90 protein-coding genes and 1 riboswitch are annotated in these 91,123 nt (G+C 65.6%); of the genes, 28 read left to right on the top strand and 62 right to left on the bottom strand.

Going from position 1 to position 91,123, the window contains the following annotated elements:
* The 9 genes from BM357_RS20310 to BM357_RS13370 form a co-directional block, all read right to left on the bottom strand.
* A partial coding sequence (locus tag BM357_RS20310) for a hypothetical protein (protein WP_245783996.1) occupies nucleotides 1–125 on the bottom strand: 125 nt, incomplete at its 3' end.
* Between the two features lie 33 nt (nucleotides 126–158).
* Nucleotides 159–443 carry a co-chaperone GroES gene (gene groES / locus BM357_RS13405; protein ID WP_074954366.1) on the bottom strand — a complete coding sequence of 95 codons (285 nt, stop codon included), beginning with the start codon at nucleotides 441–443 and terminating at the stop codon, nucleotides 159–161.
* A gap of 245 nt (nucleotides 444–688) precedes the next feature.
* Complete coding sequence (gene tatC, locus BM357_RS13400) at nucleotides 689–1,432, bottom strand: twin-arginine translocase subunit TatC (RefSeq protein WP_083430503.1); 744 nt, start codon at nucleotides 1,430–1,432, stop codon at nucleotides 689–691.
* Nucleotides 1,433–1,503: 71 nt separating this feature from the next.
* Nucleotides 1,504–1,764, bottom strand: a complete 261-nt coding sequence (tatA, locus tag BM357_RS13395) for a twin-arginine translocase TatA/TatE family subunit (protein ID WP_074954363.1) — start codon at nucleotides 1,762–1,764, stop codon at nucleotides 1,504–1,506.
* A 37-nt stretch (nucleotides 1,765–1,801) separates the two neighbouring features.
* The gene (mobB, locus tag BM357_RS13390) at nucleotides 1,802–2,380 is read right to left on the bottom strand and encodes a molybdopterin-guanine dinucleotide biosynthesis protein B (RefSeq protein WP_074954361.1); all 579 of its coding nucleotides are present in this window, start codon (nucleotides 2,378–2,380) and stop codon (nucleotides 1,802–1,804) included.
* Nucleotides 2,373–3,320 carry a molybdopterin-binding protein gene (locus BM357_RS13385; RefSeq protein WP_074954400.1) on the bottom strand — a complete coding sequence of 316 codons (948 nt, stop codon included), beginning with the start codon at nucleotides 3,318–3,320 and terminating at the stop codon, nucleotides 2,373–2,375. The genes mobB and BM357_RS13385 overlap by 8 nt, the downstream gene beginning before the upstream one ends.
* Nucleotides 3,321–3,352: 32 nt before the next feature.
* Nucleotides 3,353–3,964, bottom strand: a complete 612-nt coding sequence (gene mobA / locus BM357_RS13380) for a molybdenum cofactor guanylyltransferase (RefSeq protein ID WP_083430502.1) — start codon at nucleotides 3,962–3,964, stop codon at nucleotides 3,353–3,355.
* A complete protein-coding gene (locus BM357_RS13375) occupies nucleotides 3,946–4,557 on the bottom strand; it encodes a 5-formyltetrahydrofolate cyclo-ligase (protein WP_175511533.1) in 612 nt (203 codons plus the stop codon). The genes mobA and BM357_RS13375 overlap by 19 nt, the downstream gene beginning before the upstream one ends.
* Nucleotides 4,550–5,455 (bottom strand): phosphatase PAP2 family protein, encoded by a 906-nt coding sequence (locus tag BM357_RS13370; protein ID WP_245783993.1) that lies wholly within the window; start codon nucleotides 5,453–5,455, stop codon nucleotides 4,550–4,552. Before BM357_RS13370 ends, BM357_RS13375 begins: the two co-directional genes overlap by 8 nt.
* A gap of 344 nt (nucleotides 5,456–5,799) precedes the next feature.
* Here BM357_RS13370 and BM357_RS13365 point away from each other — a divergent pair, with 344 nt between their 5' ends.
* The 6 genes from BM357_RS13365 (at nucleotide 5,800) to BM357_RS13340 (ending at nucleotide 11,597) form a co-directional block, all read left to right on the top strand.
* Complete coding sequence (locus BM357_RS13365; protein WP_074954358.1) at nucleotides 5,800–7,791, top strand: ABC-F family ATP-binding cassette domain-containing protein; 1,992 nt, start codon at nucleotides 5,800–5,802, stop codon at nucleotides 7,789–7,791.
* Nucleotides 7,792–7,916: 125 nt separating this feature from the next.
* Nucleotides 7,917–8,315: a GntR family transcriptional regulator gene (locus BM357_RS13360; RefSeq protein WP_074954355.1), complete on the top strand. Its 399-nt coding sequence runs from the start codon at nucleotides 7,917–7,919 to the stop codon at nucleotides 8,313–8,315.
* Nucleotides 8,308–9,006, top strand: coding sequence for an ABC transporter ATP-binding protein (locus tag BM357_RS13355; protein WP_074954352.1), 699 nt, complete (start codon nucleotides 8,308–8,310; stop codon nucleotides 9,004–9,006). The genes BM357_RS13360 and BM357_RS13355 overlap by 8 nt, the downstream gene beginning before the upstream one ends.
* Before the next feature lie 29 nt (nucleotides 9,007–9,035).
* Complete coding sequence (locus tag BM357_RS13350; RefSeq protein ID WP_074954349.1) at nucleotides 9,036–9,806, top strand: hypothetical protein; 771 nt, start codon at nucleotides 9,036–9,038, stop codon at nucleotides 9,804–9,806.
* Between the two features lie 13 nt (nucleotides 9,807–9,819).
* Nucleotides 9,820–10,740 (top strand): ABC transporter ATP-binding protein, encoded by a 921-nt coding sequence (locus BM357_RS13345; RefSeq protein ID WP_074954346.1) that lies wholly within the window; start codon nucleotides 9,820–9,822, stop codon nucleotides 10,738–10,740.
* Nucleotides 10,741–10,841: 101 nt separating this feature from the next.
* A complete protein-coding gene (locus tag BM357_RS13340) occupies nucleotides 10,842–11,597 on the top strand; it encodes an ABC transporter permease (protein ID WP_074954343.1) in 756 nt (251 codons plus the stop codon).
* Between the two features lie 95 nt (nucleotides 11,598–11,692).
* On the opposite strand, the gene BM357_RS13335 is transcribed toward BM357_RS13340, so the two are convergent.
* The 8 genes from BM357_RS13335 to BM357_RS13300 form a co-directional block, all read right to left on the bottom strand.
* The gene (locus tag BM357_RS13335) at nucleotides 11,693–13,078 is read right to left on the bottom strand and encodes a TIGR00366 family protein (protein ID WP_083430500.1); all 1,386 of its coding nucleotides are present in this window, start codon (nucleotides 13,076–13,078) and stop codon (nucleotides 11,693–11,695) included.
* 233 nt (nucleotides 13,079–13,311) lie between these two features.
* Nucleotides 13,312–14,697, bottom strand: a complete 1,386-nt coding sequence (locus BM357_RS13330; protein ID WP_074954340.1) for a TIGR00366 family protein — start codon at nucleotides 14,695–14,697, stop codon at nucleotides 13,312–13,314.
* A gap of 437 nt (nucleotides 14,698–15,134) precedes the next feature.
* Complete coding sequence (gene tsaD, locus BM357_RS13325; RefSeq protein ID WP_074954337.1) at nucleotides 15,135–16,154, bottom strand: tRNA (adenosine(37)-N6)-threonylcarbamoyltransferase complex transferase subunit TsaD; 1,020 nt, start codon at nucleotides 16,152–16,154, stop codon at nucleotides 15,135–15,137.
* Complete coding sequence (gene rimI / locus BM357_RS13320; protein ID WP_425426550.1) at nucleotides 16,151–16,642, bottom strand: ribosomal protein S18-alanine N-acetyltransferase; 492 nt, start codon at nucleotides 16,640–16,642, stop codon at nucleotides 16,151–16,153. The genes tsaD and rimI overlap by 4 nt, the downstream gene beginning before the upstream one ends.
* Nucleotides 16,635–17,366 carry a tRNA (adenosine(37)-N6)-threonylcarbamoyltransferase complex dimerization subunit type 1 TsaB gene (gene tsaB / locus BM357_RS13315; protein WP_175511532.1) on the bottom strand — a complete coding sequence of 244 codons (732 nt, stop codon included), beginning with the start codon at nucleotides 17,364–17,366 and terminating at the stop codon, nucleotides 16,635–16,637. The genes rimI and tsaB overlap by 8 nt, the downstream gene beginning before the upstream one ends.
* Nucleotides 17,367–17,368: 2 nt before the next feature.
* Nucleotides 17,369–17,875 (bottom strand): tRNA (adenosine(37)-N6)-threonylcarbamoyltransferase complex ATPase subunit type 1 TsaE, encoded by a 507-nt coding sequence (tsaE, locus tag BM357_RS13310; RefSeq protein ID WP_217647697.1) that lies wholly within the window; start codon nucleotides 17,873–17,875, stop codon nucleotides 17,369–17,371.
* Nucleotides 17,872–18,891 carry a thiamine-phosphate kinase gene (gene thiL / locus BM357_RS13305; RefSeq protein WP_074954328.1) on the bottom strand — a complete coding sequence of 340 codons (1,020 nt, stop codon included), beginning with the start codon at nucleotides 18,889–18,891 and terminating at the stop codon, nucleotides 17,872–17,874. Before thiL ends, tsaE begins: the two co-directional genes overlap by 4 nt.
* 253 nt (nucleotides 18,892–19,144) lie before the next feature.
* On the bottom strand, nucleotides 19,145–20,113 hold the full coding sequence (locus BM357_RS13300; protein ID WP_074954325.1) for a hypothetical protein: 969 nt from the start codon (nucleotides 20,111–20,113) through the stop codon (nucleotides 19,145–19,147).
* A gap of 185 nt (nucleotides 20,114–20,298) precedes the next feature.
* Between BM357_RS13300 and BM357_RS13295 the strand changes: the two genes are divergently transcribed.
* Nucleotides 20,299–20,910, top strand: a complete 612-nt coding sequence (locus tag BM357_RS13295) for a DedA family protein (protein WP_074954322.1) — start codon at nucleotides 20,299–20,301, stop codon at nucleotides 20,908–20,910.
* 15 nt (nucleotides 20,911–20,925) lie between these two features.
* Entirely contained in the window at nucleotides 20,926–21,177 is a 252-nt protein-coding gene (locus BM357_RS13290) for a DUF1450 domain-containing protein (RefSeq protein WP_074954319.1), read from the top strand.
* A 161-nt stretch (nucleotides 21,178–21,338) separates the two neighbouring features.
* Here the strand turns inward: BM357_RS13290 and BM357_RS13285 are convergent, their stop codons facing one another.
* A complete protein-coding gene (locus tag BM357_RS13285; RefSeq protein WP_074954316.1) occupies nucleotides 21,339–21,557 on the bottom strand; it encodes a DUF2922 domain-containing protein in 219 nt (72 codons plus the stop codon).
* Nucleotides 21,558–21,592: 35 nt separating this feature from the next.
* The gene (locus tag BM357_RS13280) at nucleotides 21,593–21,823 is read right to left on the bottom strand and encodes a DUF1659 domain-containing protein (RefSeq protein ID WP_074954313.1); all 231 of its coding nucleotides are present in this window, start codon (nucleotides 21,821–21,823) and stop codon (nucleotides 21,593–21,595) included.
* 247 nt (nucleotides 21,824–22,070) lie between these two features.
* Between BM357_RS13280 and wrbA the strand changes: the two genes are divergently transcribed.
* A complete protein-coding gene (gene wrbA, locus BM357_RS13275; RefSeq protein ID WP_074954310.1) occupies nucleotides 22,071–22,688 on the top strand; it encodes an NAD(P)H:quinone oxidoreductase in 618 nt (205 codons plus the stop codon).
* A 13-nt stretch (nucleotides 22,689–22,701) separates the two neighbouring features.
* Here wrbA and BM357_RS13270 read toward each other — a convergent pair whose 3' ends face one another.
* From BM357_RS13270 to acpS, 8 genes are all read right to left on the bottom strand, one after another.
* The gene (locus BM357_RS13270; RefSeq protein WP_074954306.1) at nucleotides 22,702–23,685 is read right to left on the bottom strand and encodes an alpha/beta hydrolase; all 984 of its coding nucleotides are present in this window, start codon (nucleotides 23,683–23,685) and stop codon (nucleotides 22,702–22,704) included.
* Nucleotides 23,686–23,724: 39 nt separating this feature from the next.
* A complete protein-coding gene (locus BM357_RS13265; RefSeq protein ID WP_074954303.1) occupies nucleotides 23,725–24,477 on the bottom strand; it encodes a gamma-glutamyl-gamma-aminobutyrate hydrolase family protein in 753 nt (250 codons plus the stop codon).
* 58 nt (nucleotides 24,478–24,535) lie between these two features.
* The gene (locus BM357_RS13260) at nucleotides 24,536–25,789 is read right to left on the bottom strand and encodes an adenosylhomocysteinase (protein ID WP_245783991.1); all 1,254 of its coding nucleotides are present in this window, start codon (nucleotides 25,787–25,789) and stop codon (nucleotides 24,536–24,538) included.
* Between the two features lie 38 nt (nucleotides 25,790–25,827).
* Entirely contained in the window at nucleotides 25,828–26,178 is a 351-nt protein-coding gene (locus BM357_RS13255) for a type II toxin-antitoxin system PemK/MazF family toxin (protein ID WP_074954301.1), read from the bottom strand.
* 4 nt (nucleotides 26,179–26,182) lie between these two features.
* Nucleotides 26,183–26,476 (bottom strand): ribbon-helix-helix protein, CopG family, encoded by a 294-nt coding sequence (locus tag BM357_RS13250; protein WP_074954298.1) that lies wholly within the window; start codon nucleotides 26,474–26,476, stop codon nucleotides 26,183–26,185.
* A gap of 293 nt (nucleotides 26,477–26,769) precedes the next feature.
* The gene (locus BM357_RS13245; RefSeq protein WP_083430497.1) at nucleotides 26,770–27,747 is read right to left on the bottom strand and encodes a LolA family protein; all 978 of its coding nucleotides are present in this window, start codon (nucleotides 27,745–27,747) and stop codon (nucleotides 26,770–26,772) included.
* A gap of 56 nt (nucleotides 27,748–27,803) precedes the next feature.
* Nucleotides 27,804–29,261, bottom strand: a complete 1,458-nt coding sequence (locus tag BM357_RS13240; RefSeq protein ID WP_074954291.1) for a bifunctional ADP-dependent NAD(P)H-hydrate dehydratase/NAD(P)H-hydrate epimerase — start codon at nucleotides 29,259–29,261, stop codon at nucleotides 27,804–27,806.
* Nucleotides 29,262–29,341: 80 nt separating this feature from the next.
* Nucleotides 29,342–29,713: a holo-ACP synthase gene (acpS, locus tag BM357_RS13235; RefSeq protein ID WP_245783990.1), complete on the bottom strand. Its 372-nt coding sequence runs from the start codon at nucleotides 29,711–29,713 to the stop codon at nucleotides 29,342–29,344.
* 212 nt (nucleotides 29,714–29,925) lie between these two features.
* Here acpS and BM357_RS13230 point away from each other — a divergent pair, with 212 nt between their 5' ends.
* Nucleotides 29,926–30,663 (top strand): hypothetical protein, encoded by a 738-nt coding sequence (locus tag BM357_RS13230; RefSeq protein ID WP_074954287.1) that lies wholly within the window; start codon nucleotides 29,926–29,928, stop codon nucleotides 30,661–30,663.
* Nucleotides 30,664–30,738: 75 nt separating this feature from the next.
* Here the strand turns inward: BM357_RS13230 and BM357_RS13225 are convergent, their stop codons facing one another.
* The gene (locus BM357_RS13225) at nucleotides 30,739–31,590 is read right to left on the bottom strand and encodes a DUF190 domain-containing protein (protein WP_074954284.1); all 852 of its coding nucleotides are present in this window, start codon (nucleotides 31,588–31,590) and stop codon (nucleotides 30,739–30,741) included.
* 125 nt (nucleotides 31,591–31,715) lie between these two features.
* Here BM357_RS13225 and BM357_RS13220 point away from each other — a divergent pair, with 125 nt between their 5' ends.
* Entirely contained in the window at nucleotides 31,716–31,913 is a 198-nt protein-coding gene (locus tag BM357_RS13220) for a hypothetical protein (RefSeq protein WP_074954281.1), read from the top strand.
* A gap of 106 nt (nucleotides 31,914–32,019) precedes the next feature.
* On the opposite strand, the gene BM357_RS13215 is transcribed toward BM357_RS13220, so the two are convergent.
* From BM357_RS13215 to BM357_RS13205, 3 genes are all read right to left on the bottom strand, one after another.
* Entirely contained in the window at nucleotides 32,020–33,210 is a 1,191-nt protein-coding gene (locus BM357_RS13215; RefSeq protein WP_074954279.1) for a CaiB/BaiF CoA transferase family protein, read from the bottom strand.
* 70 nt (nucleotides 33,211–33,280) lie between these two features.
* Nucleotides 33,281–34,045, bottom strand: a complete 765-nt coding sequence (locus BM357_RS13210; protein ID WP_074954276.1) for an enoyl-CoA hydratase/isomerase family protein — start codon at nucleotides 34,043–34,045, stop codon at nucleotides 33,281–33,283.
* A 96-nt stretch (nucleotides 34,046–34,141) separates the two neighbouring features.
* Entirely contained in the window at nucleotides 34,142–34,849 is a 708-nt protein-coding gene (locus BM357_RS13205) for a GntR family transcriptional regulator (protein ID WP_083430496.1), read from the bottom strand.
* Nucleotides 34,850–34,946: 97 nt separating this feature from the next.
* Between BM357_RS13205 and BM357_RS13200 the strand changes: the two genes are divergently transcribed.
* On the top strand, nucleotides 34,947–35,855 hold the full coding sequence (locus BM357_RS13200; RefSeq protein ID WP_074954273.1) for a P-loop NTPase family protein: 909 nt from the start codon (nucleotides 34,947–34,949) through the stop codon (nucleotides 35,853–35,855).
* On the opposite strand, the gene BM357_RS13195 is transcribed toward BM357_RS13200, so the two are convergent.
* Nucleotides 35,844–36,023, bottom strand: a complete 180-nt coding sequence (locus BM357_RS13195; protein ID WP_074954270.1) for a hypothetical protein — start codon at nucleotides 36,021–36,023, stop codon at nucleotides 35,844–35,846. The genes BM357_RS13200 and BM357_RS13195 overlap by 12 nt on opposite strands.
* A gap of 183 nt (nucleotides 36,024–36,206) precedes the next feature.
* On the opposite strand from BM357_RS13195, the gene map reads away from it, so the two are divergent.
* On the top strand, nucleotides 36,207–36,953 hold the full coding sequence (gene map, locus BM357_RS13190; RefSeq protein WP_074954267.1) for a type I methionyl aminopeptidase: 747 nt from the start codon (nucleotides 36,207–36,209) through the stop codon (nucleotides 36,951–36,953).
* A gap of 221 nt (nucleotides 36,954–37,174) precedes the next feature.
* Here map and BM357_RS13180 read toward each other — a convergent pair whose 3' ends face one another.
* On the bottom strand, nucleotides 37,175–38,185 hold the full coding sequence (locus BM357_RS13180; protein ID WP_074954379.1) for a YeiH family protein: 1,011 nt from the start codon (nucleotides 38,183–38,185) through the stop codon (nucleotides 37,175–37,177).
* Between the two features lie 199 nt (nucleotides 38,186–38,384).
* Between BM357_RS13180 and BM357_RS13175 the strand changes: the two genes are divergently transcribed.
* Complete coding sequence (locus BM357_RS13175) at nucleotides 38,385–39,272, top strand: LysR family transcriptional regulator (protein ID WP_074954261.1); 888 nt, start codon at nucleotides 38,385–38,387, stop codon at nucleotides 39,270–39,272.
* 20 nt (nucleotides 39,273–39,292) lie between these two features.
* On the opposite strand, the gene BM357_RS13170 is transcribed toward BM357_RS13175, so the two are convergent.
* Nucleotides 39,293–40,441, bottom strand: coding sequence for a VIT1/CCC1 transporter family protein (locus BM357_RS13170; protein WP_245783989.1), 1,149 nt, complete (start codon nucleotides 40,439–40,441; stop codon nucleotides 39,293–39,295).
* 171 nt (nucleotides 40,442–40,612) lie between these two features.
* Between BM357_RS13170 and BM357_RS13165 the strand changes: the two genes are divergently transcribed.
* The gene (locus BM357_RS13165) at nucleotides 40,613–40,981 is read left to right on the top strand and encodes a DUF488 domain-containing protein (protein ID WP_074954258.1); all 369 of its coding nucleotides are present in this window, start codon (nucleotides 40,613–40,615) and stop codon (nucleotides 40,979–40,981) included.
* Between the two features lie 41 nt (nucleotides 40,982–41,022).
* Here the strand turns inward: BM357_RS13165 and BM357_RS13160 are convergent, their stop codons facing one another.
* The 4 genes from BM357_RS13160 to BM357_RS13145 all read right to left on the bottom strand — a co-directional run bounded on the left by BM357_RS13160 (nucleotide 41,023) and on the right by BM357_RS13145 (nucleotide 44,162).
* Nucleotides 41,023–41,406: a toprim domain-containing protein gene (locus BM357_RS13160; RefSeq protein WP_074954255.1), complete on the bottom strand. Its 384-nt coding sequence runs from the start codon at nucleotides 41,404–41,406 to the stop codon at nucleotides 41,023–41,025.
* A gap of 662 nt (nucleotides 41,407–42,068) precedes the next feature.
* The gene (locus tag BM357_RS13155; protein ID WP_074954251.1) at nucleotides 42,069–42,470 is read right to left on the bottom strand and encodes a hypothetical protein; all 402 of its coding nucleotides are present in this window, start codon (nucleotides 42,468–42,470) and stop codon (nucleotides 42,069–42,071) included.
* A gap of 111 nt (nucleotides 42,471–42,581) precedes the next feature.
* Entirely contained in the window at nucleotides 42,582–43,451 is an 870-nt protein-coding gene (galU, locus tag BM357_RS13150; protein ID WP_074954249.1) for a UTP--glucose-1-phosphate uridylyltransferase GalU, read from the bottom strand.
* 63 nt (nucleotides 43,452–43,514) lie between these two features.
* Entirely contained in the window at nucleotides 43,515–44,162 is a 648-nt protein-coding gene (locus BM357_RS13145; protein ID WP_074954246.1) for an NUDIX hydrolase, read from the bottom strand.
* 183 nt (nucleotides 44,163–44,345) lie between these two features.
* Between BM357_RS13145 and BM357_RS13140 the strand changes: the two genes are divergently transcribed.
* Nucleotides 44,346–46,064: a PAS domain-containing sensor histidine kinase gene (locus BM357_RS13140; RefSeq protein ID WP_074954243.1), complete on the top strand. Its 1,719-nt coding sequence runs from the start codon at nucleotides 44,346–44,348 to the stop codon at nucleotides 46,062–46,064.
* A 143-nt stretch (nucleotides 46,065–46,207) separates the two neighbouring features.
* Here BM357_RS13140 and BM357_RS13135 read toward each other — a convergent pair whose 3' ends face one another.
* From BM357_RS13135 to BM357_RS13125, 3 genes are all read right to left on the bottom strand, one after another.
* Entirely contained in the window at nucleotides 46,208–47,182 is a 975-nt protein-coding gene (locus tag BM357_RS13135) for a GGDEF domain-containing protein (protein WP_074954240.1), read from the bottom strand.
* Nucleotides 47,183–47,305: 123 nt separating this feature from the next.
* Nucleotides 47,306–49,033, bottom strand: coding sequence for an ABC transporter substrate-binding protein (locus BM357_RS13130; protein ID WP_074954237.1), 1,728 nt, complete (start codon nucleotides 49,031–49,033; stop codon nucleotides 47,306–47,308).
* A 345-nt stretch (nucleotides 49,034–49,378) separates the two neighbouring features.
* Nucleotides 49,379–50,764, bottom strand: a complete 1,386-nt coding sequence (locus tag BM357_RS13125) for a sugar phosphate nucleotidyltransferase (protein ID WP_074954234.1) — start codon at nucleotides 50,762–50,764, stop codon at nucleotides 49,379–49,381.
* A gap of 112 nt (nucleotides 50,765–50,876) precedes the next feature.
* Here BM357_RS13125 and BM357_RS13120 point away from each other — a divergent pair, with 112 nt between their 5' ends.
* Nucleotides 50,877–52,007 carry a glycosyltransferase gene (locus BM357_RS13120; protein WP_074954231.1) on the top strand — a complete coding sequence of 377 codons (1,131 nt, stop codon included), beginning with the start codon at nucleotides 50,877–50,879 and terminating at the stop codon, nucleotides 52,005–52,007.
* A 133-nt stretch (nucleotides 52,008–52,140) separates the two neighbouring features.
* Nucleotides 52,141–53,355: a glycosyltransferase family 39 protein gene (locus BM357_RS13115; protein WP_245783995.1), complete on the top strand. Its 1,215-nt coding sequence runs from the start codon at nucleotides 52,141–52,143 to the stop codon at nucleotides 53,353–53,355.
* 67 nt (nucleotides 53,356–53,422) lie between these two features.
* On the opposite strand, the gene BM357_RS13110 is transcribed toward BM357_RS13115, so the two are convergent.
* Entirely contained in the window at nucleotides 53,423–54,598 is a 1,176-nt protein-coding gene (locus BM357_RS13110) for an amidohydrolase (RefSeq protein ID WP_074954225.1), read from the bottom strand.
* Nucleotides 54,599–54,864: 266 nt separating this feature from the next.
* Here BM357_RS13110 and BM357_RS13105 point away from each other — a divergent pair, with 266 nt between their 5' ends.
* Entirely contained in the window at nucleotides 54,865–55,857 is a 993-nt protein-coding gene (locus BM357_RS13105) for an LCP family protein (RefSeq protein ID WP_083430504.1), read from the top strand.
* Nucleotides 55,858–55,879: 22 nt separating this feature from the next.
* On the opposite strand, the gene BM357_RS13100 is transcribed toward BM357_RS13105, so the two are convergent.
* Nucleotides 55,880–57,187: a class D sortase gene (locus BM357_RS13100; RefSeq protein ID WP_074954219.1), complete on the bottom strand. Its 1,308-nt coding sequence runs from the start codon at nucleotides 57,185–57,187 to the stop codon at nucleotides 55,880–55,882.
* An 18-nt stretch (nucleotides 57,188–57,205) separates the two neighbouring features.
* Nucleotides 57,206–58,624, bottom strand: coding sequence for a GDSL-type esterase/lipase family protein (locus BM357_RS13095; RefSeq protein WP_074954216.1), 1,419 nt, complete (start codon nucleotides 58,622–58,624; stop codon nucleotides 57,206–57,208).
* Nucleotides 58,625–58,895: 271 nt separating this feature from the next.
* On the opposite strand from BM357_RS13095, the gene BM357_RS20745 reads away from it, so the two are divergent.
* On the top strand, nucleotides 58,896–59,177 hold the full coding sequence (locus BM357_RS20745) for an ArsR family transcriptional regulator (RefSeq protein WP_074954213.1): 282 nt from the start codon (nucleotides 58,896–58,898) through the stop codon (nucleotides 59,175–59,177).
* The gene (locus tag BM357_RS13085; protein WP_074954210.1) at nucleotides 59,159–60,811 is read left to right on the top strand and encodes an IS1634 family transposase; all 1,653 of its coding nucleotides are present in this window, start codon (nucleotides 59,159–59,161) and stop codon (nucleotides 60,809–60,811) included. Before BM357_RS20745 ends, BM357_RS13085 begins: the two co-directional genes overlap by 19 nt.
* Here BM357_RS13085 and BM357_RS19910 read toward each other — a convergent pair.
* A complete protein-coding gene (locus BM357_RS19910; protein ID WP_175511531.1) occupies nucleotides 60,796–61,122 on the bottom strand; it encodes a hypothetical protein in 327 nt (108 codons plus the stop codon). The two genes, BM357_RS13085 and BM357_RS19910, sit on opposite strands and share 16 nt — an antisense overlap.
* Nucleotides 61,123–61,241: 119 nt before the next feature.
* Between BM357_RS19910 and BM357_RS13075 the strand changes: the two genes are divergently transcribed.
* Nucleotides 61,242–61,703, top strand: a complete 462-nt coding sequence (locus BM357_RS13075; protein ID WP_139234721.1) for an SRPBCC domain-containing protein — start codon at nucleotides 61,242–61,244, stop codon at nucleotides 61,701–61,703.
* Between the two features lie 18 nt (nucleotides 61,704–61,721).
* On the opposite strand, the gene BM357_RS13070 is transcribed toward BM357_RS13075, so the two are convergent.
* The 6 genes from BM357_RS13070 to BM357_RS13045 form a co-directional block, all read right to left on the bottom strand.
* Complete coding sequence (locus tag BM357_RS13070; protein ID WP_074954201.1) at nucleotides 61,722–62,489, bottom strand: LamB/YcsF family protein; 768 nt, start codon at nucleotides 62,487–62,489, stop codon at nucleotides 61,722–61,724.
* 91 nt (nucleotides 62,490–62,580) lie between these two features.
* Nucleotides 62,581–62,892, bottom strand: a complete 312-nt coding sequence (locus tag BM357_RS13065; protein WP_074954198.1) for a 2Fe-2S iron-sulfur cluster-binding protein — start codon at nucleotides 62,890–62,892, stop codon at nucleotides 62,581–62,583.
* A gap of 13 nt (nucleotides 62,893–62,905) precedes the next feature.
* Complete coding sequence (locus BM357_RS13060; protein ID WP_074954195.1) at nucleotides 62,906–64,588, bottom strand: FAD-binding protein; 1,683 nt, start codon at nucleotides 64,586–64,588, stop codon at nucleotides 62,906–62,908.
* 68 nt (nucleotides 64,589–64,656) lie between these two features.
* Nucleotides 64,657–65,052 carry a xanthine dehydrogenase family protein molybdopterin-binding subunit gene (locus BM357_RS13055; protein WP_074954192.1) on the bottom strand — a complete coding sequence of 132 codons (396 nt, stop codon included), beginning with the start codon at nucleotides 65,050–65,052 and terminating at the stop codon, nucleotides 64,657–64,659.
* A 35-nt stretch (nucleotides 65,053–65,087) separates the two neighbouring features.
* Nucleotides 65,088–66,047 (bottom strand): substrate-binding domain-containing protein, encoded by a 960-nt coding sequence (locus BM357_RS13050; RefSeq protein ID WP_074954189.1) that lies wholly within the window; start codon nucleotides 66,045–66,047, stop codon nucleotides 65,088–65,090.
* Nucleotides 66,048–66,146: 99 nt separating this feature from the next.
* On the bottom strand, nucleotides 66,147–67,025 hold the full coding sequence (locus BM357_RS13045) for an MFS transporter (protein ID WP_074954186.1): 879 nt from the start codon (nucleotides 67,023–67,025) through the stop codon (nucleotides 66,147–66,149).
* A 204-nt stretch (nucleotides 67,026–67,229) separates the two neighbouring features.
* Nucleotides 67,230–67,310, top strand: a riboswitch (ZMP/ZTP riboswitch).
* Between the two features lie 108 nt (nucleotides 67,311–67,418).
* Here BM357_RS13045 and BM357_RS13040 point away from each other — a divergent pair.
* The gene (locus BM357_RS13040) at nucleotides 67,419–68,291 is read left to right on the top strand and encodes a bifunctional 5,10-methylenetetrahydrofolate dehydrogenase/5,10-methenyltetrahydrofolate cyclohydrolase (protein WP_074954372.1); all 873 of its coding nucleotides are present in this window, start codon (nucleotides 67,419–67,421) and stop codon (nucleotides 68,289–68,291) included.
* 25 nt (nucleotides 68,292–68,316) lie between these two features.
* On the opposite strand, the gene nagB is transcribed toward BM357_RS13040, so the two are convergent.
* Complete coding sequence (gene nagB, locus BM357_RS13035) at nucleotides 68,317–69,066, bottom strand: glucosamine-6-phosphate deaminase (protein WP_074954183.1); 750 nt, start codon at nucleotides 69,064–69,066, stop codon at nucleotides 68,317–68,319.
* A 226-nt stretch (nucleotides 69,067–69,292) separates the two neighbouring features.
* A complete protein-coding gene (gene argJ, locus BM357_RS13030; protein WP_074954180.1) occupies nucleotides 69,293–70,534 on the bottom strand; it encodes a bifunctional glutamate N-acetyltransferase/amino-acid acetyltransferase ArgJ in 1,242 nt (413 codons plus the stop codon).
* Between the two features lie 710 nt (nucleotides 70,535–71,244).
* Here argJ and BM357_RS13025 point away from each other — a divergent pair.
* On the top strand, nucleotides 71,245–73,608 hold the full coding sequence (locus BM357_RS13025; protein ID WP_074954177.1) for a YcdB/YcdC domain-containing protein: 2,364 nt from the start codon (nucleotides 71,245–71,247) through the stop codon (nucleotides 73,606–73,608).
* A 171-nt stretch (nucleotides 73,609–73,779) separates the two neighbouring features.
* On the opposite strand, the gene BM357_RS13020 is transcribed toward BM357_RS13025, so the two are convergent.
* Together BM357_RS13020 and BM357_RS13015 are read right to left on the bottom strand one after the other, a co-directional pair.
* Nucleotides 73,780–74,367 carry a Uma2 family endonuclease gene (locus tag BM357_RS13020; RefSeq protein WP_074954174.1) on the bottom strand — a complete coding sequence of 196 codons (588 nt, stop codon included), beginning with the start codon at nucleotides 74,365–74,367 and terminating at the stop codon, nucleotides 73,780–73,782.
* 39 nt (nucleotides 74,368–74,406) lie between these two features.
* Nucleotides 74,407–75,774: a hypothetical protein gene (locus BM357_RS13015; protein WP_074954171.1), complete on the bottom strand. Its 1,368-nt coding sequence runs from the start codon at nucleotides 75,772–75,774 to the stop codon at nucleotides 74,407–74,409.
* A gap of 147 nt (nucleotides 75,775–75,921) precedes the next feature.
* Between BM357_RS13015 and BM357_RS13010 the strand changes: the two genes are divergently transcribed.
* Nucleotides 75,922–77,196, top strand: coding sequence for a glycoside hydrolase family 18 protein (locus tag BM357_RS13010; RefSeq protein WP_074954168.1), 1,275 nt, complete (start codon nucleotides 75,922–75,924; stop codon nucleotides 77,194–77,196).
* Nucleotides 77,197–77,256: 60 nt separating this feature from the next.
* On the top strand, nucleotides 77,257–78,303 hold the full coding sequence (locus BM357_RS13005) for a ring-cleaving dioxygenase (RefSeq protein ID WP_074954165.1): 1,047 nt from the start codon (nucleotides 77,257–77,259) through the stop codon (nucleotides 78,301–78,303).
* Nucleotides 78,304–78,498: 195 nt separating this feature from the next.
* On the opposite strand, the gene BM357_RS13000 is transcribed toward BM357_RS13005, so the two are convergent.
* Nucleotides 78,499–79,950 (bottom strand): hypothetical protein, encoded by a 1,452-nt coding sequence (locus BM357_RS13000; protein ID WP_074954163.1) that lies wholly within the window; start codon nucleotides 79,948–79,950, stop codon nucleotides 78,499–78,501.
* Between the two features lie 13 nt (nucleotides 79,951–79,963).
* Nucleotides 79,964–81,553: a DUF4855 domain-containing protein gene (locus BM357_RS12995; RefSeq protein ID WP_074954160.1), complete on the bottom strand. Its 1,590-nt coding sequence runs from the start codon at nucleotides 81,551–81,553 to the stop codon at nucleotides 79,964–79,966.
* Nucleotides 81,554–81,795: 242 nt separating this feature from the next.
* Between BM357_RS12995 and BM357_RS19905 the strand changes: the two genes are divergently transcribed.
* The gene (locus BM357_RS19905; protein ID WP_175511530.1) at nucleotides 81,796–81,954 is read left to right on the top strand and encodes a hypothetical protein; all 159 of its coding nucleotides are present in this window, start codon (nucleotides 81,796–81,798) and stop codon (nucleotides 81,952–81,954) included.
* 121 nt (nucleotides 81,955–82,075) lie between these two features.
* Here BM357_RS19905 and BM357_RS12990 read toward each other — a convergent pair whose 3' ends face one another.
* The gene (locus tag BM357_RS12990; protein WP_074954157.1) at nucleotides 82,076–83,050 is read right to left on the bottom strand and encodes an aldo/keto reductase; all 975 of its coding nucleotides are present in this window, start codon (nucleotides 83,048–83,050) and stop codon (nucleotides 82,076–82,078) included.
* A 222-nt stretch (nucleotides 83,051–83,272) separates the two neighbouring features.
* Between BM357_RS12990 and BM357_RS12985 the strand changes: the two genes are divergently transcribed.
* The gene (locus tag BM357_RS12985) at nucleotides 83,273–84,535 is read left to right on the top strand and encodes a hypothetical protein (protein WP_074954154.1); all 1,263 of its coding nucleotides are present in this window, start codon (nucleotides 83,273–83,275) and stop codon (nucleotides 84,533–84,535) included.
* Between the two features lie 61 nt (nucleotides 84,536–84,596).
* Here BM357_RS12985 and BM357_RS12980 read toward each other — a convergent pair whose 3' ends face one another.
* The 4 genes from BM357_RS12980 to BM357_RS12965 all read right to left on the bottom strand — a co-directional run bounded on the left by BM357_RS12980 (nucleotide 84,597) and on the right by BM357_RS12965 (nucleotide 90,872).
* Nucleotides 84,597–86,276, bottom strand: a complete 1,680-nt coding sequence (locus tag BM357_RS12980) for an MDR family MFS transporter (RefSeq protein ID WP_083430492.1) — start codon at nucleotides 86,274–86,276, stop codon at nucleotides 84,597–84,599.
* 245 nt (nucleotides 86,277–86,521) lie between these two features.
* The gene (locus tag BM357_RS12975) at nucleotides 86,522–87,796 is read right to left on the bottom strand and encodes a SpoVR family protein (protein WP_074954151.1); all 1,275 of its coding nucleotides are present in this window, start codon (nucleotides 87,794–87,796) and stop codon (nucleotides 86,522–86,524) included.
* A 3-nt stretch (nucleotides 87,797–87,799) separates the two neighbouring features.
* Nucleotides 87,800–88,963, bottom strand: a complete 1,164-nt coding sequence (locus tag BM357_RS12970; RefSeq protein WP_074954148.1) for a DUF444 family protein — start codon at nucleotides 88,961–88,963, stop codon at nucleotides 87,800–87,802.
* Between the two features lie 22 nt (nucleotides 88,964–88,985).
* Entirely contained in the window at nucleotides 88,986–90,872 is a 1,887-nt protein-coding gene (locus BM357_RS12965) for a PrkA family serine protein kinase (protein WP_074954145.1), read from the bottom strand.
* Nucleotides 90,873–91,123: the final 251 nt, after the last annotated feature.

Genomic DNA, 91,123 nt, shown 5'->3' with positions numbered 1-91,123 from the left:
TTCTTCTCCAACACCACGTTGCGGCCCTTGGGGCCAAGGGTCACTTTCACCGCATCGGCGAGCGCGTCGACACCGCGCAGCATCGCCCGGCGGGCATCTTCGCTGAATTTGATCTCTTTCGCCATCCTTGTGCGCCTCCTTGTGTGCAATATGTAGGCTTACTTCTCCACGATGGCGAGAATGTCGCTCTCGCGCAGGATCAAGTACTCCTCATTGTTGTACTTGACCTCGGTGCCGGCGTACTTGGAGTAGATCACGCGGTCCCCGACCTTCACATCCAGCTCCACACGCTTGCCATCCTCGATGCGGCCGGGACCGACGGCGATGACCTCGCCCTCCTGCGGCTTTTCCTTCGCCGTGTCCGGCAAGACGATGCCGCTGGCGGTCTTCTCCTCGCGATCCACCGGGCGTACAACGACGCGATCTGCGAGCGGCTTGATCATGACAAACCCTCCTAGGCTACGCCTTGTTTTATTAGCACTCACCACGCTCGAGTGCTAATACCAACAGATATATTAATGCACCGGCCCTGCCTGCGCAAGCGGTGAATGGAGGGAATTTTCACCCACGCCCCGCCCCCGGAGACCGGTTCCGCGCGCTCAAACCTCGGGGCCCTCAAAGTTCGGCGCCTCAAAGCTCCATGCCTTCGCAACCCTCCGTCCCGTCGGCGGCCGCCCGGGATCTCCCTTCACGACAGTGAAGCGGCCGACGCCGCCTTGTCCCGCCGGCGCTTGGCGATCACGGACAAAGCGATGCTCACCTCGTACAGGAGGATCATCGGCACCACCACGCTCAGATGGGAGATGAGCTCCGGCGGGCTGATGAGCACCCCCAGGACCACAATGACAAAGTAAGCGTACCGCCGCACGCGGCGCAGCAACTGCGGGCTGATGACCCCAATCCGCGTGAGGAACACCACCACAATCGGCAGTTCGAAGATGAACCCGAACGGCAGGCAGATGTTGGTGAGAAACCCGAAGTAGCTGCCCGCCCGCAGCATCACGTTGAAGTGCTCCGCTGCGATGCGCAGCAGAAAGTGCAGGATGGTCGGGAAGAGGACGAACCAGGCGAAGAGGACACCGAGGATGAACATCACCAGCGTCACGGGCAACAGGCGCAGCGTGTACCGGCGTTCCACCGGGGTGAGCCCCGGCGCCACGAACTTCCACACCTGATAGAGCGCGAAAGGCAGCGTCAATCCCACCGCCACGATGCCGGCGATGGACAGGTAGACGGTGATCACCTCCCCCGGTGACGTCACCATCAGGTGATAGCCCTCGCGCGCCAGCGGGCTGACCAGATAGCCGTAAATCCGGGAGACCAGCCCAAGGCACACGCCGAACAGGACGACGAACACCGCCAGGCAGTACAGGATCCGGCGGCGCAGATCCTCCAGGTGTTCCGTGAACGTCATCCGCGGCTCCGGCTTCACCAGCCATGCCCACCTCCCTCGGCGCACAAGAAGGGGCTCCCCTGCGGAAGCCCCGGGATTGCCGCACCCGTTCAGTTCGGGTTCCGCTTGTCCTCGCCCGGCTCCGGCGTCTTCAACTCAATCGGCTCCACGCGCGCCTTCGCGCTATGCACCGGCTCCTCCTTGGCCGCGTTCGCGGCCTCGTCCACCATCCCGCGCGTCGCGTCCTTGAACTCGCGCAGCGACTTGCCGAACGCGCGCCCGATCTCCGGCAGCTTGCTCGGCCCGAACACCAGCAACAGCGCCACCAGGATCAGGACCAGGCCCGACCACCCGATGTTCCCGAGACTCATGGTTCCCCTCCTCTTCTCCCCGCCATGGGCCGTCTGTCTATCCGCCAACCCCGCCCGGGTCCCCCGCGGGCAGGGCAAATTGCATCCACACCTCCCGGCACAGGCCCGGGATATCGTCCTCATCATACACTGGCCACTCCGCACCAGCAAGCCATGCCGCCCGCCGCGGCCCCACCACCGCTTCAAGCGCCGGGAGGCGGGCGTCGCGGAGCCAGGCGAGATCGTCCGGCGTCCGCAGCACCGCCACCTTGGGCAGCAGGCTGTGTTTGAAGCCTTCCACGACGATGAGGTCGATCCCGCCGCGCTCCCGGCTCCACCGGCTCATCCGCGCCACCAGGGCCATCGCGTCGTCCGCCGCGGGATCTTCGCACCAGCGCCACAGCGACTGGCCGCCCCCCGCCACAACGGTCGCCACCGCCCCAGCCTGCGCGAACAGGGCCGTGTCGCTGCCCGGCTTCTCCCAATCGTCTCCGCCGTCCGCGTGGGCGTCGTGCTTGATGGCCGCCACGCGCAGACCCTCCCGGTGCCAGTGGGCGATCATCCGCCGCACCAACCGCGTTTTGCCGCTGTTCTGCCGGCCGACGACGGAGATCACGCGCGGCCCCGTCTCACGCATTCAGCCACCCGCCGACGCCGAGGCGCGCGATGTCGTCGCGCGTCAACCGCACCCGGGCCAGCACCCTCGGCAGGAGTACGTCGAAGGAGGTGACCGGATCATGGATCACCGCCCCCGGCAGACCGAAGATGGCCGCATCCCCCGCGTAGGCCAGCATCAGCATCGAGCCGGGGAGCATGGGCGTCCCGTACGTCACCACCTCATCGGCCGCGCCGCGGATGGCCGCCGGGGAGCGGTCGTCCGGATCGACCGACATCCCGCCTGTCACCAGCACCAGCGGCACGCCCGCTGCGAGGGCGTCGCGAATGGCCGCGGTGATGGCCGCCTGATCGTCCCCCGGAAAAACCTGGCTGACCACCTCGACCCCGTACGTCGCCAGTTTCTCCCGCAGGACGGGCCCCGCCTTGTCCTGGATGCGGCCCGTCTGGATCTCGCTTCCTGTCGTCACCAGCGCCGCCTGGCGCATCTGATACGGCCGCACCTGGATGACCGGCTCCGCGCCCGCGGCCAGGGACACGACCTGCTCCACCTTCGCCCGCTCTATCACCAGCGGGATGGGCCGCACGCCCGCCACGGACGCCCCTTCGTCGACGTGCACCCAGCCCCTCCGCGTGGCCAGCGAAATGCCGTCGATCCGGTTAATCTCGAACACCCGCCGCTCATCCACCTGGAGCACCCCGCGTCGGCTGGCCTTGAGCACCACCTTGCCTTCGTGCACGTCGCTCAAGGCGATGCCCTCTCCGGCGACGGCCTGCGCCATCGTCAACGCCGCGTCGTTCTCATGCATCTCGTCCGGCCCCAGCTCCAGCACGTAGATATGCCGCTTGCCGATGTCGAGCAGCACCGGGATGTCCTCCTCCCGGATGACGTGCCCCTTCGCGAACACCCGGCCCTTGAACTCGCCCGGGACAATCCTCGTCAAATCGTGCGCCAACACCATGCCGACCGCCTGCTCTACCGGAACCTCCCGTTTCACGCAGATCCCTCCGTCTGGCGCAGCCACGCCTCGTAATCCGCCGGTGTGTGCACCGGCTTCGTCCACCACACTGGCCAACCCAGGGCGTCCGCGTCGACCGGGCGCACCGCCATCCGCGCCAGCACCGGCAGCAGACGCCGCTCCCCGGCCGCAGCCGCCTGCCGGAACACCGCCCCGGCTCGCTCCCGGTACAGCGCGAGGAGAGGTTGGGGCACCCCGTCGCGCACCACCACCGCCGCATCCACTTCTGGCGCCGCCGCGAGGCGGCTTGCGAGGGCCGCCGGCACGGCCGGGTCGATGCCCGGGAGATCCCCCGCCAACACCAGGAGGGCGTCGGCCGCGAGCGCATTCGGCCAGGCGTTCGCCAAGGCCGCGAGGGGCCCTTGGTACCACGCGGGATCGCACACCACCGTCACCCCGTTCGGCACCGGGAAACTCACCCCGCCCGGCGGCGCCGCCACCGTCACCCGCTCGGCGCACGCCGCGGCCACCGCCAGGACGTGATCGATCACGCTCGCCTCTCCGCCCCGCACCCGGGGCAGGGTCAGCTTGTCCCGTCGCATCCGCCGGCTCGCACCGCCGGCGAGGATCAGCGCCCACACGCGCACGGGACCACCCCCTCCTCGGTGACCACGAAATCCACCCGCTGGTCGTGGGCATCCACCGGCAGCCAGGAGGCGAGCTGACAGGAGAAGCACACCCCGATGCGGACGGGGGCCGCCCCTTCGGCGAACCACCGGTCGTAATACCCGCCGCCGTAGCCGAGCCGGTCCCCGCGGGCCGTGAACGCCACGCCCGGGACGACGACAACCGCCAAACGCGCCGGATCCACCCGCTCCGCGCCGGCCTCCGGATTGGGCTCGCGGATGCCGAACCGCCCCGTCCGCCACGCCTCGGGGCGCGCGGCGTGGTAAAACGCCATGCGCGGCCCGTCGGTCACCGGATAGGCGACGCGCCAGCCGGCTTCCGCCAACGCCTGCGCGGCCCCCGACACATCCGCTTCGCCGCGTACCGCCTGGTACAGGGCGACGGCAGCCCCCGCGCCGGGCGAGACCCGCAGGCGCCCGGTGCGGCACAGGTCCGCCACACAGGCCACGAGGCGAGCGCAGATCACCGCGCTCGCCTCGGCCCTGCGGGATTCGCTCCACGCCTGCCGAACCGCCAGGTACCTCCGGCGGAGGCGGGTTTTCTCGTCAATCAACCGGATCGCCCTTTCGGTACAGGCCGCACTGGACGAATACCCAGGGCGCGGCCAGCGTCGCCCACAGCCCGCTGGCCACATCGCGCACCACCGTCATCCCGGGCCACTGCGGCCATTTGATTACATATTGTAACGCAATCAGCCCGGCGATGCCGATGACCGCCGCACAAATCCGCCGCCACCACGCGCGGTCCATCCCGCTGCCGAGCCAGCGCTCCTCCAGCACCGCTCCGGCCCCGATGCCGAGCAGGAGGGCGGCGTAGCGCAGCGAGTCCGGGCCGGTGTGGATCACCATCAGGGCGACGGGGAAGAGCACCGACAGCCACATGCGCACGTTCCACGCGTATCGCCGCTGTGCCCACCACCGGCTCGCCGGCCAGCCGAGCCCGCCGAACAAAAGGCCCAAGCCCCACCCGATGAGCACATCGAGCGGCCAGTGGAGGCCGAGATAGACGCGCGAGAGCCCGATGCCCGCCACCAGGATCATCACCGCCGTCCACAACCAGCGCCGCTTCGCCCAGCGGCACACCATCAGCCAGAAGGTCAACGGCCCCTGCGCGTGTCCGGCGGGCATCGCGTACCCCGGAGCCGTCCACGCGAAGGACGATTGGATGCCAGGAATCCCGACGGGCCGGAGCACCTTCAACCAATCCTTCAGCCATCCGTTCACATACATGGAACACAGAAAGACGTAAGCCAACCGCAGCCCCAGGGGCTTGCTCACCGACCAAAACAGGATCGGCAGCACCACGACGTAGAACCACTCCGTGCCCAACAGACTCAAGCCCTTCGCGAGCGCGTCCAACCAGGGCGCCGCGAACGACTGCAGCCACCGTATGACCTCGTACTGCCACAGCATCCCCGACGGCATCGGAAAATCCGGTGCAAACGCCTCCAACGTGACGGCCCCCCTCCTGTCACCGGGGTCCGGGTTCTCCCCTGGCCCCGCCGTTCGCCCTGACTTCGGTGCCCGCTTCCCGCCTCGCCGCGGCGCGGACACGCTTCCGTACACTCTATGAGACAGGGCCCGCGCGCTATGATTGATTGGCACGACTTTGGCGCCATCGTCCGGGCCCCGTCCTCGAGGCCCCTATCCTCCACGCCCCACCCGCCGTGCCTTCGCGCCCGGCATCCCGGCCGCCCGCCACGCCCCCCGCGCCGGCGCCGGCCTGGCGGGACGCCCGGCCGTCCGGTACACTGGGGGCGGACATACAGGCAGACGAACGGGAGCGGAGGAAAACCATGATTGTCCTGCAGGCGGACGGGATTGAAAAACAGTACGACGGGCGAGAGGTGCTGCGGGGCGCGAGTCTCTTGGTGCAAGCGGGCGATCGCACGGCTTTGGTGGGGCCGAACGGCGCCGGAAAGACCACCCTCCTGCGCATCGTCACCGGCGTCGAGGCGCCCGACGCGGGCACCATCCACGTGCAGAAGGGCCTGTCCGTGGGCTACGTCGCCCAGTTCGTGGAGGCGGAGGAAGGCCAGACCGTGTACCAGTACATGGAGGGCGCCTTCGCGCACCTTCGCGAATGGGAACGCCGGCTGCGGACCCTGGAGCAGGAGATGGCCGATCCCCGGGTCTACGAGGATTCCGCCCGGTTCTCGGAGGTATCGGCGGCCTATGACCGCCTGCGCGAAACGTTCGAGCAGGCGGGCGGCTATGCGGTGGACGCCCGCATCCGGCGCGTCCTTGACGGCCTGCGTTTCCCTGCCGCCATGCACGGGCAGCCAGTGTCGTCCCTCAGCGGCGGCCAGAAGACGCGGCTGTCCCTCGCCCGCCTCTTGGCATGGCAACCGGATCTGCTCGTCCTCGACGAGCCGACCAACTACCTCGACACGGAGACGGTGACGTGGCTCGAGTCATACCTGCAGGGGTACCCCGGGGCCATCCTGCTGGTGTCGCACGACCGGTACTTCCTCGACCGCATCGCGACGGTGGTGTATGAGCTGGAGGACGGCGTCACCACGCGCTACACCGGCAACTACAGCGACTACGTGGCGGAAAAGGCCGCCCGCTACGAGGCCGATCTGAAGCGGTATGAGGCCCAGCAGAAGGAGATCGCCCGGCAGGAGGCCTTTATCCAGAAGAACATCGCGCGCTCCACCACCACGCGACGCGCGCAGAGCCGACGCAAACTCCTGGTGAAGATGGTGCGACTGGAGCGGCCGACCCAGCGCACGCCGCGCATGGCCCTGCGCTTCACCTGCGCGCGCGAGTCCGGGCGCGACGTGCTGAGAACGGAGGGCCTCGTCATCGGCCACCCCGGCAATCCCCTGGCTGGCCCGCTCCATCTGTTCATCTCGCGCGGCCAGCGGATCGCGCTGTTGGGGCCCAATGGCATCGGCAAATCGACCTTGCTGAAGACCCTCGCGGGCCTTCTCCCGCCTCTCGCCGGATCGGTGCAATGGGGGACGCACGCGGACATCGGCTACTACGACCAGGAACAGGCCGATCTCGACCCGGCCCGCACCGTCCTCGACACCCTGTGGGACGAGCACCCCGAGATGGACCTGACCACGGTGCGCACGGCGCTCGGCCGCTTTTTGTTCCGCGGCGAGGACGTCGACAAGCCGGTGGCGGGCCTCAGCGGCGGCGAGCGCAGCCGGCTCTCCCTCTGCCGGCTAATGCTGCGCCAGCCCAACGTGTTGCTGCTCGACGAGCCGACCAATCACCTCGACCTGTGGAGCAAAGAGGTGCTGGAGGACGCCCTGCAGGATTACGACGGCACCGTGCTGTTCATCTCGCACGACCGCTACTTCATTGACGCCATCGCGACCCACGTGTGGACCCTCGACGAAGACGGGCTTCATACTTATATCGGCAACTACACCGAGTACGCCGCCAAGCGGGCGGAGGAGCAGAAGTGGAAGCCGGCGCCGGGCGAGGAGGATGGGCCCGGCCGGACCAATCCCGCCGGCGCCGCACGGCCTGCCTCCGACCGGACAAGTCCTGCGGCCGCGCCGGGATCTGTGCGCATCCGATCCTCCGAGGTGCGGAAACTGCGCGAGCGGGTCGCTCAGTTGGAGGCGCGCGCGGCCGAGGTGGAAGCGCGCCAGGCGGCCATCGCCCACCAGTTGACGGAGGCGGCCATGGCCCAGGATCTCGACCGCCTGCGCGCCTTGCAGGACGAGTCGGCCCGCTTGGAACAGGCGCACGCCGACCTCCTCGCCGAGTGGGAACAGCGGGCGCTCGAGCTGGAGGCGTTGGAAGCCATGACCGACGGCGGCGCGTGAACCGCGACACCGCCCGGCACCGGCATCGCAACCTGGGCCCGGCCGGGCGATTTTTGTGTTGCAAGTGTATTATGTGATATGATACACTCAAATCACACGAGACACAGCCGAGAGGAGGGAGCCGCTTGGAGGAACGCCGGGCCGGCACGTTGACCTTCCGGCTGGACCTCAGCCAGCCCTTGTATGAACAGATTTTGCAGCAGATGCGTCAGGCCATCGCCAAAGGGGAGATTGGATTGGGCGAAAAGATTCCGTCGGTACGCGAGATGGCCCAGAGTCTGCGGGTCAATCCGAACACCGTCAGCCACGCCTATCAGGAGCTGGAGCGCGACGGGCTGACGGAGACCCGGCGCGGCCAGGGCACGTTCATCACCTCGTCGCCGGAAAAGGTGCAGCGGTTCCGCGAAGAGCTGGCCCGCCACATGGCCCGCGAGTTCGTCGCCGGCATGCGGGCATACGGCTTCACCTGGAACGACATCGCGCGCTTCCTCCAGGAGGCGCAAGGGAGGCATGTGCATGAGTGAGCTGGCCGTCCAATTGAGCGGCGTGACGAAATCGTACGGCGCCAAGCGGGCTCTCGATGCGCTCACCCTCGAGATCCCGCGCGGGCAGGTGGTCGGCATCCTCGGCCCGAACGGCGCCGGCAAGTCGACGCTGTTCCGCATCCTCACCGGGCTGACCCGTCCGGACGAGGGCACAGTCCGCATCTTCGGAGAAGCGCCCGGCTGGCGGACCAATCGCCTGGTGGCCTATCTGCCCGACCGAGCGCGCTGGTACGCCGACCACACCGCAGAGCAGGCGCTCCGTTGGGCCGAGACGTTTTTGCCCGGGTTCGATCCCGCCGCCGCCCGCCGCCTCGCCGAGTTCATGAAGCTCGACCTCCGCATGCGGGCGGGCGACATGTCGCGCGGCCAGGAGGCCCGGTTGATGCTGCTCCTGTGCCTCGCGCGCAGGGTGCCCCTGCTCATCCTCGACGAGCCGTTCACCGGCATCGACGCCCCGTCCCGGGCGCGCATCATCGAGAGCCTGGTGACGCACATCGGCGAGGACGGACCCACGGTGCTCATCAGCACCCACGAGCTGCATGAGGCGGAGCCGCTGTTCGATCACGCCGTCTTCCTGGTCGACGGCCGCGTCGCGCTGGCTGGATCGGCCGAAGAACTGCGCCGGAAGCACGGATCGATGAACGAAATCATGGTATCCCTGCTGCGTTGACCTGAGCTGCACCTAGAGGAGGAACGCCTATGAGGACCGTGGACACCCTGCCCGAACATCGGATTCCCTTTTGGGCCTTGGTCCGGCACGATTTCAAGCGCCGCCGCGGCGGCTTCCTGCGGACGTATCGCGCCTGGGTTCTGGCCTACCTGGCCGCCGTGTGCGTGATCTTCATTGTTTTGGCCACCTACGTCGCCCGCATCGGCGGGTTTGATCCCCGCCCGGTCTGGTACGCCACATTCGGCCTGCCCTTCATGTGTTTTGGCCTGGGCATCGGTTGGACCGTGAACGAATGGAAAAACGGCACCGCGGGATGGTGGCTGACCCTGCCCGCGCCGAGGACCCTGCTGGTTGCGTCAAAGTTCACCGCCGTGCTCCTGCGGACCCTGTTCATCTACGCCATGGTGTTTCTCGGCATCACCGTGTTCGGGCTTTACACCATGGCGGTGGGCGGCCACCTGACCGTTTCGTCGGCGTCGGACTTCCTCGGGATGGGCATCCAATGGTACAGCCTGCTGCTCGCCATCACGCCGCTGCCCTGCGCCTTCGGTGTGCTCTACGCGACGCTCGCCCAGTCCCGGATGAAGCCGGTCATCCCCCTCGCCTGGATGGCCTTCGGCCTCTTGTGGTGGCTTCTGAGCGCGCGGCGGCTGGTTCACATCCACCCGGACGACCCCGCGTGGGCCACAGGCGTGCATTGGACGTGGCCGATGCTGTGGCCCCTCGTCGGCACGTGGATCCTGTCGTACGTCCTGGTGCGATTGGCCGCCATCGTCCTGGAACGCCATCTGGCGATGTGAGGAGGAACCCGATATGATACCGCCTGCCATCTCGTTGCAGAGCGTGCGCAAATCGTACGGCGCGAATCTGGCGCTCGCGGACGTCACCCTCACGGTGCGCCGCGGAACGTGCTTCGGGCTGCTCGGGCCCAATGGCGCCGGCAAGTCGACGGCGATGAAGATCGTGTGCGGCGTCCTGAAGCCCGACGCAGGCCAGGTGTCCGTGCTCGGTGTCGACGTCGCCCGTGATCCGTTCGCTGCCCGCCGCCTGGTCGGTTATGTGCCGCAGGACATCACGCTGTATGAATCCCTCACCGCCGTCGACAATCTGCAATTTTTCGGCGGGCTGTACGGCCTGCGCGGCGCGACCCTGTCCAACCGCGTCCAGGACGCGCTTCGCCGCGTCGGCCTGGCCTCGCGCGCCCGTGACCGAGTCGGCACCTACTCCGGCGGCATGAAGCGGCGCCTGAACATCGCCGCCGCCCTGCTCCACCGCCCGCAGTTGCTCATCCTCGACGAGCCGACGGTCGGAGTCGACCCGCAGTCGCGCAACCACATCCTGGAGCTGATCCGCGGATTGCGGGCGGACGGCGTGACGGTGGTGTACGCCACCCACTACATGGAGGAGGCCGAAGCCGTGTGCGACGACGTGGCCATCCTGGACCACGGCCGTGTGCTCACCCAGGGCGCCCTAGGCGAGGTGCTGGCCCGGCACGCGCCGCGCGCGGTGTACGTGGCCTGGGCAAACGACGCCCCACCCCAGTGCCCCGAAGCGGAAGAGATCCAGGCGCACCGGCAGGGATGGGTGCTGCGAAGCCCGCAACCGCTGACCGTGATGCGGCGCGTGATGGACCAAGCCGAATCCCGGTCCATCCGCCTGGAAGCGCTGGAGTTGATGCGACCGTCTTTGGAATCCGTGTTCCTGTCTCTGACAGGGACTTCGCTGCGCGACTGACCACGACCCGGTACCCGGCCGCAGCCCCCGGGCGGCGTCTTCGGCCGGGAACCACCATGGGATCACCGCGGCATCACGCGGCATCAAAGGAGGCCATGGCCATGTGGAGTATCGTCCGTAAAGAGTGCAAACTGATGATCCGCGGCAAGGGAAACCTGTTCTTTCTCCTCGTCATGCCGATGCTGTTCATGGTGCTGTTCGGGTCCGTGTTTGCCAAAAACATGGCGCCAGATGACCCGAACGGGCAGATGCTGGTGCTGAATCAGATTGTCCCGGGCTACACGGTGATGTTCGTCTTTTTCATCATCCTGACGATGTTGAGAAGCTTTTTGGGCGAGCGGGAGTTCGGCATGCTCGCCCGGATCGCCGCCACCCCCCTGCGGCCGCTCGGGTATCTGGCGGGGATGTGGATCCCGGCGGTGTTGGCGGTGCTCGTCCAGTGCACCGTGCTCCTCGCGTTCGGCCACTTCGTCTACAAGGTGCACTTGGGGGACCCGGTGGCGCTGGCGGCCTTGGTGATCTGCCTCGCGGTGTGCGGCACCGGCCTCGGACTCGCCATCTCGCTGTGGGTGCGCGGAGAGAACCAGGGCCGCGCCCTCACCATGCTCATCGTCATGGGAGGCGCAGCCCTGGGCGGACTGTGGATGCCGTACGACATGATGCCCGCCGGGGCGCAGCTGGCCAGCCATTTCACCCCCCAGTTCTGGGCACAGCGGGCGCTGCAGGACGTGATGGTGCACGGAGCGCACCTCTCCGGCGTCCTGACCTCCGCGGCCGTACTGGTGGGGTTCGGCGTGGCGGGATTGCTGCTCGCACTGCTGCGCTTCCCGCGCTTCTTGCGCAGCGCCGTGCATTGAACGCACCGCCACGGACGGCGGGGCACATGACAAGCGAGGCACGTAGCGAGACCATATGAAGAGCGGGGCAGACGGCGCTCCGCTCACCCTTTCAATCACAGAGCCGGGATGAAGGTCGCGATGCCGAAGATCACGAAGCCAATGAGGAACGCCACGACCGTGAAACCCATCATGTCGCGCACGCCGAGTTTGGCCAGGGCGAGCACCGGCAGGGCCCAGAAGGGCTGAATCATGTTCGTCACCTGTTCGCCGAACGCAACCGACATCGACAGGCGTCCGAGGTAGCCGGGATCCGTCAAGCCCATCTGCACCGCCGTCTGGATGGTCACGGGCCCTTGCACGCCCCAGTGACCGCCGCCCGACGGGACGAACAGCGAGATGATGAGCGATCCGATGTAGTTCAGGAACGGCAGGGTCGTCACGGTCGCCCCTTTGACGAGGGCGTTGGAGATGACGACCTGCAGCGGATCCACCCCTTTGGCCGGCGCGTACGCCATCAGGGCCATGATGCCCCCGTACAGCGGGTACTGCAGCAACAGGCTGCCCGACGCCTTGGCCGCTTCGGTGAACGCGCGGATGAAACGGATGGGCGTCCAGTGCAGGAGCAATCCGAAGACGGTGAAGAGCATGATCATCGAGTTGATGTTCAGCGTAAAGCCGGACATGACGAAGTACGCCAGGCCCGCGGCGACCAACAGCAGGTTCAGGATCCACGCCGATTCCAGCATCTCGGCGAACGTCCGCTTCCGCGCCGCGCCGGGGCCGCCGACGGGCACCTCCGTCGTCGTCGCCGTCTCCTCCAGGGCCTCCAGCGGCGGGACGTGCGACTGGGTGGGCGCCATGAGCTTCAGGGCGATGGGGATGATGATAAACGTCGCCAACACCGGCAGCCAGCTGTACGGCTGGAAGATGGAGTCGTTGAACTGGACCGTCTGCTTCGTCAGCTGATAGATAATGTTGAGGCTCGATTTCGGATCCGTGTTGGCCAGCGCGATGGAGCTCGAGAACCCGCAGGTCCACACGATGTACCCCATGTACCCGGCGGCGACGAGGTAGCCGAAGTGCAGGTTCTCGCGCAGTTTCTTGGCGATTTCTTTCGCCAAAATCGCCCCCACCACGAGCCCGAGGCCCCAGTTGAGCAAGGACGCGACCCCGGCCACGAGAAAGCACGTGATGGCGGCCTGGACCTGGTTCTTCGGGATGGACGCGACACGCTCCAGGAATCGCTTGATGACCGGCGCCTGGGCCAGGGTGTAGCCGGTGACCAGGATGAGCACCATCTGCAGGGCAAAGGTGAAAATGTTCTTCGATCCCCACACGCCGTCGTACCACGCCCGGACGACGCCGCCCAGCGTCGCCCCTTTGACGAACAGGAAATCGAGCACCACGACGAGCAGCGTCAAGATGACCGCGAACAAGTATGGATCCGGCATGAACCGCTGCACGTAGCTCACGCACAGGTTGGTGAAGCGCCGAAGCATGGAAGCCCCCCTCTCGGTCATGTAACCGATTTCATTCATCCGCACGTGCGCGGTGGCCGGGCCGTGATACGAGACCTGTCCCTCTTTGCGCGACGAACAGATGACAGAGAGATGATAGCGTTGCTCATTATCGGTGATTTTCGGAATCCTGTCAATCGGAAGCCGAAGGAAGGCAAGGCAGGGGGTGAGAAGCGGCCCGCCCCGGCGGCCGGTGCAGCGGGGGCGGGCCTGGCTCAGAGGGCCGGAATGAAGGTGGCGATGCCGAAGATCACGAAGCCGATGAGGAACGCGACGACGGCGAATCCCATCATGTCGCGCACGCCGAGTTTTGCCAGGGCGAGCACTGGCAACGCCCAGAAGGGCTGGATCATGTTGCCCACCTGCTCACCGAACGCGACCGACATCGACAGGCGCCCGAGGTAGCCCGGGTCGGTGATGCCCATCTGCACCGCCGTCTGGATGGTCACGGGCCCCTGCACACCCCAGTGACCGCCGCCGGAGGGCACAAACAGGGTGATGATCAGCGACCCGATGAAGTTTAGGAACGGCAGGGTGACCGCGGTCGCCCCGTGCACGAGGGCGTTGGAGATGACGACCTGCAGCGGATCGACCCCTTTCGCAGGCGTGTACGCCATCAGGGCCATGATGCCCCCGTACAGCGGGTACTGCAGCAACAGGCTGCCGGAGGACTTGGCGGCTTCCGTGAACGCCCGGATAAAGCGGATGGGGGTCCAGTGCAGCAGAAGACTCAGGATGGTGAACAACATCACCATGGAATTGATATTGATGGTCCAGCCGGACATGACGAAGTAAGCGAGCCCGGCGACGGCAAGGATCAGATTCAGGATCCAGGCCGACTCGAGCACCTCGGCGAACGTCCGTCGCCGCGGCACGCCGGGGCCGCCGACCGGCACCTCCGCCCCGGCGGCTGTCTCCTCCAACGCCTCCAAGGGCGGGACGTGCGACGACGTCGGGGCCATGCGCTTGAGCAGAATGGGAATGAGCACGAAAGCCGCGAGCACCGGCAGCCAGTTGTACGGCTGGAAGATGGTGTCGTGAAATGGGACGGTCTGTTTCGTCAACTGGTAGATGATGTTCAGGCTCGACTTGGGGTCCGTGTTCGCGAGCGCGATCGAACTCGAGAACCCGCTCGCCCACACGATGAACCCCATATAACCAGCTGCGACGATATACGCGAAGTGGATATGCTCGCGAAGTTTCTTCGCGATCTCCTTGGCGACGATGGCGCCGACCACCAGCCCGAGTCCCCAATTGAGCAGCGACGCCACGCCGGCCGCGAAGAAGCAGGTGATGGCCGCCTGCACCTGGTTTTTCGGGATGGCGGCGACGCGCCCCAACAGCCGCCGGATGACCGGCGCCTGGGCCAGGGTGTAGCCGGAGACCAGGATGAGGATCATCTGCAGGGCGAAGGTGAAGATGTTCTTGGAACCCCACACCCCGTCGTACCACGCCCGGACTACGCCCCCCAGCGTCACGCCCTTCACGCACAAGAAGTCGAGCACCACGACGATCAGCGTCAGGATGACCGCGAATAAGTACGGGTCCGGCATGAAACGCTGCACATACGCGACGCACAGATTGGTGAACCGCCGAAACATACATGCCCCCCTTTTCGTAACCGCTTTCAACCGCCGCGGGGGCACGCCCGGACAGCACCCTCCCGCGGTCAGACGGCACAGAAATGATAGAATGATTCTTATTATTCATCTTATTCGAACCAACCGTCAATGGAGGGTTCCGTTGTCCACACCCGTGTGGACAAGCGCCGTCCGGAACCTGTGGAAATCTGTCGAAAGCCTGTCCACAAGCGGATTGAGGCTGTGGATAAGTCTGTGGATATTGTGCATATCCTGTTGCGTGGGCGTTTCACTCCGTTTGTGCTGCGCAAGACACTTCGTGAAACGCCCGCGCAGCCCATGAGGGTGTAGGGCACAGTGGGACATGGGGTGATGTGTCTACGTAACGCGGAAGGGAGTGGGGGGCGGCGCGGAGCGGCTTGCGCTGCAGAAGCGGAGCGCCGCGCCCCGCTCCCGGCTCACACACGGCCCGCCTGCCAGGCATCGAGGGACAACTGTGCGTGCGCGTTCAAGGTCAGTGCGTCGCAGCGGCCGCGCGCCAGGAGGGCGCACCCGGCCGCCGCAATCATGGCGGCGTTGTCCGTACACAGCCGCACCGGCGGGAACCGCACCGCGAACCCTTCTTCCGCCGCGCGCGCCGTCAGGGCGCGGCGCAGCCCCTGGTTGGCCGCCACGCCGCCCGCCACCACCAGCGTGCGCCTGCCCGTCTGGCGCATCGCCCGCGCCGCCTTCTCCACCAGCACGTCGACGACCGCCTGTTGAAAGCTGGCGCACACGTCCTCCGCCCGGACGGCCTCGCCCTGTCGCTTCTGCCGCTCGATCTCGCCGGCCACCGCCGATTTCAGCCCGCTGAAGGAGAAGTCCAGCCCCTCCTCGAGCATCGCGCGCGGGAAGTCGTACGCCTGCGGATCGCCCCGTTGCGCCAGCTCGTCCACCTTCGGGCCGCCGGGGTAAGCGAGGCCGACCATCCGGGCCACCTTGTCATACGCCTCCCCGGCCGCATCGTCCTTGGTCGCCCCGAGGCGCGTGAAACGGAACCCCTCGTCGAGGTCGAGGATCTCCGTGTGCCCGCCCGAGACCACGAGCGCCAGCACCGGCGGCACCAGGTCCGTCTCGAGAAAGGCCGCCGCCACGTGGCCCGCGATGTGGTGCACCCCCACCAAGGGCAGGCCGGTGGCCAGGGCGTATCCTTTGGCCGCCGAGACGCCGACCAGCAGCGCACCCAACAATCCCGGTCCGCAGGTGACCGCGATGCCGTCGAGATCGCCCCAGGACACCCCCGCTTCCCCCAACGTGCGCGCCACCACCTGGGTGACATCCCGCACGTGCTGGCGCGACGCCACCTCCGGCACCACCCCGCCAAATCGGGCGTGCGTGGCCACCTGGGACGCGACGGTCTGGGCCAGAATGCGCCGTCCATCCTCGACCACGGCCGCCGCCGTCTCGTCACAACTCGTCTCGATGCCGAGCACCCTCACGCCTCGTCCCCTCCGTCCAGCGTGGGCAGGTCCACCCACATGATCAGCGCGTCCTCCTGGTTGTCGGTGTAGTACCCCTTGCGCAGCCCCACGCCGACGAAGCCGAGCTTTCGATACAGGTTCTGCGCCACGGTGTTGCTCACGCGCACCTCCAGCGTCATCCGGGTGATGCCGTGCGCCGCGCACTGCGCCATCAGGTGGCGCAGCAGCCGTTCGCCCAGGTGCCGGCCGCGGAAGTCCGGATCGACGGCGATGTTCGTGATGTGCCCCTCGTCGAGGATCAGCCACACGCCCGCGTACCCGGCCAGCCGTCCCTGGTACTCGGCCACCGTGTAATGGGCGAACTGGTTCTCCACCAACTCCGTCAAGAAGGCATGCCGGGACCACGGCGCGGCGAAACACCGCTTCTCAATCCGCAGCACCTCGTCCAGGTCGCGCAAGTGCATCGGCCGCAGCACCACCGCGTCCGGATCCCACGCCTCAGCCATCGCCATGCCGCACCAGGCTCCTCTCCGCGAGCTTGACCTCCGCCTCCACCGGCAGCGCGTACTCCGGCGCCAACCGGTGCACCGCCTCGCCGGCCAACGCCGGAACCTCCGGCAGGCGGCCCAGCCGCAGCAGCGCCGGCCCCAGCCGGCCTGCCGCATCCGCCAGCGTCCACACCCGCCCGGCGCCCCCGCCGTCGCCCAGCAGCACGCGAACGGACTCCGGAAAATCGTGGACGATCACACCGTCCCACGCGGGCTCTGCCCCCAACGCCGCGCGCCACCGCGCGGCCCATTCCGTGACCGGCAGCACCTGCTCCGGCGCGACCGTCGTCCACAGGCCGGACCGCTTCAGGTACAGGGCGCCGAATGCTCGCTGCCTTCGGGCGTACAGCAGGGGCAGCACCAGCGTGGGGCGGTCACCGTCCGGCACCGCTGCCTCCGCCATCATCCACAGGGTGGACACCGGACGCACCTGGACGCCGAGCGACGCCGCCATCGCCTTGGCTGCGGCGACGCCGATGCGCACGCCCGTGTAGCTACCCGGGCCCACACCGACCACAATCTCGTCCAACGCCCCCGGCTCCACTCCGCTCGCCTGCAACAAGCCCTTCAGGGCCGGGTGCAACAGGCGCGAGTGGCCACGCGGGATATGAAGGGCGACGGAACCTTCCCGTCCGTCCGCCGTCCGCACGGCCGCCGCCAGCACCTGCGTCGCCGTGTCCATCGCTAGAACAGCCATCGTTTCACCCACTCGTCCAGCAGTGCCTGGCTGCGCGGCCCGCGCGCCCGGCAGCGCAACTCCCGTTCGTCCACGCGCGGCAGGGGCGCGGCCACCAGCTCCACCTCGAGGGCGTCCTCCAGCCCGTCCGCCGCCGGCCCCGCCCACTCAATCAACACCGCCGCGTCCGATTCCAGGTAATCCTCCCAGCCCAGGTCCGCCAAGGCCTGCTTGGCCGCCTGGGTCCCGGATTCCTCCCAGAGCCGGTACAGGTCCATGTGTACCAGCGGCACACGTCCTTCGTACTCGGCAATCAACGTGAAGGTGGGGCTCGTTACCTCCGCGGCCACGCCGAGTCCCGCCGCCACGCCCTTGCAAAACGTCGTCTTTCCGGCGCCGAGCTCCCCTGACAGCAAAATCACGTCCCCCGGCTGCAGGATCTCGCCCAGCCGCTCGCCCAGGCTGCGGGTCTCCCCGGGGCCGCGGCTGGTGATGGACATCTGCTGCACCTTCACGGCTCGTTTGCCTCCCGCGGCGCGAAGTGGTTGAAGCCCCTCGGCTCCACCACTTCCAAGCGCCCGTCTTCGTATTCGGCGATCACGCCGTCCCCCGCGTCCACGCGCCCAATCTGGGTGAGTTTGACGCCGGACGACTCGCAACGGGCCAACGCCCGCGCAAAGGCGAACGGAGGCGCCGTCCCCACCAGCTGGTAGTCCTCTCCGCCGTACCAGGCGTAGCGCAGCGGGTCCTCGCCCCGCCGCCGCGCGAAGTCCCGCACCGCAGGCGCCACCGGCACGCGCGTGGCCTGGATACGCAGGCGGACGCCGCTGGCGCGGCTGATCTCGTTCAATTCATTGGCGAGGCCGTCGCTGATGTCGTCGAGGCTCGTCGCGCCAGCTTCGCGCAGGATGGCCCCCGCCAGCAACTGGGCGCGCGGACGCCGGTGGCACGCCACCAGCTCTGCCGCCACGTCCCCCGCCACGGGGGTGCCATCGAGCAGGAGCGCCAACCCAGCCCCCGATCCGCCGACCCAGCCGGTGACGAACACCACGTCCCCCGGCCGCGCCCCGCTTCGCAAGACCGCCTGTCCCGCCGGCACCGCGCCAATCACCGTGCAGGTGACGACCATCGGCCCGCCGGTGCGGATGACGTCTCCGCCCACGACACTGACCTCGTGATCCCGGCAGGCCAGGGCGATGCCGTCGTACAGCGCCTCCAGATCCGCCAGCCGGGCGGCCTCCGGGACGGCCAGCGCCACCACCAGGTGCCGGGCTTCGCCGCCCATCGCCGCGATGTCGCTGATGGTAGAGGCGGCCGCCTTGTAGCCCACGTCCGCAAACCCCATGGTGCGGGTGAGGAAGTGCACCCCGTCGACCATCGCGTCCGTGCTGACCAACACCTGTTCACCGGGATCGACCGCCAACACCGCCGCGTCGTCCCCCACCCCGGTCACCACCGTGCGTCCGGAACTCGGCACCCGCTGGACCAGCCGTTCGATGAGGCCAAACTCGTCCAACCCATTCACGCCCATCCCTCCGCCCGGCCGTCCGCGGCGTCGTCCATTTCGCCGCCGGCCGTGGTATACAGCACCTTGGCGTCGCGGATGTCGTCCGGTTCTCGCATCCTCAACAAGGTTTCACTCCTGAATTCGTCCGTTTTCCATATCATATCAGGTTGCGGACCATCTCCAAACCGAACGCCAGATGGACACCCCAGGGGAGACCCCGCCGCGCCCCGGTACCTCCCCTCGACACATCCATTTGACGCCCCGGCCCCTCACATCCCTACAGGTCGGGGCGATTCTCGGCAAACGTGAACCAGACGTACGGCAGCCGGAACTGGGATTCTGCCACCCACATCCGCTTGGCGGTGTACCAGCCCACCTCCGGCTTCAGCCGTACGTGCAACACCGTGTCCGCCCCGTCGGTCTTCACCGAAACCGAGCGGATAAACTCGTTCTGCTCGCCGGCGAGCCGCTTGGGATCCAGCGCCAACGCCGTGTTCAGGAACCGAATGGCCATCTCGCCGGACGATTTGTCGTACGAGGTCTTCGTGTCGGGAATCCCCGTCGCCCCGGCCCAGAACGAACTCTCCTTCCCCGGAGCGGGCGCAAATGCCGCCTGCAGACCGTCAACCGTCAGCCGAACCTCGCTGAGCCTCTCCGTCTTCTTGTCTCCGAAAGACTCGGGTTGATTCAACGGGGCATAGTACGGTTCATCCACCTCGAAAAACGGAGATTTGGCATCCATGCGATAGCAATGCATGACGAACGGGAAGTCCACCGAAGCGTCGATGTCGTTCTCCCCGGTGGCCATCAGCAGGATGTCCGTGTCGTCACGCACCTCCATCAACGTGGTGAAGTATTTTGAAGTCGGCAGCGGGTACGGCTTGCCGTCTTCGCCCCACCAGTCCCATCGGTCGGGGATGGTGGGATCCCCGTAGCTGTAGGTCACCAATTCACCGTGGAACTGCGGATAAGGCTGTATCTTCACCACATTCAGATGATTCTCCGCATAGTGTCGCCGAATGACGTCTGGATTCACGACATCCTTCGAGTCCGCCACCGTCCCCTTCGTCGCTCCCCCGGCCGTCTCTACCACCGCCTGCCCGTTTGTCGTCTGTTCGGCCGCATTCTGTCCGCCCGCGCCGGAGGTGGCGTTGTTCGATCCGGTCCCCTGCGCGGTACACCCCGCCAAGCCCCCGCAGATCAGCCACAGCGACAGCCACGCCCGTGCCGCGCCCTTCCGCGTCATATCGTCCCCTCCCGAATCCCGGATGGATTGCGCATAGGTCCCCTCGGTCTCGCTTCCATGATGCATCATCCACCCCCAACCATTCCCATTCCATTCTACCATCCGAAGCGGGTTTTGAGCCCTGGCCGTCGTGGATGGGACATCATCGCCTGGACGCTGTCGTATGGATGAAGACGTGGAGGAGGATGCGCGTGTTGGACTGGTTCGGCGGACTCGCCGGCGCCGTCGTCGGATGGGGGTCTCCCGGCGTCTTCGTGGCGATGGTCATCGAAGGACTGGGGTTGCCGTTCCCCGGAGACGCGGTGCTCGCATTCTACGGCTTTCTCGCCGCCCAAGGCCGGATGCACCTGGGCGGCCTGTGGGTGTTCGGGACCGCAGGTTACGTGACCGGAGCCGGGATGGCGTTCTGGGCGAGCCGGCGTTTCGGGGCCCGTTTCGTCCACGGCATCGGGGGACGTCTTGCGCTGCTCAGCGACCGCGGCATGAGTCGCACCACCCGCCTGATGGACCGGTGGGGACCGTGGATGCTGGCACCGGGCCGGTTCCTCCCCGGTGTCCGATCCGTGAGCGCCTACGTGGCCGGCCTCAGCGGCATGGACTGGCGGCCGTTCGTGCTCTACACTGGCATCGGCGCCGGGTTGTGGTGCACCGCCTGGGTCGGCGCCGGGTATTGGTTCGGCGAGCACGTGGACGATGTCCTGGCGCGATCGCGCACCATCCTGGGCGGAGCAGCCGTCGTCGCCGCCGCTGCCGCAGCGGCGGTGTGGCTGTACCGCAGGCGCGCCGCGAAAGGATGAAGGTGAGGAAGCAGCGTGGAAGAGGTGCGAAAGATTGAGGTCTGTGTCAGGAACCTGCCCCTGGGAAGCCAACGCGTCTGGGAAGAGACCGCGGGACGGTTCCCCCAGGTTCGACTCCGGCGCTGGGCGTGCCTCGGCCTGTGCGAAATCTGCGTACGCAGGCCGTTCGTCCTCATCAATGACCAGGAGGTCCTTCAGGCGCAAGATGCCGAGACGCTGTGGGAAGTGGTGCGCCGGCGCATCGAGGCAGGCGTTCAGTTGCCGTGACGTGCATTCGATACCCTGGCAGGGCAGGCCCTCCGGCATGGCCGGAGGGCCTGAAGGTGTGCGCGGGGACGTCTGCCGCCTGGGCGGGGGGTGTCCATGGGGTGTACGGCGGGGTCCGCCGCATCTGAGGAGGACCCGCGCTGTCGGCGGCAAGCCTGATGTCACGCGATCTCGGTGGAATCCGTCACCACCTGCGTGGCGGCGGCCCTTTTCACAATGACGCCCTGCGGATACGCGAACACGTTCTTCTGGACAATCAGGTCCATGGCGTTCTGTACCGCCGCCGCGTCGACCGGTTGTTTCGGTGACGGGATGGTGATGCGCACCCGCTTATTCTGGTCCGTCAGGAACTCGAGCTGCAACACCGTCTTCGAGGCCATTCAGCCTTCCCTCCTCTCCATGTGGATTCCCCGCGTTACGCCTGCGGGCCGGGTTCGATGGCGTCCTGATGGACGCGGGCGATGGCGTGCAGCGGCAGATCAAACAGGGCGGCGAGGGCCTGGCCGACCGCCAGCAGGTCGTCATCGGACGCAGCGGGCGACACGTTGGTAAAGTTCCGGTTCTGGATCCTCGGCATGCCGCTCACGGTGGTGCCGACCTGGAACTGCAACTGCAGGTGACAGGACTGCGGAGTGACCTGCGCCATCCGGATTCCCTCCTTTCCGCGCCTCATCCCGGCGCACCCTTTCCCATGCATTCAGCGCCCCATTTTGGGGGACAAGCCTGACCGCCACCGATGCGCAAGCCGTCTGGGGCATCGAAAGGGACAGCGGTTGACAAATCGTAAGTAACTCAACTATAGTGAACCGCGTGAGGCCGCACCTCACCGCATGCGCGACCGCGTGAAAGTACACGCTCACCAGAGGAATCGCCCAAAGAACGGAGGAGACATCATGGCAAACGTGAAACTCGCAATCCTCTATTACAGTTCCACGGGGACCAACCACAAGATGGCGCAGGTGGCGGCGGAGGCCGCCAAACAGGCGGGGGCAGAGGTGAAGGTGCTGAAGGTGCCGGAGCTGGCGCCCGAGGAGGCCATCGCCCAGAACCCGGCGTGGAAGGCGCACTACGAGGCGACCCGGGATGTGCCCACCGCTTCCGCGGCGGACATCGAGTGGGCCGACGCGCTGCTGTTCAGCGTCCCCACCCGCTTCGGCAACGTCCCGTCCCAGATGAAGCAGTTCATCGACACCCTCGGCGGATTGTGGTTCCAGGGCAAGACGGTCAACAAGGTCGTCAGCGCCATGGTGAGCGCGCAGAATCCGCACGGCGGCCAGGAGGCGACCATCCTGTCGCTGTACACGAGCATGTACCACTGGGGCGCCATCGTCGTCGCGCCCGGATACACGGACCCATCGACGTTCGCGGCCGGCGGCAATCCGTACGGGACCAGCGTGACGGTGACCGAAAGCGGCGAGATCGACGACAAGGCCGTCGCGGCCATCCAGCACCAGGCGCGCCGTTTGGTCACGGTCGCACAGTGGCTGAAAGCAGGTCAGGCCCAGGGCTGAGCCCTGGGCTTTTTCAAACCATCGAGGATTTGACGGCGCCGCGGAGGGCGAGGTCCGGTTCCTTGTCGGCGAAGAATGTGAGCATCTCCGCCGCGTGTGCGCGCCAAAAGCCGTAGTTGTGGGCGCCGGGGTATTCGCGGTACACGACCAGATCGCCGCGGGACTGAAGGGTTTGGTAAAGCGTCCGATCCGCCGCGAGAAACGGATCGCTTTTCCCCTCAATCATGAGAATGGACAAGCTGCCCAGGTTGCGATGGGCGGCGATGGTGATGGGATCTCTGGCCGCCTGTGTCGCGCGGTCGGGATAAATCCACTTCAACTCCGCCGGCGGCTCCCCCACCCACAGGGCTGCACTGATGACCCCCACCTTCGAGAACAGGTCAGGATGCAAGAACGCGTCGTGCAAGGCGGCAAATCCGCCCATGGAGAGCCCGCCGATGTACCGGTGAGCGGAATCGGCGGCGGTGCTGTAATGGCGGTCGATGTAAGGAACCAGATCCCGGATGATGTAGTCCTCGTACATGCCGCGGTTGTAACCTCCCACGGCAGTGGCAGCAGCGGCGGTGTTGATCCCGTAACCGTTGTCCATCTGAGGCGAGACGATGATGAGCGGTTGGATCTGGCCGCTGGCGATGAGTTGATCGGCGGCGTGGTTGATGCCGATGGCGCCGTCCATCCAGGTGTCGGCGCGTCCGTCCTTGCCGTGAAACAGGTACAGCACCGGATACCGCCTGGCGGTGTTGTATCCGGGCGGCAGATACACGTCCACGGCCATGTTCTTTTTCAGCGCGGGGCTGTAGAAGGAGAAGGCATGCACGCCGGGCTGCGTTTGCAGGGAAGGCGTGGCACTGGGCGGCGAGGACGGCAGGTCCCCCACGGGAGAACAGCCGGAGACCGCGCTGGTCATCACCAGCGTGGCCGCAATGCCAACCCTCCACAGCACCCCTCCGGCCGTGGTCTCGGTCATGCGCACGGGTCCTGCCTTTTCTTCGGTCATCACCGGCCACCTCCGCAGCGAACCCCCGCCCGGATCGCCTTAGATCACGACGGTGCGCCGCTGTGCCGCGGCTTCCACGAGGCCCCGAAACAGCCCGTGATGTTCCGGCCATCGCTGCCACAGGTTTTCGGGGTGCCACTGCACGGCGACGACAAACGCGTCACTGTCCACACTTTCCACGGCTTCTATCAAACCTTCCTCATCCCACGCCACCGGCCGCAGTCCGTCCCCCACGTCCTTCACCGCCTGGTGGTGGAAGGAGTTGCACCGCACCTCCGTCCGGCCGCCAAACAGCGCCGCCAAACGGCTGTCGGGCTCCATCCGCACGCTGTGACTGAGATGGTCCCGGCGCGCTTTCTGGCTGTGCTGAATCCGCCCGCCCCACTGGCGCGGCAGGTCCTGATACAGCGTTCCGCCGAAGGCGACGTTCAACACCTGAATCCCCCGGCAGATGCCGAGGATGGGTTTGTTTCGGCGGCGCATCCGTGTGATGAGGGCGAGCTCCAATTCGTCGCGCTCCGGCACCACCTGTCCCAATCCCGTCACGGGGGATTCGCCGAACCGATTCGGGTCGACGTCCTCCCCGCCCGCCAAGAGCAGGCCGTCGAGGCGATCCGCGAGCCGGTCGATGGCTTCTTCATCCGTCAGAAACGGGATGATGACCGGGACGCCGCCCGCGGCCTCCACCCCCTTGGCGTAGTCGTCCGAGCACACCAAGCCCATGAGGACGGGTGCCGGTGAACTGGTCTGGATCACATGCCGGGTGCCCGTGATGCCGATAAAAGGCCGCATCCCCTGCATCTCCTTTTCTTTGATAGACCTGGTTGGGTGCGTGCGCAAAGCGGGGACATCACGCCCGCCAGCTGGCCAGGTACGCCCGCTGCGCCGGCGTCAGCTCGTCCACCGAAAAGCCCCAGGCCGCCAGGCGCATCCGCGCCACGCGCTCATCCAGCTCACGCGGCAAGGGGTGCACGCCGGGCGCGAAATCCCCTTGCACCACCGCGCGCAGGGCGAGGGCCTGCAGCGCGAACGTCATGTCCATCACTTCCACCGGATGGCCGTCGCCCGAGGCCAGATTCACCAACCGGCCCTGTGCCAGCAGATACAACCTGCGCCCGTCGCGCATCCGGTACTCTTCAATGTTATGCCGTACCTCGTGCACCGACACCGCCAGCTCGCGCAGGTCCGGCTTCGAAATCTCCACGTCGAAATGGCCCGCGTTGGCAAGAACCGCGCCGTCCTTCATCACCTCGAAGGCCGGGCGCGTGATGCAGTCGCGATTGCCCGTGACCGTCACGAAAAAGTCCCCCTGGCGGGCCGCCTCCACCAGCGGCATGACGGTGAAGCCGTCCATGACCGCCTCGAGGGCGCGAATGGGATCCGTCTCGCAGACGATGACGCGGGCCCCCAATCCCTTCGCCCGCATGGCGACGCCCTTGCCGCACCAGCCGTAACCGACCACCACCGCCGTCTTGCCCGCCACCAGCAGGTTCGTGGTCCGCATGATGCCGTCCCACACCGACTGACCCGTGCCGTACCGGTTGTCGAACAGGTACTTGCAGTAGGCGTCGTTCACCGCCATCATGGGAACCTTCAAGGCCCCCTCCGCCTCCATCGCGCGCAACCGCAGGATGCCCGTCGTCGTCTCCTCGCAGCCGCCGCGGACTTCCGCCAACTGCTCCGGCCGATCCCGATGCAGCGTCGTGATCAGATCTCCGCCGTCATCGATGATGGCCTCCGGATGAAAGTCGAGCAGACGCTGAAGGTGCCGGTGGTACTCCTCGTCCGTCGCCCCCCGCCACGCGTAGGCCGTCACGCCCGCGTCCACCAGCGCGGCCACCACGTCGTCCTGAGTCGACAGCGGGTTGCTGGCTGCGACAGCCACCTCTGCGCCGCCCGCCTGGACCAACAGCGCCAGGTTCGCCGTCTTCGCCTCCAGATGCAGGCAGATGGCGACGCGCTTGCCGGCGAACGGACGCTCCTGTTGGAACTGTTCACGCAATTGGGCCAGGAGCGGCATGTGCGCGGACGCCCAATCGATCTTGCGGCGCCCCTCCGGCGCCAATGCGATGTCCCGGATCTCCGAATCATGCACGGGATTCAAGGCTGCAACTCCCTTCCACACGCCAGCGGCCCGGGCGGTCACAGATCCACCAAGCCCAGGCTGATCATCAGTCCTTCATTGACGCGTTTCATCATGTGTTCGTCGAGGTGGGTGATCTTCGCGGTGAGGCGTTGCTTGTCGATGGTGCGGATCTGTTCGAGCAGGATCACGGAGTCCCGTTCCAGGCCACTCTGGCTCGCGGAAATTTCGACATGCGTCGGCAATTTCGCCTTCTGGATCTGGGCGGTAATGGCCGCAACAATCACGGTGGGGCTAAACCGGTTCCCGATGTCGTTCTGGATCACGAGAACCGGCCGGAAGCCGCCCTGTTCAGAGCCGACCACCGGCGAAAGCTCGGCAAAAAAGATGTCCCCCCGCTTGACGTTCAAGCTGTTACACCCCGCTCACCAGTCGCTCCACGGTACCCCCGGCCTCATGTTCCAGTGGAAACGCCTCCAAAGCGATGCGCAGGTTGATGCGTGCCATCTCCAGGTAGCCCTGTTGCATCGCCGCGCGGATGTCGGCTTTCCAGTGTTCCGTGACATATCGCCGCATCGCTTCCCGGATGATCTCACTGCGGTTGGTCTGCGCCCGAAGGGCGATGCCATCCACCTGCTCGAGCAGTTGCTGGGGGATGTTGACGACGACTCGCTTCGTATTCCCATTGGACACGCGCGGCACCTCCATGCGGAACGTAACCCTGACCGATGCGTACAACCGGTATTATATCGGTGCCGAAAAGCGGCTGTCAAAAATCGGCCACGGTGGTCAGAGGCCACCATACGCCCCCATCGCTTTCGGCCTCGGCGTGGCACGCCGGCACGGCGTCGCGGATCGCCCCGCCATCCGCACGCGAAGCGGCGCAACGGCGGGGCGCAATGAGGCTGGGCCACGACGAAACATGTCGCGCGAGGATGAGGGGTGTGCCGCGAAGCGGCTCCCTTTCGCACAGGAGCGCAGCGGTACGCCCCTCATCTCATTCACTTGCCCACCTGTCCGAAGGTGGAGATGGCCACCTCTTTCATCTGATCCAACGACAACTTGTCGCTGGTCAACGAGAATTGCACGCCGTTGTGAATCCACATCAGGCGCTGCGCGTTCCCTGAACCCGCGAGGACCGCCGGGACGCCGAAGAGATCCACCAGCTTCCCGCCCGGGACACCGGCCACGCCCGGGTCCGGGCGCCACTCCTCGAGCGTGAAGTCGTACGGCCCCGTGTAGCGGAGCAGCCAATCCGTGGCCGACAGTTGATCGGACAGGTCCTGCTTGTCGCCGAGGATCTCCTGGGGTTCGACGAAGGTGAACTGGCTGTCCTGCACGGTGGTCGTCTTGACCGCGCCGGACGACGCCAACTTCTGGGGATCGAAATCGGCCTGCTGATACTTGACGCCCGTCTGGAAGGAGGTGAACTCGATGGTGACGACCGCCTTGTTCTCCTTGTCGTACAGCACCACTTTCTTCGGTTCCAGGGTGTTCACACTCAGGTCCACCTGTTGTTTGGCGACGATGTCGTTCTCTGGCGTGATGGGCATCGTGAAGGTGTACACGTCTCCTTTCTTGCTCACCTTCACGTCCGGTGATGTGGAGAGTTGGTGCAAAATTTGGTCGTACAGGTAGATGTGCCCCTGATTCTGCGCCCAGTTTCCGTTGAAGCGAAACACCTTCTGCAGCGTCGGGCTGACCACGAACATGCCGCTGCCGTTGCGGACGATGATCTGATTGATGTTCTTGTTCGCGTCTCCCAAGGCGATTTTGTAGACTTCCGGCGAATCGTAGTCCGTCTCGATGTAGTACGTCTGCGATCCGTTCTCCATCTGCACCGTCATTTTGGCCGTGCTCTGATAATTGCTGGCGCTCAGCTTCTCCTGCTGGGTCTGCAGTTTTGCGTTCATCGCATCCCTGGAAGGCGCACCGCACCCGGCGGCCAACCCCGCCGCCAGTCCCACCGCAACCAACATTCCACTGACCCTACGCATACTCCACCTCGCCTTTCTCGACGAACACCCACAACCTGCTATCCCCCTGACGGCGTGTCGAAGCAGGCCGAAATTGCTCGGGAAATGTGTTCGACCACATCCGCCGCCATGGTGCTGACGGATCCCACCTGTTCACCGGCGAGCTCCCCGGCCCGGCCGTGCAACCAGGCACCGGCGCACGCCGCGGTAAACGGGTCGGCACCCTGGGCCAACAGGCCGCCGATGATGCCCGCCAGAATGTCGCCCGTCCCGGCGGTGGCCAGCGCTGCGTGTCCGGTCGGATTCACGCGGATGCGGCCGAGGGCATCCGCAATGATGCTCCGGTAGCCTTTGAGCACCACCACCGCGCCGGTGCGCTTGGCCAAGGCTCGGACCGCCGCCAGCCGTGACGCCTGGACCTGGTCCGTGGTCCACCCCAGCAGGCGGGCGCACTCCTTTGGGTGGGGCGTGAGCACCCAGGTGTCCAGGGCACGGCCCGCCTCGAGTGCCAGAGGCAGCGCGTCGGCATCGATCACGCCGGGACCGGTGTGGCGCTCGATGACACGGCGGGCCCGCTCCCGGTCCGCGTCCCGGTCCCCGAGCCCGGGACCCACGACCACGGCCTGGCAGTCCCCGTGCCACGTGTCCGCCCGGAGGGCGTCGCGCAGGACGAACTCCACCGGTACCGGGACGGGCAGCGGAAACTGGGACCCGAACACCACCAGTCCTGCACCCGCCCGCGCGGCCCCGAGACCGGCCAACACCGCGGCGCCCGGCATCGGTCCGGCCAGAACCCCGACGCGGCCGAAGCTGCCCTTGTGCGACTCCGGCCGCCGCGGGGCAATCGCCCGGCGGACGTCCTCCTCCTGCACCCAGGCGGCATACGGGGCCGCCGGATCCAACGGGATCCCGATGTCAGCCACCTCCACCCGTCCCGCGTACAGGCAGCCGGGGGTGACGGCGGTGCCGAGCTTCTGCGCCGCCAGGCAGACGGTCACATCCGCCCGCACCGCCACCGAGGGCACCTCCCCGGTGCTCGCGTCCACGCCCGTCGGCACGTCCGCCGCCACGGTCCACGGCGACTGCTGGTTTATCTGTTCGGCCAACCGGCGCATCGTGCCCGCCAACGGTCGGGCCGTCCCGGTGCCGAGCAGCGCGTCCACAAAGGCGTCGGCTTCCGGAAGCGGGTCCCCGTCCGAATAGACTTGGTAGGGAACGCCGCTCGCGATGGCCATCTCGGCCGCCTGCGCGGCTTCGCCCTGCAGTTGCCCGGGATCGATCACGCTGACCACCGTCACCCGGATCCCCCAGTGATGCAACCAGCGCGCGCAGGCCCATCCGTCGCCCCCGTTGTTGCCCTTGCCGCAGACCACGGTGACCCGCTGCGGCCGCCCGCGCCCGACCGCCTGCGCGATGGCGCGCCCCGCGTGGTCCATCAACACCAAACCGGGTACACGCAGTGTCGTGATGGTGTGTCTGTCTCGTTCTTGCATCTGTTCGCTGGTGAGCAGAAACACTCGGTACCCTCCCCGAGGATTGGTATAGTTTATTCCGCCCGTCCCACGGATAGTACAATCCCCCGCCGGTGGCACCGGGGTCAGCCGTCCGGGTCCCACACCGCGACCGCGAACGCCAGTTCCCGGGTGTGGGTGATGCTGACCAGCACGCGCCCGACGGGCGGCACCCCCGCCGGCCAGGCGGCAAAACGGGCCACGAGGCCCGTATCCTCCAGCACGATGCCCACCCGCGGCATGCCGAGCCGCCCGATGCCGCACCCCAGGGCCTTGGCCACCGCTTCCTTGGCCGCGAATCGCCCGGCGACGAACTCCACCCGCCGCGCCGCCGGAAGGACCTCCGCCTCCCGGAGCTCCTCGGGATTCAACACCCGCGCCAGGAAGCGTTCCCCGTGCCGGGCCAGGGCCTGTTCCACGCGGCGGATCTCCACCACATCGCTGCCAATCCCTCGCAACAGATCTGATCTCTCCTTTCCCTCGTGCCAGCACGGACCCGCATCACGGCAGCGGTCGGACGCAAATCCGCCCTCGCCCCGCCAGAGATCTGATCTTTGCCCGCCCGGATGCGTTCGCGGGCCTGTCCTCTTTTGTGGCGAGAGCCGGTTGGGTAGAATGAGACAAAGACTTCGTTCCGTGCGAGCCTCTCCCGACAAGGAGTGAATCTCCCGTGGTCCAGCGTTTCTGGCGCGCGTTTCTCAGCCTCGCGGCGCTCGCCGCTGCATTCAGCGCCGTCTCCTGGGTGTGTCTCCGGTGGGCCCACGTGGGCTTGAGCGCACCGGGTGGACGCCTGCAGCTGCTCACCCTGCCGACGGGCTTCCCGAGCCTCTGGAACTTCATCCATCCCGCGACGGGCGTGCACTGGGTCTTTCCGCTTTTGGTGCTGCTCGTGCAGGTCTTTCTCACCGGCGGATTTTACGGGGTGCTGGTGCGCGTTGACACTGGACAGCCGGCTGGCTTGTCCACGTTTTTGGCCGACGCCGCCCGGAGTTTCTGGCGCCTGTTGACGTGGAACCTGCTGTGGACCGCCCTCGGCCTCACCGCGGTGGGCATCGCCCAGGCGCTGCCGGCTCTGGCCACGCTCCTGTCTGTAGGGGTTCTGCTCGCGCGGTTCGTATTCCTGTTTGGAGACGTGGCGCTGGTGTGCGAACCGGCGATGCGGGAGGCCATCCGTTCGGCAGCGGAGGCCCTGCTCCACGGCTTCGCGCCGATGCTCCCGTTCGGCGCCGTGATGGCCGCGTCGACCGGGGCCTGCCTGGCGATCTCCGCCCAACTGCCGGGCTGGGGGCTCCTCGCCCTCGGGGTGGTGTACAGCGTCTTCATGGCCTGGGTCCTGCACATGGTGGCCGCGCGCTATCTCTACTTCTCGCGGTGGGAAGAGCGCGCCGGCTTGCACCTTTCTTCCTGATGGCGGAGGGCGTTTCAACCGACTCCTCCCGCTCCGGTTCGCGCCACCCGTCGCCGGCTTCGGTCGGAACGAGGGTCAGGGGTGGTGCCAGCGCACGCGGCGGCTGACGACCAACCCCTCGTGACCGACAAACTGAACCAGCGCCGGCAGATGGGATTCGAGCCGGTCCTGGCGATCCAGTGCGGTCACCATCACCGGGGCGTCGTGCGCGCGCAGCAACCACTGCGGTTCATGGACGCGTCGCTGCTCGCCGAACCCCGTCAGGCCGCGCGTGGTGGACACCCAGAGCACGCCCCGCTTGCGCAAGAACTCCGCCACGGCCTGATACACCGGCTTGCCCTGAAGCGTCCTTCCTTCCACGGTGTAGACCTGCACCATCAGCCCTTGCTCCGCCCCGTCGCCGGGCGATGCACGGCCGCCGAAACCGCGGGACGGTACGTCCTCACCGCCAGCATCTTTACCGCCCGGCGCGCCGCGGGTCCCATCGCCAGCCGGTCCCAGGGCATCCCGGGACGCGTCGCGGGACGGACATTGCGGCGCACCACTCGCCCGGATGCCCGGTGGGCCAGCCCGTCCACCGCTCCCGAGCATCCTCAACCACACCGATGCCTCGTCGCTCACCACGAGGCCATGGGCGTCCACCAACGTCCGCAGTTCCGGCAACCAGCCGGCGATGGGCGAAGCGTGATCGACAAACGCCAACATGACGGGCAATTCGTTGGACGCCACCTCACTCTCCACGCTGCGAAACGCCCCCCGGCCATGGCCGCCCTCGATGCCGACCCAAGCGGTGCCGCCCCGGATCCCGGCATCCAGAGCGCTGCGCAGGATTGCCCGGTACAGCAGCCGCCCGCGGGCGCCGGTGATGGCGCCGTTCCACAGACCGACGTTGAGCACCGTCCACTGCTGCGCCTCATACTCCCCCATGCGAGGACTCCCCTTCTCCAACGCGTGCGCACCCTTGCTGAAACGTATGCGCAACTGTGGCACAATAGGTCACGGCAGGCCCACCCAGGCCGGCCACCCGTATGCCATCGAGGGAGGGCTCGCCGTTGCACAACCTGGTCCATCTGCTCATCCGCCTGTCGTTCATCCCGCTGTCCGCAGTGGTGGTCACCGCATTCGCCGCCACCCTCCCCGGGCGCAGGCAGCCCATGACACGCCGGGCCCGCCTCGGCTGGCTGCTGGCGGGCGCCTGCATCGGAGCGGTGTTCCTGCTCAGTGACGGATTGTATGCGCCGCAGACGTGACCGGTCACCGGCATTTGTTGCACTGCTTTCCAGTTTTCCTCCGTCCGGCGGTTTCCACACATCGCCGGGCGCAAAAAGGCCACCCCAGGGGGTGGCCCAATCCCAATCAGTTCCCAGGCTTTTCGCCGGCGACCGCCCGGATCTCCTCCTCCGGGATGCCGAACTCGCGCAAAACCTCCTCCGTATGCTGGCCGAGCAGAGGCGGCGCCGCAAACGGACGGACGCCCCCTTCGCCGTGATGGAACTTGACCGGCACGCCGACCGTCTTGACCGTGCCCGCCGTCGGGTGCTCCACCGTCGTGACCATCTCCCGCTCCATCACGTACGGATCGTCGTACAGCTCCGACAGGCGGTAGATGGGGCCGCACGGAATCCGGATGCTGCGGAAGAGATCCACCCACTCGCGCACCGTCCGCTGGCGGAACTTCTCCTCGAGCATCGGAATCAGCACGTCGCGGTTCATCACCCGGTCCGGGTTGGTCCGGAATCGTTCGTCCTCCGCCCACTGCGGCTCCCCGATGGCCTCACAGCACTGGCGCCACATCTTGTCGTTCCCGACGGCCAGGTTGAAGTACCCGTCGCTGGCCGGGAACGCCTGATACGGGCAGATGTTCGGGTGCGCGCTGCCCATTGGGCGCGGGTTCTTGCCGCTGGCGAAGAAGTTGCCCGCGATGTAGGTCTGCATCGAGATCATCGTCTCCAGCAGCGACGCGTCCACCCACTGCGGCTCCCCGGTCCTGTCGCGGTGATGCAGCGCCGTCAGGATGCCGATGATGGCCCACATGCCGGCCCCGACGTCGGCCAGCGAGAAGCCCGGCTTCACCGGCGGGCCGTCCGGCTCCCCGGTGACCGACATCAGGCCGCCCATCCCCTGGGCAATCACGTCGTACCCGGGTTCGTCCCGGTAACGCCCCGTCTGCCCGAATCCCGAGATGGACGCGAGGATGATGCGCGGGTTGATGCGCTTGAGCTCCTCAAACCCGAAGCCCAGCCGCTCCAAGGTCCCCGGGCGGAAGTTCTCGACCACCACGTCCGCCTTGGCGATGAGGCGGCGCAGGACGGATTTGCCCTGGTCGCTCTTGAGGTCCAACACGATGCTCCGTTTGTTGCGGTTGATGCTGAGAAAGTAGGCGCTCTCGCCCTCGATGAACGGCGGCCCCCAGGTGCGGGTGTCGTCCCCGCCGGGCGGCTCGACCTTGATGACGTTCGCCCCCATGTCGGCGAAGTACATCGTGCAGAACGGGCCGCTCAAAATACGCGTCAGGTCGATGATGGTGATGTCGCTGAGATAGCCCACCGGTTTCTCTCCCTCCGTATGTCGCCGATTGCCGCCGCACCGAAGCCGCGGCGAGCCAGAACCGCGCCCGTCAGAAGCGGGCGGGACGTTTCTCCGTGAACGCGCGCACCCCTTCGACGAAGTCCCGCCGGTCCACCCAGTGCCGCTCCCGCTCCGCCTCGCCGGCCAGCACCCGATGAACGCTGTCTTTAACCGCGAAGAGAGAGGCGCGCGACTGCTGGAGGATGGACTTGGCGAGATCGAGCGTGCGCTCGTCCAGTTCCTCCTCCGGCACCAACTGATTCAACAGGCCCAGCGCCAGCGCCTCCTCGGCCGAGTACGATCGCGCGGTATACACCAACTCCTTCGTGCGGCTCGGCCCGAGGATGGCGATGAGCCGGCGGACAAACGGCGTCTGCAGGGTGATGCCCAGCTTGCCCACGGGCATGCCGAAACGGGCCAGGGGAGACCCGATGCGCAAATCGCACGCCAGCGCCAGGACGAATCCCGCCCCGTAGGCAGGCCCGTTGATGGACGCGATGGTCGGGACCTGCACCCGCTCCATCGCGGCGATGGCCCGCTCCATGGTCTCGAAGGCGTCGTCCGCCTCGTCGACCGTCAGCCTCGCAAATTCTTTGATATCGCTGCCAGCGGTGAAATCCCGGCCGCCGCCGCGCAGGATGAGCACCTTCGTCTTCTGCGGCAGGTGCTCGCACCACTGCGCCAACGTCTCCCACATCCCGCGCGTCAACGCGTTGCGCTGGCGCGGCCGGTTGATGGTGATGATCCCGACCGGACCGGTCAACTGAAACCGCATGCTGCCGAACTGCTCGAATCGCTGGACCGTGACCCGCACGCGACCCACCCTCTCTCGATTTGTCGATTGTCGACAATCCATTCGACGAACCGACGGTTCATTCCTATTATTTCGGAATGACCGCCCTTTCGTCAATCATGTTCGAGTGCCCGGGGGCACCTCCGCGCGCGTGCCGAGGGCACGGTGGAGCCCGTGATCGACATTCTGCGCCAGGACCCGCTTGGCTTCTTCAAAATCCCCGCGCTCCAAAGCCGCCACGATGGCCCGGTGCTCCTCGTAGGAAGCCCGCATCTGAGCCGCCTCCTGCGTCGAGAGGCGCAGCAGCAGGCGCAGCAGGTTCTGCAGTTGGCGGTAGAGGCGCAGCAGGACTTCGTTGCCGGCGAGATCGAAAATCAATTCGTGAAAGGCCTCGTTGAACTCCGCGTACGCCTCCGCGTCCGATTCGGCCAGCGCTTGTTCCATATCCGCGAGTACGGCGTGAAACCGCTCCGCCGCACGCCGGCTCCAGGCGTGCCGGAGCCGCTCCACGGCAATCTGCTCCAACCCCTGGCGCACCTCGTACAGCTCGCGGATCTCCTTTTCGGTGTACGCCTTCACCACGGTGCCCCGGCGGGGCTGGCGCTCCACCAGCCCGTCAATCTGCAGCAGGTACAGCGCCTCCCGCACCGGCGCGCGGCTGGTCTGGAACTTGGCGGCCAAGTCCTCTTCCTTCAACCGCTCGCCCGGGCGGAAACGGCCCTGCAGGATCTCGGTGGCGATGTAGTCGGCAATTTGCTGCGGCAAAGATTTCCCAAACTCAGAAGATGAGGCGCCCAGCATCGGCCAAAAATGGTTGTCCAACATCTGCGACGCTCCTCGTCCGCACAGGCGGACAATCGTGTAAGATTGAGATCAGTCTACCATACGACGGGCGGCTTGCGGCCACAAGGGGGAACCGGACATGCAGATCTACGGCTTGGTGGGACCGAGCGGCACGGGCAAGAGCCACCGTGCAGAACGCGTGGCCCGGCAGGTGGGGGCTCAGATCATCATCGACGACGGCCTGCTCATCCACGGCGGACGGGTCGCGGCTGGTTTTTCGGCCAAGTTCGAACCCAACCGGATTGCGGCGGTCAAGCGCGCCATATTCACGGACGAGGAGCACCGGAGGCAGGTGGCGGAGAGGATCCGGCAATTGGCGCCGAACACGGTCCTGGTGCTCGGCACCTCCACCCGGATGGTGGAGACCATCTGCCGCCAACTCGGGCTGGAAGGGCCCATCACCTTCATCCCCATCGAGACCGTCGCGGAGCTGCGCCACCGGGACCTGGCCGCCAATCTGCGCAGGCTCGGCATGCATGCCATTCCCGTCACCCCCGCGCAACTGGAGATCCCGCGGTTTCAACAATTCCTGCGCCGGCTGCGGTACCGCCTGCACACCCCGCGCACACCGGCGACCGGCCCCACGCCCGTGACCGTCGTCAACGCCGCGTTCTCGGGGGGCGCCATCTACATCCACCCGCGGGTGGTGCGCGACGTGGTCATACAGCTCGCGCGCCAAGAGGGGCATCCGTTCTCCGTCCGGACCGTCCGCACGCGCCTCGAGGACCAGGTGACGGTGCACGTGCACGTCCGGGCCATGTGGCAGCCGGACATCCCGGGTGCGGCCCGCCGCCTGCTTCGGGACATCCGGACCTATCTCGAGGATAACCTCGGTTTCTCGGACCCGGAACTGATCCTGCATGTCGACTCCGTGCATCCGCCGGGGGCGGCGCAGGAAACCGGATCCCCGGACGCGCACACGGCGGGCGTCCCTGAGGAAGACCGGACATCCGCGGCCCGCAGCGGGCCCGCCGCGTCACTCCGGTGACCAGAAACGGCTGTATTTTTCAATCACGGTCTCTCCCACGCGCTCCCTGTCCTCCGGGGTCAGCTCCGGGACCACCACCTGCTTGCAGGTCGGACAGGTCCACGGTTCGACGAACTCCGCGCTGGAATACGCGGTTTCCCCGCAGTGCGGGCAGACGGCAGACGCCATACGCATCTCCTCCTTCCGGCCGCAATTCTCCGAATGGCCGTAATCCATGTTGTCACCATCATAGGCGCTGCCGTGCGCCGGTTCAATCGGATCGGGTTCCCATTCGGTTCGTACGGAGGGCCGCCTTGTGGTACAGTAAGCACGAATCCCCGCACGCGGGGCGGAACGGATGGAGGTCTTCACGTGATCATCACGAAGAGCCGATATGAGATCAACCTGATGCGAGAAGCCGGTAAGGTGGTGGCCGAGTGCCACGCCGCTTTGGCGGATTTCATCCGCCCCGGCATCCGGACCAAGGACATCGACGCGTTCGTAGAGTCCTTTTTGCTGCGACACCACATGGAACCCGCCCAGAAGGGCTACCGGGGGTACCCGTTCGCTTCCTGCACGTCCGTCAACGACGTGATCTGCCACGGGTTTCCTGGCGACTACGTGCTGCAGGAGGGCGACATCATCACCGTCGACATGGTGGCGTTGCACAAGGGGTTGCACGCGGATTCGGCGTGGAGCTATGCGGTGGGCGAGATCAGCGAGGAAGCCCGGCACCTGTTGACCGTCACCAAAAACGCACTGTTCAAGGGCATCGAGGTGGCGGTCGCCGGGAATCACATCTCCGACATCGGCCACGCCATTCAGACCTACGTGGAATCGGAGGGCCTGTCGGTGGTGCGGGAGTACATCGGCCACGGCATCGGCCGAGAGATGCACGAGAGCCCGGAGGTGCTGCACTACGGCCCGCCGCACCGGGGACCACGCATCCGCAAGGGCATGACGTTCACCATCGAGCCCATGGTTAACACGGGCACCTATGAGACGAAGCTCGATCCCGACGGCTGGACGGCCCGCACCGCGGACGGCGGCCTGAGTGCCCAGTACGAGCACACCCTGGCCATCACGGACAACGGCCCGGAGATCCTGACCCAATTGTGAGACCCCGGCGCGGCGGGAGCGCGGCGGTGGATCCCCCTATCGCTCGCGCTCCCGTTCCCGCTCCATGCGCCGCCGGACGCGCTCCTTTGGGCGCCAGCAGTCAAACCGGTAGGCCGGTTTTGTGTCATACCCCAACCGCTGGCAAAACGTCCGTACTCCCGACGGCCTGCGCTCTGCGCGAAAGTGCACACACGATGCGCAGCAGTGGTATCGGGTCTGGTCTACCATACGAACAGCAGCGTCAGACCCGACAGCAGGGCCGACGTGGCGACCATCGCAAGAAACGGCCGTACCGCCTTCTTGCGCACGTCCTTCAGGCTGACGTTCAGTCCGAGCCCCACCATCGCCGTCGTGAGCAGGAAACTGCTGAAGGTGGAGACGTCCTGCATCCACGTCGCGGGGACGTGCCACAGCGGCACCAGGTAGCTGCCGACCAGGCTCATCACCAGAAAGCCCACCAGGAACCACGGAAACTCCACCTTCACCGGGCCTTCGTGCCCGCCCCGCCACTTCATCCACAGCATCATGCCAAAGGCCAGCGGGATCAAGAGAAGGACCCGGCCCAGTTTGGCCAGCAAGGCCACCGCCAACGGCTGCGATCCCGCCGGCGCCGCGGCCAACGCCACCTGCGCCACCTCGTGGATGCTCACGCCTGACCACACCCCGTACTGCATGGCCGTCAAAGGCAACCAAGGCCGCACCAGCGTATAGGCGATGGCGAACACTGTCCCCGCCAAGGCGATGATCCCGGCAGCGATGGCCGTGTCCTCCTCCTTGGCGCGCAGGATGGGCGACACCGCCGCGATGGCCGAGGCCCCGCACACCCCCGTCCCGACGCCGAGCAGCAGGGAGAGCGAGGTGTCCGCCTTCCACCACTTGGCCAGCAGGACCATGAGGCCGATGGAGAACGCGATGGTCGCCACATCGCGCATCAAGAGCCCCAAGCCGTCGTGCAGGATGATGGCGATGTTCAACTTGAGCCCGTACAGCACAATCGCGAAGCGCAGCAGCCGCTTCGCGGAGAACTGGATCCCACTGCGCAAGCGTTCGGGATACCCGGCCCATTGCCGGTAGGCAACCGCGATGGCGATGGCGCAGGCCAACGGGCCCACCCGGTTCAACCCCGGGAGGCGCGCCAATCCGGTCCCGAGGGCGGCGATGACCAAGGTGAAGGCCACCCCCAGCGCAAAGCGGCGGACGGCCTGCGCGCGCGCGTCCTTGCCTTCGGTGATCCGCGCCGCAGCCGAAGCGGAAGAAACGGCAGAAACGGAAGAGGCAGAAAATGAGGCGTTGGGACCCTCCACATGAATCCCCCCCTTTGGTGACCTGTCACTCCCCAGGGTACGCACGGATCTTCCATAGGTAAAATGAATGATTGATATGATGTAGATAAGGAATTCTTATCATGTGAACGAGACGGGAGGCCTGAGGATGGATACACCGCTCGAGGTGTTCATCGCCGTCGTGGAACGCCGGAGCTTCTCACGCGCCGCCGAAGACCTGCACATGACCCAACCGGCCGTGAGCCAGCACATCCGGGTGCTCGAGGAATACTACGGTGTCAAATTGGTCGAGCGCAGAAACCGGTTCATCCGGTTGACCAAGGCTGGCGAGGTGCTGTACGCGCAGGCCAAGCGGATCGTCCGGGAATACGCCCACGCCCGCCGGTTGTTGGAAGACCTCACGCAGAAAGTCCAGGGGCCCCTGCGCATCGGGGCGAGCCTCACCTTCGGCGAATACGTGCTGCCGCGCGTCCTGGCCCGGTTTCGCCGTGTACACCCGGATGTGCAGCCGGAGGTCATCATCGCGAACACTCGCCACGTGGCGGAACAGGTGTTGGCGCGAGAGCTCGACGTCGGCATCGTAGAGGCGGAGCTGCGTCATCCCGAGTTGGAGGTCACGCCGTTTTTGCCCGACACGATGCGGGTGATCCTCCCTGTGGATCACCCGCTGGCAAGCGCCGAACGGGTCGAGGCCAGCGCCGTGTCGGGAGAGACGTGGATCGTGCGGGAACAGGGCTCCGGCACGCGGGAGATGGCCGATCGGTTGCTGGCCCAGGCGGGCATCCGGCCGCGTGCGGTGATGGCTTTCGGGAGCAACCAGATCATCAAGGAATCGGTAGAAGCGGGTCTCGGCGTGGCGCTCTTGTCCGAGCGCGCACTCGGCAAGGAACTTGCCCTCGGGACGCTGGCCAGCGTCGAGATCGCCGGACATCCGGTACGGCGCTGGTTCTCCACCGTGGTCCACGCTTCTCAATTTCGGACGCGCACGGTCGACGTGTTCTTGGCACACCTGAGGTCGCGCCCGGATTTTTCCTAGACCAAGGCGCACCCCCGCGCTCAGCCGCCGGCCGCGACGCCGAACACGCGGGCCGCGAGTTCGCCGAGACCGTAGGAGACGACACCGACGATCACTCCGACCAGCGTCATCTCCAGGCCGCTCGCCCACCAACTGCGCACGGTGATCAGGCTCTTGGCCGCCCCCACCGCGAAGTGGGCGAGGATGCTGACCACCGCCGCGGCCACCATGGCCGGCAGTCCGTTCATGAAGAAAAACGGGACGAGCGGGATGACGCCGCCGATGAAGGTCGAGACCGCGCCGAAAAGCGCCGACTTCCAGGGGTTGCCCTGGTTCGCCTCGTGAATGCCGAACTCCTCCAGGACCATCGTCTTGAGCATGGCATCCGGATCTTGGGCAATCTGTTCCGCAATCCGCTGGGACTCCTCGGGCGTGAATCCCTTGAGTTGGTACAGCAGGGCCAGCTCCTCCACCTCATGCGCCGGGTCTTGCTCAATCTCCTCCCGCTCCTGGCGGATGGCGGTCTCCATCACCTCGTTCTCCGACCGCGTCGCCAGCCACGCGCCGGCGCCCATCGACAGAGTGCTGGCCAGGGCGCCGAAGAAACCGCTGATGAGCACGGTGTGCGTGTTGGCGGTGTAGCCGGCCACGCCGGCGATGATGCCGAAGATGGCGCCGAGGCCGTCGTTGACCCCGTAGATGGCGTCCCCGAGCCAGTCACTGGTCCCCTGGCGGTGGCGCTCGCTCTTCCACAGCTTGTCCAACCGGCGCTGCGCCGCCTGGCGGGAGTGCAGGAGCGCATCGAGATCGCCGTGCTGCGCTTCATCCCGGTCAATCTGGTCGATAATGCCGAGGATGTCTTCGTCGTCGATCACGTTGCGCAAACTCTGATACCAAGCCCCGTTGCCCTGTTCAATCGCCTCGATGCGCGCCAACAGCTGCGGGCCGTCCCCTTCGGGCGCCGTCACCCGCGGCACTTCCAGCGCCCCCGTATCGACACCGAGGCCGGCCAGCTTTTCCTCCCACATCTGCGCATGCCGGCGTTCCACCTCGGCCAGGCGGACCAGAATCTCTTTGCGCCGGGGATCGCGCTCGGCGTCGGCGGACAGCTGGTACAACTGCGCCGCCTCCATCTCGCGCCGCCAGTTTTCGACCAGCGTCTTGACGAGATACGTATCGTTCCGGCTCACGGCTTCACCCCCATGCTACCGACATCCTACAACAATCCGTTGTTCCTGGACACCCTCCCCAGCGGATCGCCGGCGGTTGTCCGCATCGCGCCCCGTGCGCTACGATGGCAGCAAGAGCCTGTGCGGCGGACCTCACCCCGAGATTCGCGGTTGAAACGAGGAGGAACCCACATGAACGTCAGATTGAAGCGGGTGTACGATCCCCCGTCCCCGTCGGACGGCACGCGCATCCTGGTGGATCGGATGTGGCCGCGGGGCGTGAAAAAGGAGGACGCCCACATCCATCACTGGTGGAAAGACATCGCCCCCAGTCCGGAGCTTCGGAAGTGGTTCTGCCATCGGCCGGAACTCTATGACGCGTTTCGCGAACGGTACCGTTCGGAGCTGTTGGTGAATCCTGTGCAAAGGGGAAAATTGGAGGAACTGCGCCGGCTGGCAGATGAGGGACCCGTCACGCTGGTGTATGCCTCCAAAGATCCGGTGTACAACCACGCGCGCGTCCTGTTGGAAGTGGTGAACGGCATCCCCTTCCCAGAGTGAGAAGGGGATGCGCGGTTCGTCCATTTTTATTTGGAACACCCTCACAGCGGCGGTTCGCATCCCTCCGGCGTCATCAGCCACCGTTCGTCGACTGCGAAATGGGCGTCGTACAACACTTTGGCCAACACGTTGAGCGGGGTGCGCGCGACCTCCCGGTACACGCGGCGCGTGTACAGGTGTTTGGCATTGGGCAGCTCGTGCTGGAGCTGCCGGCGCAGCTTCATCCCCGGTTCATCGGCGTCCACCAGGATGTACACCTCCTCATCCTGCAACGGCAGGATGAGGTCCTCCAGCGTGGCGTAGCTCAGCGTCCCTCGTGTGCAGACGACCTGCACCGGTTCCTCCAACACCGCGAGCAGCCGGTCCCGGTCGCTCTTGCCTTCCACGATGATGACCTTGCGCGGCGTTCTCCCCCTGTGCCCCATCGCCTGTCCCCTTCCCGTCGGTTTCCGGCAGGCTCCAGTCGCCACCAGAGTTACCGACATGATACGTTTTCCCGCGGCGGCAGGCAACCGGCGGCCATCCGAGATGTCAGAGAGACCAGGGGCACGTCCACAGCTGGCGCATGTCCACCCGTTTTCTCCCCCATCCGCATACACTTGGCTCAGATGGACGGAGGAGGTGACATGCGGTGCAACGTGCACAACGGAAAAAGGGTCCGCATGCGGACATTCAGGCCGCACTTCACCACGGTTCAGCCGGGGTGGATGCGGAACCCTGCTTTCTCCCTCTGTTGCTGCTGCTCGGCGGCCTTTGGGGCGGTTCGCGGGCGCTGCGCGGAGGCGGGTGGAATCGGTTCGGTTCGACGGAAGGTTGGGGGCCGGGGCCCGGTCCCGGCATCGGCCCTGGCGGGCCCGGCATATATGGCGGACCCGGGATGTATGGCGGGCCTGGCGGGGGTGGCATGGGGACCTGGGGAGGCCCAGGAGGCCCTTGGAACGGATCGGGTTCGGGCGGACCCGGCGGGTGGTTCGGATTTTGACGAGATGCACCGGGACGGCCGGCGACGGGACGCGAGTCCGCGCCGTCCGCCCTTTCTGTCATGTCACAGGGGTGGCCGGGCAGGGGATCGCACCTCCATCCACGGTTATGGATGAAGGTCGGGTGCGCGAGTGGGCGATGGCCTGGTCGCAGCCGGGAAGGCGTCGGCGTAGAAGTCGTCGAGATAGGGGCGGGGCACCGGTTTGGTCAGCGCGCTGACGACGAAGAACATCACGAGATTGGCTATCAGCGCGACGAGGCCCGCGTTCCAGCCAGCGACAGGGTCATGCTGGGTCAGCACGAGATACGCCGTCACCCCCCAGCCGGTGATGAGCCCCGCCACCACCCCCTGCTTCGTCGCCCGCCGCCAGAACAGTCCACCGATGACGACCCGGAAAGCGGATTGGGCTGGGTGGCCAACGGATGGCCCAGCGGAGGCGGTCCCCCTCACGCACGTCGAAAACAGCGAACCGATCCCGGGATTCGCCCCCGGCCAGGACCTGCTCATCGTTGTGCCCGCCGCGCGCCATGATGAGGAGGGCCGTCCCGGCACCTCCGGGACGGCCCGCGGGCGCTCCTGCAAGCGGCCCGCGCCTTTTGGAACCGCCTCATTCCGCCCTCATTCCGCCGCCAACCGCTTAATCAGCCGTTTCACCGCGTCGCCGAGCACGGGTTGCTCCAGCGCCAGCTCCAACGTCGCCTCGATGAAGCCGAGCTTTTCTCCCACATCGTAACGCCGCCCCTCGAACTCATAGGCGTACAGGTCCTCCACGTGGGTCAGCTCGTTGAGCGCATCGGTCAACTGGATCTCGCCGTCCGCGCCGGTCTGGCCCCGCTCCAGGAATTCGAAGACCGTCGGCGACAGGATGTAGCGGCCGATGATGGCCAGCCGGGAAGGCGCATAATACGGAGCCGGTTTCTCCACCAACCCGCGGACCTTCGACAGCCGGGGGCCCACCCGTTCCGAATCCACGATGCCGTACCGGGACACCTGCTCCTGCGAGACGGTCTGCACGCCAATGATCGACCCGCCGCGTTCCTCGTAGACGTTTAGCAATTGCCGCAGGCAGGGGACTTCGCTTCGGACGATGTCGTCGCCGAGCAGCACCGCAAACGGCTCCGAACCGATGAACCGGCGCGCGCACCACACCGCGTGGCCGAGGCCGAGCGGCTGCTTCTGGCGGATGTAGTGGATGTTGGCCATGTCGGTGATGCGCCGGATCTCCTCGAGAACTTCCGGCTTCTCCTTGTTGGTCAACAGCTCCTCCAGCTCCACCGAGCGGTCGAAGTGGTCCTCAATCGCCCGCTTGCCTTTCCCCGTCACGATGATGATGTCCTCGATCCCGGAGGCGACCGCTTCCTCGACGATGTATTGGATAGTCGGCTTGTCCACAATGGGCAGCATCTCTTTGGGCATCGCCTTGGTCGCCGGCAGGAACCGCGTGCCCAATCCGGCGGCCGGGATCACTGCTTTTCGAATCGTTGCCATGAATTCATGTCCTTTCCGATCGCTTGGTTCAGTACAGACAAATCTCATCTTACCATATGTGTGTTACATTTGGTCTCGTACCAGTTCGAGAAAGTGCGTGAGGATCCGGGCTGTCATCCCCCAGATCACCCAACCGTCGACCTCGTAGAAATGAATGCGGCGGGTCCACCCCCGCCACGGATAGGACGGGCCGTGCGGAATCAGGTGAAATGGGAAATCGTCCGGCGGCGCCGGAACAAACGGCATCGAGACCACCCGGGGGGAGGTCTGCAGCAGCCGCTCGAGCGGGACCGTGAACACCTGTCCGACCTCGCCGGGATTCGGCCGCAGGCGCGCCGTGTCCAAGATGCGTCCGACGAACGGATGCACAATCACCTGCGGGGACGCGACCAGCACGTCGAGCGCCCCCAGACAGTCCACGTCCAAAGCCGCGATGCCGAGTTCCTCGCACGTTTCCCGCAGGGCCGTCGCGCGTTCATCCGGATCGTCCGGTTCACGGCGCCCTCCGGGAAAACAGATTTCACCGGCCTGGCGCCGGAGGGTCGCGGCCCGCTGTTCAAAGAGCACGGCCAGCTCCCCGCCCGCGTTCACCAAAGGCACGAGGACGGCCGCGTGCATCACCGGCTCCTCGGTGAGAATGCCCGGCTGGCGGGCCTCGAGGACCTTGCGAATGGCTGACGTCGCCGGATGCTCACGGGTTGATGCGTCCATGCCCACACCGCCTCGTTCACCAGAGGATTGTCTGCAGGATAGCACAACGCCGGGCTGCGGTGCACAACATGGCTTTTCCCCCGTTGCGCCAAACTGATAGAATGAATTGGACTGCTTTGGCAGGATTCATGTGGCGAACGGAATACCGCCAATCTGGGGGTTATCGCCATCGAGTCATTGGTCATGCGCTTGAAACAGAGGCTGACCAATCGCATACTGCCGCGGCCGCTGATGGCTGCGGGGGTCGTGTTTGCCGTCTTCACCGTTTCGGTCACCACGGCATTGGCGGTATCCATCCGGTACAACTACCAGCATATCACGCAGACGCTCCGGGTGCTCTCCAGCGTCGACCAGATGCAGTCCTCACTGGGTCAAGAGAACAGCGCGCTGCGCGTGTTTGCCTGGAACCGGGATCCTGCCTCTCTTCAGACTCTGCGCGCGGCGCACGCGGTGTTTTCGGATGCTGCACAGGCGCTGATGCAAGCCGTACCTGCCGATTCGCCGCTCTCGACAGCCGCACAGCGGGCCATCGCGGCCGGAACCGGATGGCATGAGCGATTCGCGGCGGAGGCGGCGAACCACGGTACCCTCCCAAGAGATTTCAATCCGCTCGCCAGCGAGGGAGCCTTTTCTGAATTTAGGAAATTGTGCCAAACAGTTCGAACAGAGGCCGAAGCGCGCGTCCAGGAGGAACAGGCGGTGTGGTGGCGCCGCGTGTGGTGGACGTTCGCTGGGTTTGCCGCCGCCATCTCGTTGCTGGGGGCTGGACTCGCCCTGAGTGTAGCGCGGGAGATTCGGGCCCGCCGCCGCACCGAGCAGGTGCTGCGCCAAACCTACCGCAATCTGGAACTCGCCCAACGCGTGGCGGGCATCGGCAGTTGGACCTGGGACATTCGGAGCAACCGGCACACCTGGTCCAATGAGACGCTGCGCATCTACGGCCTATCCGAACAACAATTCACCGGCACGGACGATGCGTTCTTGGGCTTGGTCCATCCGGACGACCAAGGTCGCATCCGGGAGATGTTGCAGCGGCTCCGGCAGCACGGCCGCGGCGAAGGAGAGTTCCGCATCGTGCGCCCGGATGGTGTGGAGCGCATGGTGTGGTGGCGAGCGGAGGTGGCCACCGATGCGGCAGGCCTGCCCGCCTGCGTGGTCGGTACGGTTCAGGACATCACCGACCGCAAGCGCACGGAGGAGCTCCTGGTGAAGTCCGAAAAACTGGCGACGGTGGGGGAGCTGGCCGTCAGCATCGCCCACGAGATCCGCAATCCGCTGACCACCCTGAAAGGCTTTCTGCAGTTGTTGCCGGGCACCCCTGTGGAAGCGCACGGCCAGTACGTCACCATCATGCTGGACGAACTGACCCGCATCGAAATCATCCTGCACGAATTGCTGCTGCTGGCCAGACCTCAGAAAACCGAGTACGCACCGGTGGACGTCGCGGGTGTGGTCCGCCAGGCCATCGCCCTGTTGGAACCTCAGGCGGTTCACCAGGGGGTCCGCGTGATGACCCATCTTTCGCCCGCCACGCCTCCGGTGTGGGGGCTCCCCTACCGCATGGAGCAGGCGTTGGTGAACGTGTTCAAGAACGGGATTGAAGCGATGCCGGACGGAGGGCGGTTGGCCATTCGGCTGTGGGCTTCCGGCGGGCACGTCTGGGTATCGTGCACGGACGAAGGGGTGGGGATGCCGAAAGAACGCATCTCCAAGCTGGGCGAGCCGGTGTACAGCACAAAAGAGAAAGGAACCGGACTCGGATTGGTCGTCACTTACAAAATCGTGGAGATGCACCGGGGCCGGATTCACGTGGACAGCACGCCGGGCCGCGGGACGACGGTCACCATCGGTTTTCCCGCAGGCCCGCGTCCCGATGGACAGCCGGCTCCCCCGTCTCGGTGACTCAGCCTTGAGCTCAGTCAGGTTCGTGGAGATCGGTGCATCTGCACACCTGTCCATGATTTGCAAGTCCCCGCTCCGCGCAGGCCAGACGCGCCGGTCTCACGCGTTGGCCCGGTGCCAATGCGGATCCCCGCCATCCGGGCTCATTCCAGCCCTCCGCTGGCCGCTGCCACCTCTCCCGAAGCCGGGCCCACGGCATGGACGCGCACGCAGTTCCGAACGCCCTTGGCCTCGTACAACGCACGGTCCGCGGCGTCAAACAAGGCCTCCGGTTGCAACTTCGGCTTCTCCATTCGGGCGATCCCGCAGGACACCGTGACGGGCAGTTCACACAGGCGGGTCTGTTCCAACCCGATGCGGATTCGCTCTGCGAGCGTGACCGCGTCCTTCAGAGCCAGATTCGGTTGCACAATTATGAACTCCTCGCCGCCGTACCGGCTGACCACCCATGGGTCCGCCACATCTTGAATGCATCGGGCGGCCTTGCGCAGAACCTCATCGCCCGCACGGTGACCGAGAGTGTCGTTGACTTCCTTGAAACGATCCAAATCCAGAATGATCAGTGTGACACTGGACACGCGCGGGTCCTTCAAAAGTTCATTCAGTTTGTACCGAAAGTACCGGACATTGTGCAAACGGGTCAACTCGTCGTAGATGGAAAGCTGGCGGTACTCGTAGAATTTGGACGCAACCTCGTAGATTTGGAGGCACAGGATCACGCAGCCGCCGAGGAGCGTCAGGATACGAACGGGATCGAATTCGTTGGAATGTCTGGACAACAGCGCCAGTGCCACCGTCAGTTGCACACCGAAAAACGCCATGCCAAGACGCGGGTCCGCCCGCATGGAGATGCAACTTGAGATGATGAGTGCGTACAGCGTGGTCTCCAGGACCCGGTGCGGTGCGGCGGGAAACATGGCCATCGTAGCTGCGGTGTTGAGGATCATGATGAGATAGAACCGCCACAATGGCCGGGGACGGAGGTAGACCGTGGCGAGCGTCAGCACGACGCTGCAGAACACCAAAGCGGCGAGCGGCCAGTTGCCCGCCCGCAGCAACAACACCACGCCTCCCGCAGACACGGCGGCCGCGGCCAACATCACCTTCTGCTGCTTCATCCAGCTCAGAACACACCACCACCTGCCGGCTTGACCCTCGACGACACGACGCGAGCGCAAACAAACGGGAGGCGGGCTCCCTGTACAGGAGTCCCACCTCCCACCCGGCCGCCGAAGCGAAGGTTATTGCTTCACCCACCACTCGTGCGGATTCACAGGGCCGGTCGCCGTCCAATCGTTGCTCGGAATCTGCAAGTTCGTGGTGTACGCATAGATATCGTCGGGCTGATACAGGAAGATGTACGGCACCTGCTGGTTGTAGTACACTTCCCACTGCACGAACGCCTGCTTGCGCGCGTTCTTGTCGAACGCCGCCTCGCTCGCGGTGGCGTTGATGAGCTCGTCGTTCTTCGGATCGTTGAAGCGCGGATAGTTGTACGCCGCCTTCGAATCGTACATGCCCCGCGGATCCGGGTCCACCGACAGGCTCCAGCCCATGAGCCACATGTACAGGTTCTTGTCGTCCGTCTGGACCTTCTTCGCCAGCGCGTCGAAGTCCTGCGGCTGATGCAGCTCGATCTTGAGATGCACCTTGGCCAAGTCCTGCTGGATGGCCGTCGCGGAGGCCATGCGCACCGTGTTGCCCAGCGGATAGTCGAGCGGGATGGAGTCCTTGCCCGTCACCGGGTCGATGCGCCAGCCGTTCGGTCCGATCTTCCATCCGGCCTTGTCGAGCAGTTCGTTCGCCTTGTCCGGGTCATACTTGTATTCGTTCAGGCCGTCCGCCGGGGTCGCCGCCGCCCAGCTGACATCCGGAACCGGCGTGTTCAGCACTTTGCCGTAGCCCTTCAGCAGACCGTCCACAATCGCCTGGCGGTTGATGCCGTACATCAGGGCCTGGCGGAAGTCCTGGTTGAATTCTTTGTGATACAGTTTCAGGCCGAGGTACTGGTAGCTCAACGACGGCATCGGCAGAACCTTCACGGTCTGAATCTGCTTCAGCTTGTCGACGTCCGTCGGCTTGAGCGCGGACTGCAACACCAGGTTGACGCTCCCGTTGGCGAGCAGTCCCGGCAACACGTCGGCGCTGACCGTCTTGAAGGTGATGTTCTGAATGTGCGGCTTCCCGCGGAAGTAGTTGTCGTTGCGGGTCATCTCGACCGAATCCTGGCCGTTGACCTTGACGAATTTGTACGGGCCGTCGGTGACGGTCGGCATCTTGTCAAATTCCGATGTGATGAAGTCCTTGAGCGGCACATTCTCCAGCGCGTGCTTCGGCATCGGCTGCAGCACCGCGATGTCGGACCACAGCACGGCCGCGTCCACCTGCTTGAAAGTGATCTTGAACGTCTTGTCGTCGACCTTCTGGAAGCCGCCCGTCTCGTCAAACGACTTCTTCTTGCCGTTCAGGATGTCGTCATAACCGACGACCAGGGAGACCAGGTACCCGTAGGAGCCCTGCAGCGTGGTGTTGTACTCCTTGGACGCGAGCACATTCATGGTGAACAGCACGTCGTCCGAGGTCACCGGCTTGCCGTCGGTCCAGTTGGCATTCGGATCGAGGTTGACCGTGAGGGTCTTCTTGTCGTCCGACCAGGAGTACGATTTCATCAGGTCGGGCACGAAGTTCAGGTTGTTGTCGATGGTCATCAGCGGATCGAACGCAAAACCGACGATGTTGTTCGTGTACAGATCGCTCGGGATGTGCGGAATGAACGTCGTGTCGTACTTGGTCGCCTGGCCGATGACGATGCTGCCGCCGTCCTGCGCGCCGCTGGCTGCTCCCGTCTCGTTGCCTGTCCCGTTGCCGGCGGTGTTCGAGGTCGTGCCGCCGCCGCAGCCCGCGACCAACATGGTCAGCGACGCAGCCAAGGCCATGGTGGCCATGCCGGCTTTCGTCAACTTCTTCATCTCTGCGCCCCCTTCTTCCTGCTCAAAAGGTTATCTTCATCACCCCGCGGCCCCCGGGTCCTGGGCACAACCATGCCCGCCGGCCGGTGATTGCCGGAAGCGATGGGAACCATGTGAAAGCTGTGCCGCCCAAGACCAGACGCCGGCTGGGCACACGGACTTTCGAAGTCCTATATTCTGCGATATTTTGTATTTTCCTGCTCGCTCACGCCAAGATTCGATAAAAATTTTGCCCATGTGGCAGTTCGATTATCGGCCATCGGCCAAGAAGGTCTGGCCGAAGTACGTACGGGCCGGCCCCGCGCCGAAGATACCGCACTTTTCGCGGCCCGGCGCGCCACACCTTCAGCCCGAATGGTCGCGGCGTACCCCCGCGCCGCAGTGCCGCCGGATTTCCTCCCACGTCAGATAGCGGCGGACGATGTCTTCCTCTACCAGCTCCGAACCGCGCTGCACCTCGATGAGCTGCAGACGCGTACGGGCACGGATGGCGTGCCACTGCTCGGCGTAGACGCGGACCACGTCCCCCGGCCCCACCGGCAGGATGCGGTCGTCCAGCGCCACCTCGCCCTCTCCGTCCGTGATGGTCCACACCTCGCTGCGCTTGAGGTGCTTCTGGTAGCTGATGTTGTGCCCGGGCCAGATCTCGACCGACCGGACGACCATCTCCGTACCGTCCGGCAACTTTTGCACATCGAGGACCCGCAGCGTGCCCCACCGGCGCTCCTCGTACATCGGACGGCCGTCGTAGGCGCCGACGACATCCTTGAGGCCCGCCGACATCGCTTTGTCGGCGACGAGGATGCCATCCGGGGCCGCGACCACCACCGCATCGCGTAGCCCCATCGCGACCAATGGAATCCCCAGCTCGTTGACCACATGGGTGTTCTCGCATGCCACCGCCTGCCCGATGCCCGCAAAAGATTGCTCCATCTCCGACGACAGGGCGTTCCAGGTGCCGAGGTCTTTCCACGTGCCGTCGTAACGGCACACGACGACCGACGCGGCCTTTTCGACCACCTCGTAGTCAAAACTACGCTTCGGCAGGCTGTGAAAGAACTCCCGCATCGCCTCAAACCCTTCCGGCGCGCCGAGGCCCGCCAAGAGGTCCAGCATGTAACCCAGCCGAAAGCAGAACACGCCGCAGTTCCACAGCGCACCGTCCCGGATCAAGACCTCCGCCCTGGCGGTTTCGGGCTTTTCCTCAAAAGCGTCCACCCAACGCCAATCGCGTCCGTCTCCTCCCGGGCGAACGCGGATATAGCCGAATTTGCTGGTCGGCTCCGTCGGCGCGACGCCGAGCAAAGCCAGGTCGGCGCCCGATTCGACCAGTGCCCCGGGAAGCCGGCGAATGGCTTGGAAGTAGGCGTCGTCCACGAAATGATCGACAGGCATCACGACGATCACCTCGTCCCGGGTGCACCCCGCCTGGTCCCGCAGGTAGGTGCAGGCAAGGGCGATGGCCGGAAACGTGTCCCGCCGGGCCGGCTCCTCGATGAACGGGACATCCCCAATCTGGGCGGAGATGATCTCCCACTGGGCCTTCGATGCACACACGTAAGCGTCCTGTTGCAGGCCGGCGCGGTCCAATTGGTCCCACATGCGCTGCAGCATCGACACCACCCGTCCGTCCGAACCGGTCAGGACCTTGAGGAACTGCTTGGACCGACTCTCGTTCGACAGCGGCCACAACCGCTTCCCCGATCCACCCGACAACAGCACGAGTTTCATGCAGCCATCCTCCTTCCCGTCAAACCCGGCCGTTCCGTGCTTGCGCCGGTGGTATAATAGACGCGATCTCCGTGATCTTACCATACAACGGTGGAAATGAGGCACTTTTGCCATGCACCTGAGCATCGTCATCCCGACGTTCAACGAGCGGGAGAACGTACGCACCATCACGCGGCGAATCCACAAGGCCCTGGAGGGCGTGGACGAGCCCTATGAAATTTGGTTCATCGACGACAGCCGGGACGACACCCCGCAGGTGTTGGCCGAGCTGGCGCAGTCGGATCCCCGCGTGCATTATGTGCACCGGGAGGGGGGCCGCGGTCTGGCGACCGCCGTCGTGGAGGGCTTTCGCCGTAGCCGCGGCCGGTACATCGTCGTCATGGACGCAGACCTCCAACATCCGCCGGAGCTGTTGCCCACCATCCTCTCCCGGTTGAACGAAGGCATTGACATCGTCATCCCAAGCCGTTTCGTCCCGGGCGGTTCCGACGGGGGACTGAATGTATTCCGCAAGTGGGTGTCCTGGACCGCCCGCACCATCGGCCGCCTGGCGGTGCGCCGCCTGCGCGGGATCTCGGACTGCACGGGGGGTTACTTCGGCCTGCGCCGGGACGTCATCGACGGGGTCGAACTCGATCCCATCGGATGGAAAATCCTGATGGAAGTCCTGGTCAAGGGCCGCTACGAGACGGTGCACGAGATCCCGTACGCGTTTGTGGCGCGCGAAGCGGGCGAATCGAAGATGAGCCTGGCGGAACAGTGGAATTATCTTCGCCACGTCGCCCGCCTGGTCTGGAGCAGCCCGGAGGACCGGCGTTTCTACGTGTACTGCATGGTCGGTTCGCTCGGGGTCGTCGTCAACACCGCGGTCATGAGCCTCCTCCTGTACGGCTTGCATCTGCATGCGACCCTCTCCTCCGTCATCGCGTCGCTGGTGGCGATGGCGCACAACTTTTTGTGGAATGATCGCGTCACCTGGCGTGCCCATGCCCACCCGGTGCGGTGGCGGCGGGCGCTGCAGGCGCCGTTGTTCGCCTTGGTGTCCGCCAGCGGGATCGCCGTGACCGCGCTCTTCGTGCAGTTGTTCCTCTGGCTGCACTGGCCACCGCTCATCGGACAGTGGACCGGCATCGTGGTGGCGACCGGTTGGACGTTCACAGCCAACAACCGCTGGACGTGGACACCCCATGATGAAGAGGGGCGGCAATTGCGCCGCCAACGGGTGCGCATCACCCACGAGTGACCAGGGGATCCCCTGGAAAGAAGGAGCGGATGAATCCATGGCCATGGTTGGGCCCGATGCGCTCCTCCGGGGAACCCCCCCGGAAGGGCGAGTCCATTGGCGTGTCCTCGGCGGACTGGTTGCCTTGAACATCATGGTGCGGACCGTGTGGCTGTTGTACATGCATCCGCCACAGTACGGCGACTTCGACTGGTATTTCACGCGAGCGGCCGAACTGGCCGAGGGCAAGGGTTACGTGTGGAACGGGCATTTCACGGCCTACTGGCCCATCGGCTGGCCGCTGTTTTTGTCTCTGATCCTGCGCCTGACCGGGCCCCACATCACGGCGGGGTTGGTGACGAACGCGGTCCTGAGCATCGTGATTGTCGTCCTGGTATACCTCGTCGCCCTGCAGGTGTTTTCGTCGCAGCGCATCGCGGCCACCGCCGCGTTGCTGTACACGCTGCTGCCGAGCCACATCCTGTGGAACGCGGTGTTGGGCTCGGAGGAGCTGTTCACCGTGCTCCTGATGCTCTGGCTGTCGTTGTACCTGCGAAGCGACCGGGCCTCCGGGCGCCAGGCTGCGGGCTGGGTGTTCGCCGCCGGGGCCGCGCTTGGACTCAGTTGCATCGTCCGGCCGATTCCGGTTCTGTTCCCTGCCGCGCTCTTCGTGTACGAGCGATGGATCCGCCGCCGTTCGTGGCGGACGGCGGGGTGGCGCGTGCTGGCCACCGCCGCGGCCATGGGCGTGGCCATCTTGCCGGTGACGGTGCGAAACGCCCTGAAGATGGGCCATTTCATCCTGATATCGACCAACGGCGGCGTCAACCTGTGGCAGGGCACACACATTGACGGCGGCTACTACTGGAGCTGGAATTTCTGGGAAAACCCGTTATTGGCCGCCCACGGCGACGAAGTCCTGCAAGATGAGATCGGCAAACAGGCGGCCCTGCAATACATCACCGCCCATCCGGTCATCTGGCTCTACCACGGACTCATCAAGATCACCGATTTGTACAAGGACGACGTCAACGCGGTCTGGTACACCTTTCACATGGTGTCCCACGACGGAGGCGTGGTGTGGGCCTGGAACCTCATCTGCAACGCAGGGTACTGGATCTTCATGGCGTTGTGCGCCTTGGGCGTGATGGGCTTAATCCGGGTCCGTTTCACCGGTTGGCGGACCCTCCTGTTGCCGTTCACCTACGTGGTGTACAACTCGCTCGTCTTCATCGCCTTTCCCGCGTGGGACCGGTTCCGCTACCCCCTGATGCCGTCTTTCGCCCTGCTGGCTGGCTGCGGGCTGGCGTGGGCCCTGGGATGGCTGCGCAGCGGACTCCCCGGGCACCTGCGCGCGAACCGCCAGTGAGCCGGCGGGAAACCCGACCTCCACGCACGTTCCGGCGCCCGGTTCCCTCTCGATGGCGTTTTTCACCTCAGCCGAGAAACGCCAACGCCGCGGTCACGAACATCGCCACCCCGTTTTGCAGCGCCGCCTCGTCGATGGTGAAGCGCGGGTGATGATGCGGAAAGTCCGACGCGAGCGCCGGGTTGGCGCTGCCTGTGTAGAAGTAGCAGCCCGGCACCCGTTCGGCGAAGGCGGAAAAGTCCTCGCCGACCATCAGGGGATCCATGTCGATCACGTTGTCCGCCCCCACCACCTGCTCCGCGATGGCGCGCATACGGGCGGTGAGTTCCGCGTCGTTAACGACGGAAGCGTAGCCTCGCTCGTATTCGAACTCGATTTTCGCCCCGTACATCACCTCGAGACCGTCGAGCAGGCGGCGCATCTGCGCCGGGACCTCATCGCGCAGCGCCGGGTTGAGCGAGCGCACGGTGCCGACCAATTCGGCCATGTCGGGGATGATGCTGTCGGCGGTGCCCGCGTGGAATTCGCAGACGCTGACCACCAGCTTGTCGAGCGGATCCGTGAAACGGCTGACGATGTGTTGAAACGTGTTGACAATCTGCGCGCCGATGACAATCGGATCGACCGTCTCGTGCGGCATCGCGCCGTGGCCGCCGCGGCCGCGCACGCGGATGCGGAACACGTCGGGCGCCGCCGTCACGGCCCCCGCGCGCACCCCGATCTTGCCGGTCGGGAACTGGGCCGCCAGGTGGGTGCCGATGACGAGATCGACCCCGTCCAACACGCCCGCCTTGACCATCTCCTGAGCCCCGCCCGGGAACTGCTCCTCCGCATGCTGGAAGAGGAAGCGAACCTCCCCCTGCAGAGCGTCGCGGTGCTCCATCAGGATCTTCGCGGTCCCGAGTAGCATCGCGGTGTGGCCGTCATGGCCACAGGCGTGCATCACACCCGGGCGCTTGGACCGGTACGGGAAGGTGTTCTCCTCCTCAATCGGCAGCGCGTCCATGTCGGCGCGAATGGCGAGGGTCTTGCCCGGCTTCGCGCCGCGCAGCCGGGCCACGACGCTGGTCGGGGTCGGTCGCTCAATCTCGGTGTATCCCATGGCAGCCAGTTGATCATGCACAAACCGGGAGGTCTCCACCTCCTGGAACGAGAGCTCGGGGTTTTCATGCAGATGCCGCCGCCATGCTACCAACTGCTCCGCGATGGCGGAGACGGCCGATGAAACGTCGATGGTGTGCACGGACACGCCTCCTCACGTGCGCGTCCTCCACGCCGGATCCCCGTCCGGCTGGGACGCGTATCCCAATCCTTTTTTGCACGAATTCATGGTAACCCAAGAAGAGTCCGTCCGCCAGGGACGCACATCCGGTTCGTATTTGCCAGCGCCGCTGGATATCCTGTAAGCGATGGATATGATGTAAGCAGAGACGAGCGCCGCTCCCGGTCTGCCCGAACCCGCTTGGGTCCCGGACGCGGCTCAACCCGCCAGGAGGACGTATGGACGACATGCGCGGACCTTCCCATCCCGGTGGCAGCGCCCGGGTGCACCCGGCGCTGCGCGCCCTCGCCATCCTCATTTGCCTGTCCGTCGCCGCGGTGGCGGCGTTCGGCGGATACAAGTATTACACCCTGCGGCCGATGTATCACTTTCAGACGGTGCCGGTGGTCAACGGTCCGCCGGAGGTGCCATCACAGGCTTCTTTCAACGTGCTGCTCGTCGGGTCGGACCAGCGACCGGGCGACGCCGCCGGGCACTCCGACTCGCTGCTCCTGGTGCACGTGGACCTGCGGGACACACGGTTCAACGTACTCAGCATCCCGCGCGACACCCGCGTGTACATGGACGGCCATGGCTACACGAAACTGACCAGCGTGCAGTACGTGGCGCAAGCGGAACTGGGAAAGATCCCGGGCATCGAGCGGGCGGTGGCGGCGGTGGAGAAACTCACGGGCGTCAACGTCAACTACTACGCGGTGACGAACTACTGGGGCCTGCAGAGTCTGGTGGACGCGGTGGGCGGCATCGAGATGAACGTGCCGTTCGATGTGCGGTTGACCCATCCCTGGTATCCGGAGGACCGGGGCAAGGTGATCCGAAAAGGGCTGCACACCCTGGACGGGAAGATGGTCACCGAGGTGGTCCATGAACGGGATTCCCTGCCGCAGGGCGACTTCAGCCGCCAGAAGCTGCAGGAGGAGGCGCTCAAGGGCATTGCCCGCGCGCTCCTGCGGCCGAGCGGAATCGTGCACTTGCCGGAGTTCATCCAGCGCTTGCCGGACTTTCTCATCGCGACGAACATGTCGAACGACGACATCCTCAGCCTCGCGCTGGCGGCACGCAGCGTCGATCTCGACACCCAAGTCCACTACTACCAGGTCGAAGGCGAATCCCACTCGTTGTACGACGACATCCTGGGCCAGCGCAACGACCAGTTCGTGCCCAACCTGGAACAACTGCATCAGGTGACAAAGGCGCACTTTGCCACGGGAACGGAGTAAGGCCTCAGTGCCCCTCGCGTGGTCAAGAGGCGTCCCATATGAGCTGACCGAGGCGCATGACTCCGTGCGCGTCGACCGACGCGGCGACGTGCAGGGTCCAGCGCTGGCCCGCAATCGTCAGCTCTACGGACGCGGCGGCGGACTGCAGGCGTTCCCCCTCCACCCCCAGGGTCACCTCGAACGAGCCGGTGTACTGGAGGTCGCTGAGGGAATGGCCGAAGAGCGGATTTCCCATCTCGGCGCCCGCCAACAGCCGCTGCAGATCCTCCCGCTTGCCTTCGGCGCTGGCGTGCACGTACGCCATCGTCAGCTGCACCAGCGTGTTGACGGCAGACAGGGGCCGCTCACTCGCAATGAAAGCGGCGGAGGGATGGCCGGTGTATCGCAGGTGGCCCATCGGCAGGCCGTTGGCGGACAGGGTCAGGCCCTCGCGGGCGAGGTCGGCCGGGACCACGGCGCGGTACGGATCGTCTGCCGGAGGCCACTCGGCCACCGCGGTGGATCCCGTGGCATCCGGTGCGCCGCCGGCCGGGCCTGAAGCGGCCCCGGGCGGTGGTGCGCTGGCTGGGGATCCGCCGGCCGCACGATCGCCGGTCTGTTCCACCCGCACCAGGGACGCGCTGACGAGGTAGCGCTCCTGCGTCAGGTAGAGAGCGTCGAGGGGATAGCACGTCTCAAGGACCAGTGTGGGGAGCGCGGTGTTCATCAGCGGATCGCCGGTGCGTACGACGCGGCTGCCGGTGACCTGGTACACCCACCGGCCGCCGGCCGTCCACACCGTCACCTCGGCCCCGGGCCGCAGCGCGTCGAGATGGCGGAACCAGGTGGCGTTGTGCGCCGCGATCACGCTGACCCCCGCCTCCCCGGGCATGGCGCTGCCGGTCAAGTGACCGGCGCCGGCGTTGAGCTCGGCGTCGTCGGTGCCTTCCAGGAGGGGCACCGTGATCGACAGGGATGGAATGGCGATCCCGCCGATCAGCCGGCCTGGTCCGGGTGCGGCCAGGGGCAGGGTCGTGGTCATGGGGACGGCGGCGGGAAGTGCGGCGCCGGTACCGTGCGCCGCCACGCCGTTCGGGCCGCCGTCCGCCGGTTGCACCGGGGAAGTTCCCATGGCCTCCGCCTGCTCCAGAAGGGAGGCGCCGTGGAGCTTCGTCTCGACGTACACCCAGAGGGGCTGCGCGGCCACGGCCAGGCCCGCCGCGATCAGACCCATGCCTGCGACAGTCCCGATACGTCTGCACCACACCCATCGCCCGAGCTCCGTTCGCCACGCTGCGGCTCCGATGCCCCTTCGCCGCAGGGAGGCCCGCAAGCCCATGCGCCAAACCACGCCTCTTCCCTCCCCTGCTCACGCGCGCTGCCGGCGGCTGGCAGCCACCAAACCGATCCCGCCGCCGACGAGCAGGATGGCCAAGCCGAGGTCCGGCCACAACGGCAGTCCGGTCACAGGAGATGTGCCGCCGGGCACCGTCTGCGCCACCGGAGCCACGATGACGTAGTCCGCGCCGGCTTTGCCGGGAATGACGGCTTTTCCGGCAGTGACCTTGGCCCCTGCCACCGGAGTCAGCACGTCACCGGTGATCTGAAACACCGCCGCGCCCGGGGGGATGGCGGGATTTTCGACGGTGAGCGTGTACGGTTTCTGGAAGGTGACGAAGGACATGAAGTTGACGCCGACCTCCGCAATGGCCCTCTGCCGGCTGGACAACAATGGCGCGACGGCGGTGGCCGGCCCGCTGGTGACGTCGGCCTCGCTGCCCAGGGCGATCGCGCTGGCCGGCACGGTCAAGCTCACGCGGCTGCCATTGAGAGTGCCCGAGAGGGTGCTGCCTGCGGGGGAGACGGTTCCCGCGATCAACTGCACCGGCCCGTTCGGGCGGGCCCCGTTGGAAGTCCCGTTGGAGCTGCCGCCGGATCCTTCACTCGATCCGGGACCGAACGCCCCGAGCGCCCGCAGGGCTGACTCTCCGGCCTGGGCGAGAACCGCCTGCCCGGAGGCGGTGGGGTGCACGTCGCCCTGCGCCACCCGTACGTACTCGGTCTGCTTGCCGGCGAACGCCGTGTGCACGTCGGCGAGGGCAACCCTCGGTACGGATTGGGCGGCCTTGGCGATAATGGCGTTCTCGGCTTGTTCAAACTGTTCGGTCACGGTGTTCAAGCCGGTCCCGGGCGGGAACGGATTGTAGAGATTGTAGAGATTGTACAGGACGATGGGAGCCTGCGTCTGGCTGCGCAGGGTGGTCAGGATGCTGGTCAGGTTGACGCCGAACTGCTGGATGGCCTGGGTGAACTCGGCCTGCTGTTCCGGCGTCACGGTGACAGGCGCGGTCGGATCCTTCTGAGCCGCGTCGAGCAGGTGCATCTGCCCGGCCAGGCGGAGGAGGTCGTTGCTGCCGATGTCCAGCGTGATCGCAGTGGCGCCCTGCACGGCCCGCGCAAAGTTTGGGGTCCCGAGGGCGACGCGCAGGTCGTCGGAGGTCCAGCCGGGGACGCCCAGATCGGAGATGGTGTAGCCGGTGTCTCGCCCGATGAGGTATGGGAACGCCGAATGCGATGGCCTGGTGTTGCCGCTGGTGTCCGTGAGATTGTAGCCAAACGTGATGGAGTCGCCGAGCGCGACCAGAACGCCCTCCTGGGGCTGTTGGACGGCCGCGGACGCGATGGCCTGGGCGAGTATCCCTGACCCCGACACGACCGCCGGAGCGACCACCGTGAAGGCGCCTGCCAACGCCGCAGCAGTGGCCTGACCAATGCGTGTGATGTTCATCCCCCGGTTTCCTCCTCTGCCCGAACGCCGTGGTGGTGGATGCCCGTCTTGGGCGGATGTTCTTGCGCACCTCGGCTTCCGGTCTATTACATTCCTTCTCTATCATACGTTGGCAGGTGATATGTTGCAAGATTGCGAAAATCGGAAGGAGGTTACATCCCCTTTATTATTCCGGGGATTCTTCCAACACTTCCCCTCGTTTCGCATATACATTGACAGTTATATAACCAGTAGTTCATAATACCTCCTGAAGGAAGGACGGAGAGGAGCCGTGCTGGACACCTACGCCGTGATTGCAGAGCCTTCCCGCCGACGCATTCTGGACCGGCTGTTACAGTCCGACTCCAGCGTGTCTGAGCTGGCCAGGGATCTCGGTTTGTCACAGCCCTTGATATCCAACCCACATTTCGCGCCCCTGATGGGGGCGCTGATCATTTTTTGGGAGGGATTTAGGCCCTGGATGTGGAATGCTCTTTCTCGGCAATCCGTCGGCAGGAGGACTTCCAATTGTTCCAGGATATTCGTACGTTCCCCATGGGATCAGGCCCCGTGATCGCCAGGATGTTCGACGAACTGGGCTGGGGTCCTATCATTCACCAGAGAGTGGCACCGGGCCCCTACAAGCTGCCCGTGTGGTTGCGCGTCAAGGCGTTGCTCATCAACATCGGCACGGATCGCACGGCCCTCTACCGTGTCGAGGAGTTTTACGCCAAACGCGACGTGGAGGTCCTGCTCGGTGAAGGCGTATCGGCCAGTGACCTCAATGATGACGCCTTGGCTCGTGCCCTGGACAGCCTGTACGAGGCGGGCTTGGAGGAACTGTACACCACCATTGCCATGCATACGTTGCGAAAGCTGCGGGTCATCAATCCAGATGAGCTGTTCGCGATCCACGCAGACACGACCTCGCTTTCGCTGACCGGGGAGTATCCTGACCAGAGCGAGTTTCGCATTGACCGTGGTTTTTCGAAGGACAATCGGCCGGACCTCAAGCAGATCGTGTTCGGACTGTGTACCGTTCGCGGAATCGGGGTCTGTGCGAACGTGAACCCTGGGAACCTGGATGACCACACCTGGAACCATGAGACGATCCAAAAAATGCTGACCCAACTGGATCCCCAAATGCGCGAAACAGGCGTGTATGTCGCGGACGCGGCGATGGTGACCAAGGAGAATCTGCAACTGCTTGCGGACGAGAATGTCCACTTCATCTCCCGCCTGCCAGGGACGTACAAGCTGTCCGAGCAGCTCAAGCATGCGGCATGGCAGAGGGAAAACAAATGGCAAGAGGTCGGCTGTCTTGCAGAGGCGCGGGATGGAGTGACGTACAAGATCCAGTCCTTCCGCAGAGAACTGTATGGTCGGACGTACCGGTTTGTGGTCGTCCGCTCATCGAGCCTGGATGCGCGAAAGGAGCACAAACTGGACAGCGTCCTGGAACAGGAACAGAAAGAGTTGCAGAAGGCAGCCAAGCTCCTTGGCAAGAACGTCTACAGTTGTGAACAAGACGCGCAGATGGCAGCCGACGCGTTCGTACACGAGCACCGCGGTACGCTGCACCGGCTGCAGACAAGCGTACACTCTGAGCAGGTACAAGAGAAACGGGCCCGTCGCGGTCGACCGCGCAAGGATGACCCCGCACCTCCGGTACGGACGCAGTACCGTGTGGACGTGCAGATACTCCCGCCGGAAGAAGAACAAGTACAAGCTTGGCGGGAGCGAGAATCCACGTTTGTACTAATCACGGATATTCGTGATGACCAACGGGTACCAGACGAACAGATCCTGCGACTTTACAAAGAGCAGCACGAGGTTGAGGCCCGCTTTCGTTACCTGAAAGCCCCGTACCACGTGGGGCCCGTCTTCCTGCACAAACCGACCCGGGTCAAGGCATTCGGGTTTGTGATGCTCATGTCGTTGTTGCTGTACAGTGCGCTGGAGTATGTGATCCGGGAGCGGATGAAATCCGAGCAAGAGCCCTTGCTTCTGCCTGGCAAACGCAGGAGCTTTCGGCCGACGGGCTTATCGATCCTCGAGATGTTGGACGAGATGGCCACTGTCCAAGTCAAAATGGGAGGGGTATGGCACCGGACGCCGGTCAGACCACATGACCCACAGATAGAGCGGGTGTTAAAGCTTCTGGGTATGGATTTGAGCATCTACGCCGAGGTTCAAAAAATCGCCTGAGCGGCCAAAGCCTCGGCGCGCCCGTGGTTTCCAGATGCGATCAGAACTTGGAAAGATCGCGCTTTCATTACACCAATCATTTCCTTGTCCCTGTGTCCCCGATGCAATACCTCACACAACTGCTTGATTTCCAGCCGTAAGGATATATCTGGGTGCGAAATGTGGGATCCAAACACCTTCGAACGCTCCGCGAAAGTGGTCTTGTACAGGTCCGGGTCGAGGCCCAGCGTCGCATCTATTCTCTGAATGCCGAACCACTCGCGGAAATCGACGAGTGGTTGAGTGCCTATCGGATGAGGTGGAATCAGCATGTGGACGCCCTGGCCGAGCACCTCGACCACAGAAAAAGGTTACGGGAGGGAACCTCAAATTGAGTTCAAACGTTTCAGGAAATCCCCGTCTCTTCCGTGACGGCGGCGACTGGGTCCTTGTGCTCGAGCGGATGCTGGAGCATCCGATGGAGGCGGTGTGGGCTGCACTGACCCAGGCCGAACAGATCCCCCGTTGGGCACCGTTCACCACCGACAGAGATCTGACGACGCCCGGACCGGTACGACTGGCACACATCGACATGCCCGAGGCCGATGAGAGACAGGGAGATGTCCTGGAAGTCAACGCACCGGGCCTGCTCGTGTTGAGATGGGGTGCTGACATCCTGCGATGGGAACTGAGCAGCGAGGGAGATAAAACCCTCCTGGTTCTTCGTCACCGTTTCGCAGATCGTCAGCCGGCACCCTCCTACGCGGCGGGATGGCACCTTTGTCTTGACGGCCTTGCCGGAACACTGGCGGGCAAAAAGATGCCCTCCATGGTGGGACATAATGCTGTCAAATACGGTTGGCAGGAACTGTACGAGCGGTATGCAGAGCTGTTGGGGATGAGTCCGTCGTGATTAAAGAAGCCGCCCCGCTTATGCGGAGCGGCCGACCGCCTGCACCGTGATTCCGGCGTCCGTCAGCGCCTGCCGGATGTGGCGCGCGAATTCGAGGGCGTGCGGACCATCGCCGTGGATGCACACCGTGTCCGCCTGGATGGCGACGTCCACGCCCTGCTGGGACCGGACCTTGCCCTCCTTGACCATGCGGATGACCTGTGCCACCGCCTTGTCGGTGTCCTCAATCATCGCGTCCGGCCGGCGGCGAGGCGTGAGCGTGCCATTCTCTTGATACGTCCGATCCGCAAACACCTCGCTCGCCGTCCGCAGCCCAATCTTCTGCCCCGCCCGGATCAGCTCGCTGCCGGAGAGGCCAAACAGGATGAGCTCCGGATCGACCTTGTACACCGCCTCCGCGATGGCCTCCGCCAAACCGGCGTTGACCGCCGCCATGTTGTACAGCGCCCCGTGCGCCTTCACATGCTGCATCTTGCCGCCCTGGGCGCGCACGAACCCGTACAGGGCGCCGATCTGGTAGACCACGATGTCGTGCGCCTCCTGCGGCGAGATGTCCATGTTGCGCCGGCCAAAGCCCACCAAATCCTGCAGCCCCGGGTGCGCACCGATGGCCACGCCCTTCTCCAGCGCCATCGCCACCGTCTTGCGCATCGTCGCCGCATCCCCGGCGTGAAAGCCGCAGGCGATGTTGCACGACGTCACCACGTCGAGGATCTGCTCGTCATTGCCCAGTTTGTACGCCCCGAAGCTCTCCCCGAGGTCGCAATTCATGTCCAACCTGTACATCCCGTCAACCTCCTCTGCTGTATGGACGTGGCTCCGCCACCCGTCGATCCGCCGGCCCGCCCCGCCAGACTGCCCCACCGGCACCCGCGCCTCAATCCAACTCCGTCACCAGGTCGCGGATCCAGTTGCGGCCACCCACCGGAGCCAGTTCAACCGTCGCATCCGGCTTGGCCTTCGTGCTGCACATGTAGCCCACCTTGCCGTCAATCTGGGCCGAGCACTCCTTGCACGCGTTCGCAGACCTGCACGAGTAACGCGCCGCCAGGGTCGGGTCCTGGTTCGCCCGCACCCACAGGACCGCGTCCAACACGCTCATCCCCTGCCAGTACGGGACCTCGTACTCGGCCACCTGCTGGCCCGCCTCCGGGTTGCCGCGGACCACCCGCAGCCTGACCACCGCCATGCCGCATTCCCCCTTATTGTACTACCCAATCCAAGCGCCAGCCCGCGCCCTCTTCGTACGTCAAGGCCGTGCTCTTCGGAGTGTCCCAGGTTTCGTCGTGATCGAGCCGCACATGCGCCCCGCGCGTCTCGCGCCGCTCCAGCGCCCCCAGCACAATCGCCTCGCTGACCTGCAGCATCCGGTCGAGTTCCATCTTCTCCACCAACTGCAACGGGAACCGGGGCTCCCGCGTCAAAGCCGCATTTCGGCAGGTGGATGCCAAGTCACGCACCCGAGCTAACGCCCGCCGAAGCTGCTCCTCCGTGCGCAGCGGGCCCGCGTCCTCCCACATCACCCGCTGCAGTTCCCGCTTGAGTCCCATCATCGAGGCGTCATCCTGACGGACCGCCCGCGGATGCCAGAACGCCTGCAGCCGCTCCCACTCCGCTTCGGCCGCCCGCCGTACCGCCGACTCGTCCACCCGGGTGCCGCGCGCCTTTGCCGCCGTCTCGCCGGCTACCCGGCCCGTCACCAACGCCTCCGTGATGGCGTTGCCCGAGAGGCGGTTGGCCCCGTGCATGCCGTGGATCACCTCGCCGCACGCCAACAGCCCCGGCACCGTCGTCTCCATCGCCGGCGTCACCTGAATGCCGCCGATGTGGAAGTGCGCCATCGGGGCGACCTCCACCATGTCCGTCGTGAGATTGATCCCGTTGTCCTTCAAAATCCCGATCGCGGGCCCGAACGCCTCGCGCAGCTTGTCCTCAGGCACCATGCGGAAGTCGAGGTACGCGCCGCCGTGCGGCGATCCCCGCCCGGCCTTGACCTCTTCGAAGATTGCGAGCGTCGTCTGGTCGCGCGCCGAGGTGTACTGGCCCGCCACCTCGCCGGTGTAGCGGTGCATGAACTCCTCGCCCTGTCCGTTGAGCAGCCGGCCCCCCAGCTTGTAGCGGAACGGGTCCCACATGATGGGATCGAGCCCAACCAGCGGCGGGTACAGGTGCGCGATGGGGAAGAACTGCACCATCTCCATGTCGCGCAGCACCGCGCCCGCCTCGGCCGCCAGCACAAAACCGTCGCCCGTCATGTTGGCCGACGCGCTGTTGCGCTCGTACACCTCGGTGAGCCCTCCGGTGGCAATCACCACCCGCGGCGCGGCCAAACTCACCGGCTCGAGCGTCTCGATGGCGAATCCGGCCGCGCCGGTGACCGCCCCGTCCTGCTTGACCAGGCGCGTGATCATCACGTTTTTCAAGCGGCGGATGTTCGGGTCACGGAACGTCGCCCGCCGCAGGCCGGCCGACGTGGCCCCGCCGGTGTTGAGGATGTCGACGTACACGCAACGGCGCCTGGAGTGTCCCGGCGCCACCACCTGCGCGTGCTTTCCGTCGGGTGTGCGCGCCCAATTCACCCCGTACTTCTCCACTTCGAGGATGACCTCCGGCCCGCGCTCCACAATCACCCGCACGATCTCGGGCACCGACAGACCGCGGCCGCCGGCCATCGTGTCCTCGAAGTGGATCTCCGGGCTGTCCGGCTCCGCCTCGCCCAAGGCGACGGCGACCGTCATCTGCGCCAGCACCGTGGCCCCGCCGCGCCCAATGAGGCTCTTATCGACCAACAAAACGGACGCCCCGGCGTCGCTCGCCGCCCGGGCGGCCATCAGCCCCGCCGCGCCCGCGCCAATCACCAGCACGTCCGCTGTATAGCATTGCATCCGTATCCCCCCGTTCGTGCTACTCGGCGTCTGCTGCGGAGTGGTGCTCGTCTGCGCCGGACGCGGCTTCATCCCCTTGCCGATCCCGTTCGCGGACGCGCAGATGAGCACGCTCGCCGTCCCGCAGCGCACGCCAGAGAACTTCTCCAGTGAGCGGCAACGCCTTCCCGCGGACGCCGAGCGTGCGCGATGGCGTTGGCGACCGCGGCCGGCACCAGATCGATAGCCACTTCCGCCACGTGCGCCGCGAACGGATAGGCCGGCGACGGGTTGCCGTAGAAAGACTTGTCCGGAAAGTCAGTGTCCGGCGTGTACGATGCGCGCGCCTCCAGCACGTCGCCCGCGTGCCGCACGCGGTACAGGCGAGCCAATTCAGCCAAATCGTACACGTTCCCGTCCGCTTCTGCCACCCCGTCGCGCCAGCGGGCGCCAGGTCCGAGCACCTCCTGGTCGAACCGCGCCAAGGCGTCGCGTCGTCACACTCCTCGCGATGCGCGCTTCACGTGTCCAGCACCGACGGGTGGAACACCGCCTCCGGCGGCAGGGGCCGCGCGAGCAAGCCGTCCTCCACCAGGTACTGCATGAACGTCTCCACCTGCGCCCAGTTGGCCGCCAGGCCGTATGGCCAGATGTCTCCGCCCATGGCCCGCACGGACGCCTCAACGGATTCCACCAGCCACGGTGCGGTCGCCTCCAGCTTGACCGTCTCCAGGAGCGACGCCACCGCCTGCTCCTTGACCGACAGGAGCGTGTCGTACAGCAGGCGCGGCAGCTCCGGGTGCGCATCGGCCACATCCCGGCGGATGGAAACCAGGTGCATGATGGGGAAGATCCCGGTCTCGCGGTAGTATGTACGCTCTTCCGCGAAGGCGTCCGGGAAGAGGCGCCGGATGGCGCCGCCCTCGCCGCCGGGCGAGAAGTGCTCTGCCGGGGGCCGGCGTGCCGACATCACCGCGTCCACCTCGCCGGTGAGCAGCCCCGTGAAGAGATCCGCCTTCTCCCCGCGCCGCGCCGGGGTCTGCACAGGAATTCGCTCCGGCCGGTACGTCACCCAGGTCAGGTCGTTCGGGCCGAGTCCATACTGGTGGCGGAACATGCCGCGCACCCACACCGCCGCCGTCATCTGGAATTCCGGAAAGCCGAACGGGCGGCCGGCGAGATCGCGCGGATGGTGGTAAGGGCTGTCGGCGCGCACGTAGATGGCATTGTGGCGAAAGGACCGGGACAGAAACACCGGGATCGCCGTCAGCCGCGACTCGCCTTGGCCCAGCGCAATCAGATACGACGCCAGCGACAGCTCGGCCACCTCGTAGGGGGCGTCGTTGAGCTGGCGGTAGAAAATCTCTTCCACCGTTGCCTGCTGTGGATCGATGGTGAACCCGGGCACCTGCACCCACCCGGTCAACAGCGGCAGGGTCCGGTCGCTCTGCGACATCGCCGTCACCAACACGCGATCCATCTGCATCTCCTCCTCCCATGCGCCGCGGACCGCGCCTTCCCAACCACGCGGCCCGCGGTCACGCCGCACTGCGGCCACATCGCCTCCGTGGGCCGCGGCTCACTCCGGCAGCGGCAGACCGCGCGTCTCCGGCAGCAGCAGCACCGCCACCGCGCCCAGGATGTAGATCAAGCCGAACACCGTCGCCGCCTGGCCGTAGCCGCCAAAGGCCTGAATCAACACCGACGCCACGATGGGGCCAAACATCGCCAGGTAGCGGGCGCCGTTGAAGATCACCGAGATGGCCGTCGCCCGCGCCGCCGTAGGGAACAGCTCCGGCGGCTGAATGGTGTACCACGAGTACAGGCCGCTCGTCAGAAACCCGTTGAGCAACTGCAGCCATAGCACCGCCGCCAGGTTGTGCACCCACAGGAACACCACCGGCGTGATGACCAGCGATCCGATGAAAAACGCCAGCGCCGTCGGCTTGCGCCCCCACCAGTCTGCCAAAAAGCCAAACAGGATGCATCCGGCGATCTCGCCGGCGTTGTACAACAGTCCCGCAAGGCCGCTGTAATACGCCGCGTTCCCGCCGGTCTTGGCCGCGATCTGCGACACGTACGACGGCACCCAGGACGAGATGGCCCACCAGCCGACGGTGATGGAGATGGACACCAACAAGGCCACAATCAAGTGGCGGCCGTACTTGCCGCGCAACACCTGGGCGATGGACTCGCCGCGCCGGTGCGCCTGCGTCCACTGGTGTGACTCCGGGATCCGGCGCGCAGTGAGGAACACCACCAGCGCGGGCAGGATGCCAATGACGTAGATCCAGCGCCAGCTCAGGTGCATCTGCCCGCCGATCCACCACCACGTCCGCCGGTACTCCGCGCTCGCCCACACGTCCGTGATGGCCCGGGCCGCCTCCGCGTATGCCCGGGCGACACCGTCGATGCCTTCTCTTTCGTCATCTCCCCCGGCCACGCCGGGCGGATGCAACCGGGAGAGGATCGACCCCCCTGGACAGACGTATTCTATATTAGTCATGTAAACAAGTTAATACAATTGGAGTAGACGGTTTTTTGCGAATCCGTGTTGCCGCCCGTCCGCTCATCCGCCCGCGCCAACCTGAGCGACGGTACCATCTCCCTCTTGACCGGTCCGGCCGCCGGGGATATGCTCGTGAGTGAGACAATCGATGCGAATCCCCCGCATGACTGGCGGAACCGTGGAGCACCACGAGGGAGTGCGGGGTTGAACATGCCGGCCGCCTGGGCACCTGTGGACGTCGGAACAATCCGGCCGTCCCGGGGATCCCGGGCGGTCTCTTTTTGCGGCCAGCCGACAACCATGGAATGCGTCGCGAAGTGGCGTGAAAGGAGCGGATCGACGGTGGCGAAGGAACTTCGAGGAAAACCGGTGGCGGACGCGCTGCGGGCGCAACTGGAGGCAGACATCGCGGCTTGGCGGACGCGGGACGTCACGCCGCGGATGGTGACCGTGCTCGTCGAAGGCGATCCCGCTTCTCTCTGTTACGCCCGCGCCAAGGGGCGCGTGGCGGCGAAGCTGGGCGTGGCGTACGAGGTGCGCACGCTCCCGGGCCACGTGACCCAGGCCCAGCTCATTCAGTGCATCCAATCCCTGAACCGCGATCCCGCCGTGCACGGCGTCATGCTGGAACTTCCGCTGCCCGGGCACCTGTCCGCGGATGAGGCGCTCCGCCATCTGTCCCCCATCAAGGATGTGGACGGCCTGACGCCGGCCAATCAGATGGCGACGGTGTCCGGCGCTCCGGGCATCTATCCCGCCACGCCGCAGGCGTGCATTCGCCTGTTGAAGCACTACGGCTACACCCTGGCGGGCAGGCACGTGGCCCTCGTCGGATGCGGGAAGACGGTCGGCATGCCGCTGTTTCACCTGCTGGTCCGGGAAGGCGCGACGGTCACAGCGTGCCACGCGGGAACCCCGGACTTGACACCGCACCTGAAGCGGGCGGACATCGCCTTCGTCGCAGTCGGGAAAGCGGGCCTCATCCGGCCGGAGATGGTCCACCCCGGCCTGGTGGTGGTGGACGCCGGCATCAACGAGTTGAACGACGGCATTGTCGGCGACGTCTCGCCCGAGACCGCGGCCATCGTCGCGGCCCTCACCCCCACGCCCGGCGGCGTGGGAGCGGTGACGACCATGCAACTGTTCGCCAACCTGCTGCGGGCCATGCACCTGCAGCACGCTGCCGGCGTCCTGAACGTCCCGGCGGCGGTGTGACGGTGGCCCGGCGGCAGGGCGGGCCTCACTTGGCCCGCAGCCGCCCCGCTTCGTCGAACAGGCCCTGCGCGCTGGCGCGATCGAGCACCACCGTCACCCGCTTGTGCAACTGCAGGATGCTCGCGGGCACATCGGTGCGCACCTCGCCCAGCACCGCGCGTGCGATGATGTCCGCCTTCTCCGGGCCGAAGGCCATCAGGACAATCTGGTCGGCCTGCAGGATGGCCTGCACACCCATCGTGATGGCCCGCCGCGGCACATCCTCGATGCGCTCGAAGAAGCGCGCGTTGCTCCGCACCGTCTCCGGCCGCAGTTCGACCACGTGCGTCTTGGACAACAGCAGGTCGTCCGGCTCGTTGAACCCGATATGGCCGTTGACCCCGATGCCGAGGATCTGCAGATGTATCGGGTGCGCGCGGATCACGTCGTCGTAGCGCGCGCATTCGGCCGCGAGATCGTCCGCCATCCCGTTCGGGATGTGGATGTTCTCGGACCGGATGTTGGTGCGCGAGAACAGATGCGTGTGCATGAAGTGGGCGTAGCTCTGCTCGTGGGTCGGCGGCAGGCCGATGTACTCGTCCAGGTTGATGGTGGTGACGTGGGACAGATCGAGCCCGCACCGATGCAGCCCGACCAGGGCGTCATAGAAAGGAATGGGCGTCGATCCGGTCGCCAGCCCGAGCACCGGATCGGGCCGTGATTGAATCACCTGTTCCGCGAGCGCGGCCACATAGATGCCCGCGTCGTGCGGGGTATCGAATACGCGGATGTTCATGGATGGGCACCCTCCCGCTCTCATTCACGGCGACGGGCTCCGCCACCCGCATCGCGGATGGGAAGCCCGTCCGACTTCTCCTGTATGGTACCTGGAAACGGGAGCGCGGGCAAACCGGTCCGGTTTGGCGGGCGGATTGGCGCCGCGGTTGGGCAGCCGGGCGCGGCACCGCGTCTGGCAGCCCGGTTCATCAGCCCGGTGGTAGCGCCGCCACCCGGCGATCCGCTCACGTGCGGTACTCGCCGTTGATGCGCACGTAGTCGTACGTCAGGTCGCACCCCCACGCAATCGCCTGGGCATCGCCGTCGGCCAGGTCAATCTCCACCCGGACCTCCGATTCTCGCAGCACCTGCAGGGCCTGGTCCTCGTCGAACGGCAGCGGCTCGCCGTCCTCCATCAAGGTCACCGAGCCGCCGGGGCTGGTGAAGCGGATGTGGACGCCGGCGGGATCGAACGGCGCACCGGAGTAGCCCATCGCCGCCAGCACGCGGCCCCAGTTGGCGTCCGCACCGAACAGGGCCGCCTTGACCAGGTTGGAGGTGGTCACGCTGCGCGCGAGGCGGCGGGCGGCGTCCACATCCGCGGCGCCCCGCACCACCACCTCCATCAGCTTGGTCGCCCCCTCGCCGTCGCGCACGATGAGCTTGGCCAGATGCGTGTTGAGCGCGTGCAGCGCCGCGCAGAAGGCCGCAAAGTCCGGGCCGTCCTCTGCGATGACCGGGTTCCCCGCCAGCCCATTGGCGAGCACGGCGACGGTGTCGTTGGTGCTGGTGTCGCCGTCGACGGAGATCATGTTGTACGAGTCGATCACGCTCGCCTTCAGGGCCCTGTTCAGCATCTCGCGCGAGATCGCGGCGTCCGTGGTGAGGAAGGCCAACATGGTCGCCATGTTCGGGTGGATCATCCCGGAACCCTTGGCCATCCCGCCGATGGTCACCACCTGGCCGCCAATCTCCATCCGCACCGCCGCCTGCTTCGTGAACGTATCGGTGGTGCGGATGGCCTCCGCGCACGCCTCTCCCGCCTCCGGCGTCGCCGCCAGTGCGCTGCAAACCTGCGGGATCCCCCGCAGCACCACGTCCATCGGAAGGGGCACGCCGATCACGCCGGTCGACGCGACCAACACCTCTTCCGCCTCCACCCCGAGGGCCTCGGCCGTGGCCTCTCCCATGCGGATGGCGTCCTCGAGCCCGCGATCCCCCGTGCACGCGTTCGCATTCCCACTGTTGACGACCACCGCCCGTACGGGCGCTTGTCGCGCGACCACGCGCTGCGACCACAGCACGGGCGCCGCCTTGACCCGGTTGGTGGTGAAGGCGGCCGCCACCACCGCCGGTGCGTCGCTCACCAGCACCGCCAGATCTTTTGGCGGTGCCACCCCCTCCGCCTTCACCGCTTTGATCCCAATGTGCGCCCCCGAGGCCCGGAATCCCTTCGGGCTGGTGACGCCTCCTGGCATGATGTCCATTCGTCGGCCCTCCTTTGTATGCATTATAGTACATATTTATGCAATCTGGAGTGGCGCCACGGACATCCGCTGTGGAGACATGGGGCGGAGCCAGGAGAGAAACATTTTCCACCTTATCCGGCTCGGGCGCTGCATCATTGTGTACATTTCGGGCTTAACTCAGCCCCCGCGGATGCCACAAGACGGTTTCTTTGCGTTATCCGCCCCGTACCCCCCGTCTCTGCTGCCCATCCGCCTGCTTACATGCAATTCCGTCAGTAACACCGCCCTACGTCCCCAGGATAAATACAATGCCGTCGCTATCCATTCCAGCCCCGGGGACGATAAGGGCAATTCGTTTATTACAGTCCCAAACCCGATGTCTCCAAGGGCATTGCATCGCGATCGCGCTGGTCTCACCGGCCCGTGCCGCCCGGCACAGACGAATTCTGCATGATCCCCGCCTGGTCCCATCCATGCATTTCGTTCGCCACCCCTTTGACAAGGGTGGCCACAGCCCCCCCATTCATCTCCCGGGAACACCGATTCCCCCACAGGTCGCGTGGCGAAGGTGCCACCGATGCCGCCGCAGTCCGCATCGGGACAAAGCGCTAGGCCAACCGGAGGGTGGAGCCACGAATGAAAAATGCTCAGAATGGTCCGTCACAAACGTCCCCCGGCCCTCGTCTATTCCATATGAATTCATCCTGCACCGAAGGAGAGAGTGGAACGTGCATGCTCCGAATCGCCTCGCGCACACCGGGGCCCGCGTGATGACCGCGGGCGTCATCGGCGCCCTGCTGTGGCCCAGTGCGCCGCTGGCCGCCCTGGCGGCCACAAACCCGGTCACCCCCCATACCACGGCGGACACGGCAGCGTTGGGATCCGGCTATCCCGACACCGTCACCGCCGCGAGCCCTCAGCCGCCGAAACTCAGCATGGATGAGGCGCAGAAAATCGTCGAATCGGCCATCCCCATCCCGGACGGCTACGTCCTGCAGAGCCGGTCCTACAATGACGCGCCGGCCACCGGGCAGCCGCCCACGTACAACTTCACCTACCAGAGCGCCATGCCGGCGCCGGGCCGCGTCATCAGCGTGTCCGTCGACGCCAACACCGGTCTCGTCGTCAACTTCAACCAGCCGCCTCAGCAGGACCACTTTGTCTATCCCGTCCCCGTATCGGCCGACAAGGCGCAGGCCATTGCCGAGGAGTGGGCGCACAAACTGTACCCCAACCGGGTCGGGCAGGTGAAAGTGCAACCGCTGCAGGCGAATTACGGATCGCTGCAGGGGGCGACCTCGTACACGTACGACTTCGAGCGCATAGTGGGCGGCATCCCGGCGCCCTTCGACGGATTCTCCATCACCATCGGCCAGAACGGGGAGTTGCTCGGCGTGCGCAGCCACTGGACCGACGCCGCGTTCCCCGACGCCGGCAAGGCTGTCCCGAAGACTCAGGCCGATGAGATCTACCGAAACGCCCTGCAACTGCATCTGGAGTACCAACAAATCTACCGCCCGGACGGGCCGGCGACCTCGGCGCTCCTGTACGTCAGCACGCCATCATCGTTCCTCGGCTGGCCCGGAGACAACTTCTCCAACCAGCGGATCGGCGGCTGGCCCGTCATCGATGCCGTCAGTGGAAAGATCATCGACGCCGCGGGCAATCCGGTGGCCGTCCAACCCTACCAGACCCCAAAGCCCCTGGTCCCCGGCGGGCCCACCCTGCCTGTGATGCCGCCGAAGGTCAACTGGTCCCAGCAAGCCGCCCTCGACTTCGCGCGGCAGGCGCTCGGGATCCAGGCGTCCGACCGGCTGCAGTCGGTCAACCAATGGCAGCCGCAGGAGGGGCAGACGACGTGGAACTTTACCTGGCAGACCGCCGACGGTCAGGTGGTCTCGGCCACGGTCGACGCCACCTACGGCCTGCTGACCCAGTTCAACCAATATTCGTCCTCCCCCGAAGACCAAAAGGCGCAAAAGTCCGTCAGCCAGGCGCAGATCACCGACGCCGTGAACGCATTCGTCAAGCGGGTGTTCGCCCGGAATACCGGCGCCATCGCCGTGCTCCCCATGCCCGTCCAAAAGTCGGCCGATCCGTCGTTGCAGACCGACTACCAAGTCGTTCAGCTCGTCCACGGCATCCCTGACCAGGCCCGGTCCGGCTCCCTTCATGTCGATCCGCAAACCGGCCGCATCCAATCGTTCTGGATGAACAGCCCGGTCGCGGATGACGGCGCCAATCTGCCGGATCCATCCCAGGCGATCCCGGTGGCAAAAGCACAACAGGTCTGGGTGACGCAGCGCCCGCTGTCCCTCGTGTACCTGCTCACGCAGCCCGCCATCGTCGCCAGCAAGACGGGGCAGGCCACCGGATCGTCCGGTTCGTCGGCGCAACCCCGGGTGGTGCTGGTGTACACCCCGTTGGCGGACACCACCAGCAATGACCTGTTCAACGCCGTCACCGGCCAGTTCGAGCCCCCGCAGACGCCCGTCCCGTACACCGGACCCCTGCGCGATCTCGACGGCGTCGCCGGAGCCGACCAGATCCGCCTGCTCGTCAGCCGCCAGCTCATCCCGGTCGATGCGGACGGCAACGTGCACCCGTCGCAGAACCTGACCAACGGCGCGTTCGTCAAGCTCCTGGTGGACGCCCTCGGCTACCAGTACCGGTACGACGCCGCCGCAGCCGCCACCAACGAGGCGATGCAGGTATTGGCGAAGGTCCCCAAGACGTCGCCGCAGTACCAGGAGATCGCCGTTGCGTACGAGCTCGGCTGGCTGCCGCAGGGACAGCCGTTCGATCCGGACGCCACCCTGACCCGCGGCTTCGCAGCCACCCTCCTGGCGCGCGCCCTCGGCTACGGGCCGCTGCTCGCCCACCCGGATCTGTTCCAGTTGAAGGCGAGCGACGCCGCCGACATCGGTGACAGCCAGTTCGCCGCCGCGGCCTTGTCGGTGTCGCTCGGCCTGCTGCCGCTGCAGTCCGACCGGTTTAACGCCGGCGGCCCCGTCCGCCTCTCCGACGCGGCCATCGCGGTGGTCCAGGCCGCCACCCTCATGCAGACACCTGGCGGTGTGCGGCCGCTGTGATGCGGATGTGAAGCGACAGCCTGTTGTGCGTGGCAGCCCCGGCGGCGTACGCCGCCGGGGCGAAGCGCAAGAGGGGGATGCACAAGAAGGGAATGCGAAAGAGGGGGCACCAGGGGTACGCCAGAGCCTGGAGATCGCCGGGACATTGCCCTTTCCCGACGCGATCGCCCTCTACGAGCGGAATTTCGGCACCGCCTGAAACACGTCCCGCACGCAAAAGCGGATGCAAGGGAAGCGATTGGACATGACCGTCTGATTCTCCCGATACGCCGCCGCGAGCCGGAACCCACCGCCTTCGTCCGCCGTGTAACGCTCCAAAACCGCCGCGTCCGGGTCCACCACCCAGTATTCCGGGACACCGAAGTGAGCGTACACCTGCATCTTTCGCCCGCGATCCTTGTCCGCACTGGAAGGCGAGAGGATTTCCACCACCACGTCCGGGGGACCTTCCACGCCGCGCACAGAACAGATCTCGAGCCTGTCCCGGTGAATCATCACCAAATCCGGTTGAAGGACGTGCCGAGGGGAGAGGATCACGTCGAGCGGGCTGTACAGCACCAGGTATTCATCGTCACACCGGCTCATGTGCCTGTACAGCTCGCGCGAGATGACCTGATGCGGCAGCGATGGCGCAGGAGACATCGCCTCCAACGCCCCGTCGATGACCTCGAACCGTCCGACTTCCTCAGGCAACGCCGCATAGTCGTCGTATGTCCAGCCCTGTTCTCGAATTCGCTTGGGCCATCTCCGGTTCTCCATGGTCGGCCGCCTCCTTCCGTCATCCCGCAGGCCCCTTCCTCACGGCACGGGTGCCCAACTCTTTCCTCCGTCCACGGTCCGCAACACGACCGGTTTCTTGTCCATCGTTGTCCCGGCAATCCAGCCGTGCGCCGGATCAGAGAACGACAGGGCAATTCCGCTGAAAAAGTCGGGCGCCTGGCTGTCCGCCGTCTTCACCGGCTGCGTCCGCAGCGACTTGCCCCCGTCCGGGGTCGTCGTCATCAGCACGCTGTCACCGGTGCCGCGCGGCTCCCAGCCGAGGAAGACCGCCTTGCCCCCGCCGAGGGCTTCCATCGGCCCGGGCTGCGCTCCGATGTTCGCCTTGGGCGGCAGATGAACGGACGGGTAGAGACTCTGGAAGTAGCCCTCGTACGCCACCGGCGCAAAGTGGCTTCCGTCACCGCTGTGGTAGATCACGTACGCCACCTGGCTCATCCCGGCGCCGCCCCCGTAAAACATCACCCACACGTCGTTGCCGGCGGCGACGAGGCGAGGGCGCCACACCCCGCGGACATCCTCCTGCCCCAACGGGGCGGTGAACACCTTCGTCCAGTGGCGGCCCGCGTCGGTCGTCCGGTAGACTGACCGGCCCGCCGCCGCGTACGCCACCTCATCCGACACCGCCGCGACCTCCGTCACCGCGGCGCCCGCCGGCGACCGCTTCTGCAGGGCGCCGTTCATCGGATCGGACACGTACACCGCCCCTCCCGCCGCCAGCCACACCCCCGCGTCCGGCAGCGCGGACAACGAGGTGATGTGCCCCTGGCCCAGCCCAGGAACGTTGATCCGGGTGAAATACCGTCCGTCGGTACTGGCGAGCAGATAGGTGTATGTGTACGCCCACACGTACACGCGTCCGCCCGTCTGCCCCTGCGATCCCTGGTCCTGCGGCGGGCGCTTCGCGTCGATGCCGAGAATCGGATCCGGGCACACGTACACCTGCGCCCAGGTCCGCCCGCCATCGTGCGTGCGCAGGATCCCCGACTTGCCGGCCACAAACCCCGTCGTCGCGTCGGCGAACGACACCGCGTCGAGCCCATCCAGGTCCATGTGCGACAGCGGCATCTCGGCCGGCACCGCCACGCCGCCCGAGGTCCCGGCCTGCCCCCCCGAAACGGTCCCTCCTGCCGCCGGGGCGCCCGATTCGGGCAGACTCCCCGTCTGATCCGCGGCCCCAGCCCCCGCCTGTTCTGGAGACAGGTTGCCCGACCCGCCTTGGTCTCCGACGGCGGGCTGCCCGCCCGCCGTGTTGCCCGTCAAATTGCCAGCAACGCTCCCGCCCGGGACGTTCCCGGCATTCGGGCTCAGCGAAGCTGCCGGGCCGCATCCGGCGATGGCCGCCACCACCGCCAGCCCCGTCAAGAGCGAAATGGTCTTCATCTTCATCCTGTACCTCCCCTTTCATCAGAGGAGACGAGGCGGCGGCGCATCAGGTGACAGGGCCGGACGCGCGCCTTCGGGCTCTCGCCCAGCCGGCGCCCCGCCCGCCCGCATAGGCTGGGTGGGAATCCGCCCGACGAAGGGGGTGTTTCGATGCAGATTCACGTCGTCCGCCGCGGCGAGACCGTGTGGACTCTGTCCAGGCGCTACCGCGTCAGCATGAACCAGATCGCCGCCGTCAACGCGCTGCCGCACCGGGACGTCCTCTTGGTCGGCCAGGCCCTCGTGATCCCCACGCCCGAAGGCGTGTACTTCGTCGAGCCCGGCGACACCTTGACCGCCATCGCCCGCCGGTACGGCACCACCGCGGCGCAGCTCGCCGCCATGAACGGCATTTCTGATCCTTCCCGCATAGAAGCCGGCCAAGCCTTGCGCGTCCCGTCCCGGCCCCGGCCGACCATCGAAACCAACGGCTACCTGACCGACTTCGGCTCGCGCGGCCAGCAGTTCCTGCGCCAGGCGGGCCCGTACCTTACCTACCTCAGCCCGTTCAGCTACCACGTGACCGCCGCCGGCGGGCTGGAACCACCGGGAGAGGATCCGGTATTGTCGATCGCGCGGGACGAGCGGATCGCCCCGATGATGGTGATCACCAACTGGCTCGGCACGATGTTCAACTCCGACCTCGCCCACACGGTCCTCAACGACGCCGCCGTCCAGGACAGACTCGTTCAGAACGTCCTCGCGACCCTGCGCGCCAAACGGTACTCTGGCCTCAACATCGACTTCGAGTACATCTATCCGCAGGATCGCGAGCCGTACAACCGCTTCCTCGAGCGCATGAGCACCGTGCTGCACCAGAACGGGTACCTGCTGTCCACCGCGCTCGCGCCCAAGGTCAGCGCCACGCAGACCGGGCGTCTGTACGAAGCGCACGACTACCCCGTGCACGGCCGGCTGTGCGATTTCGTCGTCCTGATGACGTACGAGTGGGGCTGGATTGGGGGGCGGCCGTGGGCCATTGCGCCGATGAACGAGGTGGAGCGGGTGCTCAACTACGCCACGTCCGTGATCCCGCGCAACAAGATCCTGATGGGCGTGCCCGTGTACGCGTATGACTGGACCCTGCCCTGGCGCGAGGGCACGTTGGCCGAGTCGTTCAGCCCGCAGGAAGCGGTGCGGCGGGCTGTGCAGCACCAGGTCCAGATCCAATACCATCCCACCTATCAGGCGCCGTATTACCACTACACGGACAATCAGGGCCGGCGGCACGAAGTGTGGTTTGAGGACGCCCGCAGCATCCAGGCCAAAATGGACACGGTCAAACGCTACGGGTTGCGCGGTGTCAGCTACTGGGAGCTGCCCGCGGACTTCCCGCAGAACTGGCTGGTCCTTGCGGACAACTTTCGCGTCCGCAAGCGCGTCTGAGCAGACCGTGGCTCCATGTGATACAGTGGAACCAAACCCAAGCCATTGGGGGGAGCACACATGCAGTTGCTCGGCATCCACCACCTGACCGCGGTCTCATCCCGGATCCGCGACAATTACCGTTTCTACACGCAGACCCTCGGCCTGCGCCTCGTCAAGCGCAGTGTGAACCAGGACGACGTCAGCGCCTATCACTTGTTTTACAGCGGCGATCGGCGCGGCATCCCCGGCAACGACCTGACCTTCTTCGATTGGGACCTGCCCCGCGAACGCCGCGGGACGCGCAGCATCACGCGCACGTTCCTGCGCGTGAACGGCCGAGAGGCCCTGGATTGGTGGGCGGACTGGTTGAAGGAGAAAGGGGTGACGCACGGCGGCGTGACGGAGTGGAACGGCCGGCCCGCCCTCGTCTTCGAAGACCCGGAGGGACAGCGCCTGGCCTTGATTGACCAGACGGCCGGCCCGGTGACAGGCGCGGGGAGTGAACCGCCGCCCCCAGGCGAAACGCGCCTCTGTTCAGACGAAACGCACACCCGTGAAGCGACGGGGGCCCAGGCGGACGACCATCAGCCGTGGGAGAGAAGCCCCGTGCCCGCGGCGTACCAGATCCGCGGCCAGGGCCCCATCCTCATCAGCGTCCCGGTGCTGCGGCGGACCGATCCGCTGCTCACCCAGGTCCTCGGGATGCGCCAGGTGCGCCAGTACCGGCATCCTGAATCCCCGTCGCACACGGTCTACGTCTACGAGATGGGAGACAGCGGCGCGCACGCGGAGCTGCATGTCGCGGAACAACCCGACCTGCCGCCCGTCGAGCCTGGGGCGGGCGGCGTGCACCACGTCGCGTTCCGCACCCCGGATCATCTGTACGACGAGTGGATCGAGCGCCTCACGACCTTCCGCGTCCGCAACAGCGGCCCCGTGGACCGGTACTGGTTCCGCAGCCTGTACCTGCGCGAGCCCAACGGGGTGCTCTTCGAGATCGCCACCGACGGCCCCGGCTTCGCCGTCGACGAAGACCCGGACACCCTCGGCGAAAAGGTGGTGCTGCCGCCGTTTTTGGAGCCGCATCGCGAAAAGATTGTCGCCAACCTCAAACCGCTCGACTAAGGGATGTGGGGCATGCCGCTTCGCTTGTGCGCTAAAGCGAGCCGCTTCGCGGCATGCCCCACATCCTCGCCCGACGTGTTTCGGAGGTTCGTGGAAACTTTGTGCCTTCGCCTGAGGAGCATCCCATAGGGTGGGGTGCGTCGCGCGAAACGGCTCGCGTCAGCGCAGGTGCGTAGCGCGACGCACCCAACCAGGTCACTGCAGGTAGACGCGCTGCGCCTGCGGGTTGCTGGTGGAAGGATTGACGGAGATGCTCACCCAGCCCAGCACTACCGATCCCTTCGCGGCGGGCACCATGTTGTTAAAGGTGATCTGCAGCGGTGCGCCAGCGGGCGCCTTCACCCACACCTGCGCCGGCCGCGAGGTGAGCTCCCGGCCGTCGAAGGCCGCTGCTGCCGTCCAAGTGCTGCCGCCGTCGAGGCTGTACTGCAGGTCGCCCGCCGTGCTGGCATAGGCGAACCAGCGCCCGTCCGGATCGACCGGCAACTGCACAATGAGATCGCCCCCCTGCAGGCGGGCGGTCACCCCGTTGAAGAACCGGTACGTCTTCGTGATGGCCTCCTGTATCGCCGCGTCGGTCGGATAGTACGGCGTCCCGTCCGGCGCCTGGTCCCCGGCGAACGTCCACACCCACTCGTCCTGCGGCGTATACCGCACCTGCAGCACCCCGCCCGACACAATGCCGCCCGCGCGCAGATTGCGCAGGTTCTGCACAAAGCGCGCCTCGTCGGCCTGCGTCAGGTATTGCCCGCCTACCGTGCCGTCGGTGAGCCCGACGAACTGCGCCCACGCGTCCAGGCTCCCGCCCGGCTGATAGCGGGCATTGGTGATGCCGAGCTGGTTCCAGACCATCTGCTCCGCCGTCTGGAGCGTCACCACGTCGCCCGCGCCGAAGTGGGAGGCAGAGAACGGGGAGATCAGGCGGCGCGAGACCGCTGTGGAGATGGCCGGCCAGCGAGGATCGGAGGCCGGGACGTCGTCATACGGACTCGTCGCGGGGGCCGAGACCGACAGGCCGAGGGCAGAGACGAGGTCCGCCACGAGCGCTCCCTTCGACACGGTCCCCGGGATATCCGACGCCTGCGGCGTGGTATCGGGCGGTGACGGCGGGGTGGTACCTCCGGACCCCGAGCCGCTCCCCGAACCGGCGGACGTCGTGGTCATGGTCCACGTCTGGCCGTTCCAGGACGACTGGATCCCCAAGCGATCGAAGACGCGCATCACGTACCACACCGGGATGAACATGGTGGGTTGGTGAGACGCGGGATCGACGTCGACGATGTCGTAGACGCGCTTCACGAGCGTGCCGTTGAGGTATATGGACACATTGCCAGTGCCGACGTCGATGTTGGACAAGTCGACCTTCATCCCGCTGGGCACGGTGATGCGCCAGTTGCGCCCGTCCCAGGTGCTCGTCACGTGCAGGCTGTCGAGCGCGCGCATCAGGTACCAGCCCGGGAAGTAGGCCGTGCCGTGGTCGGCGAATCCCATCGGCTGAGATATGGTCTTGCCATTGAGGACAATCCGCTTCTGTTGCATCGCGTGCTGCGGCGCTTGGACCGCGGCGGCCGCCGGCACCAGCGGGATCGCCGATGCGACGAGCGCGGCAGCCAGTCCCATCGCGGCCTTCCATGGATGTAGCTTCATCGCGATCCCTCCCTCACGGTTGCAGCGCGAACTGCGCAGTCAGGTCGTACACGGCGCGCACCGCGGGATCTGGAGACTGCGCCGCGGTCACCAACAGCTTCGATCCTGCGTAATAGGCGTGCGACACCGCGCCCGCGAAGCCGTCCTGCTGCAGGTGCTGCAGGAAGGCCTGGTATTGCGCCTCCATGCCGGGATCTTGGAGCACCGCTTCCGTGAGCTCCACCTCGATGCCGAAGCCCTCCCGGCGCGCCGTCTGCTCCGCCTCCGTGATGCGCCGGGCGTCGGCCGCTGCCCCCTGCTCGATGAAGTTGGACTGCAACCACGCGGCGTCAAACCCCGCCTGGCTCCACGCGTCCGTCCCCGGCGCGTCGTAGAACGGGATCCAGAACAGCGGCCAGCCCTGCGCGTGCGCCGCCTGAGCCGCGCCGCTGATCAGGCGGGTTTCGGCGGGGGCGCCGGGATCAATCGCTTCATTCTCCCAGTACACCCCGGCCAGGGTGAGATTCTGGAATCCCGCCCGGTTCCAATCGGCCTGCAGGGTCTGGAGGTACCATTGCACCGCCTGCGTGCGTGCGGACAGGGCGTTCGGGTCCTGCGCCGACCCATCGAAGGTCAGGCTGCCGCCGTTGGCCGCACCCCACACGCCGTCGCCGTAGGCGGGATACGGCACGGCGATGACGACCTTCTCCCGGTACCCGGGCGTACCAAGGATCTGGTTGGCTTGTCCCACCGCCGCGTCAAGCGCGGACAGCTGTTGGCCGGGCCGGAAGAGATCGTCGAGGTACGCCTGCCAGGCACTCTGCTTGTCCTGCAGGGTGCTGTAAGGCAGGAACAGGACGGTGTCGAACAGGTGTTGCGCGGGTGCGCCGTTCTGCGGCTGGTACATGACCATCGGCAGGAAGTCGGCGGTGCTCCAGGTACCGGCGTCGCCGTGGTCACCCGTGTAGGCGAGCAACATGTTTCGGATCCCATGGCTGCGCGCGTCTCCCGGCGAGAGCGGTTGTTGCGCCCCGGGCGATCCGCCGGTCTCCGGCGACAGATCGGCGCTCCCGCCGCCGACCGTCGATCCGGTGATGGTCAGATGCCGCGCGAACACCCACACCTGTACCGGGAACGAGATGCGGATCTGCTGGGCGCGCACCCCCTTGGCGTCGATACGGAAGGTGTAGGTGGTATTCCGCTTGTCCGTGGGCGGGATGACCGGCCGCACGGTGCCGAGTTGCACCCAGGTGCCGTTGACGTTGGCCGAGAAATCCACGTGGCTGGGATAGTAGATGCCCGAGCCGGCATTCTGCTCCATCTGAATGGAGATGGTCTGCAGGCTGTAGCTCTGCGGCAGGGTCAGGGTGATGTCCCGTCCTCCCTGGCGCAGGAAGCCCCGCCAACTGTCCCCGCCCCACAGAGGGCCGCTGTACGTCTGCTCCATCCTCGAAAACGTCGCGTCGTACTGTCCCTGAACGTCCGTTGTGACGGTGGCCTGCGAGGTCAGATCCAGCGTGGACGTCTGCGTGGCCGCCCACACCGCCGCCCCGCCCGGCCAGGCGATGAGCCCCGCGGTCAACGCGAACGAGGCCGCTCCGGCTATGGCGCGTTTTCTCTCCATTCTGTCCTCCAAAATCTCCTTCAGGTGCACAGGCACCCGTCTCTGGGATGGGAATCGGTAGCGTGGATAGAAACGGTTGGTCCGCCTGCCGCTACGATACCATAGACACGATAGATAGACGAGAAAACCGGTGAATTTGTCACAGTCGCAGATTTCTGTTTTCGTAATGAAACCAGGTCGGGAGGAAGATGAGCGGGTATACCCGGACAAAGGGAGAGGCATGCTGACAAGGGGGGATGGGCATGAAGACCAAAGCTACCATGATTGGCATCGTGATTGCCGGGGTGTCGCTAATCGTCACGTTCCTGTGGATGTTCCACAGTCACCTGTGGCAGGGGCTCCCCCATCCGGAGCAGATGAATACGGTGCCCTCACTCCCGGATTACAATCCGAAGCCATGAACCCGAGCGCTCAACGCCGGGGCGTGCAGATGCGGCCTGCGCCAGCCGGGTTTTGCACTCGATGAAGAAGCGAAGTTGCGCGAAGGGCGGGCCAGAGCCCGCCCTGCCCGGCAACAGGCCGTCACTTCAACCGGAACGCCGCAAACGGCGGGCTGTACACGAACGGCTGGCTGATGCGGTCGAGCTCCGCCAGCGTAGCCGCGTCCAGCTTGACCTCCAGAGCCTTGAGGTTTTCCGCCACCTGCTCCGGCCGGCTGGCCCCGGCAATCACCGTCGACACCGCCGGCCGCTGCAACAGCCAGGCGATGGACAGAGCGCCCGGGGTGACGCCGAGATCGGCCGCAATCCGGGCGACCTGCCGGCCGAGCTCCAGCCGCTCCGGCGTCAACCGGTTGGCGAAGCGCGGCTCTTTGTCCAGGCGCGACCCGGGCGGGACCACGTCGGGCGACGTGTACTTGCCCGTGAGAATGCCTCCCGCGAGCGGGAAATACGGGATGAGGCCGATGCCCTGGTCCAGGCACAGCGGCACGAGTTCCTGCTCCACGGTCCGGTCCGCCAATGAGTACGACGGCTGTATGGACACGAAGCGGGCCAGGTTCAGCCGCTCGCTGATACCGAGCGCCTTCATCAGCTCCCATGCGTAGTAATTGGACGCCCCGATGTAGCGCACCTTGCCGGAGCGGACGAAGTCGTCCAGCGTGCGGAGGGTCTCCTCCAGGGGCGTGTCGGGATCGAACGTGTGAATCTGGTAGAGGTCGATGTAATCGGTGCCGAGACGGCGCAGGCTCTGCTCCAATTCCTGCTGCAAGTGCCGCCGGGACGATCCCCCGTCGAGCGGCCCATCCCCCGTTCGGCCCCCCGCCTTGGTGGCCAGGATCACCTCGTGCCGCCGACCGCGGATGGCCTCGCCGATGATCTCCTCCGACCGGCCGCCGGTGTAGATGTTGGCGGTGTCGAGGAAGTGGATGCCGCCATCGAGCGCCTGGTGGATGATGCGGATAGAGGTCTCTTTGTCGGCGCGGCCGCCAAACGCGTTGGTGCCCAGGCCCAGGACGGAGACCTTGAGGCCGCTTGCACCCAAGGATCGGTATTCCACAACATTCACTCCTTCCTTTCCGACTGTCTCAATTGTACCGTACCCTTGGTGGTATCCGCATACGTCCGGCACGCACAAAGAATGAATCACCGAAATGTGAACCTACTGAATTTCTATACAATCAGGTGTACGATTGGAGGCAGAAGATTGCATCCGATGCGGTCCTGTCGAATGGGTCACCCCAATTCGTGAATCGACCGTGGGTGTGTTTGGAGGTGCGCCATGAAACGCTGGACCAAAGCCTGTCTTGAGACGGCGGCATTGACGCTCGCCCTCACCGCGTGCGCTCCACTCGCACGCACCGCCGTGCCTGGCCATTCGGAAGACGCGTCGGACGCACCGGCCAATGGCACGCGGACCGGCATGACGGCGAACGTCACGCAGGCGAGCATACCCGCCGTCATCCCGGGGTGGCGTTATATCGACCTGACACCCGTGTTTGGCGGTGATGCCCAAATTGTCGGGTTGCAACCGCGGGAGTCGGTTCTGACCGTCACGGCATCCTATGACACGTCATCCGCCGGTGACATCGTGTACCAGTCAGCCCCGCTCGACCTGAGAACATGGAAGTTCTCTTCCCAGGGCGTCCCGGCGGAACAGCCCGCAAAGTATACGGGACCCTGGACGCTCCGCTTCGGTCCCGTGAACCGCCATAAACCGGTTCAGATCACCCTCGTTCACGATGGAAAACCAGCTTTCTCGCTTCCCTCTTCCATTCCCGGATATGCGTCGTTGATCAACCCAGCAGGGGAAGATCCAGGCAGCTACGACAACCGCATCCTCGGACAGACCGGGCCGTGGCTGTGGCTGGCCATGAAGGGCCCCGAGAATCCGCCGATCCCTGAGTTATTGTGGGGATACCGGGTCTGGGACCGGATCGTCGCCGTCAACGTCCAGACACAACAGGTTTGTGTATTCCCCATCCCTAAGTCGACATCACCGGTGAGCACCTGGGATGTGACTCCGGCGTTCGCAGAAAGGAACGGAATTGTATACGTGGGCACAGGTTCGTGGCTGGGGCTGCTCCCCGCCAACCCGACCGCAACGTCAAAAGTGGACGTCATCCAGGCGGAGCCGGCCAGCATCCGGCAGCAAGATGAGACAGCGATGCTGAACGCTCTTCAGGAACGGGTGACCTCCGCCGCAGACGGCCTGGCGCTGATGTGGAACCACTTTGTGATGCAGGGGAACACCAAGACCATATTGGACTCGTGGATCTTCGATCCGGTTTGGCTGGTTCACGGAACCTTGCCGCAAGACATCATTTGGGCCCTCGATTTCCCCCTTCAAGAGGACAGTGCGGCCTATCAAAAGCGTGCAAAACTGGTGGCCGACCTGGAGGCACTGCTGCACAATCCGTTGCCTTCGGCGTGGGTGGCCCTGTCGGAGCCGGCGAAGCTTCGCAGTTACTTCCATGCCACCCCGCCGACTCCCTTGCCAGGCTACACCATCCGCCAAGGATACTACGTGAAGATTGACTCGTGAGACCCATCCTTCACGATGAGCTTGTACCTCGACTTGCCGCGGCGGCGAACCTTGGGGCGCCTTACGCCTCCGACGGCGCCGGCCGCGCCCTGCGGCGGCTCGAGATCTGGATCTTTCCGAGGAACAGCGAGCACACCACGCCGAGCAGGATGAACACCAGACCGAACCAGAACACGCTGTGCAGCGACTCGACGAGCGCGGACTTGAGCACCGGCACCAGGGTGTCCTTGAAGGCCGAGGGCATCTGCGCCAGCGCATTCGGGTTCAGCAGAGACGAGTACAGGCCCTGCGCGTTGGTCTCGACCATCGACTTCAACTGCGCCACCATCGGATTGGCGGGGATGCGTTGGAGCAGCGGATCGAGCTGGGCGGTGAGCAGCGCGCTCGACCGCGCGTTGAGCACCGCACCGAGGATGGTCATCCCGAAGGTGCCGCCGATCTGCCGGAAGAACTGGCTCGACGACGTGACCACACCGAGCTCCGTCCGCGGGAAGCTCTCCTGCAGGGCGATGGTGAGCAGCGGCATGACCAAGCCCATCCCAATCCCGAGAAGGATCATGCAGCCGGTGACCGCCAAGGTCTTGGTGTGGACGGTCAGGTTCGCGAGCAGGATGAAGCTCGCGGCCATGATGAGCATGCCGATGGTGGTCTGCGTACGGACGCCGATTTTCGTCACCAACCGCCCGCCGACCATGCTGCCCGCCATCACGGTGAGCATCATCGGGGTCATGGCGGTGCCGGACGCCGACGGGCTGATGCCGATGATCCCCTGCAGGAACAGCGGGATGAACATGATGGATCCGAACATCCCGACGCTCATCAGGAAGCCGATGCCGTTGATGAGCACAAACGTCCGGTTGCGGAACAGCCGGAGCGGCAGGATGGGTTCCGCCGCGCGCGCCTCGACGAGGACAAAGGCGGTGAGAGATACCAGCGCGATCGCGAACAACCCGAGGATCTGCCAGGACGTCCACGGGTAGTCCTTGCCGCCGAACGTGAGTGCGAGCAACAGGCTGACGACGCCGACCACCATGGTCACGATGCCGCCGATGTCAAACTTCACCCGCTCTGTGCGGCGGTGGCTGTGCAACCCCATGGAGATGAACACGATGGCGATGACCGCGATGGGCAGGTTGATGTAAAACACCCACCGCCAGCTCAGCGCGTCGACAATCCATCCGCCGATCTGCGGCCCGACGATGGACGACAGCCCGAAGATGGCACCGAACACCCCCTGCCACTTGGCGCGCTCGGCGCCCGTGAAGAGATCGCCGATGATGACCATGGCCATCGGCATCATGATGCCCCCGCCGATGCCCTGAAACCCGCGAAAGAGGATGAGTTGGTTCATGGTGTGGGCGGCACCGCACAACGCCGACCCCAACATGAAGATGGCCAGGCCGGTGACGTACACCACCCTGCGGCCGAGCAGGTCGGCCAGCTTGCCGGCGATGGGGACGACGGTGGTGGACGTGAGCATGTACGCCGTCGTCAGCCACGCCATGTAGGCCAGTCCCCCCAGTTCGCCGACGATGCGCGGCATGGCGGTGCCGACGATGGTCTGATCGAGCGCGCCGAACAGCATGGCGATGATGAGCCCGGTGATGAGAATGCCACGGTGTTTGATGGACGCGTGCTCCGGTTCGGCCGACTCGGCGGATGCCGAAGACGTGTCCGGACGGAATGCATCCTCGCCGCTGTTCGCCAGGTTTGCGCCTTCCGGATGGTTGGGACGGTTCATTCTGGTTTCCCTCCACATTGGCACAGAATCGAGACGTGTGAGATGCATGAGCGTACGCACAGAGGTAGTTGAATACGGATAGCGTGGATGGTTCGATGAGACGTTGATGGGATGCTGTAGATTTACTTACTAAATATTTTATTTACATTACCTTTTACTTCACATAGCTATTTATGCCATGACGGAGCCGCCGTGTCAAGGATGAGAAAAAATAAAAAAACCGGCCATTCGGCCGGAAACCGCCCCTACACCACGCGGCGCAAGACGTGGTCCCCTTCGCACCGGAACTCGGCCGTCCGCCCGTCGACCACCGTCCGCAGCGTCACCGGCCGGCCCCACAGGCGGTACACCCGCGGCAGGGTGCGCTCGATGTACCGCACGTCCAATTCCTGTCCGTCGTAGGCGTGGGTGATGCACAGGCCCCCCATCCGTCCCACGTCGCCGTCCGTCACGTACAGGACCGGGAAACCGCCATTGATGCGCTGCTGCACCAACAGGTCGCGGATCTTTTCGTAATTCCGCTCCACAATCACCCACTCGATGCCGCGCCGCTCGAACAGGTACAGCTCACACGCGTCCACGATGTCTTGGTTCAGATAGTTGCGCAGGAAGCTGGTGTCCGACTCGCACTCGCGCACCTCGAACATCTTCTCCCGGCCGTAGCGGCGCTCGATGTCCCGCCAGATGGCCAGTCCCACGTTGTACGGGTTGAGCGCGAACCGGTTCGGCTGCGTGACGTTGGCCGTCAGCTGCGCGAAGTCGATGGCGTCCTGCCCCGACAGTTCCATCTCCCGCATCAGTTCGGTGTGCCAGAAGGTCGCCCACCCCTCGTTCATGATCTTCGTCTCCAACTGCGGCCAGAAGTACAGCATCTCCTCGCGCACGACGGCGACGATGTCGCGCTCCCAGTCCTCCAGGTGATGGCTATTCTCGAGGAGAAAACCGAGCAGGTCTTTCTCCTGCAAACCCCCGCCCTCATGGGCGCAGGCCGCACCGTCCCGCATCGCCCGCCGGCGCGCGCGCATCGACGGGTCCACGTGCTCCTGGATGGACATCGCCGCGTCAATCACCTCCTCCACCCGGGCCACCCCGTACTTCTCCTCGTAGCGCCGGAACCGTTCCGCCGTCGCCGCCATGGTGTCTATCATATCGCGGTTCGTGCACCGGAACCGGGCGTTGTTCTTGAAGAAGTCGCTGTGCCCGAGCACGTGTGCGACAATCATCTCGTTCTGCAGGACCGTGTTGTTTTCGAGAAAGAATGCGTAGCACGGGTCGTTGTTGACCACCAGCTCGTAGATGCGCGACAGGCCCAGGTCGTAGTCGATCTTGTGGCGGTGGTACTGCTTGCCGAAACTCCAATGGCTGTACCGCGTCGGCATGCCGAAGCCGGCGATGGTGTACACCACGTCCGCCGGGCAGATCTCGTAGCGCATGTCGAAAAAGTCAAGCCCGAGTTCGCGGGCGCGCGATTCCATCCAGGCGATGGTCCGCTCAAACCGTGCGTACTCCTCACGCTTCATCTCTCAAGCCCCCTCTCGCGACGCCGCGGCGTCGGCGCGGAAAAACGCCCGCATGATCTTGAGCATGTCCCGCGGATGTCCGGCCGTGGCCCAGCGGAAGACCGCGGGATTAAGCCCCGTGACGTGCCGGGACAGGGCCGTCACGCGGTTGTACGGGTTGATCTCCACATACCCCGTCATCGCCGAGACGGCGCACAGGTCCTGCAGCACCGTCACCGCCCGCTCGTTGTCGGCCGGGTGGTTGTCGCCGTCCCCCACGTACAGCGGGTAGATGTTCCACAGCTCGGACGGATAGTCGCGGCGGACGAGGTCCAGCGCCAGTTGGAACACCGTCGAGCAGACGGTCCCCCCGTTCTCGCGCGTGGTGTAAAAGGCCTCCTTGGTCGTCTCGTACGCCTCGGCGTGATGCACCAGGTACCGGATCTCCACGTTCTGGTACTGACGGCGCAGGAACTTCTCCGTCCAGAAGAAGAAGGTTCGCGCCATGTATTTCTCCGTCATCCCCATGCTGCCCGACACGTCCATCATGGCGATCACGACGGCCCCCGACCCCGGCTGCTGCGTCTCCTCCCAAGTCTTGAACCGCAGGTCCTCCTTCGTGATGACCAGTTTCTGTCCCGCCAGGCGGCTGCGCCGCAGCGCCTGCAGAAACGTCCGCTTGCGGTCGATGTTCGCCTGGATGCCGCGCGGCCGAACGTCGGTGAAATCCACCCCGTCCGTCACCTGCCGGACGGGGGGCTTGTCCTTGAGGTTGGGCAGCCGCAGGTCGGCGAACAGCGCGTCCTCGATGTCCTCGATGGACACCTGCGCCTCCAGGATCTGCTCGCCAGGCTGATCCCCCGCCCCCGATGCGCCTGGGCCCGTGCCCTGCCCGCCCGCGCCGCCGGCCCCTTGGCCCCCGCCGACGCGGCCGATGCTCTGGCCAGGCTCACCCTCACCTTGGCCGACGTGCTGTTGTTTGTTGTAATCGAAGCGAAAGTGCGGTTCGTCCAGCGTCGGCACCGGGATGCGGACGGTCCGCTTGCCGTCCGACAGGATGATGCCCTGGTCCGACACCAGATCCGCCAGGTTTTCGCGAATGGCCTGCTTGATCTTTTCGCGGTGGCGCGCCTGCGCGCTCTGCCCGCGGCGGTCGAGCGACCAGTCGTCGTGGGTCACCACGCTCATCGCGCACGCCTCCCTCTTGCCCTCACCGGTTCAACAGGCTGCCGACGTATTTCAACACCTCGTTGGCGCAAACCGGGCAGTAACCGTGCTTGTCCACCAACGTCGAGTGCACCTGGTTGATGCGTTTCAACTGATCCGGATCCGGGGTCTTGGTGTTGGTGGTGATCTTCACCACGTCCTTGAGGTCGGCGAACAGCTTCCGTTCGATGGCCTCCTTCAGGCGCTCGTGCGAATCGTAGCGGAACACCTTGCCGCGGCGCGCGTACGACGACATGCGGATCAGGATCTCCTCGCGGAACTCGGTCTTCGCGTTCTCGCTGACGCCGATCTGCTCTTCCACCGAGCGCATCAGGGTTTCATCGGGATCGACCTCTTCGTCGGTGATGGGGTCGCGCAGCTTCTGCCGGTTGCAGTACGCCTCGACGTTGTCGAGGTAGTTGTTGAACAGGGTCTGCGCCGACTCCTCGTAGGAGTAGACGAAGGCCTTCTGCACTTCCTTTTTGACCACCTCGTCGTACTCCTGGCGCGCCATGGCGATGAAGTTGAGCAGCCGCTCCTTGTCGGCGGAGGTGATGCTGGCGTGCTGATCGAGCCCGTCCTTGAGCGAGCGCAGGATGTCGAGGGCGTTGATGCAGCGGGCGTCGCTTTTGACCAGCGCCGAGGAGATGCGGTTGATGACGTAGCGGGGATCAATCCCGCTCATCCCCTCCAGCGGGTGCTCGGCCTGCAACTCCTTCACGTCGATCTCGCCCTTCTCCACGTCCTGCCCGTCGTACAACTTCAGCTTCTTCATCAGGTCAGCCTTGGCCGACTCCTTGAGGCGCGACAGCACCGAGAAGATGGCGGCGGTGCGCAGGCCGTGCGGGGCGATGTGCACGTCGCGCAGATCGCTCTGCTGAATCAGCTTTTCGTAGATGCGCACCTCGTCACTGACGCGCAGGGTGTACGGGATGGGCATGACCACCATGCGCGAATGGAGGGCTTCGTTCTTCTTATTGGAGATGAAGGCCTGGTATTCGGTCTCGTTCGTGTGGGCAATGACCAGCTCGTCCGCCGAGATGAGCGCGAACCGGCCGGCCTTGAAGTTCCCCTCCTGGGTCAGGCTGAGCAGGTGGTAGAGGAACTTGCTGTCAATCTTCAACATCTCCTGCATCTCGAGGATGCCCCGGTTGGCCTTGTTGAGCTCGCCGTCAAACCGGAACGCGCGCGGGTCCGACTCCGATCCGTACTCGGCAATGGTCGAGAAGTCGACACTGCCGGTCAGATCGGCGATGTCCTGAGACTTCGGGTCGGACGGGCTGAAGGTGCCGATGCCGATCCGCTTGGTCTCGCTGAACAGGATCCGCTCCACGGGCACGCGCAGGATGTCGCCGCCGAATTCCTCCTCTAACCGGAGCTGGCAGACGGGGCACAGGTCCCCTTCGATGTGCACGTTCAGCTCCCGCTCCATCTCCGGCCGCAGCCGGTGCGGGATCAGGTGCAGCGGTTCCTCGTGCATCGGGCAGCCCTTGATGCCGTACGCCGCCCCCCGGTCCGTTCGGCTGTACGCCTCCAGCCCGCGCTTGAGCAGTGTCACCAGCGACGACTTGCCGCCGCTGACCGGACCCATCAACAAGAGGATGCGTTTGCGGACATCCAGCCGCCGCGCCGCCGAGTGAAAATACTCTTCCACCAACCGCTCGAGCGGGATCTGCAGTCCGAACAACTCGTCGTCGAAGAAGTGGTAGATCTTGTGCCCGTCCACCTCCTCCACGCCGGCCGACACAATCATGTCGTACACGCGCGCGTGCGCGGTATTGGCGATGTTCGGATTCTTCTCGACCAGCCCGAGATACTGTTCAAACGTCCCCTCCCAATACAGGTCCTGCTCCTCCTGTTTGTACGCTCGCAACCGCGCTGCCAAACTCACCGCGATTCTCCTCCTTTGCAAGGCTTGGGATGGTTGTCCGTGTGGTGTCGGCATGTGAGGGTCTTCCAGCGTATACCTTCGCAACAAAGCTTCTCACAACAAAATCTGCTTTCACATTCAAGTGTCTCACCACAACGGAGGATTAAACGTGGCGGGGGGTAGTGTCCCGTCAAGTGGTGTAATTTCACCGTTTGTGTCTAATTTGTGACGTCGCTGGCTTTGCCCCGTTGGGGGGATTATATCGACCGTCG

This window comes from Paenalicyclobacillus macrosporangiidus (assembly GCF_900116805.1).
Classification (GTDB): domain Bacteria; phylum Bacillota; class Bacilli; order Alicyclobacillales; family Alicyclobacillaceae; genus Alicyclobacillus_H; species Alicyclobacillus_H macrosporangiidus.
The sequence above is the reverse complement of the archived record's forward strand: the minus strand, read 5'-3'. Positions and strand labels throughout refer to the sequence as shown.

Excerpts from the sequence above, each read along its gene's own strand:
- argJ (WP_074954180.1), bottom strand. The coding sequence starts at position 70,534 with ATGGACATCATGCCAGGAGGCGTCACCAGCCCGAAGGGATTCCGGGCC.
- BM357_RS12975 (WP_074954151.1), bottom strand. The coding sequence starts at position 87,796 with ATGAAGCGTGAGGAGTACGCACGGTTTGAGCGGACCATCGCCTGGATG.
- BM357_RS13295 (WP_074954322.1), top strand. The coding sequence starts at position 20,299 with ATGCGCGTGTTGGACTGGTTCGGCGGACTCGCCGGCGCCGTCGTCGGA.
- tsaB (WP_175511532.1), bottom strand. The coding sequence starts at position 17,366 with ATGGACACGGCGACGCAGGTGCTGGCGGCGGCCGTGCGGACGGCGGAC.
- BM357_RS13160 (WP_074954255.1), bottom strand. The coding sequence starts at position 41,406 with ATGGGGCACAGGGGGAGAACGCCGCGCAAGGTCATCATCGTGGAAGGC.
- BM357_RS13070 (WP_074954201.1), bottom strand. The coding sequence starts at position 62,489 with ATGTACAGGTTGGACATGAATTGCGACCTCGGGGAGAGCTTCGGGGCG.
- galU (WP_074954249.1), bottom strand. The coding sequence starts at position 43,451 with ATGGCAACGATTCGAAAAGCAGTGATCCCGGCCGCCGGATTGGGCACG.
- BM357_RS13155 (WP_074954251.1), bottom strand. The coding sequence starts at position 42,470 with ATGAGCAGGTCCTGGCCGGGGGCGAATCCCGGGATCGGTTCGCTGTTT.
- BM357_RS13340 (WP_074954343.1), top strand. The coding sequence starts at position 10,842 with ATGTGGAGTATCGTCCGTAAAGAGTGCAAACTGATGATCCGCGGCAAG.
- BM357_RS13385 (WP_074954400.1), bottom strand. The coding sequence starts at position 3,320 with ATGGTGTTGGCGCACGATTTGACGAGGATTGTCCCGGGCGAGTTCAAG.
- BM357_RS13115 (WP_245783995.1), top strand. The coding sequence starts at position 52,141 with ATGGTGCGGACCGTGTGGCTGTTGTACATGCATCCGCCACAGTACGGC.
- BM357_RS13130 (WP_074954237.1), bottom strand. The coding sequence starts at position 49,033 with ATGAAGAAGTTGACGAAAGCCGGCATGGCCACCATGGCCTTGGCTGCG.
- tatA (WP_074954363.1), bottom strand. The coding sequence starts at position 1,764 with ATGAGTCTCGGGAACATCGGGTGGTCGGGCCTGGTCCTGATCCTGGTG.
- BM357_RS13060 (WP_074954195.1), bottom strand. The coding sequence starts at position 64,588 with ATGCAATGCTATACAGCGGACGTGCTGGTGATTGGCGCGGGCGCGGCG.
- BM357_RS13205 (WP_083430496.1), bottom strand. The coding sequence starts at position 34,849 with ATGTTGGACAACCATTTTTGGCCGATGCTGGGCGCCTCATCTTCTGAG.
- BM357_RS13350 (WP_074954349.1), top strand. The coding sequence starts at position 9,036 with ATGAGGACCGTGGACACCCTGCCCGAACATCGGATTCCCTTTTGGGCC.
- BM357_RS13140 (WP_074954243.1), top strand. The coding sequence starts at position 44,346 with ATGCGCTTGAAACAGAGGCTGACCAATCGCATACTGCCGCGGCCGCTG.
- BM357_RS19905 (WP_175511530.1), top strand. The coding sequence starts at position 81,796 with ATGAAGACCAAAGCTACCATGATTGGCATCGTGATTGCCGGGGTGTCG.
- BM357_RS13200 (WP_074954273.1), top strand. The coding sequence starts at position 34,947 with ATGCAGATCTACGGCTTGGTGGGACCGAGCGGCACGGGCAAGAGCCAC.
- BM357_RS13125 (WP_074954234.1), bottom strand. The coding sequence starts at position 50,764 with ATGAAACTCGTGCTGTTGTCGGGTGGATCGGGGAAGCGGTTGTGGCCG.
- BM357_RS13015 (WP_074954171.1), bottom strand. The coding sequence starts at position 75,774 with ATGAAGATGAAGACCATTTCGCTCTTGACGGGGCTGGCGGTGGTGGCG.
- BM357_RS13245 (WP_083430497.1), bottom strand. The coding sequence starts at position 27,747 with ATGTTGGTTGCGGTGGGACTGGCGGCGGGGTTGGCCGCCGGGTGCGGT.
- BM357_RS13195 (WP_074954270.1), bottom strand. The coding sequence starts at position 36,023 with ATGGCGTCTGCCGTCTGCCCGCACTGCGGGGAAACCGCGTATTCCAGC.
- groES (WP_074954366.1), bottom strand. The coding sequence starts at position 443 with ATGATCAAGCCGCTCGCAGATCGCGTCGTTGTACGCCCGGTGGATCGC.
- BM357_RS13095 (WP_074954216.1), bottom strand. The coding sequence starts at position 58,624 with ATGAACATCACACGCATTGGTCAGGCCACTGCTGCGGCGTTGGCAGGC.
- nagB (WP_074954183.1), bottom strand. The coding sequence starts at position 69,066 with ATGAACATCCGCGTATTCGATACCCCGCACGACGCGGGCATCTATGTG.
- BM357_RS13005 (WP_074954165.1), top strand. The coding sequence starts at position 77,257 with ATGCAGTTGCTCGGCATCCACCACCTGACCGCGGTCTCATCCCGGATC.
- BM357_RS13175 (WP_074954261.1), top strand. The coding sequence starts at position 38,385 with ATGGATACACCGCTCGAGGTGTTCATCGCCGTCGTGGAACGCCGGAGC.
- BM357_RS13330 (WP_074954340.1), bottom strand. The coding sequence starts at position 14,697 with ATGTTTCGGCGGTTCACCAATCTGTGCGTCGCGTATGTGCAGCGTTTC.
- BM357_RS13280 (WP_074954313.1), bottom strand. The coding sequence starts at position 21,823 with ATGGCGCAGGTCACTCCGCAGTCCTGTCACCTGCAGTTGCAGTTCCAG.
- BM357_RS12980 (WP_083430492.1), bottom strand. The coding sequence starts at position 86,276 with ATGAACCGTCCCAACCATCCGGAAGGCGCAAACCTGGCGAACAGCGGC.
- BM357_RS13065 (WP_074954198.1), bottom strand. The coding sequence starts at position 62,892 with ATGGCGGTGGTCAGGCTGCGGGTGGTCCGCGGCAACCCGGAGGCGGGC.
- BM357_RS12995 (WP_074954160.1), bottom strand. The coding sequence starts at position 81,553 with ATGGAGAGAAAACGCGCCATAGCCGGAGCGGCCTCGTTCGCGTTGACC.
- BM357_RS13225 (WP_074954284.1), bottom strand. The coding sequence starts at position 31,590 with ATGGGGGAGTATGAGGCGCAGCAGTGGACGGTGCTCAACGTCGGTCTG.
- rimI (WP_425426550.1), bottom strand. The coding sequence starts at position 16,642 with ATGGCTGAGGCGTGGGATCCGGACGCGGTGGTGCTGCGGCCGATGCAC.
- BM357_RS13355 (WP_074954352.1), top strand. The coding sequence starts at position 8,308 with ATGAGTGAGCTGGCCGTCCAATTGAGCGGCGTGACGAAATCGTACGGC.
- BM357_RS13270 (WP_074954306.1), bottom strand. The coding sequence starts at position 23,685 with ATGACCGAAGAAAAGGCAGGACCCGTGCGCATGACCGAGACCACGGCC.
- BM357_RS13020 (WP_074954174.1), bottom strand. The coding sequence starts at position 74,367 with ATGGAGAACCGGAGATGGCCCAAGCGAATTCGAGAACAGGGCTGGACA.
- BM357_RS13050 (WP_074954189.1), bottom strand. The coding sequence starts at position 66,047 with ATGGATCGCGTGTTGGTGACGGCGATGTCGCAGAGCGACCGGACCCTG.
- BM357_RS13365 (WP_074954358.1), top strand. The coding sequence starts at position 5,800 with ATGATTGTCCTGCAGGCGGACGGGATTGAAAAACAGTACGACGGGCGA.
- wrbA (WP_074954310.1), top strand. The coding sequence starts at position 22,071 with ATGGCAAACGTGAAACTCGCAATCCTCTATTACAGTTCCACGGGGACC.
- BM357_RS12985 (WP_074954154.1), top strand. The coding sequence starts at position 83,273 with ATGAAACGCTGGACCAAAGCCTGTCTTGAGACGGCGGCATTGACGCTC.
- BM357_RS13120 (WP_074954231.1), top strand. The coding sequence starts at position 50,877 with ATGCACCTGAGCATCGTCATCCCGACGTTCAACGAGCGGGAGAACGTA.
- BM357_RS12970 (WP_074954148.1), bottom strand. The coding sequence starts at position 88,963 with ATGAGCGTGGTGACCCACGACGACTGGTCGCTCGACCGCCGCGGGCAG.
- BM357_RS13285 (WP_074954316.1), bottom strand. The coding sequence starts at position 21,557 with ATGGCCTCGAAGACGGTGTTGCAGCTCGAGTTCCTGACGGACCAGAAT.
- BM357_RS13300 (WP_074954325.1), bottom strand. The coding sequence starts at position 20,113 with ATGACGCGGAAGGGCGCGGCACGGGCGTGGCTGTCGCTGTGGCTGATC.
- BM357_RS19910 (WP_175511531.1), bottom strand. The coding sequence starts at position 61,122 with ATGCTGATTCCACCTCATCCGATAGGCACTCAACCACTCGTCGATTTC.
- BM357_RS13105 (WP_083430504.1), top strand. The coding sequence starts at position 54,865 with ATGCGCGGACCTTCCCATCCCGGTGGCAGCGCCCGGGTGCACCCGGCG.
- BM357_RS13000 (WP_074954163.1), bottom strand. The coding sequence starts at position 79,950 with ATGAAGCTACATCCATGGAAGGCCGCGATGGGACTGGCTGCCGCGCTC.
- BM357_RS13135 (WP_074954240.1), bottom strand. The coding sequence starts at position 47,182 with ATGAAGCAGCAGAAGGTGATGTTGGCCGCGGCCGCCGTGTCTGCGGGA.
- BM357_RS13250 (WP_074954298.1), bottom strand. The coding sequence starts at position 26,476 with ATGGAGGTGCCGCGCGTGTCCAATGGGAATACGAAGCGAGTCGTCGTC.
- BM357_RS13085 (WP_074954210.1), top strand. The coding sequence starts at position 59,159 with ATGGGATCAGGCCCCGTGATCGCCAGGATGTTCGACGAACTGGGCTGG.
- BM357_RS13010 (WP_074954168.1), top strand. The coding sequence starts at position 75,922 with ATGCAGATTCACGTCGTCCGCCGCGGCGAGACCGTGTGGACTCTGTCC.
- mobB (WP_074954361.1), bottom strand. The coding sequence starts at position 2,380 with ATGCGTGAGACGGGGCCGCGCGTGATCTCCGTCGTCGGCCGGCAGAAC.
- BM357_RS13345 (WP_074954346.1), top strand. The coding sequence starts at position 9,820 with ATGATACCGCCTGCCATCTCGTTGCAGAGCGTGCGCAAATCGTACGGC.
- thiL (WP_074954328.1), bottom strand. The coding sequence starts at position 18,891 with ATGGGCGTGAATGGGTTGGACGAGTTTGGCCTCATCGAACGGCTGGTC.
- BM357_RS13265 (WP_074954303.1), bottom strand. The coding sequence starts at position 24,477 with ATGCGGCCTTTTATCGGCATCACGGGCACCCGGCATGTGATCCAGACC.
- BM357_RS13165 (WP_074954258.1), top strand. The coding sequence starts at position 40,613 with ATGAACGTCAGATTGAAGCGGGTGTACGATCCCCCGTCCCCGTCGGAC.
- BM357_RS13145 (WP_074954246.1), bottom strand. The coding sequence starts at position 44,162 with ATGGACGCATCAACCCGTGAGCATCCGGCGACGTCAGCCATTCGCAAG.
- BM357_RS13335 (WP_083430500.1), bottom strand. The coding sequence starts at position 13,078 with ATGCTTCGGCGCTTCACCAACCTGTGCGTGAGCTACGTGCAGCGGTTC.